The organism is Micromonospora sp. NPDC047793 (assembly GCF_040642635.1).
Lineage (GTDB): Bacteria > Actinomycetota > Actinomycetes > Mycobacteriales > Micromonosporaceae > Micromonospora.
On the sequence record NZ_JBEYSG010000019.1, the window covers coordinates 1 to 115,343 of the forward strand.

The 115,343-nt window shown below is 69.4% G+C and carries 90 protein-coding genes and 9 pseudogenes (1 of these 99 running past the window's edge); 54 read left to right on the forward strand and 45 right to left on the reverse strand.

Going from position 1 to position 115,343, the window contains the following annotated elements:
• The 3 genes from ABZ738_RS27365 to ABZ738_RS27375 form a co-directional block, all read left to right on the forward strand.
• A partial coding sequence (locus tag ABZ738_RS27365; RefSeq protein ID WP_357217746.1) for a phosphotransferase occupies positions 1 to 843 on the forward strand: 843 nt, incomplete at its 5' end.
• 186 nt (positions 844 to 1,029) lie between these two features.
• Positions 1,030 to 1,233 (forward strand): hypothetical protein, encoded by a 204-nt coding sequence (locus tag ABZ738_RS27370; RefSeq protein ID WP_357217749.1) that lies wholly within the window; start codon positions 1,030 to 1,032, stop codon positions 1,231 to 1,233.
• 710 nt (positions 1,234 to 1,943) lie between these two features.
• Positions 1,944 to 2,603 (forward strand): class I SAM-dependent methyltransferase, encoded by a 660-nt coding sequence (locus ABZ738_RS27375; protein ID WP_357217752.1) that lies wholly within the window; start codon positions 1,944 to 1,946, stop codon positions 2,601 to 2,603.
• A gap of 124 nt (positions 2,604 to 2,727) precedes the next feature.
• Here ABZ738_RS27375 and ABZ738_RS27380 read toward each other — a convergent pair whose 3' ends face one another.
• The 3 genes from ABZ738_RS27380 to ABZ738_RS27390 form a co-directional block, all read right to left on the reverse strand.
• Positions 2,728 to 3,447: a VOC family protein gene (locus tag ABZ738_RS27380; protein WP_357217755.1), complete on the reverse strand. Its 720-nt coding sequence runs from the start codon at positions 3,445 to 3,447 to the stop codon at positions 2,728 to 2,730.
• Positions 3,448 to 3,603: 156 nt separating this feature from the next.
• Positions 3,604 to 3,969 carry a DUF4345 family protein gene (locus ABZ738_RS27385; RefSeq protein ID WP_357217759.1) on the reverse strand — a complete coding sequence of 122 codons (366 nt, stop codon included), beginning with the start codon at positions 3,967 to 3,969 and terminating at the stop codon, positions 3,604 to 3,606.
• Positions 3,966 to 4,442 (reverse strand): hypothetical protein, encoded by a 477-nt coding sequence (locus ABZ738_RS27390; protein WP_357217762.1) that lies wholly within the window; start codon positions 4,440 to 4,442, stop codon positions 3,966 to 3,968. Before ABZ738_RS27390 ends, ABZ738_RS27385 begins: the two co-directional genes overlap by 4 nt.
• Positions 4,443 to 4,539: 97 nt before the next feature.
• Between ABZ738_RS27390 and ABZ738_RS27395 the strand changes: the two genes are divergently transcribed.
• Entirely contained in the window at positions 4,540 to 5,226 is a 687-nt protein-coding gene (locus ABZ738_RS27395; protein ID WP_357217765.1) for an AraC family transcriptional regulator, read from the forward strand.
• A gap of 343 nt (positions 5,227 to 5,569) precedes the next feature.
• A complete protein-coding gene (locus tag ABZ738_RS27400; RefSeq protein WP_357217768.1) occupies positions 5,570 to 6,100 on the forward strand; it encodes a pyridoxamine 5'-phosphate oxidase family protein in 531 nt (176 codons plus the stop codon).
• Positions 6,101 to 6,200: 100 nt separating this feature from the next.
• Here ABZ738_RS27400 and ABZ738_RS27405 read toward each other — a convergent pair whose 3' ends face one another.
• Positions 6,201 to 6,995 (reverse strand): SDR family NAD(P)-dependent oxidoreductase, encoded by a 795-nt coding sequence (locus ABZ738_RS27405; protein ID WP_357217772.1) that lies wholly within the window; start codon positions 6,993 to 6,995, stop codon positions 6,201 to 6,203.
• A gap of 96 nt (positions 6,996 to 7,091) precedes the next feature.
• Here ABZ738_RS27405 and ABZ738_RS27410 point away from each other — a divergent pair, with 96 nt between their 5' ends.
• From ABZ738_RS27410 to ABZ738_RS27420, 3 genes are all read left to right on the forward strand, one after another.
• Positions 7,092 to 7,475 (forward strand): helix-turn-helix domain-containing protein, encoded by a 384-nt coding sequence (locus tag ABZ738_RS27410; RefSeq protein WP_357217776.1) that lies wholly within the window; start codon positions 7,092 to 7,094, stop codon positions 7,473 to 7,475.
• A gap of 348 nt (positions 7,476 to 7,823) precedes the next feature.
• Positions 7,824 to 8,186, forward strand: coding sequence for a hypothetical protein (locus tag ABZ738_RS27415; protein WP_357217779.1), 363 nt, complete (start codon positions 7,824 to 7,826; stop codon positions 8,184 to 8,186).
• Positions 8,187 to 8,538: 352 nt separating this feature from the next.
• A complete protein-coding gene (locus ABZ738_RS27420) occupies positions 8,539 to 8,979 on the forward strand; it encodes a hypothetical protein (RefSeq protein ID WP_357217782.1) in 441 nt (146 codons plus the stop codon).
• Positions 8,980 to 9,069: 90 nt separating this feature from the next.
• On the opposite strand, the pseudogene ABZ738_RS27425 reads toward ABZ738_RS27420, so the two are convergent.
• Both ABZ738_RS27425 and ABZ738_RS27430 read right to left on the reverse strand, forming a co-directional pair.
• A pseudogene (locus tag ABZ738_RS27425) lies at positions 9,070 to 9,267 on the reverse strand (IS5/IS1182 family transposase); the annotation flags it as partial.
• A 52-nt stretch (positions 9,268 to 9,319) separates the two neighbouring features.
• The gene (locus ABZ738_RS27430; RefSeq protein WP_357217785.1) at positions 9,320 to 9,877 is read right to left on the reverse strand and encodes a hypothetical protein; all 558 of its coding nucleotides are present in this window, start codon (positions 9,875 to 9,877) and stop codon (positions 9,320 to 9,322) included.
• Between the two features lie 310 nt (positions 9,878 to 10,187).
• Between ABZ738_RS27430 and ABZ738_RS27435 the strand changes: the two genes are divergently transcribed.
• The 3 genes from ABZ738_RS27435 to ABZ738_RS27445 all read left to right on the forward strand — a co-directional run bounded on the left by ABZ738_RS27435 (position 10,188) and on the right by ABZ738_RS27445 (position 13,815).
• The gene (locus tag ABZ738_RS27435; protein ID WP_357217788.1) at positions 10,188 to 11,708 is read left to right on the forward strand and encodes a hypothetical protein; all 1,521 of its coding nucleotides are present in this window, start codon (positions 10,188 to 10,190) and stop codon (positions 11,706 to 11,708) included.
• Positions 11,709 to 12,190: 482 nt separating this feature from the next.
• A complete protein-coding gene (locus tag ABZ738_RS27440) occupies positions 12,191 to 13,051 on the forward strand; it encodes a hypothetical protein (protein ID WP_357217791.1) in 861 nt (286 codons plus the stop codon).
• A 170-nt stretch (positions 13,052 to 13,221) separates the two neighbouring features.
• Entirely contained in the window at positions 13,222 to 13,815 is a 594-nt protein-coding gene (locus tag ABZ738_RS27445) for a hypothetical protein (RefSeq protein WP_357217793.1), read from the forward strand.
• 55 nt (positions 13,816 to 13,870) lie between these two features.
• Here the strand turns inward: ABZ738_RS27445 and ABZ738_RS27450 are convergent, their stop codons facing one another.
• Together ABZ738_RS27450 and ABZ738_RS27455 are read right to left on the reverse strand one after the other, a co-directional pair.
• The gene (locus ABZ738_RS27450) at positions 13,871 to 14,521 is read right to left on the reverse strand and encodes a hypothetical protein (protein WP_357217796.1); all 651 of its coding nucleotides are present in this window, start codon (positions 14,519 to 14,521) and stop codon (positions 13,871 to 13,873) included.
• Positions 14,493 to 15,059, reverse strand: a complete 567-nt coding sequence (locus ABZ738_RS27455) for an HAD domain-containing protein (RefSeq protein ID WP_357218011.1) — start codon at positions 15,057 to 15,059, stop codon at positions 14,493 to 14,495. Before ABZ738_RS27455 ends, ABZ738_RS27450 begins: the two co-directional genes overlap by 29 nt.
• A 614-nt stretch (positions 15,060 to 15,673) precedes the next feature.
• On the opposite strand from ABZ738_RS27455, the gene ABZ738_RS27460 reads away from it, so the two are divergent.
• Complete coding sequence (locus tag ABZ738_RS27460) at positions 15,674 to 22,393, forward strand: RHS repeat-associated core domain-containing protein (protein WP_357217799.1); 6,720 nt, start codon at positions 15,674 to 15,676, stop codon at positions 22,391 to 22,393.
• 734 nt (positions 22,394 to 23,127) lie between these two features.
• Here ABZ738_RS27460 and ABZ738_RS27465 read toward each other — a convergent pair.
• Positions 23,128 to 23,912: pseudogene (locus ABZ738_RS27465) on the reverse strand (transposase family protein).
• Between the two features lie 402 nt (positions 23,913 to 24,314).
• Here ABZ738_RS27465 and ABZ738_RS27470 point away from each other — a divergent pair.
• The 11 genes from ABZ738_RS27470 (at position 24,315) to ABZ738_RS27520 (ending at position 35,303) form a co-directional block, all read left to right on the forward strand.
• Complete coding sequence (locus ABZ738_RS27470; protein WP_357217802.1) at positions 24,315 to 25,385, forward strand: IS110 family transposase; 1,071 nt, start codon at positions 24,315 to 24,317, stop codon at positions 25,383 to 25,385.
• A 57-nt stretch (positions 25,386 to 25,442) separates the two neighbouring features.
• A complete protein-coding gene (locus tag ABZ738_RS27475; protein WP_357217804.1) occupies positions 25,443 to 25,580 on the forward strand; it encodes a hypothetical protein in 138 nt (45 codons plus the stop codon).
• A 408-nt stretch (positions 25,581 to 25,988) separates the two neighbouring features.
• Positions 25,989 to 26,717 carry a hypothetical protein gene (locus tag ABZ738_RS27480; RefSeq protein WP_357217807.1) on the forward strand — a complete coding sequence of 243 codons (729 nt, stop codon included), beginning with the start codon at positions 25,989 to 25,991 and terminating at the stop codon, positions 26,715 to 26,717.
• Between the two features lie 293 nt (positions 26,718 to 27,010).
• Positions 27,011 to 27,490 (forward strand): hypothetical protein, encoded by a 480-nt coding sequence (locus ABZ738_RS27485; RefSeq protein WP_357217810.1) that lies wholly within the window; start codon positions 27,011 to 27,013, stop codon positions 27,488 to 27,490.
• Positions 27,487 to 27,825, forward strand: a complete 339-nt coding sequence (locus tag ABZ738_RS27490; RefSeq protein ID WP_357217813.1) for an integrase — start codon at positions 27,487 to 27,489, stop codon at positions 27,823 to 27,825. The genes ABZ738_RS27485 and ABZ738_RS27490 overlap by 4 nt, the downstream gene beginning before the upstream one ends.
• Before the next feature lie 222 nt (positions 27,826 to 28,047).
• Positions 28,048 to 28,932 (forward strand): ATP-binding cassette domain-containing protein, encoded by an 885-nt coding sequence (locus ABZ738_RS27495; protein ID WP_357217816.1) that lies wholly within the window; start codon positions 28,048 to 28,050, stop codon positions 28,930 to 28,932.
• On the forward strand, positions 28,929 to 29,468 hold the full coding sequence (locus tag ABZ738_RS27500) for a hypothetical protein (protein ID WP_357217819.1): 540 nt from the start codon (positions 28,929 to 28,931) through the stop codon (positions 29,466 to 29,468). Before ABZ738_RS27495 ends, ABZ738_RS27500 begins: the two co-directional genes overlap by 4 nt.
• 3 nt (positions 29,469 to 29,471) lie before the next feature.
• Positions 29,472 to 30,608 carry a sensor histidine kinase gene (locus ABZ738_RS27505; protein WP_357217822.1) on the forward strand — a complete coding sequence of 379 codons (1,137 nt, stop codon included), beginning with the start codon at positions 29,472 to 29,474 and terminating at the stop codon, positions 30,606 to 30,608.
• Positions 30,601 to 31,251 carry a response regulator transcription factor gene (locus ABZ738_RS27510; RefSeq protein ID WP_131051024.1) on the forward strand — a complete coding sequence of 217 codons (651 nt, stop codon included), beginning with the start codon at positions 30,601 to 30,603 and terminating at the stop codon, positions 31,249 to 31,251. The genes ABZ738_RS27505 and ABZ738_RS27510 overlap by 8 nt, the downstream gene beginning before the upstream one ends.
• Positions 31,252 to 31,406: 155 nt before the next feature.
• Positions 31,407 to 31,889 carry a hypothetical protein gene (locus ABZ738_RS27515; RefSeq protein ID WP_176093378.1) on the forward strand — a complete coding sequence of 161 codons (483 nt, stop codon included), beginning with the start codon at positions 31,407 to 31,409 and terminating at the stop codon, positions 31,887 to 31,889.
• A 111-nt stretch (positions 31,890 to 32,000) separates the two neighbouring features.
• Positions 32,001 to 35,303 carry an FG-GAP-like repeat-containing protein gene (locus ABZ738_RS27520; RefSeq protein WP_357217827.1) on the forward strand — a complete coding sequence of 1,101 codons (3,303 nt, stop codon included), beginning with the start codon at positions 32,001 to 32,003 and terminating at the stop codon, positions 35,301 to 35,303.
• A 548-nt stretch (positions 35,304 to 35,851) separates the two neighbouring features.
• On the opposite strand, the pseudogene ABZ738_RS27525 reads toward ABZ738_RS27520, so the two are convergent.
• A pseudogene (locus tag ABZ738_RS27525) lies at positions 35,852 to 36,099 on the reverse strand (aminoglycoside phosphotransferase); the annotation flags it as partial.
• A gap of 54 nt (positions 36,100 to 36,153) precedes the next feature.
• Here ABZ738_RS27525 and ABZ738_RS27530 point away from each other — a divergent pair.
• On the forward strand, positions 36,154 to 37,044 hold the full coding sequence (locus ABZ738_RS27530; protein ID WP_357218014.1) for an aminoglycoside phosphotransferase family protein: 891 nt from the start codon (positions 36,154 to 36,156) through the stop codon (positions 37,042 to 37,044).
• On the opposite strand, the gene ABZ738_RS27535 is transcribed toward ABZ738_RS27530, so the two are convergent.
• Positions 37,041 to 38,252: a hypothetical protein gene (locus ABZ738_RS27535; protein ID WP_357217830.1), complete on the reverse strand. Its 1,212-nt coding sequence runs from the start codon at positions 38,250 to 38,252 to the stop codon at positions 37,041 to 37,043. The two genes, ABZ738_RS27530 and ABZ738_RS27535, sit on opposite strands and share 4 nt — an antisense overlap.
• 458 nt (positions 38,253 to 38,710) lie before the next feature.
• On the opposite strand from ABZ738_RS27535, the gene ABZ738_RS27540 reads away from it, so the two are divergent.
• From ABZ738_RS27540 to ABZ738_RS27570, 7 genes are all read left to right on the forward strand, one after another.
• Positions 38,711 to 39,898 (forward strand): FAD-binding oxidoreductase, encoded by a 1,188-nt coding sequence (locus ABZ738_RS27540; RefSeq protein ID WP_357217833.1) that lies wholly within the window; start codon positions 38,711 to 38,713, stop codon positions 39,896 to 39,898.
• 1 nt (position 39,899) lies between these two features.
• On the forward strand, positions 39,900 to 40,601 hold the full coding sequence (locus tag ABZ738_RS27545) for an N-acetyltransferase (RefSeq protein ID WP_357217836.1): 702 nt from the start codon (positions 39,900 to 39,902) through the stop codon (positions 40,599 to 40,601).
• Between the two features lie 96 nt (positions 40,602 to 40,697).
• Positions 40,698 to 41,087: a hypothetical protein gene (locus ABZ738_RS27550; protein WP_357217839.1), complete on the forward strand. Its 390-nt coding sequence runs from the start codon at positions 40,698 to 40,700 to the stop codon at positions 41,085 to 41,087.
• A 56-nt stretch (positions 41,088 to 41,143) separates the two neighbouring features.
• Positions 41,144 to 42,538: an APC family permease gene (locus ABZ738_RS27555; protein ID WP_357218017.1), complete on the forward strand. Its 1,395-nt coding sequence runs from the start codon at positions 41,144 to 41,146 to the stop codon at positions 42,536 to 42,538.
• Positions 42,539 to 42,549: 11 nt separating this feature from the next.
• Entirely contained in the window at positions 42,550 to 43,581 is a 1,032-nt protein-coding gene (locus ABZ738_RS27560) for a hypothetical protein (protein WP_357217843.1), read from the forward strand.
• A complete protein-coding gene (locus ABZ738_RS27565; protein WP_357217847.1) occupies positions 43,578 to 44,816 on the forward strand; it encodes a histidine decarboxylase in 1,239 nt (412 codons plus the stop codon). The genes ABZ738_RS27560 and ABZ738_RS27565 overlap by 4 nt, the downstream gene beginning before the upstream one ends.
• Positions 44,817 to 46,041: 1,225 nt before the next feature.
• Positions 46,042 to 48,168 carry a tetratricopeptide repeat protein gene (locus tag ABZ738_RS27570; RefSeq protein WP_357217851.1) on the forward strand — a complete coding sequence of 709 codons (2,127 nt, stop codon included), beginning with the start codon at positions 46,042 to 46,044 and terminating at the stop codon, positions 48,166 to 48,168.
• 341 nt (positions 48,169 to 48,509) lie between these two features.
• Here ABZ738_RS27570 and ABZ738_RS27575 read toward each other — a convergent pair whose 3' ends face one another.
• Positions 48,510 to 49,643, reverse strand: a complete 1,134-nt coding sequence (locus tag ABZ738_RS27575) for a hypothetical protein (protein ID WP_357217854.1) — start codon at positions 49,641 to 49,643, stop codon at positions 48,510 to 48,512.
• A 296-nt stretch (positions 49,644 to 49,939) separates the two neighbouring features.
• On the opposite strand from ABZ738_RS27575, the pseudogene ABZ738_RS27580 reads away from it, so the two are divergent.
• A pseudogene (locus ABZ738_RS27580) lies at positions 49,940 to 50,188 on the forward strand (winged helix-turn-helix domain-containing protein); the annotation flags it as partial.
• 3 nt (positions 50,189 to 50,191) lie between these two features.
• The gene (locus tag ABZ738_RS27585; RefSeq protein WP_357218020.1) at positions 50,192 to 52,837 is read left to right on the forward strand and encodes a BTAD domain-containing putative transcriptional regulator; all 2,646 of its coding nucleotides are present in this window, start codon (positions 50,192 to 50,194) and stop codon (positions 52,835 to 52,837) included.
• Positions 52,838 to 52,880: 43 nt separating this feature from the next.
• On the opposite strand, the gene ABZ738_RS27590 is transcribed toward ABZ738_RS27585, so the two are convergent.
• From ABZ738_RS27590 to ABZ738_RS27610, 5 genes and pseudogenes are all read right to left on the reverse strand, one after another.
• Positions 52,881 to 53,066, reverse strand: coding sequence for a hypothetical protein (locus tag ABZ738_RS27590; RefSeq protein WP_357217857.1), 186 nt, complete (start codon positions 53,064 to 53,066; stop codon positions 52,881 to 52,883).
• A gap of 306 nt (positions 53,067 to 53,372) precedes the next feature.
• A pseudogene (gene tsaD / locus ABZ738_RS27595) lies at positions 53,373 to 54,414 on the reverse strand (tRNA (adenosine(37)-N6)-threonylcarbamoyltransferase complex transferase subunit TsaD).
• Between the two features lie 114 nt (positions 54,415 to 54,528).
• A pseudogene (def, locus tag ABZ738_RS27600) lies at positions 54,529 to 54,972 on the reverse strand (peptide deformylase); the annotation flags it as partial.
• An 84-nt stretch (positions 54,973 to 55,056) separates the two neighbouring features.
• Complete coding sequence (locus ABZ738_RS27605; RefSeq protein ID WP_357217860.1) at positions 55,057 to 55,698, reverse strand: CGNR zinc finger domain-containing protein; 642 nt, start codon at positions 55,696 to 55,698, stop codon at positions 55,057 to 55,059.
• Positions 55,677 to 56,135, reverse strand: a complete 459-nt coding sequence (locus ABZ738_RS27610; RefSeq protein WP_357217863.1) for a transcriptional repressor — start codon at positions 56,133 to 56,135, stop codon at positions 55,677 to 55,679. The genes ABZ738_RS27605 and ABZ738_RS27610 overlap by 22 nt, the downstream gene beginning before the upstream one ends.
• Before the next feature lie 86 nt (positions 56,136 to 56,221).
• On the opposite strand from ABZ738_RS27610, the gene ABZ738_RS27615 reads away from it, so the two are divergent.
• From ABZ738_RS27615 to ABZ738_RS27625, 3 genes and pseudogenes are all read left to right on the forward strand, one after another.
• The gene (locus tag ABZ738_RS27615) at positions 56,222 to 56,836 is read left to right on the forward strand and encodes a superoxide dismutase (protein WP_357217866.1); all 615 of its coding nucleotides are present in this window, start codon (positions 56,222 to 56,224) and stop codon (positions 56,834 to 56,836) included.
• Between the two features lie 5 nt (positions 56,837 to 56,841).
• Positions 56,842 to 57,102 carry a superoxide dismutase gene (locus ABZ738_RS27620; protein WP_357217869.1) on the forward strand — a complete coding sequence of 87 codons (261 nt, stop codon included), beginning with the start codon at positions 56,842 to 56,844 and terminating at the stop codon, positions 57,100 to 57,102.
• Positions 57,103 to 57,310: 208 nt separating this feature from the next.
• Positions 57,311 to 57,874 (forward strand): annotated as a pseudogene (locus ABZ738_RS27625) (alanine--tRNA ligase-related protein); the annotation flags it as partial.
• Between the two features lie 101 nt (positions 57,875 to 57,975).
• Here ABZ738_RS27625 and ABZ738_RS27630 read toward each other — a convergent pair.
• Together ABZ738_RS27630 and ABZ738_RS27635 are read right to left on the reverse strand one after the other, a co-directional pair.
• Positions 57,976 to 58,323 carry a hypothetical protein gene (locus ABZ738_RS27630; protein ID WP_357217872.1) on the reverse strand — a complete coding sequence of 116 codons (348 nt, stop codon included), beginning with the start codon at positions 58,321 to 58,323 and terminating at the stop codon, positions 57,976 to 57,978.
• Positions 58,320 to 58,595, reverse strand: coding sequence for a hypothetical protein (locus ABZ738_RS27635; RefSeq protein ID WP_357217875.1), 276 nt, complete (start codon positions 58,593 to 58,595; stop codon positions 58,320 to 58,322). Before ABZ738_RS27635 ends, ABZ738_RS27630 begins: the two co-directional genes overlap by 4 nt.
• Before the next feature lie 568 nt (positions 58,596 to 59,163).
• Between ABZ738_RS27635 and ABZ738_RS27640 the strand changes: the two genes are divergently transcribed.
• The 3 genes from ABZ738_RS27640 to ABZ738_RS27650 all read left to right on the forward strand — a co-directional run bounded on the left by ABZ738_RS27640 (position 59,164) and on the right by ABZ738_RS27650 (position 61,187).
• Complete coding sequence (locus tag ABZ738_RS27640; RefSeq protein WP_357217878.1) at positions 59,164 to 59,943, forward strand: hypothetical protein; 780 nt, start codon at positions 59,164 to 59,166, stop codon at positions 59,941 to 59,943.
• Positions 59,940 to 60,305 (forward strand): GntR family transcriptional regulator, encoded by a 366-nt coding sequence (locus ABZ738_RS27645; RefSeq protein ID WP_357217881.1) that lies wholly within the window; start codon positions 59,940 to 59,942, stop codon positions 60,303 to 60,305. Before ABZ738_RS27640 ends, ABZ738_RS27645 begins: the two co-directional genes overlap by 4 nt.
• Positions 60,306 to 60,584: 279 nt before the next feature.
• Positions 60,585 to 61,187, forward strand: coding sequence for a DUF998 domain-containing protein (locus tag ABZ738_RS27650; protein WP_176093391.1), 603 nt, complete (start codon positions 60,585 to 60,587; stop codon positions 61,185 to 61,187).
• Positions 61,188 to 61,243: 56 nt separating this feature from the next.
• Here ABZ738_RS27650 and ABZ738_RS27655 read toward each other — a convergent pair whose 3' ends face one another.
• The 4 genes and pseudogenes from ABZ738_RS27655 to ABZ738_RS27670 form a co-directional block, all read right to left on the reverse strand.
• On the reverse strand, positions 61,244 to 61,585 hold the full coding sequence (locus tag ABZ738_RS27655) for a hypothetical protein (protein ID WP_131052193.1): 342 nt from the start codon (positions 61,583 to 61,585) through the stop codon (positions 61,244 to 61,246).
• Positions 61,586 to 61,651: 66 nt separating this feature from the next.
• Positions 61,652 to 61,903 (reverse strand): annotated as a pseudogene (locus tag ABZ738_RS27660) (IS5/IS1182 family transposase); the annotation flags it as partial.
• A gap of 196 nt (positions 61,904 to 62,099) precedes the next feature.
• The gene (locus ABZ738_RS27665; RefSeq protein ID WP_357217886.1) at positions 62,100 to 63,062 is read right to left on the reverse strand and encodes a DUF4394 domain-containing protein; all 963 of its coding nucleotides are present in this window, start codon (positions 63,060 to 63,062) and stop codon (positions 62,100 to 62,102) included.
• A 358-nt stretch (positions 63,063 to 63,420) separates the two neighbouring features.
• Positions 63,421 to 64,335 (reverse strand): hypothetical protein, encoded by a 915-nt coding sequence (locus ABZ738_RS27670; RefSeq protein ID WP_357217889.1) that lies wholly within the window; start codon positions 64,333 to 64,335, stop codon positions 63,421 to 63,423.
• Positions 64,336 to 64,551: 216 nt separating this feature from the next.
• Here ABZ738_RS27670 and ABZ738_RS27675 point away from each other — a divergent pair, with 216 nt between their 5' ends.
• On the forward strand, positions 64,552 to 65,424 hold the full coding sequence (locus tag ABZ738_RS27675) for a polysaccharide deacetylase family protein (protein ID WP_357217892.1): 873 nt from the start codon (positions 64,552 to 64,554) through the stop codon (positions 65,422 to 65,424).
• Positions 65,425 to 65,435: 11 nt separating this feature from the next.
• A complete protein-coding gene (locus tag ABZ738_RS27680) occupies positions 65,436 to 66,392 on the forward strand; it encodes a glycoside hydrolase family 16 protein (RefSeq protein ID WP_357217895.1) in 957 nt (318 codons plus the stop codon).
• Positions 66,393 to 66,414: 22 nt separating this feature from the next.
• Here the strand turns inward: ABZ738_RS27680 and ABZ738_RS27685 are convergent, their stop codons facing one another.
• The 10 genes and pseudogenes from ABZ738_RS27685 to sigK form a co-directional block, all read right to left on the reverse strand.
• Positions 66,415 to 68,628 (reverse strand): hypothetical protein, encoded by a 2,214-nt coding sequence (locus ABZ738_RS27685; RefSeq protein WP_357217898.1) that lies wholly within the window; start codon positions 68,626 to 68,628, stop codon positions 66,415 to 66,417.
• Positions 68,625 to 70,049 carry a hypothetical protein gene (locus tag ABZ738_RS27690; protein ID WP_357217900.1) on the reverse strand — a complete coding sequence of 475 codons (1,425 nt, stop codon included), beginning with the start codon at positions 70,047 to 70,049 and terminating at the stop codon, positions 68,625 to 68,627. The genes ABZ738_RS27685 and ABZ738_RS27690 overlap by 4 nt, the downstream gene beginning before the upstream one ends.
• Positions 70,046 to 71,341: a glycosyltransferase family 2 protein gene (locus tag ABZ738_RS27695; RefSeq protein WP_131057841.1), complete on the reverse strand. Its 1,296-nt coding sequence runs from the start codon at positions 71,339 to 71,341 to the stop codon at positions 70,046 to 70,048. The genes ABZ738_RS27690 and ABZ738_RS27695 overlap by 4 nt, the downstream gene beginning before the upstream one ends.
• On the reverse strand, positions 71,338 to 72,348 hold the full coding sequence (locus ABZ738_RS27700) for a glycosyltransferase (protein ID WP_357217902.1): 1,011 nt from the start codon (positions 72,346 to 72,348) through the stop codon (positions 71,338 to 71,340). The genes ABZ738_RS27695 and ABZ738_RS27700 overlap by 4 nt, the downstream gene beginning before the upstream one ends.
• 1 nt (position 72,349) lies before the next feature.
• The gene (locus ABZ738_RS27705; protein ID WP_357217905.1) at positions 72,350 to 73,285 is read right to left on the reverse strand and encodes a glycosyltransferase family 2 protein; all 936 of its coding nucleotides are present in this window, start codon (positions 73,283 to 73,285) and stop codon (positions 72,350 to 72,352) included.
• Between the two features lie 490 nt (positions 73,286 to 73,775).
• Positions 73,776 to 74,071 (reverse strand): annotated as a pseudogene (locus ABZ738_RS27710) (IS3 family transposase); the annotation flags it as partial.
• A 38-nt stretch (positions 74,072 to 74,109) separates the two neighbouring features.
• Positions 74,110 to 75,603, reverse strand: a complete 1,494-nt coding sequence (locus ABZ738_RS27715; RefSeq protein WP_357217908.1) for a molybdopterin-dependent oxidoreductase — start codon at positions 75,601 to 75,603, stop codon at positions 74,110 to 74,112.
• A gap of 95 nt (positions 75,604 to 75,698) precedes the next feature.
• Positions 75,699 to 76,328, reverse strand: coding sequence for a fasciclin domain-containing protein (locus ABZ738_RS27720; RefSeq protein ID WP_357217911.1), 630 nt, complete (start codon positions 76,326 to 76,328; stop codon positions 75,699 to 75,701).
• A gap of 132 nt (positions 76,329 to 76,460) precedes the next feature.
• Positions 76,461 to 77,195: an anti-sigma factor gene (locus ABZ738_RS27725; protein ID WP_357217914.1), complete on the reverse strand. Its 735-nt coding sequence runs from the start codon at positions 77,193 to 77,195 to the stop codon at positions 76,461 to 76,463.
• Entirely contained in the window at positions 77,192 to 77,812 is a 621-nt protein-coding gene (gene sigK, locus ABZ738_RS27730; RefSeq protein ID WP_357217917.1) for an ECF RNA polymerase sigma factor SigK, read from the reverse strand. The genes ABZ738_RS27725 and sigK overlap by 4 nt, the downstream gene beginning before the upstream one ends.
• A gap of 190 nt (positions 77,813 to 78,002) precedes the next feature.
• Here sigK and ABZ738_RS27735 point away from each other — a divergent pair, with 190 nt between their 5' ends.
• From ABZ738_RS27735 to ABZ738_RS27745, 3 genes are all read left to right on the forward strand, one after another.
• Positions 78,003 to 79,778: a serine/threonine-protein kinase gene (locus ABZ738_RS27735; protein ID WP_357217920.1), complete on the forward strand. Its 1,776-nt coding sequence runs from the start codon at positions 78,003 to 78,005 to the stop codon at positions 79,776 to 79,778.
• Between the two features lie 104 nt (positions 79,779 to 79,882).
• On the forward strand, positions 79,883 to 80,674 hold the full coding sequence (locus ABZ738_RS27740; protein WP_357217923.1) for a hypothetical protein: 792 nt from the start codon (positions 79,883 to 79,885) through the stop codon (positions 80,672 to 80,674).
• Between the two features lie 12 nt (positions 80,675 to 80,686).
• Positions 80,687 to 81,355: a class F sortase gene (locus ABZ738_RS27745; RefSeq protein WP_131053520.1), complete on the forward strand. Its 669-nt coding sequence runs from the start codon at positions 80,687 to 80,689 to the stop codon at positions 81,353 to 81,355.
• A 184-nt stretch (positions 81,356 to 81,539) separates the two neighbouring features.
• Here the strand turns inward: ABZ738_RS27745 and ABZ738_RS27750 are convergent, their stop codons facing one another.
• On the reverse strand, positions 81,540 to 85,271 hold the full coding sequence (locus ABZ738_RS27750; protein WP_357217927.1) for an RICIN domain-containing protein: 3,732 nt from the start codon (positions 85,269 to 85,271) through the stop codon (positions 81,540 to 81,542).
• Positions 85,272 to 85,611: 340 nt separating this feature from the next.
• Here ABZ738_RS27750 and ABZ738_RS27755 point away from each other — a divergent pair, with 340 nt between their 5' ends.
• Both ABZ738_RS27755 and ABZ738_RS27760 read left to right on the forward strand, forming a co-directional pair.
• Positions 85,612 to 86,289 (forward strand): hypothetical protein, encoded by a 678-nt coding sequence (locus ABZ738_RS27755; RefSeq protein WP_131052948.1) that lies wholly within the window; start codon positions 85,612 to 85,614, stop codon positions 86,287 to 86,289.
• A 169-nt stretch (positions 86,290 to 86,458) separates the two neighbouring features.
• On the forward strand, positions 86,459 to 89,377 hold the full coding sequence (locus ABZ738_RS27760) for a tetratricopeptide repeat protein (protein ID WP_236145705.1): 2,919 nt from the start codon (positions 86,459 to 86,461) through the stop codon (positions 89,375 to 89,377).
• A gap of 134 nt (positions 89,378 to 89,511) precedes the next feature.
• Here the strand turns inward: ABZ738_RS27760 and ABZ738_RS27765 are convergent, their stop codons facing one another.
• Positions 89,512 to 92,241 carry a PIG-L family deacetylase gene (locus tag ABZ738_RS27765; protein ID WP_176093406.1) on the reverse strand — a complete coding sequence of 910 codons (2,730 nt, stop codon included), beginning with the start codon at positions 92,239 to 92,241 and terminating at the stop codon, positions 89,512 to 89,514.
• A 492-nt stretch (positions 92,242 to 92,733) separates the two neighbouring features.
• Between ABZ738_RS27765 and ABZ738_RS27770 the strand changes: the two genes are divergently transcribed.
• The gene (locus tag ABZ738_RS27770; RefSeq protein WP_131052951.1) at positions 92,734 to 93,882 is read left to right on the forward strand and encodes an ROK family protein; all 1,149 of its coding nucleotides are present in this window, start codon (positions 92,734 to 92,736) and stop codon (positions 93,880 to 93,882) included.
• Positions 93,883 to 94,193: 311 nt separating this feature from the next.
• Positions 94,194 to 94,727: a hypothetical protein gene (locus ABZ738_RS27775; protein WP_357217933.1), complete on the forward strand. Its 534-nt coding sequence runs from the start codon at positions 94,194 to 94,196 to the stop codon at positions 94,725 to 94,727.
• 259 nt (positions 94,728 to 94,986) lie between these two features.
• On the opposite strand, the gene ABZ738_RS27780 is transcribed toward ABZ738_RS27775, so the two are convergent.
• Together ABZ738_RS27780 and ABZ738_RS27785 are read right to left on the reverse strand one after the other, a co-directional pair.
• Positions 94,987 to 95,430 carry a hypothetical protein gene (locus tag ABZ738_RS27780; RefSeq protein ID WP_357217936.1) on the reverse strand — a complete coding sequence of 148 codons (444 nt, stop codon included), beginning with the start codon at positions 95,428 to 95,430 and terminating at the stop codon, positions 94,987 to 94,989.
• 170 nt (positions 95,431 to 95,600) lie between these two features.
• On the reverse strand, positions 95,601 to 97,448 hold the full coding sequence (locus ABZ738_RS27785; RefSeq protein ID WP_357217939.1) for a sigma-70 family RNA polymerase sigma factor: 1,848 nt from the start codon (positions 97,446 to 97,448) through the stop codon (positions 95,601 to 95,603).
• Positions 97,449 to 97,579: 131 nt separating this feature from the next.
• Between ABZ738_RS27785 and ABZ738_RS27790 the strand changes: the two genes are divergently transcribed.
• Entirely contained in the window at positions 97,580 to 100,093 is a 2,514-nt protein-coding gene (locus ABZ738_RS27790) for a S8/S53 family peptidase (protein WP_131052955.1), read from the forward strand.
• A 211-nt stretch (positions 100,094 to 100,304) separates the two neighbouring features.
• On the opposite strand, the gene ABZ738_RS27795 is transcribed toward ABZ738_RS27790, so the two are convergent.
• From ABZ738_RS27795 to ABZ738_RS27810, 4 genes are all read right to left on the reverse strand, one after another.
• Positions 100,305 to 101,276 (reverse strand): NAD-dependent epimerase/dehydratase family protein, encoded by a 972-nt coding sequence (locus ABZ738_RS27795; protein WP_357217944.1) that lies wholly within the window; start codon positions 101,274 to 101,276, stop codon positions 100,305 to 100,307.
• Entirely contained in the window at positions 101,273 to 103,759 is a 2,487-nt protein-coding gene (locus tag ABZ738_RS27800) for an alpha/beta fold hydrolase (RefSeq protein ID WP_357217947.1), read from the reverse strand. Before ABZ738_RS27800 ends, ABZ738_RS27795 begins: the two co-directional genes overlap by 4 nt.
• 86 nt (positions 103,760 to 103,845) lie before the next feature.
• Positions 103,846 to 104,868: a 3-oxoacyl-ACP synthase III gene (locus tag ABZ738_RS27805; protein ID WP_131051834.1), complete on the reverse strand. Its 1,023-nt coding sequence runs from the start codon at positions 104,866 to 104,868 to the stop codon at positions 103,846 to 103,848.
• 260 nt (positions 104,869 to 105,128) lie between these two features.
• Positions 105,129 to 106,028 carry an SDR family NAD(P)-dependent oxidoreductase gene (locus ABZ738_RS27810; protein WP_357217951.1) on the reverse strand — a complete coding sequence of 300 codons (900 nt, stop codon included), beginning with the start codon at positions 106,026 to 106,028 and terminating at the stop codon, positions 105,129 to 105,131.
• 179 nt (positions 106,029 to 106,207) lie between these two features.
• Here ABZ738_RS27810 and ABZ738_RS27815 point away from each other — a divergent pair, with 179 nt between their 5' ends.
• Positions 106,208 to 106,828, forward strand: coding sequence for a TetR/AcrR family transcriptional regulator (locus tag ABZ738_RS27815; RefSeq protein WP_236145598.1), 621 nt, complete (start codon positions 106,208 to 106,210; stop codon positions 106,826 to 106,828).
• Positions 106,829 to 106,920: 92 nt separating this feature from the next.
• Here ABZ738_RS27815 and ABZ738_RS27820 read toward each other — a convergent pair whose 3' ends face one another.
• Complete coding sequence (locus ABZ738_RS27820) at positions 106,921 to 107,823, reverse strand: chlorophyllase (RefSeq protein WP_357217955.1); 903 nt, start codon at positions 107,821 to 107,823, stop codon at positions 106,921 to 106,923.
• Between the two features lie 104 nt (positions 107,824 to 107,927).
• Here ABZ738_RS27820 and ABZ738_RS27825 point away from each other — a divergent pair, with 104 nt between their 5' ends.
• Both ABZ738_RS27825 and ABZ738_RS27830 read left to right on the forward strand, forming a co-directional pair.
• A complete protein-coding gene (locus tag ABZ738_RS27825; protein ID WP_357217958.1) occupies positions 107,928 to 108,527 on the forward strand; it encodes a TetR/AcrR family transcriptional regulator in 600 nt (199 codons plus the stop codon).
• 213 nt (positions 108,528 to 108,740) lie between these two features.
• Positions 108,741 to 109,748: a zinc-dependent alcohol dehydrogenase family protein gene (locus ABZ738_RS27830; RefSeq protein ID WP_357217961.1), complete on the forward strand. Its 1,008-nt coding sequence runs from the start codon at positions 108,741 to 108,743 to the stop codon at positions 109,746 to 109,748.
• A gap of 35 nt (positions 109,749 to 109,783) precedes the next feature.
• On the opposite strand, the gene ABZ738_RS27835 is transcribed toward ABZ738_RS27830, so the two are convergent.
• The gene (locus ABZ738_RS27835; protein WP_357217964.1) at positions 109,784 to 111,565 is read right to left on the reverse strand and encodes a substrate-binding and VWA domain-containing protein; all 1,782 of its coding nucleotides are present in this window, start codon (positions 111,563 to 111,565) and stop codon (positions 109,784 to 109,786) included.
• 86 nt (positions 111,566 to 111,651) lie between these two features.
• Complete coding sequence (locus tag ABZ738_RS27840) at positions 111,652 to 112,917, reverse strand: serine/threonine-protein kinase (protein WP_176093420.1); 1,266 nt, start codon at positions 112,915 to 112,917, stop codon at positions 111,652 to 111,654.
• A 235-nt stretch (positions 112,918 to 113,152) separates the two neighbouring features.
• Between ABZ738_RS27840 and ABZ738_RS27845 the strand changes: the two genes are divergently transcribed.
• Positions 113,153 to 113,545, forward strand: coding sequence for an SH3 domain-containing protein (locus ABZ738_RS27845; RefSeq protein ID WP_131051828.1), 393 nt, complete (start codon positions 113,153 to 113,155; stop codon positions 113,543 to 113,545).
• Between the two features lie 170 nt (positions 113,546 to 113,715).
• A complete protein-coding gene (locus tag ABZ738_RS27850) occupies positions 113,716 to 114,087 on the forward strand; it encodes a metalloregulator ArsR/SmtB family transcription factor (RefSeq protein ID WP_357218023.1) in 372 nt (123 codons plus the stop codon).
• Positions 114,088 to 114,157: 70 nt separating this feature from the next.
• Here ABZ738_RS27850 and ABZ738_RS27855 read toward each other — a convergent pair whose 3' ends face one another.
• A protein-coding gene (locus tag ABZ738_RS27855) for an SDR family NAD(P)-dependent oxidoreductase (RefSeq protein WP_357217968.1) crosses the window boundary here: on the reverse strand, positions 114,158 to 115,343 show its 3' portion. The gene runs 275 nt beyond the window's last position; only the last 1,186 of its 1,461 coding nucleotides appear in the window; the start codon falls outside the window, past its right edge; it ends in the stop codon at positions 114,158 to 114,160.

The following is a 115,343-nucleotide window of genomic DNA, read 5'->3' on the forward strand; positions in this document are numbered from 1 at the left end:
ACAGCCGCCATACCGAGCCAGCCGAGCCACCAATCGCCACCCCTGCGCCAGCCGGCAGCAGGTAACCACCGCTCCATCAAAGCGGGGGGAACTCACATCGACTACTTCGAGGCTGCCACCCGTCGACTGGCTTCGATCGGCGTCCGTTCGCCGCGGCTGTTGCTCGCCGACCGTAGCAAAGACCTGTACCCGGCCGACATCGCCGTCGCGGAGGACGTCCGCGGCGGAACGCTGGAAGCGCTGCTGGAACGCGACCCGGACGCCGGCCGGCACACGCTCGCCCACCTGGCGGACATGCTGCGGCGCATGCACACCTACCGCGCACCGGCGTTCGGGCGTGTCGCGTGGATCGACAGCGGAGGCGCACCGCCGGACACGACCTGCGAGCAGGCCTACCTGGAACGCGCGCTGGTGAACATCGCCACCGCCGTGTCTCGCGACGCCCGTGCGGCCGAAGCCGAGGCGATGCTGGAGGAGAAACTCCGCACTCTGCACGCCGCACTCGACCCACGGGCAGAGCACGGCGTGGTCCACGGCGAACTCTGCGCGGAACACACGCTCGTCGGACCGGACGGGGAGCCCGTCATCATCGACATCGAGGGCCTGATGTACACCGACATCGAAGTGGAGCACTGCTGGATGCGGATGCGCTTCGGCCCGCACTACGCGATGCTCCGAAACCCGGACCTCGACCCACTGCGGGTCAGGTACTACCAGTACGTCATGCATCTGGATCTGGTCGGCGGCCCGCTGCGTATCGCCGAGGGCGACTTCCCGAACCGGAAGTGGATGCTCGACGTCGCGCACTTCCACCTACAGAAGGCGCTCACCTACGAGACATGACCCGACGGTGAAGCCTTGCAGGATCGTGCCGAAGTCGCCACCAGGCCCACCGACAGCACACTCATCTGCCGCGAACCCCTCCTCGCCTACGGGGCCGGTGCCGGCGTCGATGCAGACTCGGACTGACGATGGGTACGTGTTCAGCGAGGCGGTGTGAGATTTGGCAGGCTCCTCGTCATGCGCCTGATGGACAGTCGTGATGTCGACCAGGCCGTGGCCGAGATGGTACGGGTACTCGCACCGCACCAGTCCGAGGACTGGCGGCGCCCGGCCGGCACGCTCGACGGGAACTGCGGGGAACCGCCGCCCATGTCGCGCATGACCTTCTCGCGTACGCCGGACAACTCGCTGCCCGGCCCGACTCCGCCTACCTTCCCGCCGACCTGGTGATCCGCGATGATGCGTCTCTCCGCGACCTGCTGCAGATAGCTGCCGGCGCAGGATGGTTGCTGAGCAGCGCGTTGGCCGCATCCGACCCTTCGGTACGAGCCTGGCACTGGGGCCCGACAGGCCCGAGCGGTTTCGCGGCGCTGGACGTGAACGACTCGTGAGGATCGAGAAAGAACCGTGGCACGAAGGTTGCTTCGGAGACGGTCACGCACGGGTCGGTAATCCCCATGAAGCCATCCTGCCGTCCGTGTGCGAGAGCATTTCCGGGCCTTGCGCGGCATCCACCCCTGCTGTTGAGCACACACGACCCTTCACCGCTGCGCGTGATCCCCGTACGGAGAGCATCGACGGCCAAGGGCGTGGCCCAGGTCCCGCAGAGGAGTGCCCAGCCGCGCGGGTTCCTCGACCGTGGGCGGGGTGATGGCCGCGCCAGCAGCGGTGTGCACTCCGGCCTCGTGGAACGCGGCGTACGGATCTTCCGCGGTTGCGCGGTCGAGCCGCAGAACGATGTCATCCCGCACGCGGAGATCCTCATCGCACGTCCCGCAGCATGAGTTGGACACGGCCGGATGCGCGGATCTGCCGCATCCGGTCGTGACGCCCTGCAACGTCGCGGTGGGTGAAGTCGGATGTTCCACTCGGTGTCCAGCCCGGCGTCCTGCGGTAGATTCGCTGCCGCGACGGCCGAGGATGGGGAGGGCCAGCGGGGGATGGACGCCAGTACCGAGGAGCTGCGGGACGCGCACAACGTGCTGTCGGAGTGGTATGCGGAGAACCTGGTCGGAGTGCTGGAGAGCATGCCGGTCGAGCGCGCCATGCTCGATCTGTTCGCCGAGTTGACCTTGACCGTGGGTGTAGAGGTCGCGGACGTGGGCTGCGGCACTGGGCGGCTTCTTCCGTACCTCGCGGGTCGGGGTCTGTCGCCGTGCGGGGTGGATCTGTCGCCGGGGATGGTGGAGGTGGCGCGGCGGGAGCATCCGGGTTTCGGCTACGAGGTCGCCGATCTGCGGGAGTTGCCGTTCGGGAACGCGTCGCTGGCGGGGGTGGTGTGCTGGTTTTCGTTGATCTTCCTGGCACCGGACGCCCGGGTACGGGCGTTTGCCGAGCTGGCCCGGGTCGTGCGGCCGGGCGGCTATGTGGTGGCGGCGTTCAAGCACGGCGACGGGTCAGGGCATCGAAACGGTCCCGGTAGCCCCGTCGGGAGTCTTGGCGTCGACTTCGATCGGTACTGGCTCTCGGCCCGGGAGATGGAGGACCGCTTCACCGCCGCGGGGTTCGCCCCGGTCTTCCAGGGCAGCACGCCACCGGAAGGGACGGAGCCCCCGTACGGGTACTTGCTGGTCCGCAAGACCGGCTCCACGAACACGTAGGGCGCGCATTCGCCGCCGAGCGGACGCGCTGCCTGCCGGCTGCCACCGTCACGCTGTGTGTGGCCGGACGGTGGGTAGGGCCGAAGTCCCCGACGTGTGGTGGGGGCGGAGTTCGTTGAGTGAGTCATCGCAGTGCTGCGGCGAGGTCGGTGGCGTTGTCGAACGTGGGTGCCGCCCGTTCGGTTTCGTCTTGCGTGAGCGTGACGGACTGGGCGCGGGCCAGCATCTCGGCCGCGGTCTTCGGATCGTGCAGCACTATCGCGAGTTCGGCGCGGTAGACCAGGACCTCTACCTGCTCGACCGGGTCGTCGTCGGCCTGTGGCCGGGCCAACGCGCTGTCGAGGATCCGAACGGCCTGTCCGACGTTTCCCCGGGAGTCGGCCTGCACGACAGCATTCGCCAGCGCCTTGGCCAGCCGCCCGGCTGGCGTGGTGGCCGGTATGGGTGCGGTGGGGGCGTCGCGGAAGACGCGGATCCAGTTGCCGCCCGGGTCGATGACGCTGAATCCGCCCACCCCGTCGGCGTTCTTCCGCGCTCTCGGCCGGGTCATCCGTGGCGTTCCGGACACCAGCACCTTGCCGTACGCGGCGCGCATGCCGGCGGCGAATGCCCGGTGCAGCCCCTCGATGTCCGTGGTGAGTACGAGACACGAGCCGTAGGACTGCTCCGGGTCGAATCCGGGGATCTCGAAGAACTGTAGATGCAGGTCTTCCCGCTGCACCGCCACACACGGGTGGGGCTTGCGCTGTTTGTACGTGGTGCGGAAACCGAGAACTCCGTAGAAGGTCTCTATGTCGTCGATGGAGGCACACGGCAGCAGGGGAACGGTCCGCTCGTTGGTCATGCCTCCTTCCTAAACGTCGCAGCGGGTCCGTCGCCCATGAAAATAGCCGATCATCGCCGTCAGTCATCCGATCGACCGATGACCCAGAACGCACCGCCGCCGCACCACGCCATCTTCGGTGCGTTCCTACCCGCATACGACTCGCCACGATCAGGGTCAGGCGACGCCGAACAGCAGGGCGGCACCGATGGCCTCGATCCAGAAATACCACCAGATCGGATAGAACCCCGTTGCCCTGTCGCCGATCCGGGAGAACAACCGGCCCAGTGCCATCCCGGCAAGGGCCGCTGCGACGGTGATGACCGCGCCGGTCCGGACATCGCCGACATCGAGCGCCGCCGCAGCCAGTACGGCGGCGATCGCCAGGCCGAACCCGCCGTAGACCGCCCGAATCTCAGATCGGCTTTCTGCTGATTCAATGACGATGCGGAAGGGGCGGGCAAGTGCCGCAGGCGCGGCCAGCGCGTAGACGCCCATGCCGAGGAAGAACGTCCCGACGATGATGATGACCGTGGTCGTCATGCGCGCTCTCGAACCGGCGTCGTGCGGCGACCGCAGGGGCTGGACGCGAGCAGTGCCGTCCCCGCCGACAGGACGAGCAACGCGACGGCGTCGACCTGCGCCACCCGGACCACCTGCTGGTGCAGCGATGGGGTGGTCAGCACGAGAAGCAGGAAGGTGCCGAAGCTGGCCGCGTTGATGGCCACCGCGGCGGGGCGCAGGTGCGGGCGGAACGCCGAAACGATGATGGTGACGCCGACCAGAGCGAGCAGGATCGCCCGATGCCGCATGAGTGTCTCCAGGTTCGCGCCCGTGACGTCCACGCCGTAGGCCGTACGGGCCCAGGCCGGCGATACGGCACCAGCGCCGGGCAGCACGTTGAGCAATCCGGCCGCCACGAGGAGCCCTTGCCCCAGTCTCCGCCTGATCCGTCCTGGCGGGCGTAGCGTGCGCGTTGGTCGTTCCTCTGCGGTCATCAGCACGTGTGCGATCATCGGCCACGTGGTCGATGTCCTGCTTCCAGAAACGTGTCGGGCTGAGCCGGCGAGGATCTGGATCTGGCTCGGACAGGCGGCCTATCTGGGGCCCTCGATGAGGCTGAATGCGCACTCCGGTTCCGTGCACTGCTTCGCATTGGGCGTCGACGCACCGTTCACGCTGCAAGCCGACGACATCGGTGAACGGCGTACCCGCAGCGCCCTCATACCGGCGCGAACACGACACCGGGTCATCGCGGACGACGGTCGGATGCTCTTCTTCTACCTCGACCCAGGCTCGGGCCTGGCGGAGGGTGTCCGCGCTCGCATGACCGAACGCACCCCCTCGGTCGGGCTCGACTATCAGCACGAGTCGTCGCTGATCAGTCACGTACAGGAGACCTCGTTCCCCGATCCGGCCCGACTGCGGGAATTCGTCGACCCTCCGAACCCTGATGCGATGGACGAGCGGATCCGCACCGCGATCGGCATCATGCGTGCTCACCCTGACCAGAAGATGAGCGCGCCGCAGCTCGCTGCCGAGGTACACCTGTCGACGTCACGATTTCTGCACCTGTTCTCGGCGAACGCCCACACCAGCTTCCGCCGGTACCGGTTGTGGGCACGGATGCTGCACGTCGCACTCGCCGTCGGCGAAGGTGCGGACCTGACCCGGGCGTCCACCGAGGCCGGGTTCGCCTCGCCGGGACACTTCAGCGACAGCTTCCACGCCATGTTCGGACTGACCGCGAGCAGGCTGTTCTCCGAACACACCCGCCTCGTCGTGCTCGACACGCGGTGACATCCACCTTCGCGCCAACGAGTCCCAGGCCAGGGACGCTCTCCAGCGGGTACAGCGACAAGGCCGCCGCCACCGCACCTGGTGCTGCCGTCCTTGTCTTCGTGCCCCTTGCCGCGCCGGTCAGGTTGTTGGCCGAACGTCCGCTTCTGCCGCAGAGCGTGCGCGTCGCCAGCCGGGAGCCAGTCACGTCGCGCCGGATGCCGTGCTGCCCGCTGGCGTCCGCAAACCAGTCGAAGAAATATGACACAAGGTGTCAGGTTCTGGGGTGAGCATGGGTTCATCGGTCGGCGCCGGTGATGGGCGCGGACCAGGCACGCATAGATACGGAGAGACTAGGACTTCCATGCGCGAAACCCCAGAAGATCTCGAAGACCTCCAGGCCCTCCTTGACGCCTCCCTCGCCGGCTCTACCGCCCACCTCCGCTCGATCATCAGTACCGCACGCACACTGAACGCGGCGCAGCTCACCCAGGTCCTCACCGGCATGTGCACCCTCGCTCTGTCGAGCGTGACGGCGAAAGGCGAGCCGCGGATCAGTGGTGTGGACGGGCACTTCCTGCGGGGCAGGTGGTACTTCGGCACGGCGCGCGACGCCGCCAAGGCGCGCCATCTCGCGGCGCGACCCGCCGCCAGTGCCGCGCATATGCGTGGTGAGGACCTCGGCGTCTTCACGCACGGCACGGTGGAGATCCTCAACCCCCGCAACGGCAACCAGGCCACGGACTGGCCGGACGTACTCGCGTACTTGAAGGACTTCTACGTCGACGACCTCTTCGACTGGGACAACGACGTGGTCTACTACCGGTTGCATCCGCACTGGATGACCGTCTACGCCCCAGACATCGCCAAGCTCACCGTGGCGTCCCAGCCCTGATGCACAGCACGGGCCGACCGGTACGTGTCCAAGACCCACTTCGTCAGAGGTCTCGTTACCGGGTGCGTCAGCATGACGGCAGAGAGAGTAGCGGGCAGCTTCAGGTGAGGAGCTCTTCTGTGAGGTCCATCAACCGTTCGGCGTTCTGAGGGTCGAGCGTGGGGAAACTGAGCGGAAGTGGCCTGTCGCGGTCAATGGCGGTCAGTGGCGCGGCCGGTGGCGTGTCCAGGAACTGGTGGATCGGTGCTACCGCGTCCGCGATGGGTTTGGCCGTCACCGAGACTGCCGCCAGCAGCCCGCGGAGTACCAGCGGAAGCGGGCTACGGTCACCGCTTTTGGTGAAACCGGGGTGGTAGAGCACGTATCGAGCACGGCTGCCGGATCGCTGGACGAAGCCCACGCCGAGCAGATCGTTGGCGCGACCGGCCTGTACCTGCGCAGTGACCATGGAGTAGCCCGAGGCCAGGTGCGGATCGGTCCAACGCACGCCACCCTTGGTGACCCCGACGCCGGCGACGTTGACGATCACCGGCGCGGTAGCCCGGTCCAGGGCCGGGCGCAGGCCGAAGCTGAGCAGATAGCGACTGAGGTAGTAGAGCGCGAAGGTGCGTTCCAGTCCCTCGCCGGTCACGATGCGACGCGGCGCAACGGCATTGGCGAATAACGCCAGCGCGTCCACGACCTGGAACTCGGTGAGGATGTGCGCGATGGCCTGCCGAGTCTCGGCCATGCTGGAGAGGTCGACGGGAAGGAAGTCGATCCCGCTGCCGCCCAGTGCCTCGCCGCGTTCGCGGTTGCGGCCGAGCACCAGGACGCGGTCGCCGCGTTCGGCTCGTCCGAGGGCCAACGCGCGTCCCATTCCGTTCGTGCCCCCGCTGACCACCACGACGCCCATGTCGCCCTCCGTTACCGTTTTCCCTGACGTGTTCATCCTGGAGAGACGGCCGACGCAGCGAAAGAAGGCACTTTCATGACCACAAGGAACACCGCTGTGCGTGCCTCGCTGAACAACCACCGGTTGCCGAACCCCGTTCCGATCGGCGAGTACGAGCGCTGTCCGGTCACCGACGTGCTGCGGCGGGTGAACGACAAGTGGACGCTGCTGCTGCTCACTCTGCTCGGCCGGCATCCGTACCGGTTCAACGAGTTGCACCGGGCCGTGGAGGGCATCAGCCCGCGCATGCTCACACGGACGCTGCGGACGTTGGAGAACGACGGCCTGGTCGAACGTGAAGTGTTTCCGACGATGCCGCCGAGCGTCGAGTACCGACTGACGCCGCTCGGCGTCAGCCTTTTGGAGCCGCTCTCCGCACTGGCGGACTGGGCGGTCGACCACTACGCCGAGATCGCTGTGGCACGTCAGCGGACCACCTGAAACGGGGGTCTGCTGCACCGGTAGGTGACATCTGAGACGGCTTGCCCTGGCGAAGAGCTAGAAGGATGTCGCCGTGCCCAAGCCGATCCTCGGGGAGTCGGCTGCGCACATCTGCCGCAGTTCGGGCGCAAGCCTGTGTACCGCCGAACGGGAGGAGGCGAGGCCGTCGGCCGTCGGCCAGACTCCGTGTGTGGCTGCTGTCAGCAATCGCGACCGTGTTCTTGAAGCACTTCGGCTCAGCTCGGGGCCGCTGGACGATGATCAGCTGTCACACCGTACGGGTGTCCGGCCGCGGCAACAGGTCAACCAGATTTGCCGCGCGTTGCAGTCGGCCGGAACCGTCCGGCGGTGGAAGGTCCGGATGGGAAAATCGTCAACGAACTCGTCGAGGGGACGAGCGGGGTCCTGGCCGGCGAGGATCCGAGAACACCGCGCAGCGAGGTGCTTTCACGTGATGCCGTTGCTCGGACGTTCGAAGATCACTTGCCTCCTGGGCATTCTGCGGAGCAGCGACACGCCGAGCGGGTCATGCTTGATCTGCTGGGCCGCGATCTGGGCTTGACGCTGGAGCCAGCGAAGATCGCTGTGCTGTCGGGAGTTCGGGTCGAGGTCGACGGCCGCGACAGCGATCGAACTGTTCTCGTGGAGTGCTGGGCCTATCAGGGTCCGCCGAAGTCGGCGCAGCGTCACAAGTACTGGCCGAGGCGTTGAAATTGACGTGGATCGTCAGCACGATGGACCCGCGGCCCCGCCTCGTGCTCTGCATGAGCGACAGGGCAGCAGCGAGGCCGTTTCAACCAGCGGCGCGTGCCTGGGCCGCACAGGCGCTACTGGACCTCGCGATTACCGTCCATGTGGTCGAGAATCCTCACGACATCCGCCAGAAGGTTCGCAGAGCTCAGGCCAGGTTGGTCACCTCGGCGGGGACTTCCTACAGCTCAGTCGACAGACGGGGCGGTATGGGACCTGGAGCCGGACCGCCTCGTCTGTTCGTAGGGTGGTGGGAGTCGCCCCCGCAGCGGGCCGGCTGTCCGTTCCTCGTTCACGCCGTGGGAGAGGCACCATGACATCCACGTTTGTCCGACGGTTGACGGGTGCGGTCGGCCAGGTCGTGTTGGGGGTGATGCTGCTCGTTGCCGGCGTCGCTCACCTGACCGTCGCGCGCGAGGAGTTCCGGGCGCAGGTGCCCTCCTGGCTGCCGCTCGATGCTGACCTCGTCGTCGTCGTTTCCGGAGTGGTCGAGATCTGTCTGGGGCTGGCTCTGCTCGCCGCGTGGAGACAGCCCGTGCGTGGCCTGACCGGAGTGGTCGTGGCGGCTTTCTTCGTCGCGGTGTTCCCGGGCAACATCGCTCAGTTCAGTGAAGGGCGTGACGGATTCGGCCTGGACACCGACGCGGCGCGGGCGGTCCGCCTGCTCTTTCAGCCGCTGCTCGTGCTCTGGGCGCTCGCCGCCACCGACGCGGTTCCCGCGCTGCGCTCACTGCGCCGTCGCCCCGAATCCTGACGTCCCGACCAGGTCGAGGGCTGACCCGAACCTTGGGCCAGCCCTCGACGGTGTAGCGGCCAAGTCACAGCCATTTTCATCCTGCGTAGGGTTGGCTTCGATGTGGTGCAGCGCGAGGATGGCCTGCACGATCGAGGTCGTTCGTTGTGGGCAGCAGCGCAGCTTGGCCAGGATCTTCCAGGTCATGAGGGTGGCGATCGCGGGTTCGCCCCGGGCGGGGATTGTCGCGTGGGCTCGGTTCACGGCCTTCTGCCGGTGTGACGGCTTCGGCCGGAAGCGGTGCCGCTTTGACAGACCCTTCGCTCAGCGGTTTCCATCTGGGTAATGCAGTTGTTGGGTGTCACTCGCGGGTGAGTCCCGGTGGTAGCGCGTCTTCGTCGGGTCGGACTCGGTGGGCGTTGGCCAGAGGGTTCTGTTGGAGGGTGTTGATCAGCGGTTCCGGGCCGCCGAGGCAGGTCCAGGTGTCGTCCCAGAGTGCGGAGACCAGCCATGAGCGATCGGCGGGGAAGAACAGGTCGGGTAGTGATCCGTCACCGTGGCGCATGTGGCCGGTGCGCCAGGTGAGTGCCTGCTCGGGTCCGGCCTCTACCAGCACGTAAGGCCAGTTCCAGTAGAGCGACACTCTGGGGGCGCGGGGAAAGACGATGTCGTGGGGGCCGGTGTCGAGGTAGGCCAGCCACCAGGGTTGGTCGGGGGTCTGTGCGGTGAGGTCCTGGACCAGGGCGTGTTCATAGGCGGCGACGGTGATGCCGTCGGGCTGGTGGGTGGTGGCGTAGGCGTCGAAGATCGGCGGGATGGCGGTGGTGATCGAGATGCCGGCGGTGGTGTGACCGGCGATCCACTCCACCTCGGCGGCGGCGCCGATCCGCCACTTCCGCCCGTCCTTGCTCAATTGCACACCGCTATTCAAGCCGCTGTGGTCGCGGTTGGCGCGGGAAACAGGGTGTTCTCGGCGGGGCCGACGGCGCCGCCGGGGCAGCCGCGAGATGCCGAGCCGGATGAACCTGGCGGGTGAGCCCGGATGAGCAGCCTCGGCGACAATCCCTGCAGGTCGGATGACCCGTACTTCAGCGGGAGTGACATTCCGACTGGGCCGAATCGAGTTCAATCGGATCTGTTGGCTCGGGCAGGATGTCGGGGTGATCTGGGGGAGACGGGGCAGCGGGGTTCAGCGGTCGACGGTGGGAGAGGACGGGCCTCTCGGAAGGGTGCGGGTCGCGGTCGACGACGCTGCCGGCGCGGGCCGGTGGGAGGCGTTGAACCATCTCGTCGGGGTTCTGCTCGAGGTCGATGCTGCCGGCGATGAGGTGATGGCGGGGTCGGCGTTGATGTTGGTGGCCGGAGCTGCGGGGTTGGTGGTCCGGCTGGACCGGCACGCGCGGCAGGCGCCGTGGTATGGCCCGTCCCAGGAGTCCGCGTTGTGGCGGGTCGGGGCGCGTTTCTCGGTCGCGTCGTCGGGGCCTGTCGCGATGGCGCTGGCGAGCATGCATGGGGACGGGCGGATCCGGGAACGCGCGGTCGCGGCGATGGTCGGTCGGCCGTGCCCGGAGGTGATGCCGTTCCTGGTGCTGCGTGCCGGTGATTGGGTCAAGCCGGTACGGGACCGGGCGCGGGCCGGGCTGGCGTTGTTGCTCGCCGACGATCCAGGTCGCTACCTGCCGGCGGTGCTGCCGATGGCGTTGCGCCTCGACGCGCGGCTGCGTGGTGGCTTCGCCGTCATCCAGGTACAGGCGGCGTTGCTGTCGAGCCCGGCGGAGGTGTGGCGCGGGCTGCTGGGATCGGGTTGCCGCAGGCAGCGGCGGTTCGTGTTCGACATTGTCGTGGCTCAGGGCTGGCTGCGTCTGCCCGACTACGTGACCTGCGCCGAGACTGACTCGGATGTGGGGATTCGGGTCCGGGCGGCTGAGGCGGCCTGCCGTGAGGCGGTCTGGACGCGCCGGCATGACGTTCTATATCGTCTGGCCCGGTCGGTTCGTGCTGAGGTACGGGTGGTGGCGCTGACCGGGCTGGTGCGGGTTGGTCAGGACAGTGACGTTGCCGCGTACCTGGACGATGACGCGCCGCTGGTCCGGGCGGTAGCGCGGGACGCGGCGCGTCGGATCGGCATCGACGCCCGGGCGCATTACCGGACTGCGGTCAGCGCCGGAGAGCCGGCGCTGGGTGTGATCGTTGGGCTTGCCGAGGTCGGCTCGGCAGCGGACACCCCGCTGCTGCGTCCGCTGCTGAGTTACCCGCAAGCCAAGGTCCGTGCCCAGGCGGTACGAGGCCTGCGCCTCCTCGATGCAGTTGTCGCGCAGGAGATGCTTCCGCTGCTGTGGGATCCGTCGCCGGCGGTGGTCCGGGAGGTGACCACCGCGCTGCGGCCCTTGACCGGTGCCCTGCCGCGGGGCTTGCCGTGGGAGCTGCTGGCGGATGGCCGGGTGGAGTTGCGTCGGGCCGGCTACCGCCTCCTGCGTGGCCACGGCGTCGACGTCCAGTTGCGTGCTGCCCTGATGCTCACCCTCGACCCGGACCCACGCCTGGCCGAACGTGGCAAGGCCGACGTGACCTGCCTCGCCCGCGACGGCGCACGAACCACCTGGCGCCGCACCCCTCGGCCGCAGCTGTCGGTCACCGCTGCCCAGCACGACGAGCTCGTCGCATTGGCGGCACAAGCGGTGTTGGCACTCGGCGAGGACACCAGCCGGATGCTCACCACGTGGCTGGCGGATACCCGCCCCGACACATGAGTGCGCTCCCCGCCTCACAAAGGTCTTTGGCCGACCCCGGGCTGGCGGATCTGCGCGGGTGCGTGGGGGACTGCACGAGGAAATCGCCACCGATGGATACTCGATCGCGGCAGCGTGACGTCAGGCCCACACCTGGACCGCTTCGGCAGCACGCTGGTTCCTCACCCGGCAGATTCCGGCCGTTCGGCCAGACCAACCGCGACTTGCGGCAGATGAGGATGCCGCCCGCGTCAGGCATCGGGCTGGTGCGGTAACGACGGCTCCAGATCCGCCATCCTGGTGAGATGCCGCATCTGGAGCCGTTCCTGAGGTTCGCACACGAGCGCCGCGATGGGCTGCACTGCTACGTGGCCCGTGCCGACGAGGCGGATATGCCTGGCCCGATGTGGCCGGGGCTGTGGGAGCAGGACTATCCAGACGATGCGGATCTGAATCCGTGGTGTCGCTAAGCGATCAACAACGGCGACGGTGAGGCCCTAGCGGTGTGGCGGGCGCTGACCTGGGAGCTGACCGCGGGCCGGAGCCGGTTCGCCATTCCCGCCTACTACCGCGACGAGGCAGCTCAGCTGCGGAGTATGAGCCGGGAGGCGGTGCGGCTGGTCCGCTGGGAGTACGAGGTCGACGTCAAGCAGTCCGAGTGGCTCAGCGCAGATGTCGGGTTCGTCCCGGCCCGCGCCTGCGTTCCGCTGCGGCCGGCGCCGGGCCTGTGGCAACGAGAACACGCCGGCTTCGCCGGCCTGTTCACCTTGGCCAGCTTCCGGCACCTCACCGACCTCGCCCTGGCCGTGGGAGGCGACGCTACCTCGGAGATTACGCTGTTCGCCCTCCACGATCCGGGCCGGACCCGCCTGCTGGCCTCGACGCTGAATCAGGCGCACCGTCCTGACCTGGCCGAGATTCTGCAGCCCGGTGACATCTTCGTCGACCTGTCCGTGGTCCACGATCTGGGTGCCGGCGCCGCCAGCTATCTCACCGTCAAGACACCCGAAGCCACCGACAAGGTCGAACATCTGGCCGAGCACTTCAGGGAGGCATTTCGCCGTTACGCGAACGCGGCCAGCCAGATCCGTACCTTCGACGAGTTCCGCAGCGCGATCGATGATCTGCTCGCCCAACCCGCAGCATCGGAACCATCTGACGGCGCCCCCTCCAACGCACGCTGCCACGCTCACCCAGCGGCAGAAGCGGGCGTCGGGGTCCACTTGGCACGTCGCATCCGGCCGTCGTCAGCTCAGCCCCAGATTGTGCTGTTCGAGGGCGGCCTCGATGATGTCCAGTGCTTTCGGCCCCACGCCGTGCAACCTGGCAAGCTCTGCGCGTGGCACACCGGCGAGCTGGCGTAGCGCGGTGTAGCCGGCGGCGTCCAGCGCCCGTGTCGCGGGTGTCCCGATCTTCGGCAAGGTGTCAAGGGACGAATTCACCGCTTGATGCTAGACCGCAGATCCCACGCCCGATGCATGCACTTGTCACGGCATGAGCGGTTGTCCTATTGCTAAATATCGAGTACTGGCCGATGATCGACGTCGTAATGGATGCGAACCGGCTGTCGACGTTGTGGGACCAACGGTGGCCGGGTTGCTCGAAGCTGCCCTATGAAGTGCGGGAGATCCGGGACCAGTGGGTGCGGTTCCACGCCTTGCCAGGCTCGCAGCGTTACCCCGACACGGAGATCGAGTACGGCATCGTTCTGGCTCGACACAACACCGTCTTGGCGGAGTTGGTGACCGGCCCCGCCGTGCTGGTGATAACCGCTGGCTATTCGGACCAGCCCGACCCGCGGGAACCCGGCCGATCAGCTGAAACCATCGAGGCGCACCGGTCCGGGGCATATTGGACGAGTAGCTGCATCGATGACGAGCCGGGCTTCGAAAGCTGGATGCATCTCTATGCCAGCGAAACAACCTGGTCGCCCGGCTGCCTCGACCCGCTGCTACGCCACGTATCCGACGGCGTCATCGGCAACGTCCTTGTCTGTGACGTAGATCTGAGCTGGCTCTATCACCCGTACGACGGGGGCATGGACATCGTCCTGCCCACCACCGCTGACCGTGACGCCCTGCGGAGCCGACACCAGGACTGGCTCTCCGCACACCCACGAGGCCTGTAGGACTCATGTCCCAGATACTGCCAAGCAGCGCGAGTACCGAATGGCGCGTCGCGTCTCAGGTGCTGGCGGGGTAGTACTTCATGCCGTCGGGGCTGGGCGTCAGGATCGCGTGATAGCGCTGGTCGCCGTTGTTGCCGTGGTCCTCATGGACTTCGAAACCGATGAGTGCACGGTGGAACGGCACCTCGCCGTGAACGGCGATCGCGATGTCGGCCAGCCACCGGTCGAGCGGGCTACGCCAGGTCAACGATTCCACGCCGCTGGATTCGTCGAAGGGGTAGCCGCCGACGCGGCGGTCGACTCGGGCCAGCGCGCCCAGCGGTAGGTAAAGCTCCAAGGTATCCGTCCCCTCGTACCGGGACAGGAAAGCACCGCAGACGACGCGGGCGCCCGAGGGCAGCGTCAGCGTTCCGCGTACGTGACCATGCTCGTGGAGAGCCACCACGCCAAGGTCGACTGCCGCGAACCCGGTCCCGTCGCCGCGAAGACGATGGCAGCCCTGGACGTCGGCGGCACGCCACAGGCACGATAAAACCCGGCCGACGGTGGCATCGTCAGATGCGCCGAGCACCAGGCACAGTTCGTAGAAGCCACCCGTCCAGTTCTCGTCGTCGTTCATATCGTCCGCGATCCGCACCGCATCACCATCGCCGATTCGCCCGCAGACGTCACCCTGGTTATCCGTGCCGCACCGCGTCGCGGCCATGAGCCGACGAGCCGGTACGCGACGGATGGCCCAGCGGATCAAGCTGTCTGTTCCGGTGGTCGAGCCAGCGGCGCACTGCCGCGAGGTCGAGGTCGGTCAGTCCCACGTGCGGGTCGACGCGGTTCAGCAGCGTCGGGTGTGGGTGATGTGCGGCGGCCCATCGCCGGTCGGCGTCGGTGATCTCGTCGTCGAGCCAGACGAATGGACGTTCTGCCGCCCACCGCGCCACCGATGCGGTCTTCCAGTGCACCCCGCTCGGTGGTTCTTCGTCATCGTCGATCCAGTCGACGACAGGCAGAGCAGGTAGGCCGAGCCGAGGTGCCACTACCTCGTTCGCCTCGGCCATCCACGTACTCGCCCAGACCAGCTCACCCGGCAAGGCGAGGAGCCGGCGACCGTCATCGAGGTCAAGACGATCCAGCAGGGGATTGCCGTAGCAATCGGGACCGTCTTCCGCGCTGCCGCTGTGTGCACGCCCGGCAGCGGCTGGCCGGGCCCGAAACGGGATGAGCACACCGTCGATGTCAACAAAGACCACCGGTCTTCCGTCGCTGGCAGACACCGCCGAACCGTACCGCTCATCGGCGGTCAGCGATCGTCGCGGCCAGCTACCCGAACCTGACGTAGCGCGCGGCCTGCGGCTGAAGCGGATGCAGGGCAAGGCGCTGAATTGGCGCACTCCGCGTGGCGTTGATGACGGACACGACCTCGACGAGCGCCGGCACATGGCCGGCCTAACCCTGGGCGATACGGCAGGCCGCCCAACCATGACTACGTCGGGGCGCCACCGACCGGGCAGCCCACCTCACCTCCTGCCGGCGGCGAATGAGCGAAACTCTTTGCAAGATCGCTGTGCGTAAGGATGCTGGCCTCGGTCAGGCGGTGATTGGTGGGCGCTGGGCGTTTTGAGTCGGTAAGGAGTGGCGGCGGGTCTGCCACTGAACATTGCCTGTCGATGCGGAGCGTGTTTGTCCTTGGTGGACCTTCGTTCGGGTCACCTCGGTGAGGTCTTGTGTCGAGGCTTGGCGATGTCTAGCGTGTCGATCACTTTCTTGATCGACGGGGAGTGTTGCCATGTTTGCTGGCTGCCGCGGGGGCACCGCATTTGACCGTTTTGGCGTACGTGGAAGGGTCAGGGCGGGAGTTCTGGCGGTGGCGGTGCTGGCGGGGTTGCTGCCGGTGGTGCAGGTGCGGGAGCCGGCGGCGGCTGCTGCGCCGGCCTTAGCGCCGGGTGATTCGGCGTCGGTGGCGAGTCGCGGTTTGCGGCAGGTGGAGCAGGGCCCGGATCCGGACGATGAGCATGCGGTGACTGAGCCGTTGCCGGAGGCGGAGTTCCCGGCCGGTGGTGAGACGGTGCTCGATCTTCAGGACGCGGCCGCTGCGCGGCAGGCGTTCGGTGTGACCGTGGCGCAGGCAGGCGACAGTGTGGCGGGGCGTGGTGTGGCCGTCGATGAGGTCGGTGCGGTGCGGGTGCGGGCGTTCGACCGGGCGGCGTCGGTGGCGTTGGGTAATGCGGGTCCGTTGTATTCGTTGGCGCGGGCGGATGGGTCGACGGCCACTGGTGCGGTGCGGGTGGAGATCGACTATTCGGGTTTCGCGGAGGCGTTCGGTGGTTCGTTCGCGGATCGGTTGACCTTGGTGCGGTTGCCGGAGTGTGCGGCGTCGACGCCGGAGGTGCCGGAGTGTTCGGCGGGTCCGGTGTGGGTGTCGTCGGTGAACGATCCGCATGCGCAGAAGCTGACGGCGGTGGTGGACGTCGGTGGTGACCCGAGCGGTGCCGGTGGTCGCAGTGGGGTGTTCTCGGGATTCGCGACGGACAGTGCGGTGGCGTCGGCGGGCGTGTACGCGTTGGCGGCGTCGGCGTCGGGTGGGTCGACGGGGTCGTACACGGCGACTGACTTGAAGGAGTCGGGTTCGTGGCAGGTGGGGGAGAGCGCGGGGTCGTTCTCGTACTCGTATCCGTTGCCGGAACCGCCGCTGCCGTACGGACGTGCGTTGGGGTTGGGATTGTCGTACAGCTCGTCGGCGGTCGACGGAATGACCCACGGGACGAACAACCAGTCGGGTCCGGTGGGCTTGGGTTGGTCGTACACGCCGGGGTTCATTGAGCGGGCATACAAGCCGTGTCCGGCGCATCCGACGGAGATGTGTTGGGAGTCGCCGGACGACCATGATGGTGAGGCGGCCACCAACGATCAGGGCTCGGCGTTGATGACGATCTCGTTGCAGGGTCAGTCGACGCATATCGTGAAGACCACGACCGGGGTGTGGAAGACCGTCGATGACCTGGGTTGGCGGGTGGAGTTCCTTGCCGGTGGTGCGGAGGACGACGGCTACTGGAAGGTGTGGACGCAGGACGGCACGGAGTACCGGTTCGGGTTCGAGCGGGATTCGGTGTGGAAGATGTCGTTCCTGGGCGATGAGGCGGGGGAGCCGTGTCATGGCTCGTATCCGGGTTCGTGTCGGGATCCGTGGCGGTGGAACCTGGACCGGGTTCGGGACGCGAATGAGAACGACACGGTGTTGTCGTGGACGCGGGAGACGAACCATTACAAGCGGGCGTTGACCGGGTCGGTGTTGGAGTACGACCGTGGTGGCTACCTGTCGGAGATCCAGTACGCGAGGAACTCGACCGAGGCGGGTGCGGTCCCGGTCGGCCGCACGGTGCTCAGTTGGGCGAGCCGGTGTGTGGAACGCACCGCCGAGGACGACCCGTTGAACAACACGCCGGCGGCGTGTCCGTCGATGTCGTCGAGCCCGTCGTCGTATCCGGACGTACCTGCTGATCTGAGTTGTGGGTCGTCGTCGTGCGGCAACTACAGCCAGTCGTTCTTCACCAGCCGGATCCTCGATCGGGTGACGTCGTATCAGTGGAACGCGGGTGCGGCGGCGTGGAACAACGTCGGTCGGGTGCAGTTGTCGTACAAGGTGATCAACCCGCCGGGGCTCACGGAGCGGGTGTTCATCCTGGACTACATCCGGCCGGTGGGGTTGATCGGCGCGGACGCGAACAAGATCGATCTGCCGCCGGTGAACCTCGACTACGTCGACGGGGTGCAGCCGGACTACCGGGACGGCCGGGTCGACTACGACGAGGCCGGGTTGGGCGTGTCGGCGATGCGGATGCCACGGCTGCTCGTGGCCCGTAACGGCATGGGCGGCCGTACCGAGGTCACCTACGGCACGCAGCGGCCGTGTCCGCAGGGCGGGTCGAACCAGTCGGGCTACACCACCTGGCACAACAGCAAGCAGGGCAACTGGGACGTCAACACGCAGGACTGCTACCCGATCTTCCACACCCCACCCGGCGCGGACCCGGGCTTCGGGATCTTCCACAAGTATCTGGTCAAGAAGGTCGTGGTGAAGGACCAGGTGGGTGGCTCACCGGACCAGGTCACCCAGTACGACTACTCCGTCGGCACCCCGGCCTGGAAGACCCCCCACAGCCCGCTGGTCGCCGACGAACACGAGACGTGGAACCTGTTCGCGGGCTACAACAAGGTCCGTGTCGTGCAGGGCTCAGGCACGGACCCGTCGAAGTACACGGTGTCGACGTCGACGTTCTTCCGCGGCATGTACCACGACTACTACGACCCCGGCAGCGGCGGCGGCCTCAAGGAAACCACCGTCACCGACTGGGCCGGCAACACCTACGACGACCACTACGCACGCGCCGGACGGGTCCTGCAGACCCAGCAGTACCGAATGACCACCTACAACGCCAACCCCGCCAACGCCTCCTACACCGAGGTCGGCAGCACCCGCTACGACCACGTCATCCAGGGCAACCTCAACGGCCCCGGCTGGTGGAACCCCCGCCAGGTCCGCGTCGGCCTGGAGAACCACCGCGTCAAACTCGAGGACGGCAACTGGCGGGAGACCTCCCAGCACACCGTCTACGACGCGACATACGGCCTACCAGTACGTTTCCACCAGTACCACCAGACCGGCGTCGCCGACAACATGTGCACCTCCTACACCTACGCCCGACGCAACGAGCCAGGCTCCTTTTACCTGGTCAACTACCCGGAACGGGTCGAGACCTGGTCCGGCGACACCTGCGGCTCAGGAACACTCCTGTCGCGCACCGTCACCTTCTACGACACCTACACCGTCGAAGGCTCCCAGACACCGTTCGACGGCAACGTCGCCGAGGTCCGCACCTACCACAGCCCGACCAGCTTCGTGTCTACTGGTCGGAGCACCTTCGACAACACGGGTCGACCGATCACCTCGACGGACTCGGCAGGGCTGACCACCACGACCAGTTACAGCCCGGCGGTGAACTGGCCGGACAACGGAATCACCAGCACGGTCGGTGGCGGCTTCAACCACGCCACCGTCACCCTGGTAGACCGGCACACCGGGCAGCCCTCACAGATCAGAGACCCGAACGGCAAGGTCACCGACCTCGTTTACGACCAGGTCGGCCGGCTCGCCGAGGTGTACCTGCCCGGGCAGGCCAAGTCATCCGGGGTGCCATCGCTGCGGTTCAGCTACCAGATCACCTCCAGTGGCACCGGCCAACCCACCGCACCCTCCCGCACCAGGACCGAAACGCTGCGTTCCCACAGCGGCAGCCCTGTGTTCTTGAACTCCTACCAGTACGTCGATGGTCTCGGCCGAGCCAGGGAAACCCAACAACCCGGCCCGAACGGCGGACGCATCGTCGCCGCCACCACCTACGACGCCCGCGGCAACGTCGCTGCCACCACCGACCGCTTCCACAACAGTTCCGCAGCCGGTGCCGGACTGGTCAACCCGAACCTGACCGCTGTCCCCGCTGTCCGCGAGACCACCTACGACCACCTCAACCGGGCAACCGTCGAGGTCGACAAGAAACTCGGCACCGCCTGGCGGCAGAGCACCGCGACCTACTACGGCGACCGCGTCATGGTCGTGCCCCCGGCCGGGGGCACCAAAACCGTCAGCCACCTCGACGTACGCGGCAACGTCACGCGCCTGGACGAGTACACCTCAGCCACCAGCCCGAACACCCACCAGAGCACCACCTACACCTACGACCTCCTCGACCAACTCACCGCCGTAGTCGACCCGGCCGGCAACACCTGGACCCACACCTACGACCTCGCCGGCCGTCTCACCCAGAAGGCCGACCCGGACGCAGGCACCAGCAGCACTCACTACGACGCTGCCGGCCGACTCTCCTACACCATCGACGGCCGCGGACAGAGAATCTCGGCCCAGTACGACGGCAAGTCCCGGACCATCGGCCGCTGGGCCGGCGACGTCGGTACCGGCACCCGATTGGCGAGTTACGTCTACGACAGCCTCGCCAAGGGACAGCTGACCTCGTCCACTCGCCACGACATCGGCGGCAACTACACCACCACCGTCACCGGGTACACGGACCGCTACCTGCCCACGGGTACCAGCGTCACCATCCCGGCAGCCGAAGGCGCCCTCGCCGGCACCTACACCAACACACTCACCTACGACAAAGCCGGAAACGTCACCACCAGCACCCAGCCAGCCATCGGTGGACTACCCGCCGAAACACTGACCTTCGGCTACGACAACAACGGCTACCCCACCACCATGACCGGCCTCGACACCTACGTCGCCGCCACCAGCTACTACGCCCACGGCCCCACCCACCAACTCCTCCTCGGCGCCACCGGCAAACGGGTACGCCTCACCCAAACCATCGACCAGCAGACCGGACGCCTCGACGCCACCAACATCGACCTCGAAGACAGCCCCGGCACCTTCACCAGCAAGTACGCCACCGGCTACCGCTACGACGCCATCGGCAACATCACCTCGATCCTCGGCAGCACCGACGGCACCGCCGACCAGATCGAATGCTTCCGCTACGACCCCCTCCGCCGACTCACCACCGCCTGGACCGGTAACACCCCTACTGCCACCGCCTGCGACCAAACACCGCAACGAGGCGGCAGCATCGACCCCTACTGGCGCACCTGGGGATTCGACACCGTCGGCAACCGCACCACCCAAACCGACCACAATCCCGCCGGCAACACCACCTGGACCTACGCCTACCCCAACCCGGGCGCCAGCCGACCCCACGCCGTCACCAGCATCACCGCCACCGGCCCCCTCGCCACCACACCGACCCGGTCCTACACCTACGACACCGCCGGAAACACTCTCACCCGCCACACCGACAGCGGAGTGGCGCAGCAACTGGCGTGGGATGCCGAAGGTCGCGTCGACACCCTCAGCGAAGGCAGTGACGAGAGCACCTACATCTATGACACCGCAGGCAACCGGCTGATCAGCCGCGGTCCTGACAAAGCCACCCTCTACCTCGGCGCCACGGAACTCACACTTCCCGCCGGCGCCACCCAGACTGACGGAACCCGCTACTACAGCGCCGCCGACGGCATCATCGCGGTTCGCACACACACCGGCCTCGTCTGGAGCGCAGGTGACCACCACGGCACCGAGCAGATCCAAATCAAGGCCGACAACCTGACCACCACCCGCAAGCGACTCCTGCCCTACGGAGAAGATCGCACCACGCCACCCTCCATTTTCCTCGGCACTCGGGGATTCGTTGGCGGCACCCAAGATGACACCGGTCTCACCCACCTGGGCGCCCGAGAATACGACCCCACAATCGGTCGATTCATCAGCGTCGACCCCATCCAAGACCTCGCCGACCCACAACAATGGAACGGCTACAGCTACGCCAACAACAACCCGACCAGCTTCAGCGATCCCACCGGCCTCTACGCCATCGGCGACCACGGAGGCAACCTCCGCGACTACAGCCCCAAACCCGGCAAGCACAAGATCGTCGACCACCGCCAACCCCACGAAAAGCGCCACAAGCCGCCCCGAGAACCCGAAAGGACGCAGCCGAAGGGCGGCGGCGGGAAAGACCCGGAACGCGCGCGTAAAGCCGCCAAGGACGCCTTCCTGCAGACCTACACCGAAGACAACCTCGCCTGCCGCGCCCACCGCAGCACCTGCTCCGCCATGCGAGACGCCGTCATGAATGGCTACGACCCCATCAAGGCCGAGATCCAGGTACAATGCGGCGACTTCAGCTACGACCGGTTCGCCTGCATGAACAGCCTCGGCTGGGAATGGGACTGCGGCGTCGCCCCCTGCCCAGAGTCCTGGATCTACAGCTGGGAACTCGCACTAGCCGCCACTGACGCCATAGCGATCATGGCCACCGTCAAAGCCATCCGGCATCTGTGCAGCTTCAGCCCCGAAACCCACGTCCTCCTCGCCGACGGCACCACCAAACCCATCAGCCAACTACTGGTCGGCGACGAAGTCTACGCAACCGACCCGCAGACCGGTGAAAGTGGCAAAAGGCGCGTCACCCGCGTGTGGGTCCACGAAGACGACCTCCACACCCTCACGATCGACGGCGTCAAACTCGACACCACCGAAGATCATCGCTTCTGGAACGCTACAGATCGTGAATGGCAGCGCGCCGACGCGCTCCGCCTTGGGGACCAGCTCGTCAGTACCGTTAGCGGTCCCGTACGAGTGACTGGCGGAGTTTCCGATTCTGCACGCCGTGCACTCGCCTACACGCTCACTGTGGAGGACCTTCGCACGTACTATGTACTCGCGGGCAGCCCTGTCCTTGTCCACAACGCCGGTTGTGACGAGTGGGCCGCCAGGTTTGTCCAGAGGAACGGTGGAGAAACTAAGAAGTTCTTTGGCCCCGGTGGCGAGGGGTTGCCTATGGGGCCCTACAGGCCTAAGGGGCAGGGTACCCCTGAGCTTGGTGAGAGCTGGTTCCATCACACCGTGGTGGTGAAGAATGGCAAGGTCTACGATCAGTGGCACCCGAAGGGAATTCAAATTGAAGAATTCAAAAAACGCTTTGATTACTGGGAAGACATGGACTTTGGTTTCTGATCATGCCCGTATCGCTTCCTGAATTCTTTCCCCGCCTGAAGAAACATCATGGAATCTATGTGATGCGACGCACCTATGAGGGCACCTGTGCGTTCCTTACGGGCTATGAGCAGGGTTCGGGCCATCCCATCCTCAGAGATTTTCACAGTTGGCTCGTTCTTAGGAGAAATGGGCGCCCGGAGCTCTACTGGCCACTACTTGTTCTGTGTGAGATTTATGAAGATGCGGCACTGCCGGATATTAGGTACTTCACGCCCGAGCAGGATGAGAGCGCAGTCGCACTCCTTTTTGGTCTGCTAGACGAATTCTTTGAGTCTATTAGTTCGGGGAGGGGTGACGATGTTTTGCATAATCCGAAAGCTCTTTGACTGGCCTGATTAGATACTTCTGTTTCTGTCAATTGGTGCTGGTGGCGGAGTGGCCGCTGTTCAGGGTCGAAGATTTTCTCGGCCGTGCTCGCCTGCCGGATGCGGCTGGCAGATGAGGAGTACGTGTTATCGCCGATACCGCTCAACGTTCGGATCTCGACGTTCGGTCTATCGATAGGCTGAACGAGATTGCGACCCAGGAGGGCGGATCCGAGTGGCCATGAGAGCCACGCAATGGCGGTGAAGATGACGGGCTGGCCGGTGAGGGGGCCGTTTCGGCGGCATGAGCAAGACGGATCAAGACTGTCGAAGCTGCCTGACTATCTGATCGAGACCGGCCGGGTCGCAGCGATCAGTGAGCGTCTTTCATCCTGCGTAGCGGTTGGCTTCGACGTGGTGCAGGACGAGGATGGCCTGCACGATCGCGGTCGCGCGGCGCGGGCAGCAGCGCAGTTTGGCCAGGACCTTCCAGGATTTGAGGGTGGCGATCGCGCGCTCGCCGCAGGCGCGGATCTTTGCGTGGGCCCGGTTGACTGCCTTCTGCCGGCGTGACAGCTTCGGCCGGAATCGGCGTCGTTTGAACGGGGTGCGCACGCTGCCACGAGCCCCTTGATAACCCTTGTCGGCGAAGGTCATCACGTCGGCGCTGGTCAAGGCGTCGATGATGCCGTGGGTGCGGGCGGCGGTCAGGTCGTGGGTCGAGCCGGGCAGCGCGGCCGAGGCCCAGACGAGCCGCCCGACCACGTCCGCGATGACCTGGACGTTCACCCCGTGACGCTTGTGCTTGCCGCAGTAGTACGGCTTCTGGTCAGCGACCCGGTCGATCGGGATCAGCGTGCCGTCCAGGATCGCGTACGCCAGCAACCGGATGCGCCACATCGCGGTGTCCAGGTCGTCGGTGGCCGAGCTGAGAAGGGCGATTGCTTCCTGGACGTAGCGCCAGGCGGTGGAGATCCCCCGATGTCGAAGCCGGCGGCGAGGCGGGTGTAGGTGTCGCCATTGCGCAGGTGGGCCAGGACCAGCAGAGCCTGATGGCCGGGGTTCAGTCGTCGCCATCGGGATCTGCGCTGCTGGCGGTAGCTGCGGATGCGGTCGGCGAGGTGGTTTAAGGTCCGGCTGGACAACGGAATCGCGGCAGGGTAGGACAGCATGGCGAGGCTCCCGGTCGGGGCATCGGGTTTTGGTCGATTTGCTGTCCTACCTGGAGCCTCCCCTCATCGCTCGACACCCCCTGCCAACCCGGACTGACCTGCAAGATCAGGTTGAGAAGGCTGTGAAACTTGGTGTTGGCCGGCCTGGGGCTGGCTGGCAGGGTCGGTGCCATGATCGCGACCGGGTGTGGCTCATGAAAATGGTTGCCCCGCAGGGTGCTCTCAGTGAGATCTGCCCATCCGGTCGGTGGTCGGGCGTCGGCCCTGCCCTCTCTCGGTGGCTTGATCAGAAGCTTGCCCGACCCGTTGCAGCGGGTCGTGGCTCATCACAGTCCTGCCTCGAGAGCACCTTTCCTGGGCCGACGCCGTCACGACGTCTCCCCGGGAAGGCAGTACGCCGCAATGGCCATCGTCGCAGACCAGTACGACTTCATCGTCGGTGTGGACACCCACGCCGCCTCCCACACCCTCGCGCTGGTCGCCGCAGGCACCGGCGCAATCAGTCAGCAGGCCCAGTTCCCGACCAGCCCCGCAGGGCTACGCCGTGCCGTCGGCTGGATCCAACGCCACACCCAACACGCGTCCACGCTGATCGTCATCGACGGCGCCGGCTCCTACGGCGCTACCTTCACCGAGCAACTCGTCGCGGCAGGTTTAACCGTCGCCGAGGCACCCGAGATCCCGGCCACCACCCGGCGTCGCCGCGGCAAGAACGACACCGTGGACGCCGTCGCGATGGCCCAGGCCGCTCGCAGCCTGGAGGCCGACCATCTCTGCTGGCCGCGGCATGCCGGCGATCGCACCGCGCTACGGGTTCTGGCAGCGGCTCGCGAGCAGATGAACGGCGAGCGCACCCGCGCGGTCAACGCGCTGACCGCGCTGCTGCGCACGGTCGATCTCGATGGTGACGCCCGCCGGGTCTTGACCACCACGACCACCACGACCATCGCGACCGTCGCGGCCTGGCGCACCCACAGCGACGGCACCACGCTGGTCATATGCCGGGCCGAGGCCATCCGGCTGGCCCGGCGCATCCGCGCTCTCGACGCGGAACTCGCCGCCAACCACGCGGCACTCCAGCAAGCCGTCACCGCGCAAGCGCCGCAGCTGCTTGCCCTTCCCGGCGTCGGCGCCGTCGTCGCCGCAACCGTCCTGCTCGCCTGGTCACACCCCGGACGCATCCGCTCCGAAGCCGCGTTCGCCGCCCTGGCCGGCGCGTCACCCCTACCGGCCTCGTCAGGAAACACCACCCGCTACCGGCTCAACCGCGGCGGCGACCGCCGCCTGAACCGAGCGCTCTACACCATCGCGCTGGTCCGCATGGGACACGACCCACGCACCCGCGACTACGTCGCCCGTCGCACCAGCGAGGGCCGCACCAAACGCGAGATCATGCGCAGCCTCAAGCGCTACATCAGCAGACAACTCTTCCGCACCCTGAACAGCGCTAACCCAGCCACCAGCACCACTTGACAGCTATAGAAGCATCTCAGTATCGAGACGGCGCGGCGGATCCTGCGTGAACGCGGCGTGACCTGGCAGGCGTCGAAGACGTGGAAGGCCAGCAACGACCCCGACTTCACCGCCAAGATGCGCCGGGTGCTCGACCTCTACGACCTCCACCCGCCGGCGGCCGGATCGTCTGCGTCGACGAGCTCGGGCCGCTGAACCTGCAACCGCGGCCCGGAATGCGTGGAAACCGCAGGGCCGGCCGGTCCGGCTGCGGGCGACCTATCACCGTGACCTCGATGTCCGGCACATGACCGCCAGCTTGACCTCGCCACGGGGAAGATCCACTATCGGATCCGGGACCGAAGTCTGACAAGATGGGCGAATGGAACGGATTGATCGAGCGTGCGTCGGGAAGTTCTAAGGTGGTGCCGTGGAGCAGTGGCTCAACTCTCACCAACGCTCATATGGCGCGAATCGACGGGAAATGGTTTGTGGCGCAGTTCGATCGGTCCAGTGGAGATCTAGTAACTGCATTCGTTCCCAATAATGGTCAGGTTGGCGCGATGCTGAGATTGTTGGGTAAGTGATATGGCTGCGCTTTATCCAGAGCCACCACACCTTACGGTGGCGGTCTATTCGGAAGGTGCGGAGCACGAGTGCTTCGCTACGCTCTGTCGACTGGTTGCAGCAATGGGCTGCGTTCCCAATGGTGCGGTTGAAGTAGCCCCGTGGGATGCAGAGTTCGAGCTGAGATCTGATCTTGCTGGGCGATCGGCGATCCTTGATGTAAAGCCAGATCGGTTTGCACGCATCGTTGCAGGTGAAGACGAGGGCGGGCGCGCGGTGCGCGCAGGGTATCGACGGAAAAGGGGCACTCTTGTCATCGTGGAGTACCTCGCTGCCTCGGGCGGTGACCGCCATCCGATAGCCGTTTCAGCCTCGGCTGACGGCCTAGGGATTCCGATTGACTTGTGGCGAAAGTCGGAGCGGGCTTCGGCGGCGAGGTTGGCCGACTGGGCCACGAATCTTCTTCGCAAGGCGACGGCTGAATGTGGCGTCTGGTACGGGGCTATTGGAGTCGAATACAGTCTGGCGACTCCGTCAGAATTGGCTGCTGGCGCTGCTGTATTGACATCCGAAGTCTTCGCCTCTCGGAAACTTGTTGATCACAATGATGACCTGAGAAAGGCGTTGTTGGATGGCTTCCGTGGCGGTGTGATATCTGAGTGGCCCAACGGGTGGTTCTGCTCTGGATGGGCTCCGTTTAACGCCGGAAATGGAATGCTGTCCGTAGACAAGGCGGCGACTAAGCGAGCCGGTGTCGCTTTGGGCCGCGCGGTGCTTAATCGCTGATGTGCTGCGAGCATGCTGAGCGCCGGTCTGGTCGTGATGTGGTTGGCTCGCGACACTGCCAGCCACATCATGGTCGTGGACCATCGACACCCAGCATCCGTGGCGACCCGATTATCGGCACAACTGTCGGTCTGCTGCCATTCTGATTATGTAGTCGAAGCCAAGCTCGGGCCTCGGACACAAAAACGCGGCGTTTGCGCCCAGTTCTACGTGCTGGTGACCAAGCATGCTTGACCACGCGAATCTTCTCTTCTCCACGGTCTCCGCTCGGTTGGTTTCGGGTGGTGGTGGCCGTGGTTGACACCTCGACAGGCCCGGTGATTCCACCGGTGGTCCTGTCTGACCTGGGGCCGACAGTCGAGCGCTCGACGAGCGGTGGATTGCGTCGTGGTCCGTTGCCGATGTCGTCGCTGCCGGAGCCGCGTACGAGTACCCGGGTCTACGCTGTGGTCGCGTTGGAGGGCAGTGGCCGGCTGCGGGATCGGTTCGTGGTGGGTGCTTTGGGGTGGCGGCCGGGTATCCGGTTGGACATTCGGGAGCGTGCCGGGATCGTCGTGGTGCGTGGTGATGATCAGGGTGTGTTCCGGCTGACCGGTCAGCGGCAGGTGCGTCTTCCTGCGGCGGTGCGGCATTGGTGGGCTCTGACGCCGGACGATCGGCTCCTTCTGGTGGCGGATCCTACGGTGGGGCTGCTGCTGGTGTGTCCGGTGGCGACGCTGGACGAGATCGTCACTCAGGCCCACGCCGCTGTGCTGGCTGGCGGTGTGTCGTGAGTGGTGCGAGTCGAGCCGAGCTGGAGGCGGCGCGGTTGTTGTTGGCGCGGATGGGCATCTCGGCGGCGGACCTGGTGGAAGCCTCGGTGGACCGTCCTGCGGCGCCGACGTTCGCGGAGTATGTGCCGGTGGTGTCGGCGGCGGTCAGTGTGGGGACGCGGCGGGCGTATGGCTCGTACTGGAAGCGGGTGGTGGAGCAGTGGGGGCAGCGTCGGCTGGATGAGCCGACGCCGTCGGAGATCGAGCAGCTCGGCGAGTACGTCAAGGCACACGTCGTGGCCCGCCGTAACGCGCGGGGTGGGCGTAGTGCGGTGGAGCATCTGATCGCGGCGTGATCAGGTGTGCCAGGAGACGGCGGAACTCGCCGAGGGTAAGAGGGATGAGGTCGTCATCGGATCTGGTGCCCCTCTTTCGCGGCGGCGGCGGTGACGGCGAGGTAGGCGTGGGCGCACACATCGAGTGGGCGCCGACATCCCCCGGCGTGGTACCGCGGTACCACGCCGGATGAGCACCGTGGTCGGATGGCGGGCCGCCCGACCGTCCGTAACGTCGGCCCGGTGATCGAAGTTCACGCCCTGACCAGGAGGTACGGCGGCGTCTCGGCAGTGCGGAACGTGTCGTTCCGCCTGGAACCCGGTGTCCTGCACGGGATCCTCGGCCCGGCCGGCGCCGGCAAGTCCACGACGCTGCGCCTGATGGTCGGGCTGGAACGGGTCACGTCCGGCCGGTGCCTGTTCGACGGCCGGTCCTACCGTGATCTGGCGTACCCGCTGCGGGAGGTCGGCGTCCTGCTCGCCCCGCCGCCGGCTCATCCCGGCCGCACAGGCCGCGACCACCTGCGGATCCTCGCCCGGACCCACGGGATCCCGGACCGCCGCACCGATGAGGTCCTGGAGCTGACCGGGCTGGCCGGCGTCGCGCGGCTGCGGGCCGGCGTCTATTCTCCCGGCCTGCGGCAGCGGCTCGGCCTGGCCGGGGCGCTGCTGGGTGACGCGCCGGCCCTGCTGCTCGACGATCCGGCGGCCGGGCTGGACCCGGACGGTGTCGCCTGGCTGCGTGCCCTGCTCCGCACGCTCGCCCGCGAGGGCCGGGCCGTCCTGGTCACCGGCCGCCTGACCGGGGAACTGGCCCGCGACATCGACCGGCTGATCATTCTGGGGCGGGGCCGGGTGCTCGCCGACGCTCCGGCGGCCGAGGTGATCGCACGGAACACGGTCCCGGCGGTGTGGGTCCGCCCGGACCGCCCGGGCGACCTGGAGAAGTTGCTGCGTGGGCACGGCGCGGCCGTCGCTCTGCGCCCGGACGGCCGCTTGGAGATCACGGGGCTGACCTCGGCCGACATCGCGGGGCTGGCCGCTCGCGCCGGGATCCTGCTGATCGAGAACACCCCGGTGGACGCCTGCCTCGATGACGTCTACCTGGCGCTGGCCCGCGGCCGATGATCCGCCTCGTCGCCGCCGAGTGGCTGAAACTCCGTACCCTGACATCGTTCTGGATCTGCGCGGCAACCGCGCTGGTCCTCACCCCCTCGGCCGCGGCGGTGTCCGGGCTCCTGGCCGCTGTGGTCCTCCAGACGGTGATCGTCGTGCTGGCGGCTGTCGTGCCCGGTGCGGAGTACGCCAGCGGCACCATCCGGACGACCTTCCTGGCCACGCCCCGCCGGATCGCCGTGATGACCGCGAAGGCCCTGGTGGTGGCCGTGGTCGCGGCGGTGCTCGGGGCCGTGTGCCTGATGCTGGCGTACGCTGTCGTGACGCCGGTCGATGTGCGCTACGGCACAGTCGTGGGCCGGTGGGCCGTCGATATCGGATACTGCGTGCTCGTGGCGCTGTTCGCGTTCGCCGTCACGCTCGTCGTCAAGCACACGGCGTCCGCTGTCAGCCTCGCCCTCAGCGTCGTCCTGCTGGTCAGATTGGTGCTGATGGTGGTGAGCATGATGTTCGGGGCCGACCCGTCGACGGCTTTCTGGAACCTCTGACCCGTGGAGCCCGACACCGGGATCCGGGTCTTCTGGGCCCACCATCCCCACCTGGCCACCGTCATCGTCGTCGTGGTCAGCCTCACGGCCGGCCTCGACTTCGACATGCTGACCGGCGACATGACCCGCGCCAGTTGGTGGGCGGTGGCCGTCAACACGGTGATCTCGCTGGCGCTGATCTGGCGGCGGTCGTGGCCGTGGGCGGTGCTGGCGGTGACGGTGACTGGCGACGTCCTGACCGGCGACACCCAGCTGATCGCGTTCGCTGTGGTGATGTATGCGCTGGTGGTACACCGCTCGTTGCGGGCTGCGACGATCGGCGCGGTGCTCTCGGTGGCCGTGCTCGGGGTGGTCACCTTCCAACATGAGGGCCGCTACGGGCTCGGCCCCTTCATCGGCCTCTACGGCCTCGCGGTGATCATTGCGGTGCTGGTCGGCGCGACCGTCGCCACCCGCCGCCGGCACGTGCGGTCACTGGAGGACCGGGCCGCCCGGCTGGCCCGTGAGAAGGAGCAGGAGGGCAAGCTGGCCGCCGCGCGCGAGCGCGTGCGGATCGCCCACGACATGCACGACATCGTCGCCCACAACCTGACGATCATGGTCCGCCTGGCCGACGGCGCGACCGCGGTCGCCGACACCGACCCGGAGCGTTCCCGCAAGGCCGTGCAGCGGGTCGCTGCCCTGGGACGGGAGGCGATGACCGACATGCGCCGGCTGCTCGGCGTGCTGCGCGAGGACACCCCGGACACTCCTGGTGACCTGGAGAGCCTGATCGAGACGTTCCGGATCGCCGGCCTGCCGGTGACCCTGCGCCGCCACGGGCCGGATCCGTCCTCACCGGGTCTGCAGCGGGTGGTGTTCCGGGTCGTGCAGGAGTCGCTGACCAACGCGCTGCGCTACGCCGACAGGCCCACCGACGTCCTGGTCGACCTGGACTACGGCGACGACCCGATCCGGATCATGGTCGCCGACGACGGCCGGGGCACCACGCCGGCCCCGTCGGTCGGCAGCGAGCAGGGTCTGAACGCGATGCGCGAACGAGTCGCCATGTACGGCGGCACCGTCGAAGCCGGCCGTCAGGTGGTCGGGTGGACCGTACGAGTAAGCCTGCCCCATCCCGCGGAAGGCGCCGATGTCTGAGATAACCCTGCTGCTCGTGGACGATCAGGAACTGCTGCGCGAGGGCATGGCCATGGTCCTCGGCGCGGCACCCGGCCTGCGTGTCGTCGGTGAGGCCGGCGACGGCCGGGCCGGTGCCCTGCTGGCCCGGGAACGCCGCCCCGACGTGGTGCTGATGGACGTCCGGATGCCGATCATGGACGGGATCGAGGCGACGCGGGACATCGTCGCCAACTGTCCCGGCACCCGGGTCCTCATCCTGACCACCTTCGACCTGGACGAGTACGCGTTCACCGGCCTGCGCGCCGGGGCCAGCGGCTTCCTGCTCAAGGACGCGCCCTCGGCCGACCTGATCGACGCGGTCCGCACCGTCGCAGCCGGCGCGGCGGTGGTCTCGCCCCGGATCACCCGCGCCCTGCTCGACCACTACCAGGGCGGGCGGGCCCCCGACCCGGCGGGCACGGGCCTGCTGGAGGAACTGACCGCCCGGGAGCGCGAGGTGCTGGTCGCGATCGGCCGTGGACTGTCCAACCCTGAGATCGCCGGGGAGTTGTTCCTGTCCGAGTCGACGGTGAAGACCCATGTCGGCCGGGTGCTGGCCAAACTCGGGGCCCGCGACCGGGTGCACGCGGTGATCTGGGCGCACACGAACGGGCTCGTCTGAGTCGTGTGGTACCGCGGTACCACTCAGGATGAGCACCGTGGTCGGATGGCTGCCCGGCGGGGCGTCCGTAGTGTCATTCCCATCGACGAGGTCGATGAGAACGGCCTCTGAGCAGGAGAAACCCACCCCGCGTCGCGCCGGAAGAGGAATGTGTCATGACCACCAGAACCCGCGTCAACCCCCTCGTGATCTGGGCGCCGGTCTCGGTCGCCGTGCTCGTCGCCGCGTTCGTGGCCTGGATCGGCTGGCCGGCCGGACCCGCCCAGCTGCCGCAAGGCGCCTCGACCGTCGACGTCTATCTGATCAGTGACGAGCTGAGCGAACCGGCCGAGCGCGGCCAGACCGACGGTTGGTTCGGCGGTCTCGGCCTGCCGTGCGGCACCGACGCGTGGTACGTCGAGGCGAACAACACCGCGATGTGTGCGGCGCTGGACGGCCCGAAGGGCACCGTCGTCGTGAACACCAGGGACAAGCAGATCTCGCTGCCCGACGCGTCGCAGGCCGCGCTGAAGGTCTGGGCCACCGAGGCCGACGCCGGCACCGAACAGCACACCACCCGCGTCCTGCTGGTGCAGGACAGCACCGCGGTCGCGATCGTCGCCCTGGCCAGTCCGGCCACCGCCGCCCCGGTCGACTAGCCCCACACCCGAATCGCGTGACGGGCGCCACCGGCGTCCGCGGCCCAGTCGCGCCCCTTTCCGCAGACAGGAAGTCCGATGAAAACAAAAATCCCCCTATTTGTCCGCAGCGTGTTGAGTGCGCTTCTCGCCGTGGTGCTGGCCCCGGTCGCCGTCGTGGTTCCGGCACGTGCCGCCGCTGACTTCACCTGGCGATTCGACGTCCGCTACCCGGCCGAGCAGGAACACTTTGTCGAGCGGGCGCTCGCGAGCGCCTACCCCGCCCGCTACTACGACCTCGATGCCGACGACATGCCGCTCGACCCGGACGAGCTGGTCAAGCGGGACCTGAACTGCGATGTCGGCAGCATCGCCGACAAGACCGCCGATGAGCTCATCTTGTGCGGCCTGAGGAAGAAGTACAACGCGAACCCGGACGGCACGCTGCCGAAGAAGGTGGAGATCGAGCTCCATCAGGGCACGGACACGACCACGATCGAGATCAAGGACACCACGCCACCGGACGCGAACGGAGGAGAGTGGGCGTCGGCCGGAATGTCGATCGTCGGTAATGTCCTGCGGGTCTTCCTGGAGGCAGCCTGCCTCGACTACCGCGTCAACCGGGGACACCTCGCTTCTGACCCGGTCGTGGTGGCCACCTGTGCCACCTTCGGCGAGGCACTGTCCAACTTCATCAGTCGTACTGCGGAGAACGCGAGGACCGGCCTGATCAACGACCTGCACGCCTGGGGCGCTGATGTCATTGCCGTGCTCGTCGCCGCCGGGGTTGCCGGCCTGTGGGAGTGGAAACTTGTCGGCCAGGTGGTGGACGATAAGGGGGAGTTCTTCCGACAGGTCGTGGCCGTCATCGACCGGATGGCGAGTGGTGTCGGCCGGGTCTGCCCGTTGTGCAGGACGTACCTCGGCTCCGTCTACAAAGCGCTGTATGACAAGTTCATCAGGTCCGCCCCGCCGGTCCCGGCGATCCCGCGGGGGCTGGCCGCGTTGCGGGTGATGCCGCTCGGTGACTCGATCACCTACGGCGTCGGTGTCGACAACCCGGACGGCACGGGATATCGCGCACGCCTCTTCGACGGGCTGAAGGACGACGCGGTGCTCGACCTCGTCGGCTCGCAGAGTTCGGGGACCCTGCCGGACAAGAACCACGAGGGCCATCCGGGCTGGCGGATCGACCAGATCGACCGGCTGGTGGAGTGTGCGATCCCGCGCTACCGGCCGAACGTGGTGCTGCTGCACATCGGCACCAACGACATGTCGCGCAACTTCGAGGTGGCCGGCGCTCCGGCTCGGCTGGACGCCCTGATCGGCAAGATCGTCACGCTGGCCCCGGAGACCACGCTGCTGGTGGCGCAGCTCGTGCCGGCGTACAACGCGGGCACCAACAACCAGGTGCAGGCGTACAACCGGGCTATCCCCGGCATCGTCGCCAAGCACGCAGCCGCCGGCAAGCGGGTCCGAGTGGTCGACATGAGCGCCGTGACGCGGGACGACCTGACCGACTCGGTCCACCCGAACGCCGACGGCTACCGCAAGATGGCCGACGCGTTTCTCGGCGCCGTCCGGGCCGCCCGCGCCGCCGGCACCATCGTCGACCCGGTCGGTGGGAAAGCCGACGCGTGCGCTGGTGAGGTCGGCAAGGCGCCCGACTCGATCTCAGACGGCAGCACCGCGTCCGGTACCGGGTGGCGCTGGGAGGGCATCGTCGCCCCGGGCGTCGGCGCACCCCGCAACCGGGTGCAGTTCGCGGACGTCGACGGGGACGGCCTGGACGACTACCTGGTGCTCGACGATCAGGCCAGGGTCAAGGCGTGGACCAACGCGCACACCCTCGGTGGCGGGTACGGCTGGAAGTATCGCGGGACGGTCGCGACCGGGGTGGGGGCGGTTCCGGAGAACGTCAGGTTCGCCGACGTCGACGGGGACGCACTCGACGACTACCTCGTGGTGGACGGCACCGGCCGGGTGTCGGCGTGGATCAACCAGTTCACCCCGGCGGGCGGGTTCGGCTGGTCGTACGCCGGGGTGATCGCCACCGGCGTCGGCGCCACCCGCGACCAGGTGCGGTTCGCCGACATGACCGGCGACGGCAAGGACGACTACCTGGTCGTCGACGATCAGGGCCGGGTCACCGCGTACGCCAACGCGTACTCGACCGCCGGCGCGTACGGGTGGTCTTCGATGGGGCAGGTGGCCAGCGGCGTGAACGCGACCCGGGACCGGGTCCGGTTCGCCGACGTCAACGGCGACGCCCGCGACGACTACCTGGTCGTGCACGACGAGGGGCACGTCAACGTCTGGTTGAACACGCTTCCCGCCCTGACCGTCCAGGCACCGGGAACCCGACCCCCGAGCATCGTGTGGCAGAACCACGGCCGCACCCTGACCGCCGCCGGCGTGAACCGCGACCAGGTCAGGTTCGCCGACATCAACGGCGACGGCAAGGACGACTACCTGTTGGTCGACTCCGCCGGCCGGGCCGCCGCCGCGCTCAACGACAGGTACGGCCGCCCGGACGTGTGGGACTGGCAGGGTGTGATCGGCCGCAACCCGGATCCCACGACCCGCAGCGGCATGGTCGACCTGACCGGCGACGGCCGAGCGGACTGGGTGGCGATCCGCGCGGACGGCAGCGTCGCCGCCTGGGTCAACCGGGTAGGCCAGGGCGGCGGTTACGGCTGGGACTACGCCGGAGCGATCACCACCGGCACCACTCCAGGCCGGGACCGGGTCCGGTTCGCCGACGTGGACGGCGACGGCAAGGACGACTACCTCGTCCTCGACGACAACGGCGCGACCCGGGCATGGCTCAACAGGTACACCCCCGACGGCGGCTTCGGTTGGAACTACGTCGGTGTCATCGCCCCGGGTGTCCAGGCACCGAAGGAACAGGTGCGGTTCGCCGACATGGACGGTGATCGCAAGGACGACTACCTCGTCCTCGGCGACGACGGCGGAGTGAGGGCCTGGCTCAACAGGCGTACCGCATCCGGGTGGGGCTGGGACTACGCCGGGTCGATCGCGCCGGGCCCGCACCCGGTGCGCGACGAGATCCACCTGACGGACCTCAACGGAGACTTCCGGGCCGACTACCTGCTGGTCGACGCCGCCGGACGCGCCTGGGCCTGGCTCAACGCGTACGGCAACAACCGCTTCACCTGGCGTTTCGACGGACTGGTCGCCTCCGGGGTCGGGGCGAGCGGCTCGCAGGTCAGGTTCGCCGACCTGAACGGCGACCGTCGGGCCGACTACCTGGTGGAGAGCCCGGACGGCCGGATCAAGGCGTGGACCTTCCACGGGTACGTGGTGAACGAGCCGGCGTCGCAGACGCCGATGCCCGGCGCACCGACCGCCCCAGACGTCGACATCACCTTCGATCCGTGTCTGCTGGAGGTGGCCAACCGGCTGCCCTGCTGACTCTCTCAACGAGCGCGACCGTCACCCGCCCCCGTCCGGCGGGTGACGGTCGCGCCACGACTGCGCCAACTCCACGCCGAGACGCTCGGCGGGGGCGAGGGTCGTCATGGGTACCGACGGCAGCCAAGACGACGTGCCCTCCGTCGGCGGGTCGTCCTCCGATTACGGGAGCAGGATGAGTTTGCTGGGAGGTGCTGCTCCCCGCGCACGCGGGGGTGATCCCACGGTGTCGAGGCCCCATCGCTCGATGAGCGGCTGCTCCCACACACACACACGCGGGGGTGATCCCTGTTCAACCGACTGGTGTGCGCGGAGGCGCAACTGCTCCCCGCGCACGTGGGGATGATCTCGTGGTGATCGGTCGAGGCGCAGTAGTCGCCGTCGGATGGGGTCGCGGTGCTGACGGTCGGATGGGACGGTGGACTTCCACGTCGTGCGGTGCCCGCCGGTGCCCGGTTGTCGCCGTTGCTGGTGCGGCAGGTCAGAACGGGTGCCCGGCGGCCTCATGTGGGACGTAGGGCTGAACGAGGCAGTCTCGTCTTGCGCGGCTACCGCCCGAGTGCCGCGAACGATGTCCAGCATGCGGAGTCGTCGCGGCCTGGATGGATCGCAGGCGGATGGTGAACTCCCGCGGGATGCCAGGACCAGAGGCGAGCAGCGGCACGGCGGCGGCGACCATTTTCAGTTCGTGCGTTTCGCGCAGGAGTGGCCAGGCGGGGTCGGTGGTGACGTCGTAGCCATAGGCAGTGGCGAGGCGGCGGTGGGTGCCGGATCGGTGGAAGCGGGCTTCCGACACACACCTCGTCGGAGGACCAGGCGAGGTTGGGCAGCCAGGCGCACTACGGACGTGATGCTGGAGGAGGATGGTGGCGTGCAGACGGATGAGGCGGTCCGGGCGGCGGCCTTGGCTGCTGCACAGGTAGGTGTGCCGGCTGCGGACCCGGTGGTTATCCGAGTCGGTGAGAACGGCGTCGTCCTGTTGCCCAAGGCTGGGGTGCTGGCGCGAGTGGTTCCTGGTCCTGAGGCTGTTCACCGAGTGCGGCGGGAGCTTGAGGTGGCCGGATGGCTCGCCTCGCAGGAGTTACCGGCAATACGGCCGGTTAGTCGGCTTCCGGTGGTGGTCGCCCCTTATGTGGTCTCGTTATGGGAGTACCTGCCGGATGCTCGCTCGGCTGACCTGGTGACGCTTGCTGAGTGCCTGCGTCTGCTGCACGACGTTTCCCCACCGGTAGGGGGGCTGCCTCGCCTGTCGCCGTTCGCGAGGTTCGACGACCAGTTGAACAGGGGCACCGCTCTGAGGGCGGGGGACCGGGCGTTTCTGCGGGAGCTTCGCGATCGTCTCGCGGCGCAGTGGGAGCAGATGACATTCGCGCTCGGGGAAACGGTGCTGCACGGCGACGCGCACATGGAGAATCTTCTCGTCACGGCCGATGGTCAGAGGGCCTTCGTGGATCTGGAGACCGTGTGTGTCGGGCCGCCGGAGTGGGATCTGACTCTCAGCGCTCTGTACTACGAGTGCGGGTGGTTCACCGGGCAGGAGTACGCGAGATTTGCGGAGACCTACGGCTATGACGTGCGTCAGGGCAGCGCGTGGCCGGTGCTTCGGCAGATCCGCATGATGCGGATGACCCTCTGGCTGGCGCAGTCGGCGGACAACGATGTACAGCGAAGACGACAGTTGACACATCGACTCAGCACATTGCGCGACGGATCGGCTCCGTCTGGCTGGACGGGCTTCTAGCCCTGCGACTCTGCAAGGCCGCCGAGCTGGCCCAGCGCCGCTGCCACCTCGTCTCGAAGGCCGGGTTCGACAGCATCGCTTCCGAGGATGCCGTGGAGGACGCGAAGATCGTCCTGTAGTCGGCTGGAGTGCACGCCTTCTGCGTCTGCTGACCCGGCGCGTGTTGAGTGTAGTGCGCCAGCAACATCGCCTTGGCGTGCCTGCAGGCAGGCGATTCGAATCATGGTCAGCGCTCGGGATCTGGCCACCTCCGTGGGATGGAGGCCGTACGCGGCATGTAGCCGCGCGATCGTGGCGTCCATCAGCGCCGGGTCACTGGTGGCTAACGCGAGGTCGCACATTGCATGACCGGCGTCGCCAAGAATCTGACCGAGGTCCGCGTAGTAGCCCCAGGTGGAGTCGTGGGTGCCATCTGCCGGGCTCGCCGCGAATTGATCGTCGCAGAAGCTGACCGCACGCAGACATTCCCCGGCGTCGTTGTTGTTCGCATGTGCCCGAGCTTCCACGATCCCTACGACTGCGCGGCCCAGTGGAGGAAGCGCGCGCCACTCGGCCCGTACCAGACCGATGATCTCTAGTGCTTCCTTAGCCTTGCCGCTGTAGGTGAGGTGTCTGCTCAGGCTGGTGACGGTGTGGGCACGCTGCTGGATGTCCTCAGCCTCGGTGGCGAGCTGGATTGATCTGACGAAGTAGCCCCTAGACGTGCCGACGTTCTCACCCGCATCGAAGCACGCCCAGCCCGCGAGGTCACCAAGCCGGGCTGCTGTGGAGAGCCACTCTCGACGGACCACATTGGTGGCTGAGGATTGACGGATTGCGCGGCTGGCCCACTCGAATTGACCGGCCATGGCGGCACGAGCAAGGCCGCCCCCGTACCGATGGTCCCAGTCCTCGAACAACGTGATGCTTCGACGGAGGGCTTCCACGTGGGGCCGCTCGATTCTCTTCGGCACCTGCATGTCCGGCGCCCACGGCCCAGGAAACTCTGCCATCTCGTCCGGCAAGGCGCCGATCCACGCAGCCTCCGTCAACGATCCGAGACCAATATCTGCGCGTGCTGTGCGGCGGGGGCTGTACAACCCGAGTTGAGCGTCAGTGGTGGTGCCGAGGACGGCACGTAGCGCCGCTCGCCGTTCGGCGCTGGGCCAGCGATGTTCTCCGCGCTCCAGTTTGCCCACCCATCGGAAGTCCACGTACTGCGTCGCCATGTTCCGGGAGGGGTAGAGAGCGTCCAAAGCAACGTTGATTGCGTCGGCCAGCTCCGCACGGGACAGGGACTGCCCAGGTCGCTGCGGTGAGGGCAGACTGTTCCGCGCGCTTCGAAGCGCCGTGTTCGGCGTGATCACCGTATCCGCGTGGCGAGGCATTGCTTCCCCTCTGCGCCAGCAGCAGGCCGACGTCGATAACCCGTAAGGCTTACACAAACGATGAGATCGTACGCGGAAAATGGTGGCTGAGTCATGGGCGACACTACGAGTGTTCCGGCAGGAGATCGCTTACCGCATCGTCGTATTGCTGTAGCTGGCGGCATATCCGCTGGCCATGCGCTGGTTAGGGCGTTAGTCGCGGTGCGTTGGTCGGACCGAAGGTCGGGATTCCCCCTTACGTGTTATTGGGTGATCGTTGAATCGCAACAGCCTTCCGTCGTCCAGGAACTGTCGGAGCGATGACTGATCCCCAACTGCCGCTGGTCCCCGTGCTCGATGCGGAGGACCACGCCGCTGACCACTTCTGGGCGTACCTGGAGGACCGTAGTGTGCGGTTCCTGCCGCTCCAGCTTGCGCCGATCTTCTTCTCGACGCTGCGGGAGTCGGTCGCGGGCCGGGGTGATCCGGCGGCCCGGCGGGCGGGTCTGGCGGTGTTGGCCCGCATGTACCGCCGGTTCGGTCTGCAGCTGTATCACGACACGTGTATCGCGGCGGCCATGGTGGACACGGTCCGGCGGTTCCCCGACGACCGGTGGGGTCAGGCCCCGGCCGGTGCCTGGGAGCGGGGGTGTCGACGGGCGTTGCGGTTGGCGGACCGGGCGGCGAGCGTGGTGGGGGAGGGGCCGCAGGTCACCATCGGTGAGGTCGAGTCCCGCGAGTCGCCGTCAGACGGTGTCGCGGCGCTGACGGTACGGCCGATGCGGCGGCTGCGGTACCTGCCGGGTCAGGCATTGCCGGTGTGTACGCCCCGCCGACCCGGGCAGTGGCGGTGGCTGTCCCCGGCCAACGCGCCGCGTCCGGACGGGACGGTGGACTTCCACGTCCGCGCGGTGAGCGGCGGTCGGGTGTCGCCGCTGCTGGTGCAGCAGGTCACGGCGGGGGAGACGCTGTGGTTGGGGCCGCCCTGCGACGTCGGATTGTCTCTCGCTGCTGCCGGTGACGCGGATCTGCTGCTGGTGGCCGGCGGCACCGGGTTGGCGCCGCTACGGGCCCTGGTCGACCAGTTCGCCGCCGCCCCAGGCGGGCGGCGGGTGACGCTGGTCGTCGGCGCCCGCACGGTGCTGGACCTGTACGACGCGGTCGCGGTGGACCGGCTCGCCCACACACACCCGGACTGGCTGACGGTGGTGCCGGTGTTCTCCGCCGACCCGCACGTCGACCCCGCCGCGCAGGGCGACGCGCTGAGTCTGGCCCTCTACCACTACCGGCGGGGACAGGCGATCTATGTGTGCGGCCCCACCCCGCTGATCGCCGCCGCACGGCGGCGGCTGCCGCTGACCGGAATCCCCGCCGGTGACGTGCACCTGGCCACCACCTTCGACCGGGCCCTCGACAACACCCGGTGGACGAACCAGCACCCCGACACCACCGGCCGACCGGACCCGTGCACCGGCGACCACCCATCCGACCGATCCTGGGGGAGCTGACATGCTGCCGACGAACCCGGCCGTGCGACCCGCCCACCACGGCGACTCCGCCGCTCTGGCCGCCCTGCTGGCCGGGCAGCTGCACCGCCAGCGGCTGGGTGCCTGGTTGGTACCCGACCCCACCGCACGCCCGACGATGCTGCACTCCTACGCCCGGCTCATCGTCGCCCACGCCCTCACCCACGGCCGGGTCGACACCACCGACGACCACACCGCCGTCGCCATCTGGCACACCCGACCCGAGACCTCGACCGCCGGCCACGACACCCTGCCCCTGCTGCCCGGCGGACGTCACGGCCGCTTCGCGCTGCTGCACACCTACACCGCGACGGTCCACCCCGGCACACCCCACCACCACCTCGCCCACCTGGCCGTCCGCCCCGACCAGCACGGCCAGGCTGCCGGCCACGCACTGCTGACCCACCATCACCGGCACACCGACCCGCAGGCACTCGGCGCGTACGCGGACGTCAGCACCCACCGCCCCCGCGACCACCTCCTCGCCCGCGCCGGCTACCTACCCCGTACCCCGATCCTGCTGGCACCCGGCGGCCCAGTGCTGTGGCGGATGTGGCGCCCACCCCACCCGGCCCGCCACCCCCGCTCGTGCGCTGCGGAGCTGCCCCGTCGGGTCCGCCTCCACCGGGCCGCGACACCGTTCCACAGCACCGTGCTCACCACTGCCACGCCACGGTCACCCTGACCCGCTCACCCCGCCGACCATCACCCGCTGCCGCCCACCGCCGCCCAGCGGGCCACTGCACCACGCCCTCGCACTCTCCAGAAGGGACCACTTCCCATGCTGTCCACCAGCCACCCCCACACCACCCTCGCCCTGCGCAGACGCACCCTGCACCGCGCCACGACCACACCCCTGGGCGTGGCGGCCCCCACCGCAGCGGGCGCCGACACCACCCCGGGAGCCGCCATGCCCAGCGAATACCTGTGGGGCTACGCCATCCGCCGCCAATGGCCCGACGGCAGCCACGACCTGTTCGGCTTCACCCCCGACCCGCAGACCGCCGCCCACCGCCTCACCCGCGACCGCAGCTACTGGCGCACGGGCCCCATCCGCCCGACGGCCGTGTACCTGGTGCCCACCAACGACGCCACCGTCCACCACCACCCGGTCACCGGCTGCCGCCACCACAGCTGCCCCGACAACCCCGACCGGAGGCCCACCCCGTGACCGGACAGGTCCCCGTCGCCCTCGCCCGCCGCACGCTCAGCCCCGTCGGCCTGTGGATGTTCGGCGCCGCCGCCTCCGCACCCATGGTCGTCCTCGCCGCCGGCATCCCCGCGATCTACGCCACCACCGGCGTCGTCGCCCTACCCCTCACCTACCTGCTCGTCGCCGCAGGCGTCGCCGTCCTCGCCGTCGCCTACACCAGCATGGCCCGACAGATCACCCACCCCGCCGCCTACTACGGCATCCTCGCCCACACCCTCGGCCGAGGATGGGGCGTCGCCGCCGGCATGGTCGCACTCCTGGCCTACGGCGCCATCCAGACCAGCCTCTACGGCCTCGCCGGCGCCACCCTCGCCGCCCACCTCGGCGGCACCTGGTGGGTATGGGCCGCCATCACCCTCACCACCGTGGCCACCCTCGGCGTCCGCACCATCGTGCTGTCGACCCGCCTGCTGGCCGCAGTCCTCGCCCTGTCACTGCTGATCATGGCCGTGTTCGTGCTGGCCGCCCTGACCCGCCCCACCACCGACACCCTCGCCTGGCACGGCTTCGACGCCTCCGGCCTCGCCGTCACCGGCATCGGCGGCGCCGTCGCCTTCAGCGTCGCCTCCCTCATGGGCATCGACGCCCCCGCCAGCTTCGCCGAGGAAACCACCGACCGCGCCGCCATCAGCCGCGCCACCATCGCCGCCGCACTCCTGCTCGGCGCCGTCTACGCCACCGCCGCCTGGGCGATGGGCGTCACCGTCGGCCCCGACCACATCGCCCACGCCGCCGCCGACCCCACACCCCTGCCCTACACCATCCTCGACCGCGCCGGCACCGGCTGGTCCACCGCCGCCGCCGTGACCCTGATCCTCGCGATCGTCACCTCGATGCTCGCCTTCCACAACGTCTTCGCCCGCTACGTGTTCGCCATGGCCCGCGAAGCAGTCCTCCCGACCCGCCTCGCCGGCACCAGCGGCGGCACCCGCCTCACCGCACCCCGCGGCGGCTCCCTGACCCAAACCGTCCTGGCCGCCGCCACCGTCGCCGGATTCGCCGCCACCGGCGCCGACCCCGTCACCACCATGTTCACCTGGCTGTCCACCCTCGGCGCGATGGGTCTGCTCACCCTGCTCCTCGCCGCCTCCACCGCCGCCCTCACCGCCCCGGCCAGCCTCCACCACACCCACACCACCCGGTGGCAACGACGCATCGCCCCCACCCTCGGCGTCGCCGCCGGCACCACCCTGCTCACCACGATGCTCGGCAACACCGGATCACTGCTCGGCGCCGCACCCGGATCACCTCACCCGTACCTGCTACCGGCGATCCTCACCACCACCGCCGCCCTCGGCGGCATCTGGGCCGCGCACCTGCGCCGCACCCGCCCCGACATCTACGCCGGCATCGGCCGCGGCACCCCATCCACCCACGCCGTACCCGACGCCATCACCATCTCCATCTGACGAGGCCCGCCATGACGATCCACGCCGCCACCAACGCCGGACACCACCGCCACGACCCGCTGCACCCCAGCTGGCAACCGCCACAGCACCCACCACCACCGGCCACCGCGCACCGGCCCCCACCCGGCCACCGGCCCCCACCCGGCCACCCACACCACTCGCCCTACCCACCCACCCCGCACCCACTGACCGCGCCGCACCCCACGCCCACTACGCCACCCGACACGGCCCGCCACCCCGACACCGGCCACCACCCCGACAGCCGCACCGACCCGGGCCACCACACCACCGCAGACGATCCGGACGACCTCGCCGGACACCGCCACCGCACAGACCTACGACGCCAGGTCGCCTACCGCGCCAAACGCCTCAACCACGGCCACCTCGTCGAAGCCGACCTCCGCTACGGCACCCGCGACGCCCTCGGCCCCCACGCCGTCATGCTCTTCTTCACCACCCCGGCCCCCGCCGAGCCCCACGGCTACCGCCTGCACACCAGCTACCGCCTCTTCCTCGCCTCACCCGAAGCCGACGACCTCACCCGGCTCCTGCACGACCTCACCACCGTGGCCCACACCGCCATCACCCACGCCGCCGCCACCGGACACCGCTGGCACCCCCACGGCCCGCACGCCGCCATGGTCAACGGCGGAGACATGACCCTCCCACCCCACGCCCACCACATCGGCACCGGCGTGTCCACCCTCGACACCGACGACGGTCGCTGGGACCAACTCGCCCGCAGCCTGCGCACCCCCACCGCCACCGGCCCCCGCCGCTCCGCCTGGGACCTCAAAGGACAGTGCTACCTGCTCCTCACCGACGGCACCGCCATGCACATCGACCGCAACCCCCACGCCCGCCTCGGCGACGACGGCATCCGCAGCAGCACCCCCCTCGACCCCACCTGGAACCCCCACTGGCACAACCCCCACCGCACCCTCACCCAACACGGCGACCACACCACCCGACAACGGTGGCGCCACCTCGCCGCCCTGCACAGCCTGCTCACCACCCACCTGCACCCGGGACGGCCCGCGTGACCGCCACCCTCGACCCCACCACCGCCGCAGACCTGCGACACACCCCGATCGACCCCACCACCGTCCTCGACCACCTCACCGCCGACGCCACCGCCACCGCACCCACCAGCATCGGCTACCCCGGCGCCGTCGACCTCGACCACAGCGCCGTCATGACCCGCCTCGGCACCCGCCTCTGGAACAACATCGGCGACCCCACCGACACCACCGGCACCGCCCACACCCGCACCCTCGAACACGCCGTCATCACCTGGACCGCCGACCTGCTCGCCATGCCCACCGACGACCGCTGGGGCTACGTCACCACCGGCGGCACCGAAGGCAACCTCTCCGCCCTGCACACCGCCTACCGACGCTGGCCCACCGCCCGCATCTACCACTCCACCGCCGCCCACTACTCCATCCCGAAAATCATCGACCTGCTCGGCGCCCGCGCCGTCCCCGTCCACGCCGCCCCCGACGGTGAAATCGACTACGACGACCTCGCCGCACAGTTGCGCAAACGCCGACGCTGGCCCGCCATCGTCGTCGCCACCGCCGGCACCACCATGACCGAAGCCGTCGACGACACCAGCCGCATCCACGCCCTCCGCACCGAGTACGGCATCCCCGGGCACCTGCACGTCGACGCCGCCCTGTCCGGCATCCCGCTCGCCCTCGACGGCCGACTACGCCTCGACGACACCAGCGGCATCGGCTCCATCGCCATCTCCGGACACAAGTTCCTCGGCACCCCCACCCCCTGCGGAATGGTCCTCATCCGCGACCACCTCCGCCGCCCCCACCTGCGCCACGTCCCCTACACCGCCGCCACCGACACCACCATCACCGGCTCCCGCTGCGGCCTGGCCGCCGCCCTGCTCTGGCACGCCATCGCCACCCTCGGCCGCGAAGGACACCGCTGGCGCACCGCCGAAGCCCGCCGCCTCGCCGCCCACGCCGTCGACCAGATCCGCGCCACCGGCTGGACCGCCTGGCGCCACCCCCATGCCTTCACCGTCGTCCTACCCACCCCACCTGCCGCCGTCCGCGCCAAGTGGCTCCTCGCCAGCGACGGACCCGTCAGTCACCTCATCTGCATGCCCGGCATCAGCAAAGGCCAGATCCATGCCTTCGCCGCCGACCTCGCCACCGCCATCACCACACCGGCGCTCGCCCTGCCACGTCCCCGCACACCCGGCGCAGCCACCCCTGACCATCGCGCCGTCCCCCGCCCGACCTCCGCCACCACCTGAACATCGGCCCGGACCAGTGAGAACCCGACTCGCAGCCCGGGCCCACCCGGGTAGCCGCCGTCGACGCGGCCACCCCGACCGGCCGCCGCTCAGGGAGGGAGGACGGCCGGTCCGTGGCCGGCGGCAGTGACTCCTCCGGCTCCTGCCGCCGGCCACCCCATCCATCACAAGGAAAGCCTCATGTCGTCCATTGTTATGAAGATCGTGGTCGTGGCGATCGTCGTTCCGCTCGTCCTCGCGTGCGGCATGTCCGTCGCCCCGCCGGATCCTGGCCGTCCAGTGGCGGATGGGCTCGTCGTCAGCAGTCCGTTGCGATCAAATCAGGTGCCGGGTGTACGGGAGTCGTCGTTTCTGACCTTCTTACCCATTTGTACCATTCCTGTGTGGCGGTTTCGTCCGCTGCGGCTGCGGCTGCGGCTGCGTGTACGGAGGGCGACGCGACAGATGGGAGGCTGGCGTCGGCTCCGTTGGGGAGGTGCAGCATCACGAACATGATCATCGATAACACGACGGGCACCGTACCTTACGCGGGACGAGTCCTGTCGAGTGCTCTCATTCCAGGATTTGGGGCCCTATTTGCGGGCTCGCTCTGGCATCAATTATGTGGCAAAACAAACAGACAAAACAGTTTATAATGATATATGCGCAATAAGCGAAATTCTGAGTCACTCGCAGGGGCGGATGGGCGGCTGGGCCGCGCGCGGTACTGTGGCCGGCATAGCACCGAGGCTTGTCTATCTCCTGCTCGGCTGGGGGCTGCCGATGGAAGATCAACTAGTCGTAGCGGTCGCTGGTGCGCTGGCGGCAAAGGGGGCCGAGGCGCTTGCCTCGGGAGCGCGAACCGCGACGGCTGTGCTGGCCCGCCTGGTACGCGCACGCCTCCGTGCCGGGACGCCGGAGGGTGACGCCCTCACCTCCGCTATGGCGCACCCTGACGAGCGGTCCCACCAGATGGCATTAGCCTCGTTTCTGGCGGAAGAAATGTCCCGCGACCCGGCATTTGATGCCGCAGTCAGGGTGACCTGGCGGGGTCTTTCGGGGGCCGGGTCCGGCAGCGTCGGAAACGGCGTGGTCAACAGTTTCAGCGGCACCGCAGAGCGAGTTGTACAAGCGCGCGACGTCCAAGGGAACATTACCTTTTAAGTGCCCAGAACGTATTTCGCGACCGGCTCCGGGCGAAAGGCATCGGCGATTGGATCCGCATAGTCCAAACTGGGAGTACGACGTGCCCCAGGCGACGGCCAACGAGCTTTCCGGAACGGTCGTCGGGCCCAGCGTGCAGGCCAGCATCATTCATGGTGGTGTACATGTCACCAGTCCGGCAGCGCCAGGAGACCCGATTCCCCGACAGCTTCCCGCACCCTCGGCGTACTTCACCGGCAGGGCCTCCGAAACGGCCGAGCTGGACCAGTTGCTCGGTCGGGGCGCGAACATCATCGTGCTCTGCGGACCCGGTGGCGTGGGAAAGTCGGCACTGGCCAGAAAGTGGGCACACGCCCTTCGCCACAGGTTCGTGGGCGGTCAGATCCACACCGACCTCCGAGGCTTCAGCGGCGAGACGCCGTTGGATCCCGGCGCGGCACTGACGGCATTCCTCCGCGCACTAAACGTGCCGTCCCCGCGGATACCCGCGGACCTGGCCGAGCAGGTCGCCCTCTACCGGACGGTCACCGCGAACCGGTCGCTGCTGGTCGTGCTCGACGATGCTCTCTCCGCCGCACAGGTCAGACCTCTGGTGCCCGCGTCGTCATCTGCCATGGTGGTGGTGACCAGCCGCCGACGTCTGACCGGACTGGTGCCCGACGGCGCTCACCTGTTCGACGTCGGCCCCCTGCCCTCGACGGCAGCGGTGACCCTGTTGGAACGCACCGTCGGCCGTGAGCGGATCGCCCAGGAATCCGGACCCACCGAGGAACTGGTACGCATCTGTGGCGGTATGCCGCTCGCGCTGGTGGTCGCCGGTGGTCGCCTGGCCTCCCGACCACGGCTGACCATCCGGCGAGTGGTATCCGAACTCGCCGACGAGACGCAACGGCTGGCCCGTCTGTCGGCGGTGGAAGGGCTGTCGATCAGAGCGATGATCGAGGTCTCCTATCAGGCGCTGACACCACCGGCCGCCGCGCTGTTCCGGCGGCTGGCGCTTCATCCCGGGCCGGAGTTCAGCGCCGAGCTGATCGCTGCGACAGCCCCAGCCGCCGACCAGCACCGGGTGCCGCACCTGATAGACGAACTGCTGGAAGCCAGCCTCTGGGAAGAAATCGCCGAGGAGCAGTTCACCACGCACGACCTGTTGCGCCTCTACGCCCGCGACATGTCGCAGCGCCAGGACTCGGACGCAGAACGGCACGCGGTGCGGCTGGCGATCTGTGAGTACTACTTCGCCGCCGCGCACCGCGCGGACCTCGTGGTCACCCCCTACCGGCGTCGCCTGCCCTACGCCTTCCCACAGCCACCGGTAGTCCTGCCCACGTTCACCGACCGGGCTGCCGCTCTCGCCTGGCTCCAGCGGGAACGGAGCAACCTGCTGGATGCCGGGCGAGTCGCCTTCGAACTCGGCCGCCACGAGTTGGCCTGGCATCTCAGCGACGCGATGTGGCCCCTATTCCTCTACATAAAGGGGTACAAAGAACGCCTCACGGTCGACGAGCGGGGCCTGCGTGCGGCCCAGGCATGGGGGGACCCCCGGGCCGAAGCGAACATGCTCAAGCGGTTGAGCAGGGCGTACAGCAAGGTCGGCGACCAGGAGGCCGCAGAACGCCACGGCCTGGCGGCGATCGACCGATACCGGGACGCCGGCGACATGCAGGGCCGCGTCGATGCCGAGGAGGGACTGGCCACCCTGTACACCGACACCGGCCGTGATCACGAGGCAGTCCAGTTGTTCGAGCGGATCCTGGAGCAGAGAAGAGCCCTTCCCGAACCCGACCCACGGAGCACCGGCCTTACCTGCCTCAACCTAGCCATGCTACTGACCCGGATGGGCCAACCCGCTCCCGCACTGCCACTGCTGGCCGAGGCGGAGAAGATCTTCCTCAGGCTCACCGACATCGACCCCTACAACGGCGTACGGGTGCTGCTGGGCGTCGCCGGCGCCGAACTCGCTCTCGGCGACCTCGACGCGGCCGAGCAGGCGGCGGCCGAGGCAGCTCGCCGGATGGCGCAGCTCGGGTCGGCCACCGAGCGGGCAGAGGCGCTGGACCTTCTCGGTCAAGTCGCCGAACGGCGCGGTGACGACGAGGACGCACGACGGCACTATCTCGAGGCGGCTGCGATCTTCGACGCCGTCGGCTCGCCCCGGCTCGCCACAGTGCGCAGTCGACTCGACAGGCTCGGCGGCACCGTCACCGAGTAGCAACTCCGGCAACGCCACTCGCTGACGACGCAGATCACCCACGACCCACCGGTGGTAGATCTGCTGAGCCGTCGTCGACAGACGCGAGATACTCAGTCCCGCCAACAGGTTCGACGGGCCGCAGTGATAGCGCAGGCCGTCGCGGGTCCGCACGGCGACCTCGCCCACCGGTCCGTGCGCTACGGCCAGGGCCGCTCCCGGGTACGCCCTGAGCAGCAGGTCGCAGACCCCAGCGACGTCGCCGGGCCCGGCGGTCGTGAGCACCACATCGGCCAGCCTGGTGACCGGTGACGACAGCCGGAACGGAAGAAGTGCCACGACGACGGGCTCCGGCCAACACGTCACGGCCTGACCTCCTGACCCGACAAGCGCGGCGCAGACACAGGGGTGGCACGTCGGTGCCGTCCGGGTTCGGTGAGGCCGAGAAGCTGATAGATGGCCCGACGCAGCAGCCGGCCGGCCTGCTCGGGGTGGCCGGTCAGCGCGGCCCTCACCGCCTCCCGGTCCAGTTCGCGGGCCGCCGCGAGTTGAGGGAGCAAGGCCTGACCGGGATCGAGATGCGTGGCCTCGGCGATGACCAGGTGCTGTGGCGTGCCGGCGGCGGGTGTCGCGCGCAGGGCGGGTAGCAACAGGATCGGGCGCCCGACAGCTGCGGCGTAGGCGGTGACCGAGCCGTGGTCCCCGATGACGCGATCGGCGGCGACGACCAGGGCGCGCCAGTCCTGGGTCGGGTCGGGCAGGAGGAGCCCTGCCTCGCGGCAGGACCGCAGCCATGCCCTGACCTGGCGGTGCCCGTGTGCGTCCCAGACCGCCGGATGCAGGAGCGCGGCCACCCGGTACCGGTCCGGCGGCAGTTGGGCCATCAGCAGCGGCAACAGGTCGGGCACGTGTCCGAACAAGCCGTCCGGGCCCCAGGTGGAGGAGACCAGCACCAGGTCCTGGTGGTCCTCGACACCCATGCCGCGCCGGTAGTCCGGACGGTGCGGAAGGCTGGCGACGAGACGGTCGAAACACGGATCACCGACGACCGTCGCGACCTCCAGTGCCTCCGGACACTGACGGCGTAACACCTCCAACTCGTGGTCATGGGACAGGGCGAGAGCGGTGGGCAGCACCCGCCCGCCGTGAGTCAGCCGTTGCGCGTCGAGACCATAGACCGCAGGTGACGCGAGAGGTGGTCCCCCGTTCGGCCCAGGCCGGACCGTCTTGCTGCGGCCGGCGCCGTGCGCCGTCACCAGTAAAGGTGTGTGCAGCTGATGCAATCCACCCCAGGAAGCGGCGATGCCGAGGTCGAACCGCTCCCGAACCGCCTGCTCCCAGGGCAGGACCAGTGCGCCGAGCCGCTCCAGGTGTCCGGTGACCTGCTGGTTGAACACATCCGGTGCCACAGTGAAGACCACCTGCACCCGGAAGTCCTCCTCGACGTAGTCGACCACGTCGAGCAACCGGTGGCAGCTGGCGATCGTGTGTGCCACCGCAAGTACCGTGCGGCACCCCACCCGGGTGACCCACGTGCCGGCGTCGATTCCGATGGGGGTGGTTAACCATTCCCGCGACGTCATTGCTTCCTCCCCGTGTCGTGCAGCCCGAGGAAACCAGCGTCGGAGAGCACCGTGCGGATCAGGTTGCGCGTCACCATGCAGCCGGCTTGCATCGGGCTGGCACATGGATGTCCGATTTCAGACTCTGAGCGGTGGGGTTGGCGTCTCTCGCTGCGTGGAACAGAATAAAGATCGCCAGTGGTCGATAAACACTGTCGGGGGTGGAGTCGATGGAGTTCGCGATTCTCGGACCAACGGAACTCCGGGTCGACGGACGATCAATCCCACTCGGCACCGCGAAACAACGCGGCCTGCTCGCCGCCCTTCTCTACCACGCCGGCGAGCCCGTACAAGTGACAACAATCGTGGAACTTCTATGGCCGGGTCGTGACCCCGACTCCTGCCGCACCCTGTTGTACACACTCATCAGCCGCCTACGTACCGCACTGCGAAGTGCCGGCCTACCCGAGACTCTGACCCGAGTGCCGGGCAGCAACGCCTACCGTCTGGACGTCGCACCGACCCAGGTCGACTACCACCGGTTCCGCCGACTCGTCACCCATGCGCGCCACGCAGCCAACCTCGACCAACACGACCGCTGCACCGCTCTGCTCGCCACTGCGCTTCAACTGTGGCGCACGAACCCACTCGCCGAACTCCGGGGCGCCCGCAGCGAACACCTTCGGCGCGATATGCGGGAGCAACTGCTAGGTGCAGAAAAGTTGCTTGCGGGAAGTGAATTGGCCACCGGCCACCACGATCGCGCGCTGACCCGGCTCGAACCCCTCATCGCGGACAACCCGTACGACGAGACGCTCGCCCGCTTGCAGGCAACTGCCCTGCATAGCGTCGGCCGTATCCACGACGCGCGCGAATACGTCGCCGCCTTTCGGCGTCGCTACCGACGCCGGATGCGGATCGACCCGCACCTGAATTTCCTGGATATCCCGCCCAACGCAAGCCCGCCTCCCGCCCCCCGAGCCAGCGCAGACCAGACGGCATCCGCACCACAACAACTGCCCTATGACGTGCCGGACTTCACCGGACACACCGAGCTCCTGTCCGAACTGGACGCACTCGCCACCGACAGCGGCACCCCGAACGTCATCGCCCTGACCGGCATGCCCGGAGTGGGAAAGACCGCCTTCGCCACGCGCTGGGGCCACCACCGCCGCGACTGGTTCCCCGACGGTCAGCTCTACCTCAACGCCGAAGCGCACAGCCAGGTCTCACCGGTGCATCCGGACGACGCCATGCGACGCTTCCTCGCCGGCCTCGGGGTACCCACCGAACGCATCCCCACCGATCCCGTCCACCGCAGCACGCTGTACCACCGCCTCCTGGGCGACCGTCGGACACTCGTGGTCCTCGACAACGTCCTCGACTCCGACCAGGCACAACACCTCATACCCCGGTCGTCGACCAGCCTCATGATCGTGATCAGCCGCAACCGGCTCAGCGGCCTCAGCGTCCGACACGGCGTCCGCAGCCTGACCATCCCACCGCTGCCACACGCCGACCGGCACAGCCTCCTCACCCGCATCATCGGATCCCACCGCGCCGATGCCGAACCCGCCGCGGCGCACAGGCTGGCACAGCTCTCCGGCGGACTACCGATCGCCCTGCGGATCATCGGCGAACACGTCGCCTCCCAGCCCGGCACCCCCCTCGGCGATCTCGCCGAGGAACTGGGGGACCGACTGCTCGACATCGACGGCGACGACAGTCGGGAACTCACCGTGGGTACCGTCTTCGCCTGGTCGGTCAATGCGCTCGCGCCGCTACCCGCCCGACTCTTCCGCAGACTAGGCCTATTCCCCGGCACGACCGTCGCAGTCGAGGCAGCATCCGTGCTGCTGGCGGCGGACCCGAACGCGACCGGACGGGCTCTCGACCGGCTGGCCCGTGCGCACCTGATCCACCACGACGCTGTGGGCCGATACCGGATGCACGACCTCCTGCATCGATACGCCACCGATCGCGAGCGCGTCGAGGGACTGCCCGAGGAGCGACATGCCGCCCTGCACCGTCTGCTCGACTGGTACCTGCTCACCGCCGTCGCTGCCGTCCGGTGGTTGGAACCACACCGCCCGGTTGTACCTGACCTGCCCGAAGCCACCATGGTCCGCCCACTCGAACTCCAGTCGGAGGCAGACGCCCTGCGCTGGTGCGAAGCGGAACGCACGAACTTGCCCAGCGTGATCCGTGCCGCCAACCGGGAGGGTTTCCCCCGCCACGCATGGCAGATCGTCGACACCCTCCACGAGGTCTACGACCGCTCCGGCCCACAGGACGACCTGCGGGACATGCTGAACCTCGCCCTCGACGCCGCCACCGCCGACGCCCACCTACCCGGCTGCGCCGGCACCCTCGCCAACCTCGGAGCCGTCTACTTCGCCAGCCACGACTATCAGCATGCAGCCGTCCTGTTCACCCGAGCCCGGAATCTGGCCGCCGAGAACGGCCTCGCCGAAATCGAGCTGGCCTGCCTGCACAACCTCGCGTCGGTCCACCTCCGCACGGGCCACCTGACGACCGCCATCGACGTCTTCCACCAGGTGCTGGCCGCATGCCGGACGGCCGACAACCCCGCCGGGGCGGCCTCGACCCTCTCCCGCCTGGCCGATGCCCATCGACAACTCAACGCACCCGACCAGGCCCGCCGCTACTACCACGAAGCGCTCACCATCTGCGAGCAGGTCGGATCGCTGCGCGGTCAGAGCCTCAACCACGTACGACTCGCCGAACTGGACGCTCAGGCCGGACAGCCCGACGACGCTCTCTCGCACGCCCAGGTCGCACTGGAGCTGCACCATCGCGTCAACGACGATGTCATCCGTTGCGACGCACTCGTTGCCGCCGCAGAAGCCCGACTTCACCTGGGACAACACCGCCACTGTCTGTCCGAGGCCACCCTTGCCCGAGCAGTCAGCGAAGGACTGGCCGACCCCCTACGTGAGGCGCGGGCACTCGTCGTCCTTGCCGAAGCCCTGGTCGCCACGGGAGAACACCGCATCGCCCACGCCCACTGTCAGGAAGCCCTGGACCTCCTCAACAACGCCGGTGAGCAAATGCACCTCGCCGTACAGAACCGCCTCCTGGCGATCGTCGCTGCGACTGCATGCTGACAGCCCAAATGCGAGCAATTGGCGGGGCTCACGTTCACGCTGATCAAGCGGCGCGGCGTACCGAGCGGAGCAGAGTCAGGGCTCGTAGGGCGTTGGCGCGGGAGATGGGCTGGTCGTCGTCGGACTGCATGGTCAGCACGATCTCGATGGCCTGGAGGATCCAGGCGGTCTTGGTGACGCCGGCGTCCTTGGCGGCCACGGTGACGGCGTCATCGAGGTCGGTAGGCATGCGTGTCCTCGGGCCTCTTGCCGTACCACGGCTTCGATCGAGTGGCTGTAGCGGGGAAGTGGCAGTGACCGGGATCCTCCTAGGATGGTTAGGGGGTGTGCGCCGCGCCTTGAGAGCGGCTTCCTGAAACGAAGGCGGACGATCGTCGTTAAATGACGGGTGCGTTGTCCCTCCGCACGCGTGATGCTCGGCTCGCCGACCGGGGCGGATGGCTGCCACATGGGTCCTGCCCACGGGTCTGGGCGTATCGAACTTGTCGAGACTGGCCGAGCGGCACAGGCCCCCGGTATGGGCGCCGCTGCCTATTCAGGGGCGAAGGCCCTGCAGGAGCGCGCCGTGCAGGGCGGCGGACGGGTCGGCGCCGAGGTCGAGGCGGTCGGGTGTGATGTCGGCGCGGACGAGGAGGTCGCCGACGGCGGCGATCATGGCGCCGTTGTCGGTGCAGAGTCGTGGTGACGGTACGCGTAGCCGTACTCCGGCGGCGGCGCAGCGTCGCTCGGCGAGGGCGCGTACTCGGCTGTTGGCGGCGACGCCGCCGACGAGCAGCAGGGTGTCGGCCTGGTGGTCGCGGCAGGCGGCCAGGGCCTTGCGGGTGACGGTGTCCGCGACGGCTTCCTGGAACGACGCCGCTACGTCGGCCACGGGCAGGGCCCGGTCGCCGTGTCTCTTGACCCAGCGGGCGACGGCGGTTTTGAGGCCGGAGAAGGAGAACCGGTAGGGCGGGTCGGTCGGGCCGGTCATCGGTCGGGGGAAGGCGATCGCGGTGGGGTTGCCGTCGCGGGCGGTGCGGTCGATGGCGGGTCCGCCGGGGTAGGGCAGGCCGAGTAGGCGGGCGACTTTGTCGAAGGCTTCTCCGGCGGCGTCGTCGGCGGTGTCGCCGAGGTGGACGACGGGATCCCGGGCGAGGTCGCCGAGGAGGAGCAGGGAGGTGTGCCCACCGGAGACGATGAGTGCGACGCAGCGGTCAGGGAGTGGACCGTGTTCGAGGACGTCGACGGCGGCGTGGCCGGCGAGGTGGTGCACGCCGTAGAGGGGGACGCCGAGGCTGAGGGCGTAGGCCTTGCCGGCGGCGAGGCCGACCTGGACGGCGGTGGCGAGGCCGGGGCCGGCGGTGGCGGCGACGGCGTCGATGTCGGCGAAGCCGATGCCGGCGCGGTCGAGGGCGTGGCGGACCATGGGGGTGACGGCGTGCAGGTGGGCGCGGGCGGCGATCTCGGGGACGACGCCGCCGAAGCGGGCGTGTTCGTCCATGCTGGTGGCGAGGGCGTCGCCGAGTAGGACGCCGTCGGCGACGATGCCGACGCCCGGTTTCGTCGCAGGAGGTTTCGATGCCCAGGACGATCGGCATCGGTAAGTCGTCCTGGTCGGTGCCCGCACCGACGCCGGGGTGTTCGGCGCTGGCGGCCAGGATGCGTTTGCGGAGTTTGGTGGGGAGTCGGTCGACGTAGGTGAGGCCGTCGAGGTGGTCGACTTCGTGTTGGAAGCAGCGGGCGAGGGTGCCGGTGCCGTCCAGCCGGATCTCGTGGCCGTGGACGTCGTAGCCGGTGACGGTGGCGGTGGCGCAGCGGGCCAGTTCGGCGTGCTGGCCGGGGACGGAGAGGCAGCCTTCGGTGTCGGTCACCAGGTCGCGGTGCTCGGGCAGGTGCAGGACCGGGTTGACGACGGTGGCGACGGTGTGGGCGCCGGTGGCGTCGGGGCAGTCGACGACGAAGATCCGCGCGTCGACGCCGATCTGGTTGGCGGCCAGACCGACGCCGTGGGCGGCGTACATGCTGGCGAACATGTCAGCGACGAGGTGGGCGAGGGCGTCGTCGAAGTCGGTCACCTCGGCGCAGCGCCGGTGCAGTACGGGGGTGCCGTAGCGGGTGATGGGGCGCGGAGTGCCGGTCGAAGTCTGCACAGCCACCTATCATATGCAATTGCCAAGAGTTTGCAGTAAGGGCTGTCTCGTGGTGGTCCCGCCGGCCGGCCGAGGTGCTCCGGGCGGTGGTCAGGGTCGGGTGGCGCGGCGTCTGGCACGGTGGGCGCGGACGTGGTGGCGGGTGGCGCACCGGTCGGAGCAGAACCGGCGGCACCGGTTTCTGCTGTCGTCGAGGAAGGCGGTCGGGCGCTCTGGGTCCGCGCAGACGCCGAGCCGGTCGATGCCACGTTCACACAGCCAGACGGCGAGTCCCCACACGGCGGCGGCGACGTACTCGACCGAGCGCGGTGTGCCGGGTGTGGCGACGTGCATGTGCCAGTCGACCGCCGAGGTGCCGGAGATCATCGGTCGGACCCGATACCGGGTCAGCAGGGCGTTGATTTCGTCCGCCGCCTGCTGCTCACCGCCTGCCGTCACGCTCTGGAACACCTGACGCAGGCGATGTCCGACCTCCTGCAGCCTCTGCAGGTCGGCATCCACGACGGCGGGAAGTGGGGGATGCTGCGCCAGCAGCGTCCGCGCGTCGGTGAGATCGTCGAGCCGCGCGTTGGCCAGTGCCGCCGCCCGAAGGGCCAGTCGGTAGCTGTCGGCCAGCCCGCTGCGGTTGCCCGTGCCGGCGCCGCGGGCACGGGACGGGCGCGGTGGACCCACCGTCGCCGGTGCCGCCCGTACGCCGACGGGTTGGGCCCTTATCGGGGCGCTGTCCGGCACCCCGCGCACCGCCCGTAGACGACGACACCACTGGGCTGTCCGGGCGGATCCGGGTCGATCCCGACGGCGCGTGCGGCGGCCAGGCTGGCTTCGACCGTCTCGGCCGGCAACTGCCGCATGTCGCCGCAGGTGCCGCAGACGGCGTGGTGGTGCGCGTCGTCGGCGAGCCCGAACGTGGTCGTCCGGCCGACCGGCACGGTGTGGGCGATGCCCAGCTCGACCAGTTGCCGCAGCACCCGGTGCACCGTCGACAGTTCCACGGCCACACCACGGACGAGCAGCGCGTGGTGCAGCTCGGTCACGGTGAGGTGCCCGCGGCCACCGACCGCGTGGGCGAGTTGGTCGAGCACTCCTCGTCGAGCAGCGGTGTTCCGCAGGCCGGCACGGCGTAGTCGCCGCACGGCGGCGGTCACTCGGTCGGTCTCCGATGTGGTCAACCGCCCCTCCTCGCCGCGCGATCGTCGATTCTATTGCAAGATAGTGGCAAGAGCATCATCTTGGCAGCAACCCTGGAGGAGTTCTCATGGCGGTCTACACCCTGCCGGATCTGCCCTACGACTACGGCGCTCTGGAGCCGGCGATGTCGGGGCAGATCCTGGAGCTACACCACGACAAGCACCACGCCACGTATGTCAAGGGCGCCAACGACGGTCTGGAGCAGCTCGCCGAGGCTCGCGCCAAGGGCGACTTCTCGACCCTGGTCGGATTGGAGAAGACGTTCGCGTTCAACCTGTCCGGTCACGTGCTGCACTCGATCTTCTGGGGCAACCTCTCCCCGGACGGCGGTGACCGCCCCGACGGTGAGCTGGCTGCCGCGATCGAGGAGCACTTCGGTTCGTTCGACGCGTTCGCCGGACAACTCTCCGCCGCCACCAAGGGCGTGCAGGGCTCCGGGTGGGGCGTGCTGGCCTGGGAGCCGCTCGGGCAGCGGCTGATCGTGGAGCAGGTCTACGACCACCACGGCAACGTCGGTCAGGGATCGACGCCGCTGCTGGTGTTCGACGCCTGGGAGCACGCCTACTACCTGCAGTACAAGAATGTGCGGCCGGACTACGTGGACCGGCTGTGGAACCTGGTGAACTGGTCGGACGTGATCGCCCGCTTCGACGCCGCCCGCGCCGCCACGCCGAAGATCTGAGCGGCGTGACCGGCCTCACCCCGGCCGCGGCGGAGCTGGTGCAACGCGCCGCCGGGGTCATCGCGGCCAAGCACCGCGGTGACCTCGACGGCGCCGAGGAACTCATGTCGGCGTTCGGCTCCGAACAGGCCAAGACCCTCGGTTTCTACCTCCTGGCGGACCTGAGCCTCGGACTGCTCCGCGCGCAGAGCGGCCAGTCCCTGGACGACCTCGTCCGTGAGCTGTCCCTGCTCGTCGCCGCCACCGCCACGCCACCCGACAACTGACCGCGGTGTTCCTCCGGTCGGTGTCGCCGGCACCAGGTGTGCCGGCGACAACCGATCGGAGGCGACCACCCTGCCGACTGCCGCGCCGCATCGTGCGCGCCGGGCCGGCAGTACCTGGGCGGGGTGGTCGGCCGTGGGGTATCAGAAACAGGCTCGCTCTGCTGCCACTAGCATGTAGTTGCATAACTGTGGCAATAAGGGGGAGTTGGTGCGGACGGCGGAGATCAAACGGCGCTTCCTGGCGCATTTCGAGGCCAACGGGCACACGGTGGTGCCCTCGGCGCCGTTGCCCGCGATCTCGGATCCGAACCTGCTGTTCATCAACGCCGGCATGGTGCAGTTCGTCCCGTACTTCCTCGGTCAGCGGGCTGCGCCGTACCGGACGGCGGTGTCGGTGCAGAAGTGCATCCGGACGCCGGACATCGACGAGGTCGGCAAGACCAGCCGGCACGGCACGTTCTTCCAGATGAACGGCAACTTCTCCTTCGGCGACTACTTCAAGGCCGACGCGGTCCGCCTCGCCTGGGACCTGTCGACCACCCCGGTGGAGCAGGGCGGTTTCGGGTTGGACCCGGAGCGGATCTGGGCGACGGTCTATCTGGACGACGACGAGGCGTACGACCTGTGGCTGGCCACCGGCATGCCCCTCGAGCGGATCGTGCGTCGCGGCAAGGCGGACAACTACTGGTCGATGGGCATCCCCGGCCCGGCCGGCCCGTGCTCCGAGTTGTACTACGACCGGGGCCCCGCCTACGGCGCCGGGGGCGGCCCCGGGTCCTTGCGGTTCTCCACCACGACCCGACCCCACCTCTCCCGACACATCGCGGCTAAATCCACGCTTTGAGGACATGGCGGGGCTCACGTTCACCCTGATCAAGCGGCGCGGCGTACCGGGCGGAGCAGAGTCAGGGCTCGTAGGGCGTCGGCGCGGGAGATGGGCTGATCGTCGTCGGACTGCATGGTCAGCACGATCTCGATGGCCTGGCGGATCCAGGCGGTCTTGGTGACGCCGGCGTCCTTCGCGGCCACGGTGACGGCGTCATCGAGGTCGGTGGGCATGCGTAGGGACCGCACGACCATGACCTCGGCGCCTTCTGGTGGGAGGGAGGCAAGTAGTTCGGCCTCCTGTTCCGCAGTGGCTGGCGCTGGGTCGAAGGTGAGGTCGTTCATCAGGGCGGCGGCCTCTTCGGGGGTGCGCGGCAGGTGTTGGTTGTCGCTCATTGCGTCTGCTCCCATCGGGTGAAGTCGGCACGTTCGGCGTCGCTCAGGTCTCGTGCGCCGATGATCTTCCAGGTGAAGCCGTCACCGTGGTGGACAGCCACGATCAGGGGCCGGCCGGCGCGGGTGCGCGCCCACACGGTCAGCACCCGCAACCCAGCGGCATCAGCGCCGGGGCGCGGCCACCGCTGCTTCGCCTCCAGGACTTGACGGACTTCGTGGGGCTGAATATCCGCCAGGGCCTGCAACGCCCATTCTTCCCACTCATAGGGCACAGGGCGGAGTGTAATACACGTGTATTCCAGCAGCTAGGCGCATCTCTGCGAACAAGCCCCCGCCACCGCGTGACCATCTGGCTCTGCGGAGAAGTCAGGATCGCGCATGATCGCCCCGTCGGCGCGGAGGAACGCCTCGTTCTTGTCCTGCGGTTCGCTGCGACGTGCCAGACTCGCGGCCGCCCGAAGGGCCGCCTGAGGTGGGTCAGCAGGTGCGGGTGCTCGGCGGATCCCGCCGCCACCCGCAGTCAGTTTCCCGGACCGCCCAGCCCACGCACCCGCGGTGACCGTGTCTCGAATTGACGTGCAGCAGGGTGGGTGGCCCTGCATCGCCACCGGTGATGAACGCCAGTCCACCCGGGGCCAGGTGCGGCGGGAGTGCTGCTCCCGCCGCACTTCGTCACTTGATCAATCTAGATCGGTGGTGGTGTCAGCGGGCGCGGGCCCGATGCTGGCGGGGTCCCGGGACCCCGCCAGCGGCGCCGGGAGGCAACCGCCGCCCTTGACTTTGTCGCATGCTATGACGCATCCTGTTGAGACATGACTTACGACATTCGGAGGTGGTGGCATGCGCCAGGCAGATGTCCCGGAGGCGAGGCGGTGGCTGGCCCGGCACGGCCTGACCGATGTCGAGCCGACCCCACTGATCGCGACACGGCTGGAGGCCCGCCGGCACGCCAAACTGGCCGACAGCGTCCTGTTGGCCGGGTTCCTCATCGGTGCGGCGGTCACGCACGCTGCGGGGCGGCTCGCCGACCCGGCGTTCTCCTGGCCACCGTTGCTGGCACTGATGGCGTTGGCCGTCGGGCTGCTGGTGGGGCAGTGGCTGATCGGCTGGTGGGTACGGCGGGTCGACAGGCGGGCGGGCGCCCAGCTTCCCCAGCGGGTGGCCCACCCGGTCGAGCTCGGCTGGCCGGCGGTGCTGGGCCGGTCACACGCCATCTACACCGCCGCCACCTTCACCGCCGCACTGCTGCTGGCGGTGAGCGTACTGCCGATGTCGGACCTCGGCCTGCGGTACGGGGCGATCGTCGTCCTGATCGGCCTCGCCGGGGCCGGCGCCGGGACCGTCCTGCAACTGCGCCAGGTGCTGGTCAGCCCGGCCGTGGCAGAGGACGAGGCGTCACTCACGGCCGACGTCATCATGCGCGTCGAGGACGCCCGTGCCCTCGCCACACCCAGCCTGGTGTGGTCACTGCCGCCCATCTTCCTGTACGGGGAGTCGCTCGGCTGGTGGAACGCCGCCGCCCTGGTGCTCGTCGTGGCGGGAGTGATCGCGTTCGGCATGATCCAGATGCGGACCGCAGGTGTCGGGACGGCAGCACGGCGGGCCCTGGCCGCCCGATGATCGTCATCGACGCGGGCTCGCCGACGCCGCCGTACGAACAGCTCCGGGCCCAGCTCGCGCGGCAGATCCAGGAACGCTCGCTCGCTGTCGGTACGAGACTGCCGACGATCCGTCGGCTTGCGGCCGACCTCGGCCTTGCCGTGAATACCGTCGGTCGGGCTTACCGGGAGTTGGAGGAGGCCGGGTTGATCGAGACCCGTGGACGGGCCGGATCGTTCGTCTCCGCCGCCGGCGAGCAGGCCCTGGAGCAGGCGCACCAGGCCGCCCGCGAATACGCGGCGGTGATCTCCAGCGTCGGCATCGACCGTACCGAGGCGATGCGGATCGTCGAGGCGGCGCTGGGCCGACCGGCGATGCCGTGAGCCACCGCCGAGCCAGAGCCCGGCGTCGAACTCGGTTGCTTGCCAAATCGCATTGACAGTCGCCGTCGCCGTTGAATCTCGTGCCTCAGATGATGGATCGGACCGTAGGGGTGGTCGGTGAGCGAGTAACCCCGAACACCAGGGCGCACGTTCGGCAGCGCGCAGAGTACTGGTCTTGTCTGCTGCGGGCTCCGTGACCATCGGCACTGTGGTGGCCGGCAGCCGCGCGATGTACTGAGACTTCGGAGAGTCCGACGCGCTGGTAGGAAGAAGAGTCACGTGGTCTTCTGGGTGGGCGGCGCCGGTGCGGTGCTGTTCGTGTTGGTGTTCCTCATCGACGGTTGGAGCCGGCCGCACTATGCACCAGTACGCCACCCGGTCAGCGCCTTGGCGCTCGGCGGGCGAGGCTGGATCCAAACGGCGAACTTCCTCGTCTCTGGCTCCGCGATCACGGTAGGGGCACTCGGGGTGGTCGTCGAGGGGCCGGGCGTCCCGGTCGGTGTGGTCCTGACGGTCTTTGGGCTCGGCATCGTCGCGTCCGGGGTGTTCCGGATGGATCCGATGCTCGGATATCCGCCGGACGCTCCAGCAGGGATACCCGAGGGGCACAGCGCCCAGCACCGACTCCACGATCTCGCCGGTGCCGTTGTCTTCCTGTCCCTTCCCCTCTCCGCGGCTGTCGGCGCGTTCACGCTGCCCGGGGCATCCTGGAGAATCACCTCGGCCTGTTTCGCCCTCGCCCTGTTCTTCGGATTCAGCCGGTTCGGCAGGGCGTGGGACGAGGTGTCACCGCGCCTCGGCCTCGTCCAACGCGCCATCATCATCCCCGGATGGGGCTGGCTCGCCGCCCTGTTCACCGCCCTGGCGCTCGGACTGAGCTAGCTTGACCACCGGCTGTCCTGGGCGCGCAGCTCCCGCATCCCGGTGTGCCTTGTCCCTCAGCGTGGCACGGCGTGGATGATTGCCGCCACCAACAGCAGCACCGGTGTGGCGGCGACAGTCCCGCGAATGACGGGCCAGTTGATCCGACCCCTTTTCGGAAGGCTCTGGAGCAGGATCAAGCCGGCGAGCAGTGTGACGAGAAGTAGCATCGCCCCAGCGGGAAATGCGAAGATCAACATCTCTTCCCGTGGTGAGTAGTCATAGCGTACTCGTTCGTGAGACTGCTGACTGAGCAGGACGATGTAGGCGGCAATCACCAGGATGTGCCAGCCGGCCAGGACCGCATGTGCGGGGACGGGGTCCCGATCGTCGGTCTCGCCTACGTCGACTTGTGGCACGTAGTTCCTCCTGCGGCCGGCGTCTCATCGCCATTCGTCTATCAGTCTAACTGCCCTGCAGTGAAGCGGGCGATAGCGATGGCGTTTGGGAAGAAAGGTGTGGACTGAACCGTCGGCGCCTTGGTGCGCCGTGTCGGCGAAGGTCATCACGTTCGCGTCGGCCAAGTCGGCGATGACTTGCACACCAATGCCGTGTCGTCGGTGTCTTCTGGAGTAGGAGGGCTTCTGGTCGTACACGTGGTCGATCGGTATCAGAGCGTCGGCGAGGATCGTGTAGGCCAGCCGTCGGATCCTGCTCATCGCCCGGTTCAGGTCATCGGTGGTGGAGGCGCGACGTCCCCATTGGGGTCGGGTCATGTTGTAGAGCCGGTGGCCGTTCCACCGGGAGCGGTTCTGGTGCCCTGGCCTGCGGAAACTCCGCGAGTGTCACAAACACCCCTGCGGGTCTGCCCTTTGTGGAAGGTTTCGCTCGGAAGGTTGCCGACCTTCGACGGTGTCGAACGAGCAGAGGCGGTCACTGCCGCAGGAGCAAGGCGAGATCAAGAACCACACGACCGCTGAAGCTGCCCGTCGTGTGAGCTTCGCCGGTCAGTAGGTCGACTCGGTACACCCGGCTGCCGGCGGCGCCGTTGAGCACGGCGTAGGCGTTGTTGGCCACGGCGCGATCGCCACGCAGAGCGCTGTGGATGTCGAAGCCTGCTTGTAGCGCCGCGTTGACTCCGAGTGAGCCGGTGGCGGCCAGTTGCCCGGAGTTCGCGGGGGATTGCAGCGCGACCTGGTCCAGGGTGGTGTCGATGTCGAACAGGGTCGTGGCAGTGGCGGGGTTGAGGTCATTGTTGGTGTAGGCGGCCCCGGTGACACCGATGGCGGCGGTGGCGGGCGGGTAGGTGAGGGGGCCGTCAACGACGGTCGTACCGCCGGGGTTGATGTTGTGGCGCAGGTTCTGGCCGGTGTCGCTGATGACTCGGAGTCGGTCGGCAGCGGGGTTGAAATCGACGCCGAACGACGTGCCGTTCAGTGCGACGGTCAGTTGACTGACCTTCGTAGCTACGGCGGTGCGGGTGCTCAGTGCGTAGACGCCGCCGGTGTTGCCGACGCCGTAGAGGTTGCCGTCCTGAACGCGGAAGTCGATGCCGATGAGTGCTTCGCTACCGGGTAGGTCGACCGAGCCGATGGTGCAGGCCAGGGCAGGGCTATTGACGGCGAATTTGATCAGCTGCTGATCGGCGGTGAGGCCGACGGCGACGAGCCCGTTGCGCCCGCCCGCGTTCAGTAGGTCCCACAGCAGCGTGCAGGTGCCGGTACGCAACGACGGTAGGCCGTGAGACGGGCTGCCTTCTGCGGTGCTGTGGCTCGTTGGGGCGGCGCTGACCGGTGTCGAGGTGACCCCGACGGTGGTGACCACCATCGTGGCGGCGCAAAGCAGCCCACGGAAAAGCGTACGGTGCATGAGAGGCACTTCCTTGATCAGAGGCACCGACGGACTCCTCGGCGGAATCCGGCGCCCTAGCGGCGGCGGTGCGGGGATGAATTCCCTGGTCAAAGCCTATGAGCGGTGAATCCCCAGGTCTTGTCGGATATCATACTTTCCTCCGACTTTCGCACCTTCTGCACAGAGCAATGACCGAAGACGCCCTGCCTCGCTCGGAGCGTTGATTGCCCGCTTCGTGACCAGAGCCCGCTAGAAACGATCTTGGGGAAACGCGCTGGGCGCACATGTTCCATTGCCGCAGCTGGACGTCGTCGTCGCCGACCAGGATCTGCGCGGGCAGCCGCTGGCGGTTGCGGTATCGCTGCCAGGCGTCGCGCCAGTACGGTCGGTTAGGCCGGCTTGGTTAACCCGCCGGCCCAGACCGGACGCAGGCCCGGTACACCGCCTCCTCGAACGCGGTGATCGCGGCTTTCAGCTCCTGGGTCGCCGGCACCACGGTCGCCCGCGTGGTGTCATCGGTGGCGACCAGCATGCCGCAACGCTCCCGACCCGCGCGCCACCGCTCGACCTCCGCCGTCACGGGCAGCAACTCCACGATGTGTCGTAGCTGGGTCCCGGTGTCGCCCGGCGGGGGAGAGGAGCAGACGAAGGCGTACCACGACTCCAGATGACGATCGCTTTCCTTGCCGATGGCGACGAGAGCCGCCCGCCGCTGCTGGTTGGTGAGCCGAAGCTCGACGACAGGCAGGTCCGCCTGCGGCGGCACGGCCCGGAAATGGGTCTTCACCAGGTTCGCGATCGCCTGGGCGGCGTGCTGGACCTCGCTGCCGACCTCCACGGCCGTGGCCTGGCGGACCCGGGAACCGAGTTGGCCCATGCGGTCCCGCGTCTGCCCCATCCGGCGTATCGGATCGGTGAAGTCCTCGCTCACGGCGATCAGCTCCGCCTCGGTGTCCGAGCACCACCGGCCCTGGTCGAAGCAGTAGCGGGCCACCTCGTTCAAGAACCGTCGGGCGGACTCCCGCACCGGATCCACGCTCCACTGCGGAGTCTGCTGCTGCCGAGCCCGTTCCCGTCGCCGCCCCTCGACCAGACGGGCGGCCTGCTTTGCCATGACCAGGGCGGGGTGCAGCCCGCTACGCCGGTCTGCCTCGAACTGGAGCTGGGCGTCGACGGCATCGCTCGCCGCCGAACCCGGCGGACGTTTGTCGACCGGCGAGAAGTCGTACGACGTGTGGTCGGGCGCCCGCCGCCGGCGTGCCTGCCGCCCGCCCCAGGTGCCTCGTGCGACCTGCTTGTCGTCCGGCGCAGGTGTCATCTCGCCCCCCTCCAGCCAAAAATCCACGATGGTGGTCGCGCGAGCCAGCGTGACACCCGGGGTCTGCTACCCGACAGGGCGGGTCGTCCGAGGGGCAGCGGAGGGGGTGACGCTCTCGACCGTGGCGATGCGCCGTCCTCACGTCGGCCACGACAGCGCGACCGGTGAGCGCGCCAAGCAGCCAAAACAAGGCGATATGCCCGCTATGGTGAGCGTATGGCGGTGCGGGCTGGCGAGGGCATGACGGAGGAGCGGCTCGGCAACCCCACTCCGATGTCCGTACTGATGTACCACTCGATCTCCCGGCTCGACGGCGGCCGACTCCGGTCGCTCGCTGTCGAACCGCGACGGCTTACCGACCACCTGGCGACGCTGTCGGACGCCGGCTACCGTCTGGTCGGCCTGAGCGCGGCCCTGGACTCCCTCGCGGCGGGCCAATCGGACACCCCACAGGTGGCGCTGACCTTCGACGACGGGTACGCCAACTTCCTCACGGCCGGTCTCCCCGCTCTGACGGCGGCCGGCGCGTCGGCCACCCTCTACCCCGCCGTCGGCAGCCTCGGGGGCAACGCGGACTGGCTCGGGCGGCAGGCGGACGCGTTCGGTCCGCTGCTGACCTGGGAACAGTTGCGGGATGTCGCAGAGGCCGGCGTGGAGATCGGCAACCACGGCCTGATCCACCACCCGCTCGACGTACTGCCTCGGGGCCGGCTCGAACAGGAGATCCGGGACAGTCGGGACCGACTGGAGCAGGAGCTCTCCCGTCCGATCCGCTCGTTCTGTTACCCGCACGGCTACCACAACCCGCAGGTACAGGAACTGGTCCGGGCCTACGGGCACGACAACGCCTGCGAGGTCGGCCGGCGGCGCTACCGTCCGATGGCCAACACGCGTTCCGCCACCGGGGCCGGCGACAGTCGCATGGCCATACCCCGGCTGCAGCCCACCCCCGATCTGACCGGGGCGGACCTGCTGACGCTGGTCCGAGGTCACGGCCCGACGATCGGTCCCGAGGTGCGACGTCTGGCGCAACCCGCATGGCGGCTGACCCGGCGGCTCGCCGCCCGTGCTGGCTGGCGGCTGACCTGAGGAGAGCGGCGATGGGCCGGGCCCGGTCGTGGTGGCGTCGCCTCGTACGCCGGCCCGACGACCCGGTTCCGGCGCAGTCCCGGCTCGCACGGCCAGGTTTCGGACCCTGGTGGACCGGGCTGGCGGTGCTCGCCACGGTGGCTACGGTCGGGTTCGTCGTGGTGATCGATCCGTTGAGCAACCACCGGTCCGGCCGGAAGAGCACGCCACATCCGTCGCACCCGGTGCCCGGTGGCACCCCCGGCCCCGGCAGCGGACAGCTACCGGGCCAGGTCGGCTCCTCGGGTGTGCCGATGCCCCGGGGCGATCTTCCGGGCTGGCGGCAGATCTTCGCCGATGACTTCTCCGGCACGGCACTCAGCAGCGACTGGTTCGCGTACGAGGGTCAGCCGGACGGCGACCCGGGCGGGTGGTTCGATCCGTCCCACGTCATGGTCGCCGACGGCCTGCTGACCATCGGCGGCTGGCGCGAGCCCGCCCGGGGTGACCTGTACGTGACCGGAGGCGTGTCGAACCGGCACGCTGTCAGCCGCAGCTACGGCCGGTACGACATCCGCTTCCGGATGGACCAGGGCACCGGTATCGCCTACGCCCTGTTGCTCTGGCCGGCCGACAACCAGTACCCGCCGGAGATCGACATCGCCGAGGACAACGGGCGCGACCGCCGCCGGATGTACGGCGTCCTGCACCCGCCGCAGGGGCAGCCGGTCGAGCGCAGCGTCGCCGGTGACTTCACCCAGTGGCACACCGCCGGTCTGGAGTGGACCCCCGGGCGGCTCGTCTTCACCCTCGACGGTGTGCCCTGGACCACCATCACCGGCGACGGCGTTCCCCGCGAGCCGATGGCGCTCGCGCTGCAGAGTCAGGCGTGGTACTGCGGGCACACCTGGGAGGCGTGCCCGGACGCGACCACACCGGCCCGGGTCGACCTGACGATCGACTGGGTGACCATCTACGCGCCGACCTGACCGGGACGCCGCTGTTCAGCGGTCATCCGGTGAGCCGGTAGACCACCACCCCGTCATCCCGGTGGGCGACCGACCACCCGGGCGCGGCGTCGAGCGCCTGGGCGAGCCGATCCACCGCGCCGTCGGGCAGGTGCCCGAAATAGGCGACCTGCCGGCGCATTCCGTCGCTGACCACCAGGTAGGTCTCGGTCCCGGCGAAGCCGCGCAGGTACTCCTCGATCTGCGGGACATGTTCCGGGCCGAGCAGGGCGTGCCGCAGGCCGGCTCCCTCGACGAGATCCGGTTCGCCGACGGCGACACTCCGGTTGAACTCACCGTAGTCGGCGCTGAGCCGACCCGGAAAGTTCGAGGAGACGGTGGCGATCGTCGAACCGGGGGCGGCGGTGGCGTAGAGATGACGCGCGGCACGCACCTCGGCCGTGCTCTGCCGGTCGACCATGAGCTGACCGTGCCGGCCCTGCATGGTGGCGAGCGCGGCGACCCCGAGCACGGCGGCCAGGACCGCCGCCGCAGCGACCGGTACCCGGCCTGTACGGGCCGACCCGGGTCGGCCCGCGTGGTCGCGCGGTGCCAGCAGCGCGGCGGCGATCAGGTACGCGCACCACGGCGCGGAGAAGAGGAAGACCCGGTAGATCGCCTCACCGCCGTAGTTCTGTGCGGCGAGCAGCAGGAACGGGGCTGCGGCCAGCACCGCTGGCACGGTCACCGGGTGGGAACGGCGCCATCCGTACCACGTGGCCAGCGCGGCCCCCGTCCAGACGGCGAGAGCGAGCACCCGCACCACGATCGCCGAGAACGCCTGCCCGTCCGAGCCCCAGCCGTCGGCGTTGCCGGAGGCGTTGGCGAAGAGGTTGAGGCCGTCGAAGATGGAGAAGGAGCCGCTGACCATGCCGTACCTCGGTGCGAGGTAGGCCAGCAGCATCGCGGCCAGCGGCAGCGGCAGCCACCCCGGCCGGACCTGGCGGAGCAGCACCAGCGCGGTGATCTGCGCCAGCAGCAGGTACGGCGAGAGTTGGTGCCCGGCGGTGAGCACGGCGAAGACGCCGAGGAGGCCGGCGATCGCCGTCACCCGGACCCGCCCACCGGCGGTCGCCGTGCCGGGACGCTCTCCGGGGGCCGCTGCCGGCCGGTCGGGGACCGGGCGGCGCAGCCAGCGGAGCACCACCAGCAGGGCACCGAGGCTGAGCAGGAACGCCAACGCCTGAGGGGAGAGGTAGTCCTCCTCGATCCAGTTGATGCAGAGGAACCCGAAGACGGTCAGGTAGCCCACCCGCCGGTCGGCGTGGAGCGTGCCGGCGACGGCGAGAAGCACCAACGCGCCCGCGAGGTTGAAGAAGACCGCCGACCAGTCGGCCAGCGCGGTCACGCCGACCCCGGAGACGTCGGCGAGCTGGGCGGTGGCCGCGAAGAGGGCAGGCCACTGCTGGTAGATGTCGCCCGACGCGCCGACGCCCCCGCTGGTCTGGATGAACTCGACAACGCCGAGGTGCTTGAACGTCCAGGCGTACTGGGGCTGGTCGAGCAGGAGCGGCGTGGTGCCGTGTAACAGCAGGACGAGCAGCACCAGGTACCCGGGGAGGGAACGGGAGGGCACACGCCGCCCGGGGCCGAGGAGCCCGACGGCGAACCCGGCGACGCAGAGCGCCAGCGCGCCGAAGAAGGCCGGATGGACCGTCGCCAGAAGACCGTACTGCCCGACCCGCGTCACGTCCGTACCGGCGAGCGCCACCAGCCAGAGGGCGACAGCGGTGGCGAGCACGGCGGGGTGCGTCGCGGCCCGGACGCCCGGGGCGGTGGCCAGCCGGAAGCCGGCGCGCCAGGGCCGGGCGGGGCGTCGCCCGGCCCGGACGAGCCCGACCAGCGAGACGATCCCCACCACGGCGGCCCCCGCCAGGGCCAGCGCCGACGGGTACCACCGACCGGTCCAGGCGGCCAGGGTCGCGGTCGCCGTCCAGCCGCAGACGCTCACCAGCAGCGCCAGCGCCCAGCCGGCCAGCGGCTGGCGGACCCGGCGCAGACCGACGAGCGCGGCCCCCGGCCCGAGGCAGGCGAGGCCGAGCGCGGCCAGCGCGCGCAGCGGCTGACCGGCCACCATCCCCACCGGTACGGCGAGCGCGACCAGAAGTCCCGTCCAGGACAGCGCCCGCTGGTGGCGGAGCGGACCGGCATCCGTGCGTGGTGCGGCCGACGCCGCCCGGCGCAGGATCGGCGGGCTCGGGGTGGCGAGGCGGCTCATGTGGAACCTCCCAAAGGTGCGGCGACCGTCTCCGGCAGTACGGCCCAGGCCGGACGGTGCTGCGGTGCCACCACCGCTCGCAGGCGTCGCCGCAGACCCGGCAACAGCACCAGGGCGGTCGCCGCCTGGGCCAGCAGCAGCGCCACCGCGGGTGCGACGATGCCGAGCCGGGGCAGGCCGTACCAGCCGCCGCCGAGGAAGAGCAGGGCGGCGGTGGACTGGACGAGCACCATGCGCCACATCCGCTTCTCCATGATCGCGAAGGCGGCGTAGAGCAGGATCACCCCGGTGAACGGCAGCGAGAGACCGATCAGCCGCAGGGCGTCCGCCCCGTGCGCCGCGTACTGCCCACCCAGCGGCGCGAGGAGCGCTCCGGCGGCACCGCCGAGCGTCACGGCTCCCGCGCCGACGACCAGTCCGACCAGGACGAGCGCCCGCCGGACGTGGACCCGGGCCTCGGCGCCGTCGCTCGACGCGGCCACCACGAACGAGATGACCACGTTCCACAGCAGGGTGGTCCCGGCCACCCCGATCGTCCACGGCACGTAGAAGTAGGCACTGGCGGTGGCGCCGAGCGCGTGGGCGACCAGCACCGGCGGCAGGAACGCCACAGCGTTGTTGACCAGACCGGTGACGTACTCCGCCGAGGCGAAGCTGGTCATCCCGTGGCGGGCCCGGCCCGGCAGCGGAACCGTCCCCACCCGGGGGGTCAACCGGGCCAGGATCCACCAGTTCGTCACCAGCATGGTGACGAGCATCGGCAGCACCCAGGCCAGCAGCACCCCGTCACCGGCGACCACCCCGGCCAGCAGGGGCAGCAGGGGCAGCAGCGCCAGTTTCGCGCCGGAGGCGACGATGTTCTTGGCCGGCACCAGGCCGGGACGGCGTAGCGCGGCCAGCACCCCGTCCTGGATGAAGAAGATCGCCGAGGCGAGCACCGCTACCACGAAGACCAGCCGGTGGACCGGCCGGTCGCCGATCAGACCGCTGCCCAGGCCGAGCGCCAGGAAACCGACCGCGAGCGCGAGGGACATCGCCGCCGACGCGCCGTACCCGACCAGGACCAGGCGTCGGGTACGGGCGCCGGCGCCCGGCAGGAAGCGGGCGTAGAGGCTGGTCAGGTTGAGCTGGGCGAGACCGGCGAGCAGCGACATCGAGGCGACCACGCCGGAGGCCCGGCCCACCGCCTCGGTGGGGAACCAGCGCGCCGCCACCACCCAGAACAGGAAGCCCAGCGCCGCGCTGGCCACCGTGGAGGACATCAGCGCGACCGCCGTGCGGACCAGCAACGGCCGCCGTCCGGACGGCACCACCCCAGGGACGGCGCCGCCACGGGCGACCCCGGCACCACCCGACGGCTCGGCGACCTCCGGCGGGCACGCGGGCGGCCCGGTGCCGGTGGTCGGCGGGAGAACGTTCATCGGGGAGGACCTTCCGGTGCCGTCGAGGAGGTCGGGCGCCAGCGGCGATCGCGCCACCGGGCGCGCAGGTAGGCCAGCGGGCCGCGGATCATGCCCCGCCGGTTGGCACCGAGCAGTTCGCGCGGGAACCCGGCACCGATCCCGGCCAGTCGCGGGCCGTCCGCGCGACGCAGGTCACGCAGGGCGGTCGGCGCCAGCCGCGCCAGCGGCAGCAGCGTCCCCGGCCGAGCGAGCACGAGGCTGGTGTACGCGGCGGTCAGCCCGGTGCCATAGCCGACCATCTGCTGGCGCAACCCGGCCAGGTCACGCCGGTGGTAGTGCCGGACCAGGGCAGCCGGGTGGTACACGACCGTGCCGCCGGTCAGGAGCACCTGGGTCAGCGCCAGGGTGTCCTCCGACCCCATCGCCACCGTGCCCGCGCCGAGAGCGGGGTCGAACCCGCCGATCCGTTCCACGGCACCGGGCCGGAAGGTCATGTTCCCGCCGGTGCCGAACGGTGGCAGCGGATAGAGCGGGCTCTGGAGGTGCGCGGTGGCCGGGGAGAAGACCTGGGGTGTGAACCCCCGCCCCTTGCTGTGCCCGCCGAACTCCTCGAACCACAGCTGGGCGTCGGTCTCCAGCTCGGCCGGGACGATGGCACCGGAGACGACGTCCGCCTCGGGGTGTGCGAGCAGCGCCCGGCCCAGCTCGGCGAGCCAGTATGGGTCGGCCGTCTCGTCGTCGTCGATCCAGGCGAGGATCTCGCCGGGCGCGACGGCGACCGCGCGGTTGCGGGCGTGCGACAGTCCCGGTCGCGGTTCGACGACGTACCGCACCGGCCCACGACGGGCGGCCTCGGCGACCACATCCCGGGTGGCCGTGCTGCTCGGGGCGTTGTCCACCACGAGGACCTGGAACCGGGGATAGTCCTGGCGGAGGAGGCTGTCCAGGCAGCGGGCCAACCCGCGCGGACGTTCCCGGGTGCAGACGACCACGGTGATGTGCGGTGCGTCCCGCAGCACCTCGGCGCGTTCGGCCAGGTACGCGGAGCCGTCGGTGGGCACCGGCCCACCCCATCGGGCGCCGATCTCGCGCCCGAGGTCGGCCCCGGTCAGCCCGGCCTCGGGTACCGCGAGCAGGAGCGAGCCGATCGGCTCGGTGTGCCGTCGGACCAGCAGCCAGGCCCGTTCGACACGCCGACCGTCCGGGCCGTACGCCGGGATCGCCGGCAGCGGCTCGGTCAGCTCGACATCGCGTACCAGGGCCGGCAGCCGGCCCGTGTCGGCGACCGGCGTCGAGACTGGCGTGTTCATCGGTCAGCTCCAATCCGGTCTGGATCCACCGGTGTCGGCGGCACCGGCGGGGCACCGGCCGGCGAGGCCAGTTCCACCAGGGCGCCGACGCCGGCGGCGGTCGCACCGAGCAGGACCGCCCCGGCCCGGAGAGCGGGCTGGGCACCCCGTCCGCCCAGCGACCCGGCGAGACCCCGCAGTACCGCCCGGGGCAGTGTCCGGAGCAGATAGCCGCGCTCGGCATCGAGGCTGGGTCCGGAGTGGTCGCGGCCACCGAAGGCACCGCCGTCGAGCAGCCGAGCCATCGCGACCTTGCCCCGGCCCTCGGCCACGCAGCGGTGCAGGAAGGCACGCAGCGTGGCCCGCTCGGCCGGCACCGGGTGGACGACGACGGCGTCCGACACGTGCACCCAGTGGCCGCCCGCGTGCCGGGTCAGTCGCAGGCAGAACTCCGTGTCCTCCGGCCGGGCACGGTCTCCCACCTTGCCGAAGTCGGTACGGAAACCCTGGACGGCCTCGAAGGCGTCGCGGCGCACGGCCATGCTGGCGGACCAGACATTGCGTACCCGCACCGTGCCGGTCGAGGGACCGGTACGGGAGACGCCGACCGTCCAGAGGAACTCGTCGGGCAACCAGGTCGGCCGGAGGGTCTCCCAGTCCGGCGCGATGCCCCCGCCGGTGCCGACCACGGCCGGGTCGGCGAGCGGCTCGCACAGTCCGGCCAGCCAGCCGGGCTGCGCGATCACGTCGTCGTCGAGGAAGACCACCACGGGGGTGACGGCATGACGGGCCCCGGTGTTCCGGTTACCGGAGACACCGCGCGGCAGGCGGTTATCCAGCACCGTCACGTCGGGCAACTCCCGACGGACCAGTCGGTGCAGGTGCGGGTTGTGGTCGACCACCACGATGATCTCCGCAGGCGGCGGGCTCTGCTCCCGGACGGCCTGCACCACCCGGACCAGCCGGGGAAGGCGGTGTTCGCTGTGGGTGGGGATGACCACGCTGACCGGGGACTGCGCGCGGGGCATCTCAGCGCACCTCCTCGGTCCAGGTGTCCTGGCCGCCGTGGTCGCGCTGGCCGAGGGGGGCGGTACCGGCGTGGTGCAGGGTCGCCGCCACGGGTGTCGGGGCGGGCCGGGGGAGGGACACGCGGACTTGTCTCGTGGCGGGTGCGGCGGGACCGGAGGCGGCGTGCGCGGCATGGTTGGCGAGGCCGGAGTCCTGGTGGCGTCCGCGCCGGGCGCGGCGGAACTCGCTGAGGATCGTGCGGAGCACGCGGGAGCCGTCGCGGAACGTGTGGAGGTTACTCTCGCCATGGATCCGCAGGTACTCGATGCTCGGCACCTCACGTACCTGGTAGCCGGCGGCGGCCATCCGGATGTTGATCAGGGTCTCGATCTCGAACCCGTCGCCCCAGAGCTTGCCTTTGGGCGGTGGCGTCGACGCCGGGTGGGGCAGCTCCATGGCCGGGACCAGATCCCGCCAGAAGGCGTTGTAGCCGTAGCAGAGGTCGGTGAAGCGGGTGCCGAAGAGGGCGTTGACGATGCCGTTCAGCGCACGGTTCCCCCAGCGGCGCAGCGGGGTGATGTCGTCGCTTCCGCCGCCGTGCCGGAAGCGGGTTCCCTTAGCGAAATCGGCACCGGACACCAGAGCCTCGACGAAGCTGGGGATCTCCTGCGGGTCGGTCGAACCATCCGCGTCGATCATGACCACGATGTCGCCGGTGGCCGCAGCGAAGCCGCAGGCGAGCGCGTTGCCCTTGCCGGTACGGGTCTGCTCGATCACCCGCACGGAGGGCCAGAGCTCGCGGGCCACATCGGCGGTGCCGTCGACCGAGCCGCCGTCGACCAGGATCACCTCGGCGACGCCGTGGGGCAGACGCGCGAAGACGTGCGGCAGGTTCCGGGCCTCGTTGCGGGCCGGGATCACCACGGACAGCGAGGGATACCGGTCGTACGAGGGCATCGGGTGACGGTCAGGGGCGAACGTGGACATCGCAACAGGTCCCTTCCGGCAGGTCAGCCGTCTGTCGGTGGGCGGAGGACCGCGTCGTCCGGGCCCGTGGTCGTCACGGCTCTTCAACGGCCAGTCACGGTGGATATTTCGCCAATGTCCGGCAAACCGACGGAGCTGAATGCCCTGTGTCCCGTCCGTCACGTGCGCACCACAAATACGCCCGAAACCTCACATAATCTCCACGGTGAGGAAACTCACTATGGCCGAATGCCGGGGACGCGGCGAAGGCCGCCTGCTACCCAGAACTGCCGGAGCCCACGCACGCACTCACCACGGCGCCGTGTCGACAATCCCGGGTCAGGATCGCCGGCACGGCGCCGTGGTGAGTGCGGACGAGCCCGTCCGCGCGCAGCTGGTCTCGGACGGGCTCACGGAGGTCCTCCCGCTACTTTCCGTAGGCTTTCGCGGTCCAGCCGAGCGAGCCGAGGGAACCGCAGGTGTCGGTGATGCCGGTCAGCCACACCTGGTTCGGGGCGTCGGCGGTGAACCGGCGGTGCACGAGGTCGTCGTGCACCGGCGGTCCGGCCCGCCGCGTGAGCCCCTTACATGTGGCGAACACCGACCAGATGCGCTGCTGTGAGCGCAGCCGCGCGACCCGGTTCGGGCCGGCGGTGATGCCGTGGGCGGGGAGTTCACCGACCAGCGGGTACATCATTTTGGGGAGATATCCCGGGCGAAGAACGCCGCCGCCCGACGCAGGATCTCGTTCTCCTGCTCCAGAAGCTTGTTGCGCCTGCGCAACTTCCGCAGCTCAGAGCCTGACTAGGTGGGTTTCAGGTAATGGTGAGGGTGATGCTGTGCCAGCCTGTGGCGCCGTCGGGGTATGGCGTCCTGCGTTGTTCCGGCTGGGTGGTGCCGGTGCTGTCGGATGCGCGAACGCGGATGGTGTGGCTGCCGGGTGTGGCGTCCCAGCGGTACGCCCACTGCCGCCACAGATCTGGTGACGGTCCCGCGGCGAGGCGCGCGGTCTGCCACGGCCCGTCGTCGATCTGCACCTGCACGGCGGTGATACCGCGACGTTGGGCCCAGGCGACCCCGGCGATCATGACTGGTCCGGCGGGGCGTCGGGTGAAGGGTTTGGGGGTGTCGATGCGGGATGCGGTCTTGACCGGTGCGTCGGGTGCCCAGCCGCGTTCGACCCAGTAGGTGTCGAAGGCGTCGAACGTGGTGACGGTCATCGCGGTGAGCCATTTGCAGGCGCCGACGTAGCCGTAGAGGCCGGGGACGAGCATGCGTACCGGGAATCCGTTGTCCAGGGGGAGAGGTTCGCCGTTCATGGCGACGGCGAGCATGGCGTCGCGGCCGTCGAGGATCGCCGCGAGTGGGGTACCGATGGTCATGCCGTCGACGGCCCGGCTGACGAGTTGGTTCTGGCCGGGTCGGATGCCGGCCTCCCGGAGCAGGGGAGCCAGTGGCACCCCGCTCCAGCGGGCGGTGCCGATGTAGGGGCCACCGACTTCGTTGGACACGCAGTTGAGGGTCAGGTCGCGTTCCATCAGGCCCCGGGCCAGTAGCTCGTCGAAACGCCACGTTCGGGGTCGGTCGACGGCGCCCTCCAGGGTCAACCGCCAGCGGTCGACGTCGACCTGCGGGACGGTGAGGGCCGTGTCGACGCGGTAGAAGTCCCGGTTCGCCGTGATGAACGGTGCCACGCCGTCCACTCCGGCGGACGTGTCGGCGGGCAGCGTCGCCGCGGGTTGCATCGGGGCGGGAAGGACGACGGTGGCGCGGGAGCGGCTGCCGGCGGCGTTGCGGGCGGCGAGCGTCGTCCCGGCGGTGGCCGCACCGGCCGCGGTCGCGGTGGTGCCGGCGGCGGTGACGAGGAACTGACGGCGGTTGAGTAGTCGGGGCCGTCCAGCGGTGCCGGGAGAGTTGGTCGTGGCGGTGCGGAGCAGCAACAGCATCGCGGCGGCGCCGACGGCCGCGCCGCCGAGTGTCGGCAGGGTGTCCAGTGCGGTGGCGGTGGGGCGGGTGAGGATCGCGGTGACGCCGATGCCGCTGAACGCGGCCAGTCCGAGTAGGCCGTAGCGGCGCCTCTGGAACGCCGCCACCCCGATCGCCGCTGCCGCAGCGGTCAGCACGGCGTAGACACCGGTCAGAAGGACGAGCTTGTCGGCAGTGCCGAAGGTGCGGATCGCCCACGCCTTCACGGGTTGGGGGGCGGCGTCGATGGCGGTGGCGCCGACGGCCAGCACCGGATCGGAGGCCGGGCCGAGGAACGCGGCGAACAGCCGGGCGACGCCCAGTGCGATGGCGGCGCTCAGCACGCCGACCAGGACGGCGCGTGGACGCCACCGGTGGGGTCTGGGGCGTGGCCCCGACCGGCGGTCTGCCGGCCGGGGCGCGGTCGGTGTGGACATCGTCAGCTCGTGGGCATCAGGACGGTGTCGACGATGTACACGGTGGCGTTGGCGGTGGAGACGTTGCCGCAGACCACCATCGAGGTGTCGTTGACGGTGAACGAGGTGCCGCTGCCGGTCACCGTGAGCTCGTCACCCTGCAGGGTCTCGTGTGTGCCGGCGATGGTGTCCGGGGACAGTTGGCCTTCCACCACGTGGTACGTCAGCACGTCCTTCAGGGTGGCGTCGTCGGCGAGGACCTTGTCCAGGTCCGCCTTGGGGATCTTGCCGAACGCGTCGTTGGTCGGTGCGAACACCGTGATGCCCTGCGCGCTGTTGAGCGAGTCGACCAGGTTGGCCTTGTCCACGGCGGTCACCAGCGTCGACAGCAGAGGGTTGCCCGAGGCGGCGGTTGCGACCGGCACCTTGGCCATGGCCTCGAAGCTGCCCGGGTCCGCCGTGTCGGTGGGCACGGCGGCGCAGCCGGGACCGAACTGGGCCGCCGCCGCCGACGGCGACGCCATGGGGGCACTGGCCGACATGCTCGGGGCGGTGCCGGTGTCAGCGGTGTCGGTACTGCTGTCGCCGTTACCGCAAGCGGACAGGGCAAGAACGGCGATCGCGCCGGCGGCGACGAACGTACGCCGAGACATGTGAGCTCCTTGCATCCGGGGTTGGTGGTGCGTTCACCGGTGCTTCGGAGCCCGACGCCGGGCGGATGGCCGCCGAACGCGAATTTCTTCGTGCCGACCCGTTCACGGTGTCTCAGACCAGTGCCGCCCCGCTCACCGCAGTGCCACCAGGACGACGACGTCAGTCGGTGCCGGCGAACCGGACGCGGGCTCGTTGGACACGCCGAACGCCGCGACGTCGGTCAGCGGGCCGACGAGGGTGGTCGTGGCCGTGTTTCCGGCGGGGAGCAGGCCGGCTGTACGCGGTGCTCCGGCCGACGGGATCAGCCACAGTTGATAGGCCCGGCCGACACCTGGATCGGGTAGTTCCCGCAGCACGGCGACTGCCTGGTCTCGCTGCGCGGACGACACCACGGTGGCGCTGCCGCCGCCGTCGACGGCCTCCTGGTGGACACGCGCGTCGCCGGCAGCGACCACCTCGGCGATCTGGCGGATGCGATCGTCGCCCGGCTGCTCCTGCCGATCGCGGTCGTCGACGACCGCCCACGTGACGACGCTCGCGCCGGTTGCTGCGACGGCGGCGATCGAGGCGGCGGCGACCCACTGCCGCCATCGCGGCGTCGAGGCGGTGCGGCGGCTCTCGGCGGTGGTGAGGCGTTCCTGGGGAGTTCGGGCCGCCTGCGCCAGGGTCCGCTCTCGGAGTCCTGCGGGCAGTGCCGTGTCGTCGGGTGTGTCGTCGGCGAGGCGGGCGGCGGTCTCCCGTAGTTCGGCCACTTCCAGGCGGCAGGTGTCGCAGGCGGTGAGGTGCCGCTCGAACCCGGCTCGTTCCACCTCGTCGACGGCATCGAGGGCGTACGCGCCGGCGAGGGTGTGGATGTCGCTGTTCATGCCCGCTCTCCCATCGTGACGCCGAGGCAGTCGCGCATCCGGATCAGTCCGTCCCGCATCCGTGTCTTCACCGTGGGTAGTGGCGTGTCCAGCCGTTCGGCGACCTCCCGGTAGGTGTAGCCGCCGTAGTAGGCCAGCGTCACCGCCTCGCGCTGCAGGTCGGTCAACCGCCCCAGGCAGCGGCGGACCTGCTCCCGATCCAGCCGGGCGCTGACCGCCTCGGCCACCTGGTCGTGCGGCACCTCCACGTCCGTCGCCGCGACACGTTGCGTCCGGTCGGCCAGCGCCTGCTCCGAACGGACCCGGTCCACCGCACGCCGGTGCGCCAGCGTCAGCACCCAGGCGAGACCGGAACCACGATCGGCGTCGAAACGGGCCGCGGTACGCCACACCTGCACCATGACCTCCTGCGCGACCTCCTCGGCGAGCTGCGGGTCACGCAACACCCGCCGGGCCAGGCCGAGAACCTTGCCGGTGACGGCGTCGAACAAGCCGGCGAATGCCTCCTCGTCGCCACGACCCACCCGCTGCAACAGCTCCTCCACGCTCGGTGGTGGTGGCGGAGTCACGTGCAGCGGTCGCCATCGACGAGCCCGCCCTTGGTCGGATTCCGCCATCTTCTGTCCCCTCTCCGTGCACGCATACCGCTCCCGTTCGGTTCGACGCGGGATGCCCGGTCGGATGGGTCGCCACCACCTGCCGCACCGCCGGTCGCGGCAGGGTCACTATCCGCCACATCTTTCCTGATGGAGTCGACGTGACCTCGACACCCATCCGGCCAGCCGTCGGCTACGAAGACCTCTCGTGATGGAGGATGCGCAGCTTATCGGGCGGTATCGGCTGATCCGATGCATCAGCCAAGGTGTCGCGGGCCGGTTGTGGCTGGCACGGGACGAGTTGTTGGACCGCGACGTCGCGGTCAAACAGGTGCTGTTCCGTGTCGGTCTGACCGAGCGGGAGGGTGCGGAGCTGCGGGAGCGGACCCTGCGGGAGGCGCAGGCGGCGGCCCAGTTGGTGCACCCGAACGTGGTGTGGGTCTACGACGTCATCACGGTCGAGGACCAGCCGTGGATCGTGATGCAGCACGTTCCCTCGCGATCCCTGCATCGGGTGCTCACCGACGACGGGCCACTGCCGGTCGACGCGGTGGCGCGGATCGGGATCGAGTTGGTGGGGGCGCTGGGCGCCGCGCATCGAGCGGGGGTGCTGCACCGCGACGTCACCCCCCGCACCGTGCTCATCGCCACCGACGGGCGGGCCCTGCTGGGAGGCTTCGGGTCCGCGGTGATCGAGGGCGTGGCGGCGGTCAGCCAGTCGTGGGGCATCACCACCTCACCGCAGTACGTGGCCCCGGAGCGGGTCCGCGACGGCGTCTCCTCGCCGGGGGCGGACCTGTGGGCGCTCGGTGCGACCCTGTACGCCGCCGTGGAGGGCCGCCCGCCCTACAGCCGCCCCGGGCTGGTGCAGACGTTGATGGCGCTGGCCACCGACCCGCCGGACCGGATGCAGCGCGCCGGCCCGCTCGCACGGATCATCGAGGGACTGCTCGAACGGGACGTACGCCAGCGGATGGGTGCCGCCGAGGTGACCCGCAGGTTGCGGAAGATCACCGGGCCGGTGCTGGCGTCGTCGTACCCGCACGCGCGACGCGTCGCACCCGCCGATGACCCCAGCCCTCAGCCGGGACTGCCGGACGCCGCCCACGACACGACCCGCGCACTGCCCACCACCTGGCCGGACGCCCGCACCCGGGTGCTTCCCGCCACCAGGTCCGGCGACACGACGCAGGTGCTACCCGACAGCGGCACTCCGGCCGACCGGAACACACCGACGGCGCGGCTGCGGGCACTCGCCACGGCCGACGGCCGGACGGGCCTGCGCAGCGCGCTGACCCTCGTGGTCGCGGTCGCCGCCCTGGCAGCGGGTGGCGGCCTGGCCGTGGTCGGCGCGCAGCGCACCCTCGACGGCCTTCACAGTGCCGTCACCGGAACCGGCGGCGGCACACCCGCCGACGACGGCGGGCAGGCCCCGGTCGGCGCCACGGCGAGCACGATACCCGCGGCACCGTGTCTGGCCCCAGCTCAGGAACCACCTCGCATGGTGTCCGAGGACGCGTCCGCACGCGGCGACCGTGCCGTGCCGCCGGACTGGTCGTGGCACGCCGACGATGAGGGCTTCGGCATCGCGGTACCCCCGGGGTGGCTCCGCTTCACCGATGGTGACGTCGTCTGCCTCCAGGATCCACACCAGGATCGACTGCTGGCCGTGGATCTCCAGGTGCAGAGACGGACGATCCCGAGCGACCACTGGAGCGCCGAGGCCGACCGCCTGACCGAGGCCGGCGCGCTGCCCGGCTACACGAGGATCAGCATCGGCCCGCTGATCCGGCCCGGCGGCGCCGCCGAGTGGGAGTACGCCTGGGACGGACCGGACGGCGAACGGCGGCACGCCCGTCGACTGCTGGTCAACGGCACCAGCCCGGGGAAGGCGTACGCACTGACCTGGGTGACCCCAGACGCCACCTGGACCGACAGCGAATCCGTCTACCGCGTCCTGTCCGGCAGCTTCCGTCGCAGCGCGTGAGCGATTTGTGCGTGCCGGACCCATCCGGCTCGGCCGCCGCACCGAACACCCGACGACGACACCCGGGCGCCGCGGCCGGGTCCACCTGATAGGAGAGACCTTTCGTGAGACTGACCCGTAGCCTGCTCGCCCTGCCCGCAGTGGCGCTGATCCTCGCCTTCCCCGGGACGGCGTATGCCGACGAGAGCGTCCAGGTGAAGCTGCTGGACCTCAACGAGACCGGCGCCACCGGCACCGCCACGCTGACCGCCACCAGCGGCGGCGACCTGAAGGTGCAGATCAGATCGCAGGGCATGACACCGAACTCGCCACACGCGCAGCACATCCACGGCGCGGCCAAAGGCATGGACTTCCACTGCCCCGACAAGTCCGCCGACGCCGACGGCAACGGATACGTCAGCACCGAGGAGGGCCTGAAGATGTACGGCGACATCTTCATCTCCCTCACCACCACCGGAGACACGACCAAGGCCAGCGGCCTGGCCGTGGACCGCATGCCCACCGCCGACGCCGACGGCAACCTGACCTACGAACGCACCATCCCGGCGGCGGAACTGCCCGCCGGCACCATCGAGCACCTCAAGGACCTGCACATCGTGCAGCACGGCATCGACGCCAACGGCAACGGCAAGTACGACATGGAAGCCCTCGGTGAATCGACCTTCGCCAAATCGGTCGGAGTCAACGGCATCCCGGCCGAAGCCACCGACCCGGCCACCTGCGGCATGGTCAGCGGCGCCGCCGCCGGTTCCGTCCCCGCCGGCGGTGTCGCCACCGGCGACGGCAGCACCGGCATCAGCTCCGGAGCCCTCAGCCTGTATGCGATCGGCGGTCTGGCGCTGCTCGGTGTGGCCGGCCTGGCCGTGACGCGTCGCCGCCTGGCGCGGCAGAACTGACCGGAACGCACGATGACCATCACCCGGCTCGCCACGCGTGGCGGTGACCGCCGGAGGCGTACGCTCCCGGCGGTCACCGCCATCCTCACCGCGATAGCCACCATCAGCGCCGGGGCTTGCTCGTCCGGCGACGTACCCACCGGCGCCCCGCCGCCGCCGAAGGCCGACGCCGCCGCCTCATCCGGCGGCCAACGCGACGAACTCACCACCGGTCCACTGATGCCCAGCTCACCGCCAACCCGGGTATCCATCCCGTCGCTGAAGGTCAGCGCCCCGACCGTGCCGCTCGGACTGCAACCCGACGGCACCATGCAGGTGCCCGACACCGCCACCGACGTCGGCTGGTACACCAAGGCACCCACACCCGGCGCCCTCGGGCCCGCCGTCCTCGCCGGCCACGTCAACTGGAAGGGCCACGACGGCAGCTTCCACGACCTCGCCGCACTCGCGCCGGGCGCCACCCTTACCGTCGACCGCGAAGACGGCAGCCGGGCCACGTTCACCGTCACCAAAACCGAACGGCACCCCAAGGACACTTTCCCCACCGAAGCGGTCTACGGCCCCGTGGACCACGCCGCACTGCGGCTGATCACCTGCGGCGGCCCATTCGACACCGCACGCGACAGCTACCGCGACAACATCATCGTCTACGCCACACTTACACACGCCCAGCCCGCATAGCCACGCCAACCAGCCGATGACCCGCAGCCACGCTCTACCGGCTCTCCGTGGCCGCCCTGCGGGGGTACCCGGCTGTGGAACATCCCGCTGACCGGAACCTACGGCCGGCTGCGCACCGTGGAGTGCGGGCCGGACGAGCCCACCTCGGCCGGGTCCCTGTCGTGGGGGCCCGGCCGGGAGGGGATCAGCTGGTGGCCGCCTCCCAGACCCAGGTCTGGATCGGCCCCGGGCCGGAGGGGTCGACGGTGAGCTGCTGACCGTACCCGTGCTCGGTGAGGTACAGGTCGGTCGGCACCCCGTTGACCTCGGTCCGGTTGGCCAGGGTGAAGGAGGCCCCCTCCTGCCGCACGCACCACAGGTACTCGTCGGTGTCCGGGCGGAAGTCCTGCAGGGTCACCCCCGCCCCGAAGGTGGCGTTCCCGGTCGCCGAGGAGCTGAGGTACCGGCCCCCGTTGACCAGGTAGTAACAAGGGGTGTCCCCGGTGGACCCGGCGGGGATCCGGATGAACCGCTGGTTGGTGCCGTCGGTCTCCTGATACAGGATGATCGGGGTGTTGACGCTGGTGCTCTCCCCGGAGACGTCGGCGACCAGGTCGTGGGTGCCCTCCAGCGGGTAGTGGGTGATCTCCTGCAGGTCGGTCATCTCGGCCTCAGACTGGAGGAAGAAGCGTTGCCGGGCCGACCCGTCGGGATCCCGGCCGGCGAGCAGCCCCAGCTCCGGCACGACGGTCAGCAGTTGGTCGGTGACCCGGTTACGCAGGGTCCAGGTGCCGTCCTCCTGCGGATCGGGCCACCATAGTTGGTCCAGGGCCTCCTGGTGCCACTGGACCACCCAGCCGTCCCGGGCTCCCTCTGCCTGCCCCATCAGGCTGCCGGTCAGCAGGTTCATGATCTGGTAATACCCGGGGTGCTCTCCGCTGCGGATCAGGGACCACTTCTGCTGAAAGCCGCTGTGGTACGGGGAGTCCACCAGGAAGTGGCTGGTGCCGTTGTGGACGATGTCGACGACGTTGGTGGTGTCCGCGCTGCGCAGCAGGATCCCCTGCCCTGAGGGGGGCTCGGCCACCGGGGGTCGGGGCTCGGCGGCGGCCTGCAGCACCAGGTCGAACTGCACCGGCAGGTGGTCGGAGAGAACGATGTCGGTGCGCACCGTGCTGCCCGTGACCCGGGGCGCCGCCACCCCACGGGGTACCACCGCGTAGTCCAGCAGTGCGGTCGGGTTCGTGGAGGGGTGGGTCGCGGCTGCGGGGGTGTGCACCGCGAAGTGGGCGGCGTCCAGCACGGCGGCGAGGTTGTCCGGGTGTCGGTTGAAGTCCCCCATCGCCACCCAGTCCCGGGGGGTGTTGTTCGGCCCGGCGGTGAGCATCCGGACCCGGATGGCCTCCAGCAGCCCCGGCAGGTCGTTGCCCCCGGGGGACCAGCCGTGCAGGCTGAAGAAGACCGTCCCGCCGACGGTGACCCCCAGGGCGGGGCGACCTCCCAACGGGCTGGCCACCACGACGATCCCGGCCGGGTCGACCCGCTCCCGGGTGGCGATCGCCAGGTTCACCCGGCCCGCGGGTTCTGGGTTGGTGTCGGTCCACAGCCAGTAGAGGTATCCCCCGGGGCGACTGTTCGTGCCGCCGTACCGGTACTCCTCGACGTCGGGGGTGAAGAGGCCGTGTTGCGGGTCCTGGCGCACGAAGTCGAGCTGCGGGTGGTCGGCGAGGTGGTGGGCGCCCCCCGGAGGGCTGCCGGCCTCCTGCAACGCCACCACCTCCGCGTCGCGCAACAACCGCAGCAGTCCGCTGGTGTACTTGTTGTCATAGGAGCCGTCGGCGCGCGACCCCGCGCCCTGCATGTTCCAGGTGGCTGCCTTGTGGGCCTCGTCCTGCCGAGGGTCGAGCTGCCCGGCGTCGTGCAGGAACAGGGAGGGGCGGCGTCGGTCGGCCAGCTGGACCACCCCCTGACCGCCGGAGTAGTCCAGGGTCTCCCGGCCGGACCAGTCGGGGATGACCGCGCCGGACTGGGTCAGGTGCCGGAACCGGGCGGGGTGGGCCGGGTCCGAGCCGAACTGGTGCACCGCGTCGGCGGGCACCCCGGGGCTCTGCGCCGAGTAGGGGGTGTAGGGCGCGAAGGGACCCCCGGGGGTGGCCTGCTTGGTCAGGATGTTGCCGTGGAAGACGTTCTGCGGCCCGGTGGAGCCCGACCACTTGATCGCCTTCGGTCCGGCCCCCCACCAGATCGGGTACCAGGTGCCGTCGTCGAGTTCACCCCCTTCCCCGCCGCAGTTGGCGGTGCAACTGCCGGAGCGGTGTTCGTAGGGCACCCGCACGGTGTTGCCCTCGAAGAGGTTGTACCGTTCCCAGCCGCCGTGCAGGTTGAGGTCGGAGTCCAGGTCGTTGCGGAAGGCGACGTTCCGGCTGGCCGACCACTGGAAGGTGAAGTGCCGCAGGTTGCGGCTGGTGTTGTACGCGTACAGGGAGTCCCAGACCCGGCTGCCGCGCAGGTACCCGTTGCCGCCCTTGCCCTTGTTCCAGGCCCCGTCGAAGGTGTTCCCCTCGATGTGCAGGTTCCGGGCGACCTCGGTGACCAGGGGGTGGGAGCCGGTCATGGTGCCGTTGAGGCCCCGGGCCCAACTGTTGGCCGCCCACTTGAACAGGACGCCGTGCATGGCGTACTCCGGTGCCAGGTTGCCGTAGTTGTGCACCGCGTCGGCGGGGGAGAGGGCGTAGCTGCCGCCGCCGACCTTGGGCAGCCCGGTCATGTCCTGGGTGAAGGCGAAATCCTCGAACCCGACCCCCTCGACCACCTTCAGAGGGGTCACCTTGCTCTGGAAGGGGGTCTCGGTCAGCAGCGGGGCGGAGCCGTCGGAGACCGAGTCCACCGGCAGGTCGAACTCCAGGGGCCGGTCCAGGGTGATGGTCTTCGCACTGCCGGAGACACCGACGACCCGGAACATCTGCTGGCGCATGTGCAGGTTCTCGAACATGCTGCCGTGCTCGGCGTAGCTGAGCCCCTGCTCCTCGTAGAACTTGATGCTGTTGGCCGCTCCCACCCAGACGTGCCCGCCCAGGCTGAACTTGCCCATGTCGGCGTTGCTCACCAACTGGATCACGCTCTGCCCGGCCCGGGCGGAGAACCCGGGGTCGGCGGAGCGGGCGGCGACCCGGATCCCGGAGACCCAGTGCTGGTTGACCGAACCCTCGAAGAGGTCCTTGCGGTTGGCCGGGGCGGACTGCCACTCGTCGGCGTACCGGGTGGCCACCTCCCGGTTCTGCACCTTGAACAGGGCCCGGCCCGGCCAGATCCAGCCGCCCCGACCGGTGTCGTTGCCGCTGCCCCAGGTCATGGTGGTCGGTTCCCAGCGGCTGCCGTCGGAGCTGAGGGTGTCGTACCGGGTGTTGGTGTCCGGGCGGAACACCACCCGGGTGCCTCCGGTGCCGGAGCCCTGCCCCTTCAGCAGCAGGAAACTCGCGTCAACGGAGATCTGCCGGGAGACGTCGAGCCGGCCGGCGGGTAGCTCGATCAGAGAGAGCCGGTAGTGGCTGGCGGTGGGGGAGCAGTCCGAGCGGATCGTGTCGATGGCCTGTTGCAGGCCTGCGCTGTCGTCCACCCCGTCGTCGGGGACCACCCCGAACTGGCTGGCCAGTCGGGACGGTTCGATGCGGCAGGGGGCCGCCCCGGTGACGTATCCGGCGGACGGGACCTGGCCGCCCAGGTATCCGGCTCGGGACCAGTCGGGCAGCCCCTCCCCGGCGACGAACCGGTTGGCCACCCCCAGATCCGGCTGGCCGGGTAGGTCGGCCATCGCGGCCGAGGGCAACGTCCGGGCCGGGGGGCGGGCCCCGGCGGCGGAGGCCGGGGTTGCCACCCACGGCGGTACGAGCATCGCGACGGTCAGGACCGCGGCGAGCGTGGTGCGATCGATTGTCACGCATGAAGGATCGGGGAGTCGAGACCGGCTGTGAAGGTCCGACGACTATGGGTGATCCCACAGTCGGATCGGCGGCTCCCGCAACCCGTGCCCCCCGGGGGCTCGTCAGATCCAACCCGACCGTCGTCGCGGCGACGACGACCCTGGTGAACGGCCGCGTCCACCGGTGCAGGGGGCTGATCGTCGATGTCCAGCATCTGTCCAGCATCTGTCCAGTGGACAGTGGAACCTTCGTCAGCAATAGGGGAGAGGCCACCTCGAAAGGAGATCGGATGAGAATGCGTCTGATGGCCAACGTCGGTGTCGAGAACGGGCAATGTGGATTGGGGCGAGACGCGTGATGGCCACGACCTCATGGCAACGGCGCACGACCGTGCTGCTGGCGACAATGGTCACCGTGGCGGTGGGCTTCGCCTCGCCGGGCGTCGCCGCACCAGCGCCGGCGTCGGAGGCGACGAAGGTGACCGCTGGCAAGACGGAGATCAAGACGGCCACTGTCATCGAAGGAACCGCAGGTAAGGCGACGACCAAGACGGTACCCGACACCCGCAGCGGCATGTCCGCCGATCCGATCCAGGTGACGTGTCCTGTCTACAACTCGGCGTACGTGATCTTCTTCGACAACGGCGACGGGGTGTACGGCCCCGGCGACACGACGCTCGTGCACTGGCCGTTCACGGTGGAGTGGTGCTATCCGATCGACAACAACGCGACGACGCTGCCTGTCGTCTTCTACCAGGCCACCGAGGGCGCCGTCTGGATCAACCGCGCCTACCAGGTTTCGGTCGGTGGCGCATTGAACCGCAACACGACCCGCCGGTGGATACTGAACGGATTCGCCGAGGTCGTCACGACGCAGTTCAGCGGTCGGCAGTTCACGATCGCGCTGTGGCTGCCCGGACCGATCGGTAGCCCGGTCTACTACTACTTCCACCCGATCAACGAGCTGACAGTCGACGGCTTCGGAAACGCGGGCGGATGCGATCGCCAGGTCTATCCGAGTGGATGCCCGCTCTAAGGATGACGAGCCGGGGGCCGCGGTCATCGCGGCCCCCGGCTGCTTCGACGGTGTCCCCTGAGGACCGTCCCGCTCCCGCAGGGGCAGACAACGTCGCCGATCTATCTGGAATCTTGCTGGATGACGCACGAGAATGAAGACCTCGAGCATTGCTGCGAGGGAGTGCGGATTGCTTGTCATCCAGGTCCTCGGTCCCATCCGGCTCTGGCGCGATGGCACGGAGATCGGCCTCGGTCCGGCCAGCCGTCGCGCCGTGCTCGGTCTGCTCGTGCTCGCGAAGGGCCGCCCGTTGCCGGGTTCGCGCATCGTCGACGTGTTGTGGGGCGCACAGGCGCCCCCCAGCGCCACCAACGTGATCCAGACCCATGTGAAGCATCTACGCCGGCTCCTCGAACCCGACCGGCGAGCCCACCTGCCCAGCACGGTTCTGCCCTTTGTCGGTGGCGGGTACGCGCTGCGACTGGCGACCGGCGCGGTCGATCTCGACCGGTTCCACGACCTGCTGGCCGCCGCAGCGGAAGCGGACCGACACGGCGACAGCCGGAGCGTCGCGGCGCAGCTTGCCGACGCGCTCGACATGTGGCAGGGAGCACCGTTCGCCGATGCGCCCGCGCTCGAAGGGCATCCGATGGTCCGCTCGCTGCTCGACGAACGCCGCGCGGCGGTGGCCCGCTACGCCGACGTGATGCTGGCCCTGGGATCCGGCGACCGGGCCCTGCCGTTGCTGCGTGAGGAAGCGGCGACACACCCGTTGGACGAGGCGGTGCAGGCGCGGCTGATCCTGACGTACCACGCCACCGGTCGGCGTGCCGAGGCGTTGACTGCCTACGACGTCGCGCGCCGGCACCTGGCCGAGGAACTGGGCGTCGGCCCAGGGGCGGACCTCGTCGCGGCCTACCTGCGTGTACTCGATGACGAGGCACCCGTACCGCCGCTGGATTCACCGGCCGGCACAGCCCCCACCGCGCCGCCGGTCAACCAGCTTCCGGCGGAGGCCGCCGGCTTCACCGGACGCGAGGCCGAGCTGTCCGCCTTGGACGAGTTGGTCAGCGACCAGGGCACGGCGATCCGGATCGGCGTGGTCTGCGGCACCGCCGGGGTCGGCAAGACGACCCTGGCGGTGCGGTGGGCACACCGCACACGCGATCGGTTTCCCGATGGGCAACTGCATCTGGACCTGCGTGGCTACGATCCGCGCCGTCCCGTCTCGGCCAGGTCCGCGCTCGGACACCTCTTGGAGTCCCTTGGCGTCCTGGCCGCAGACATCCCGACCGACCTCGACCGCCGGGCCGCCCGGTACCGGGCCGAGACAGCGGGCCGCCGCCTGCTGATCCTGCTCGACAACGCCGCCTCCGTCGACCAGGTCCGGCCCCTGATCCCGGGTACGGGTGCCGCGACGGTCCTCATCACCAGCCGGGACAGCCTCGCCGGACTGGTCGCCCTGCACGGCGCCCGCCGCCTCATGCTGGATCTGCTCTCCTTCCCGGAGGCGCTGAAGCTGCTGCGCTCGCTCGTCGGCGTACGCATCGATCAGGAACCGGAGGCCGCGGCCGCCCTGGCTCGGCAGTGTGCACACCTCCCACTGGCCCTGCGGGTCGCGGCCGAACTCGCGGCGTTCCGGCCCGCAGAGCCGCTCGCCGGGCTGGTGAGCGAGCTCGCCGACCGGCAGCGGCGGCTGCGGCTACTGGATCCGGGTGGTGACGTGCGGGCGGCAGTAAGAGTGGTGTTCTCCTGGTCCTACCGGCAGCTTCCCGCGGAGGCGGCCCGGCTGTTCCGGCACCTCGGACTGCATCCCGGCCCGTCGTTCGACAAGGACGCCGCCTCCGCGCTCGCCGCCATGACGCGCACCGACGCCGCGCTACACCTCGAACTGCTGGCCCGCAAGCACCTCATACGCGCCGAACCGTCCGGCCGTTACGCCATGCACGACCTGCTGCGCGCATACGCCGTCGAGCTGGCCGCCGCCGACGATCCCGGCCGGGCCATCGACCGGCTGCACGCCCACCTGCTCGCCACGACCGCGGCAGCGATGGACCGGCTGCACCCCGCCGACCGGGCACACCGCCCGGCGGTGGATCGCGCGCAGAGCTTTCCCGACGAGGCTGCGGCACGTGCCTGGCTGGACGCGGAACTGCCCGGCCTCGTCGCCACCGCCGCCGCCGGGCTAGAACACGACCGCCCCCAGTTCACGACCGACCTCGCCGCCACGCTCTACCGCCACCTCGAGGGCGGCGGCTACACCCACGCCGAGGCGTTGCACGGCTACGCGCTCGAAGCGGCACAGTACAGCGGCGACCCGGCCCGACACGGCGTGGCGCTGACCAACATCGGTGCCGTACACCGGCTGCTCGGCCGCTACGAACTCGCCGAGACGCACCTGTCCGAGGCTGTCGCGATCCTGAACCGGTGCGGCGACCAACTCGGCGCCGCCCGGGCCCTGTCCAACCTCGGCATCGTCTACGAACGTCTCGGCCGCGACGACGCCGCCGCGCACCAACGGGCCGCGCTCGCCGCCTACCGCCAGGCCGGCGACCGGTACGGCGAAGCATCTACGCTGGTGAACCTCGGCAACGCCAATACCCGCCCGGGCCATCTCGGCGAGGCGTACGACCAACTGCTTCGCGCCACTGCCCTGTTCCGCGAGGCCGGTGCCGCGGTCGGAGCGGCCAGCGCCCTGACGAACCTCGGCGACGTGTGCACCAGCCTCGGGCGGCACGACGAGGCGGCCGGGCATCTGTCGGCGGCACGCGACATCTTCCGCGCGGCCGGACACGCCTACGGCGAAGCCGTCGCGCTCACGAACCTGGGCCGGGTGCACGGCATTCGCGGCGACCACGCGCGGGCCGTCGGCGACCTGACCGTGGCGATCCGCATCCTGCGTTCGATCGGGCATCGCTACGGGGAGGCGAGCGCACTCAACATCCTCGGTGAAGTACTGACGGTCGTGGGCCGTACCACCGAGGCCGTGGCCCGGCACGCCGCCGCGCTGTCGATCGCCACCGCGACCGGCGACCACGACGAACAGGAACACGCACACGAGGGCATCGCCCGCGCCCAGCGGGAGCCGCTACGCACGACAGGCAGGTGATCCAGACTCCGTCCGGGCCGATTCCGAACCATGTGGTAGGCGGCTGTCAGTTCCGGGCGGGTACGCCGATGGGCCGGGCCGCAAGGCCCGGCCCATCGGGGCCGCGCGTCAGATCGACGCGCTGACCTGTCCGGTCAGCTCAGCCGGTGAGCGAGACCGGTGGTGGCGGCGCCGTGCTCGTACGAGACGAGCAGCGACGTACCGGCCGGCAGGCGCCCGCTCAGCGGCAGGACAAGGGTGTGGCTCTTGCTCAGCGTGGCCGTGGTCTGTGCCAGCACCCGCTCCCCGTCCCAGATGAAGACCCGGGCGGTGCCGCGCTGCTTCACCTGGAGGTCCACCGAGACCTTCGAGGAGGTCCGGACGACCTTCTTGATCTTGACCGTGTTGCCCGGTAGTGCCGCGTAACCACCCGGCGCCACTCCGTCCGAGACGGACTGCAGGATCGTCTGCGGTGATTCGACGCTCAGCGCCGCGGTGTCGGGCATGATCGGCGCCTTCGGCGCCGACGGCAGCGCCGGCAGACCCGGCAGGGTCGTGATGCCCCACCGCCACGGGTCGGCCCGCACGCCGCTCCAGGTCGACCAGCCGACCCGGGTCTGCGCGGTCAGGTCCTGCGTGTCCGAGTCGTTCACCAGGATGTTCAGGCCCATCCGCGCCGGGTCGACGGCGTCCGGCAGCACGTCGAACGGCACCTTGACCTCGATCCGGTAGCCGGTGTACGGGTTGCTGGTGACGACAGAGGCGATCTCGAGACCCGGTGCGGTCTCCGGGCCACCCTGGTGGTTGTCCCGCTCCCGGGCGAAGCACGGCGGGTTGCCGTTGGCCGGGTCGTCGGTCGTCGGGAAGAGCGCCACGTTGAACACCGTGGAGGTGTTCGCCGAGTTGCCTCGCGGGTCGATACCGAACTCGATGTTGTCGTTGCGGCGCGGACGCTTGCAGTCCTCGGGAGGCAGGACGGTGCCGAGTACGTCGTCGGTGATGGTGAAGATGGCGTACAGGGCATCGTCGGTGTAGGTGAGCTGCGCGGTGCCGGAGATGTCCTGCGGCGGTGCGTCGGTGCCCTCCCAGCGGGTGGAGATGTCGATGACCTCGCCGGTGTACTCACCCGGTGCGGCCGTGCCGTCGACGGACGGCGCGGTGGTGGCCCTCGGGATCGTGGTGACCGGCACCAGGTTGAACGCCCCCGGCTCGGTGGCGCTGCCACCGTGGTAGCTGGTCTCGATCCGCACCCGGTACGCGCCGTTGTCCGGCGCCCGGTTGGCGGTCGGCAGTGAGGCGTCGGTGTTGGTGACCGTGAAGGTCACCGAACCGCGGGCACCCGGCTGCAGCCCGGTGTACGGCAGTTGCTGCTCCGCCACCGAGAATCCGGCCGGCACGTGCAGCTTGACGGTTCCGGACTGGACCTGGGTGCTGTGGTTGGTCAGGTCGACCCGGACGCTGCGGGTGGCACCACTGGGGATGCTCAGCAGGGACTCGATGAGCGCGTTGAGCTGCTGGTTCTTGTTGCGCAAAGTCCACTCACGGAAATCGGCGATCTCCGGCAGCGGCTCAAGGGTGCCCCGGACCGGAGCGGTCGCCTGCACCCGCGCACTGCTGGTGCCACTGCCGTCCTTGCGGCTGGTCATCGTGGCCTCGATGCGGAACCGCGTACCCACCTCGAGCTGCGCGGGCGGGGTGACCGTGAAGCTCTTCACGACCTGCTTGCGCGGGGTGAGCGTACCGACGTCGCCCTTGCCGCTCACCTTCCAGCCGGCCGGAACCTTCAGGGCGACCTTGGCACCCGGGACGGCCCGCTCGGCGTACAGGACCGTGTCCACGCGGATGGGCTGTCCGGCGAGGACCTCCCAGTTCTGCGGTCGTACGTGGATCTCGGTGCCGAGCGGCAGTCCACCGGGAGCGCGCAGGGTGGCGCCCTGGAGCGCCCCGGTGCCGGCGCCCACGTTGGGGTCCGGATACGGGGTGCGGCTGTCGATCAGGTTCAGCCGGTTGCAGCCGATGCTGGCCGGGTCGGTCGTCGGGAAGGCGCTGTTGCCCCAGCCCTGCGACACGTACTCCCGGCGGGCGAAGGTCTGGACCGTGTTCCACCGCTGGCCGTCGTGACGCGCCGACTCGTAGCCCTGCCAGGTGCCGAAGATGACGTCACTGGACTCGGTCGGCGTGAAGGTGGTCTCGCACGCGGGGCCGCTGCTGCCGGAGCCGCTGCCGCCGGTCTGGAAGATCCGGGAGACCCGCCAGGGCTTGAGCCCTTCCTTGGTGATCTGTTCCGGGAAGGCCTTCGGGTCGGCCGCGGCGTAGAAGGCCTCCACGGCCAGCATGGCGGCCTTCTGGTGGTTGCCGTGGTTGCCCTGGGTCGCGGAGGGGTTCATCGTGAGGATGACCTCGGGCTTGGTGGTGCGCAGGACCCGCACGATCCGGGACAGGGTCTCCTCGTAGCCCCAGACCTCCTCGGTCAGGGGAGCGCTGGCGGTGTACCAGAAGTCGAGCGCGTCCAGGTTGTAGATGTGGTCGATACCGGACCAGGCCACCGCCCGCCGCTCCTCGGCCTCCCGGAGGATGCCGAGTGCAGGGCCTTCCTCGAGGCCGACGGCATTCCCGCCGCCCTCACCGCGGGTGGTGGTGATGACGCCGGCCTTCATTCCCTGGTACTCGTTCCAGTACCCGAGCATGCCGAGTTGGCTGGCCTCGTCGTCGGGGTGCGCGCCGATGAACATGATGTCCAGGTCGACCGGCTTGTCGGACTTCTTGGACGGGCTCTTCGAAGTGGACTTGGGCGATGAGCCCTCGGGGTGGGCCTGAACCGGACTGGCCAGGCCCAGCGACAGCAGACCGCACATGGCGATCGTCGCTGTGGTGCGCCATCTCATGGGCATACCTCTCGTGGGGACGAGTGCTGCGTCTAGGGCGGCTACCGGCGGGCCGAAGGTCGACAGACGCGTGACTCGCGCCGGGCATCGATCGCGGACAGGTGTCCGCTGGAGACCGGGAACGGTCTCCGTGCGTCGTGGTTGCTAGACGGTGGTGGTGCGCGTGCCGTCGCAGACTGGGCGGTACGCGCGATGGGGGATAGCGGCTGGTCAACGTAGAGGTGATCAACCGGAAGGCCTTCGGGCGGTAACGCTAGGGATGCGTCAGATACATAGTCAAGAGTTTCCGACGACTTTCTTCCTTCTCTGAAGAAACGATTGCGCTGAGGACGGCACCTGCGGCGGTCCCGCCACCCGAATCGATAAGAAAGGTTTGCCCGGCTTGGAGCCTTTTGGTAGCTGGGGTCGATGTCCGATGCGCCGGCCGGACTGACGTGCGTCGAGATAATTCCGTTACTTGACGCCGTCTTTTCTTCTCAGTAGGAAGGAAGCGTGTCCAAGCAAGCGCCGACCAGTCCGGTCAGTCGCGAACGCTCCCGGGAGATCAAACGCCTCTCGGTGATCGTGGCCGCCCGGCAGGCGCGGCTGCTGTCCCGAGTGGACCTGACCGAGACGACCGGCCTCCCCGCAGCCACCGTGACCGCACTCGTGCGGGAACTCATCGCCGAGGGCTACCTCATCGAACGGGGACCGGGTGCTGCCACCACCGGGCGACCCCGGGAGATGCTCGAGTTCAACCCACGCGCCGAACTCGTCGCCGCGGTCTCACTCGAGCCTCCGCGGATCAGCTGCGAGATCGCCGACAGCGAAGGCGTCCTCATCGCGCACCGCACCGCGCGGCTCGGTGACGACGTGGTCGACACCATCTGCACGTTCGTCCTCGAACTGGTCGGCAGCAACCTGCCGGCGCTGCGTGGGGTCGCGATCGCCGTGCCCGGGGTCTCCACGAACGGTGCGGTACGACTCGCACCGTCGGTGGGACTGGTCGATGCGTGGCCGATCGGCGAGTCGGTGCAGCGGCGGCTCGGCGTACCCGTCGTCGTCGACAACGACGTCAACCTCATGGCTGCCGGCGAGTGCGTCGCCGGCGCCGGGGCGGACGTCACGGACCTGCTCCTGATCCACGTGGCCGACGGCATCGGCGCGGGACTCGTCCTCGACGGCAAGGTCCGCCGGGGCGCCAGCGGCGCGGCGGGCGAGGTCGGCTTCCTACCCCTGGACAGCGCACCGAGACGCAGCAACCGCGGTGTCGGCGAGTTCGAGGCCCGGTGGTCGGCGAACGCCATCGCGGAACGGGTGGTCGCCCTGCATCCGGGACGCCGACCCGAGTCGCCGGTACGGGAACTGATCCAGCTGGCCGCCGCGTCCGCACCGGCCCGCGACTATCTCGACGAGGTCCTCGACGCCTGGGCCAGGCTCATCCTCTCCTGCGCCTGTGTGGTCGATCCGGGACTGGTGCTGCTCAGCGGTGCCGCCGCCGAGCTTGACGACGCGCGCCTCGCCCAGATACAGAGCCTCGTCTGCGCCGGGACTCCGGCTCCCACCCAGGTACGCCGAGCCACCCTCGGCGACCAGGCGGTGCTGCATGGAGCGATCAGCTACGCGCTGTCGGCCACCTTCCCCCTGCCGCTGCTGCCCTGACCGGGAGCCTTCACCACCCTCGAAGTCGGAACGACGCTGGTGGTCCGTGCCGCACAGATCGCGACGGCCTCCCTCGCGTTCGCGGGAGAAGATCCTGCGCGGTTCGAGGTCATGGTCGCAGCGGGCACCGACAGGTACGCCCACCCGGAGTTGCTCGAACAGACGGTCTACGCCTACGTCTCGCCTGGTGGCGATCCTGAGTCGGTGTCGTTGTGCGACGAGTATTGCCGGGGCCAGCCGTTCCCTGCCGGGCACGGATCCTCCCGATGCGGGTGCGTCGGATGTCGTCGGGTTGGGCTATCCTCGCCCGCGTGGATGATGGCATCTGGGACCAGGACTCCGACGCTTCCCTGGTTATCCGTACCGACTTCTCCCGTTCGCAGGAATGGGAAGAGATTCAGGTAGCGATCGCTGAACCGCAGACGAAGGAAGGGTTCACGGCGTTCGTTGCATTCGTCGATGACCGCGCCTTCGAGAACATCACGCCGCCGCAACTGGTGGAGATGGTGCCCGCAGACAGCGATCACGCCGTCGCTTTCCTCGTCGACGAAGAGACGCTCACCCACCCGGACCGCCCGATCCTGGTGGTGAACCTCGACGACGAAGATGACGAAGACGACGAGGACGAAGACGACGAGGACGAAGACGACGAGGACGAAGACGACGAGGACGAAGACGACGAGGACGACGACGAACAGGGCCAGGGGCCTCAGTACTCTGCCACGTTCCGAGTCGTGCCGTCAGAGATGTGGTCGGTGCAGAACAATCTCACGATCGCGAACATGGACTGGGAGGATTTCGCCGAGAACGTCGACGGCGACGGCATCTTCCGCGGCTTCAAGTAGCACCCCACTATGGTGCGCGCCAGGGTAATACGGCCCACGCTTGAGGTCAGCGACTGCGAGAGGCGGGCAGCCGCCACATAGCTGACGTCCGAGGAATTGAACGCGAAGATGAACGTGTCGATCGGGGAGCGGGCACTCTCTTCCTGCATGCCCCAGTAATACCGGCCGTTTCACGTGCGCTTGTCCCTGGCCGCCTTCCGACCATGGTGAACCACCCTGGTCACAGCACTACTAGCCGCACCCGGACAAAGGCGTCGGGTCAGGTCCGCTTGCGGCTCGCGATCTCGTCAGCGAGCTGCTGCACGCGGGCGGGGTCCGCGTCCCTGGCAAGGGCGACGTAGTGGTCCATGACGGCCGGCCGGTAGCGCACGGGCAACGTCTGTCCTGGGGAGAGTCGGGTGAGCTCGGTGATCGTGAGGTCTTCGTCTGCGATGCCGCGAAACGAGGTGCCGTCGGCGGTCTCCACGTCGAACATCAGGACCACGCGTGGACTGCCATCGTTGCTTACCTCTCGCCAATCGACGAGAACGCCGAGCGCAAGCGTCCCCGTACGCAGTTCCGCATTGCGCTTCTGTGCATCTCTGCTGAGGAGCGGGTTCGGCGCGATGCCCGGGAAGTCGGGTCCGACGCCGAGCGATTCCCGACTCAGGTCGGGCCTGAGCTGCGCCACCAGGTCGTTGAGCTTGTTCCTCCAACCGAACATCCTGACACCTTTCTCACGCCGGTGCCGGAATCTCGGCCTGGCGCTTCGTCCTCACCGCGATCATAGGTCGCTGGTCATTAGGGGCACCCGCCGCCAGGTGGGTGCCCCCAGGATCGGTAGGGGAGCGGCCGGAGGCCACCCTTCGGGCGACCGGTGCCGGGCGCGGCCGGTCAGCCCGGCCGGATACAGGGATCGGCGACCGTGGTGGCCGAGGTCCGCGCGGCCTGGCCGTCCACACCGGTTGCTTGTACCCACCACGTCACCGTCGCCGTCCGGAGCCGCTGCACTGTGGCCCGCGCCGAGCTTCCCTGTCCGGTCATGGCCCGACTCGCCGTACGGCCACCCGCCGGTCTCCAGTACACCTGCGCCGCCTCGACTGTGGTGCTGCCGGTGGCCTGGACGACCAGGTTGTAGCTGTCCGCGCCGCAGCGCACGTGCGCGTCGGCCGAGACAGTGAACGGCGCGACCAACCGCGCCGTGGCCGAGGGTCGGGGCGCCGCCGGGCGTGGGGTGCTCGGCCGGACCGGACTCGGCCGCGCCGTGGTCGGCCGTACTGTGGTCGGCCGGAGCGCTGTCGGGCCTGCGGTGGGCGGGGTGGTCGGTGTGGGCGGTGGTTCCGCACCGACGGTCCCACCGTCCTGCCGGGGCGCAGGTGCCCCACCGGAGACGCCGTCGGTGTCGTCCCCTCGCCGGCCCGCCGGGTTCGCCGCCCCGGCAGGCCCCGTCGGCCCGTCGGCCGGTACGCCGGCGACAGTCACCCGGTCGCCGATGAGCGGCCCGGGCGTGAGCGCCCAGACACCGGCGCCGACCAGGAGCGCCCCCAGGAGGGCGGTCGCGGCCACCCGACGTCGCCGACGCGACCTCGCGGACGCCTGACGACCGGAAGACCCTGCGGTACGCGCACCCCCGCCTCGGGTCGGCCCGCCGCGACGGGCCGTCGGCTGGTCCGCCTCGGCAGCGGTGTCGTCGCCCGCCTCCACGCCGTGCCCCGCCCCACCGGCAGACTCCCCGGTCCGCACCGCCACCTTCCCCGACGAGGAGCCCTCCGCCGCGTCACCGGAGCCGTCCCCTGACGGACCCTCAGGGGAGACACTTTCCGACGGGTCGCCGGACGAACCGCCCCCCGACGAACCCTCCGGGGAGACGCTCTCCGACGGGTCGCCGGACGAACCGGCGCGCACCGGATCGCCCTCCGAGACGTCCTGCACCGGGTCCCCGGACGAGACCGCATCGGTGGCAGTCTCGGAGGTGGTCGGGTCCGGCCACGACGCGTCAGCGGCGACGAGGAACGCCGGTGCCGTGTAGGCCGACAGCAACGCCGCCGGACTCAGCTGGTCCCGCCGGAGCAGTCCGCACCGCCCACAGTCGTCGACGTGCCGGGCGACCCGTTTCCGCAGGGTCGGGGTGAATCGGCCCTGCCAACCCGCCACCAGGTCCGCCAGCGCCGGACAGTCCCGGGCACCGCCGCGCGCCACGAGCAGAGCGCCGAGCGCCCGCTCCAACTGAGAGCGTGCCCGAGACAGACGGGCGTGGGCGTGGTTGGCGGGCAAACCGAGGGCCGCGCCGATGTCGGCGGACGACAGATCGTGGCGGATCGCCAGGTGGACCACCTCGCGGTCACCGGGGCTGAGGGACGCCGCAGCGGCGTGGACGAGAGCGCGCACCTGGTCGGCATTGACACCCACCCCCGGGTCCGGCAGGTCAGCGACCGGGTCGTCGGTCTCTCCCCACGGCCTGGAACGGGCCCCCTCGCGAAGGTACCGCAGGCACTCGTTACGCACGATCGCGTACAGCCAGGGACGAAGACGGTCAGGATCGCGCAGTTGATCCATGCGCCGGCCGGCGACGAGGAACGCGTCATGAAGGGCGTCGGCGGCGGCCTCCGGCTCGTGCACCATCGCCCGGGCGTACGTGTGCAGCCGGTCGGCGTAGCGCCGGTACACGCCCTCCAGCCCGGCCGGGTCACCCCGGCGTACCGCCTCGACCAGGCTCCTGTCGTCCTGAGCCGCCGTATCCATCCCTGCTCCCGCCCCCCCGTCGACGGTTCCATTAGAGCGAAGCGGAAAAACTTCTGGACTTTTCTGTTGGCATCCCGACCCTCGGCTGCTCCCACCGGTGTCACCGCATCACCGACATCGAGGAGACACCGATGACACCGACACGTCCCGTCCACCGGCGGGCACCCGTCCGCCGCCTGCTGACCGCCGCCGTGGTGGCCACACTCGCCGGTGGGCTCGTCACGTCCACCCCGCTGGACGCCGTCGCCGCGCCCACCCCCGGCGGCCCGGCCACGGCCTCCGGCACCACCGTGGCGCAGCCGCTGGCCTTCCGGGTCGACCCGGCACTGTCCGCACCCCGGCTACCGATCGACCCGGTGGGTCGGCTCGGAACCGACCGGGAGCTCGGGGTGGTGGCGGGGCCGAGCGGGTCCCCCGCCGGGCTGGTCCTCGACGAGGTGATGGTGCGGGTCGCCGACCAGGCCGAGTTGGACGCCTTCCTGACGCGCTGGGGCGGACAGGTCCTCGACTCGTTCGCCCCGGACGACCAGGGGCAGGACCACCTGGTCCGGGTGGACGCCGACCGGGCCGACCCGGCCGGGCTGGTCGGTGACCTGCTCGCCGCCGAGCCCCGACAGTCCGGCGAGTACCGGGTCGGTGACGAGCGGGCACTGCGGCTGCTCGCCCTGGCCGCAGCCGAGTGGCGAGTCGGCACCGAACTCGTCCTCGACTGGCTGGTGGAGCCGACCGGCATCACCGACGGCGAGGTCTTCGAGGCGCCCGACTTCGCGCACAACGTCTTCGACTGGTCGTTCATGCGGGCCGGGGGTGCGATGGACACCGGCGTCGCGCCCGCCTGGCAGCTCCTCCAGTCCAAAGGTCGGCTGACCAAGCAGGTGAAGTACCTGGTGCTCGACGGTGGGTTCACCCACAACCCCGACTTCCCGGACAAGGTGTCGCTGCACACGGTGGAGTGGGGCAAGGCCAACACCAACGACTGCACCGGCGGTACGCCCTGCCCGTGGCACGGCACCGACGTCGTCCTCGCCGGCATGGGCCGGGTCGACAACGACTACGGCACCGCCGGACCGGCCGGACCCGTGGTCAAGGAACTCGTCGCGGTTCGCAACGGCATCGACTACTGGACGGTGCTGCGCCGGCTGGAGAAGGTCGCCGAGGCGACCCACCCGGACGTGGTCAATCTCAGCTTCACCCGCGACGTCGACCTCGGCAAGTCCCACGCGCGTACCTGGACCGACCGGCGGATGAAGAACGTGCGGGACACCGGCGCGTTGATCGTCGCCGCCGCCGGGAACAACGGTGTGGACGTCGACGCCGACACCCTCTACGTACCCTGCGAGAGCACCCACGTGATGTGTGTGGGCGGTATGCGGGACACCGCAGCGGTGGCGGGCGGGTCGAACTACGGCACCAGCGACCACACCCGCTCGGTCGAGATCTACGGTCCGATGTGCGTCAGGGGTCTCGCCGACCCCGGGAAGCCGGGGAACAACACGACCCGCGCGAACGCCTGCGGCACCAGCGTCGCCGCACCGTTCGTGGGTGGGGTCGCCGCCCTGGTGCTGGCCGCCGATCCCACCCTCACCGCCACCGAGGTCCGGGACATTCTCAACGACACCGCGCACGTCGGTGGACTGGGCGCCAAGGTGACCGGCAGCCAACGCCGGATCGACGCCCTGGGCGCGGTCGCCGAAGCGCTGGGAGTGAAGGTCGGCAAGCCGACGGTGACCATCAGCACCCCGAAGACGGGTCAGCAGTTCGGGGTGGGGCAGACGGTGGACCTGTGGGGCTCGGCAACCGACTTCCTCGGCAAGGAGATCCCACTGACCTGGACCAGCAGCATCGACGGCCTGCTGGCCCAGGGGTCGCAGACCTTCGCGACGCTGTCGGCCGGTACCCACGTCGTCACCGCCACCGCCACCGACAGCCTGGGCCGCACCGGCTCCGCCGCGGTGACCGTCACGGTGGTGGACAGCCCGACGACGGTGGCGGTCATCTCGCCGCCGGTGGGATCGACCCTTCCCGCCGGGCAGTCGGTCGGTCTGGTCGGCACCTCTCACGACCCCGACGAGCCCGGGTCGGTACCCGACTCGCAGGTGTCGTGGACGGTGCGGCGCGGCAACACCGTGGTGTTCCAGAAGAACGGCCACCAGGCACTCCTGCCGGCGGCCACGGTCACACCGGGCTCGTACACGGCGACCTTCACGGCGGACGGCGTCAGCGCCCACCGCGCCTTCGCAGTCGTGGCGGCACCGGCCGGGAAGACCACGCCGACGGCCACGATCACCGCCCCGGCACAGGCCCTGACGCTGACCACTGACGACGGCACTCCCCGGACGGTCGCCTTCGCCGGTACCGGCACCGACGCCGAGGACGGGGCGATCAGCGGGATGCGTCTGCGGTGGACCGCGTACGGCGACGGGGGTGTCAAGAAGGTGCTCTGCCAGGGCAGCGCCGTGCCCACCGGCGGCCCGGTCGACGACGTGGTGCTGCCGAAGAGCTGCTCCGGTCTCACCGCCCCGCTGGGCCTGTTGGACAGCGGGACCACGGTCACCACCTGGGTGGTGTGGCTGGAGGTGTTCGACTCCTCGGGTCTGGTCGGGGTGGACTCCGTGCCGATCCGAATCGAGTCGGTCACTCCCTGACCCCGGCTGCGATACCACCTGCTCCCGGTGGCGTGTCCCGTGTCGCTCCGGCGGCGCGGGACACGCCCGCTACGGCCCGGGGGAGGCAGGGCGTGGACATCTACCGGCGCGCACAGTCCACCGGTAGGGAACTGCATCGTCGTCAGCCGCCGTTGTCGACCCGGCCAAAGTGATGCACCCAGGGCCCGTCGGTGGCCACGAGCGCGGGAACCTACCGGTACGCCGCAGCCAGCCGAACGAAGCCCTCATCCAGCGTCACCTGTGGTGACCAGCGCAGTGCCTCTCGGGTCCGGCTCTGGTCGAACCAGTGTGCGGTGGACAACTGCTCGGCCAGAAACCGGGTCATGGGCGGCTCGTCGGTGCGCCCCAGGGCCGACCACAGCCGCTCCACTGCGGTGCCGCCGGCCTTCGCTGCGGCCACCGGCACCCGAAGTCTCGGTGGCGCCGTCCCGGCGGCGACACAGATACGCTCGATGAGTTCGTACACCGTCCGTGGCTCGCCGTTGGTGACCACAAAGGCCTTCCCGTGTACGTCCGCCTCGGGCACCCGGTCGAGCGCGGCGACGAGGGCGTCGACGGCGTTGTCCACGTACGTGGTGTCGATCATCGCGGTTCCCTGGCCGACCAGTGCCAACCGGCCGGCCTGGGCCCGCGCGACGATGCGCCCCACCAACTGGGTGTCACCCGGTCCCCAGACCAGGTGGGGGCGGATCGCCACCACGGCGAAGTCGGGCGAGTCGGCGGCCAGCGCGAGCAACTCCGCCGAGGCCTTGCTGCGGGCGTAGTGTCCCCGGGCCCGCTCGGGGTCGGCGGCGCCGGCGTCGACGCCGACCAGACCGGTGCCATGGTGAGCGACCGACGGCGAGGACACGTGCACGAATCGGGTCACCCCGGCTGCCCGGGCGGCGGCGAGCACGGTGGCCGTACCGCCGATGTTGATGTGCTCGAACTGTCGCCACGGGCCGGTCATCGACACCTTCGCGGCCAGGTGGACGACGGCGTCGACCCCCTCCGCAGCCGCCCGTACGGCTTCCGGATCGGTGATGTCGCCGCGGCGCTCGTCGACCCCGACCAGGCCGCTGGGCCGACGTTGCAGGACGCGGACCTCGTCGCCCCGCATCCGCAACGCGGTGGCAGTGGCGCCGCCGAGCATGCCACTGGCACCGGTGACCAGGACTCTCACAGTCCGCTCATCCTCCCGCCGGCGAGCACACGTTCCGCCCAGTCCCGTAGCCGCGTGCGGTCGATCTTCGAGTTGTGGCGGATGTCGGTGGGCAGGGACGGGACCACCAACACGGCCGCGACCGGCGGCACGGCCGCGGCGCGTACCGCGTCGGTCAGTTCCCGGCTCGCCAGCCGCGCATGGCGGGTTGCGGGCAGGGTCTCGGCGACGACCACGACCTTCGCCACCCCGGGCGGCCCCACACCGACCACTGCGGCGCGCGCGATCTGCGGCACCGATTCGACCTGCTGCTCGATCCCGACCGGGGCGAGCACGCCGTCGGAGGTGAGCAGGATGTGGGCCAGCCGACCCTGCACCCACAGCCGGCCTTCGGGATCCAGGTAGCCCACGTCGCCGGTGCGGTGCCACCCGGGATTGCGGGAACTGTCCCGTTCGGTCAGCCAGAGCCCGTCGTACCGATCCTTCACATGCCCGGCCCTGACCAGGATCTCGCCCGTCAGCCCAGGAGCACCACCAGGGTGCTCGGACGGCGTACCGGTCGAGTCCAGCGCAGCGATCGCCACCTCGACGCCCGGCAGCGGCCGGCCGACGCACACACCGTCACCCGGCTCGGCCTCGACGATCTCGTCGAGGGTGATGTCGGTGACCGGGAGGACCTCGGTCATCCCGTAGGGGGTGTGCGGCTGCGCCTTGGGCATCAAGGCCCGCGTCTGGGTCAGCAGCGCGGCGGGCACCGGCGCACCCGCGCTCAGCAGCAATGTCACGTTCTCCAACGCGGTGCGCTGGCGATCGTCCACCCCGTCGCCGGTGTCGACCACGTTGCGCAGCGCGGCCGGTGACGCGAACACCGCCGAGGCGTCGACTGCGGCCACCGCCTCGGCGAGCGCGGCGGCGGTCAACGTCCGTGGGGCGGTGACCCGCATGTCCGGGATCGCCGACGAAGCGCCGAGAGCCGGTCCGAAGAGTGCGAACGGCGCGAAGGCCGCCACGATTCCGGCGTCGGCGTTCACTCCGAGGCCGAACAGCGCGTCACGCATCGCGGCGAGTTGGCGATGGGTGTAGACCACACCCTTCGCCGGCCCAGTCGAACCGGACGTGAACAGCACGGCCGCGTCGTCGTCCGGCTCTGGCGCGGCCGGAAGGTCCCGGACGTCGGCACCGAGACGGGCGAGCTTGCCCAGGGTGAGCGCGCCCATCACGGCGGCGCCAGGTCCGGCCCCGAGGGGTCTTCCGGGCCAACGCAGGGCGCGGGCGAGGGCGAGCCCGGGGCCGACGGCGACGAGGTGCGCGGGGTCGGCGCTGCGCAGCGCCCGGCTCATGCCGCCCAGTCCCAGCCCGGGATCGGCTACCACGATCACCGCACCGATGCGAAGGCACGCGTAGACGGCGGCGGTCAGATCGGCGCCGGGCGGTACGAGCAGTGCCACCCGATCGCCGCGACGCACGCCGGAGGCCGACAACCCGGCCCCGATCTCCCGAATGCGTCGCCACAACAATGACCAGCTGATCTGCCGACCGTTCTTCGCCAGCTCCACCAGAGCGACCGACCGGTCCTCGGCACGCTCCGCCAACGCCGCCCACAGTGGACGCCACGGCACCGCCGGTTCCGGCGACGCGATCGGCTCGGCGGGCCGGTGGTCCAGGTCGACCAGCCACTGGGCGACCGCACCGGCGACGTCAGCGTCCTCGGCGAGCAGGTGACCCGCGCCTTCGAACCGGTGCAACTGGGCATGCGGTAGCCGGCTTCGCAGGTCACGCAGGTGCACCTCGCCGAAGACCGGGTCGCGTGGCCCCCACAGCAGCAGCGTCGGTATCCCTGCCAGCGTGTCCAGACGCTGCGCGACCTCTTGCAGCGCCTGCCAGCTCGGATGTTCAGGCCCGAGCGGGATGTCCGCGACGAAGCCGCCGATCGCCGCCCGTCGCTCCACACCGCGGTACGGAGCGAGATAACCCGCTCGGACAGGCTCCGGCAGCCACGGGTTCGCCAATGCGAGGGTGGCCTGCAGGAACGTCTGCGTCCGCACGGTCACCGCCGGCAACACGCCGGGCAGCCGGGCCAGGCGAATCAGGGCGGGCGCCGGCGACCCACTCGGCTGGTGCACCGCGGTGTTGGTCAGCACGACACCACGTAGCTGATCCCGGTGACGCAGCGCCCAACCCAACGAGATGGACCCACCCCAGTCGTGCCCGACGGTGACGACCGGCCCGGTGATACCGAGCGCGTCGGTGACCGTGGTGAGGTCGTCGATCCGTTGCGCCAGCCCGCGTACGGTGCCAGTGCGCTCCGAGAATCCCATGTCCAGGTGGTCCACGGCGACCACCCGCCACCGCGGTGCGTCAGCCCGTTGGAACCGGGCCAGCAGGTGCCGCCACAGGTACGACCAGGTGGGATTGCCGTGCACGCACAGCAGCGTTCCCACGGGTTGGATCGCGCTGTCCGAGTCGGCAGCGGCGGTGTCCAGGACATGCCAGGTGCGCTGCACGCCTTGACTGTCCGTTGCCGTGACCCACCGGGACCAGGCACTGTCCAGACCGGGCAAACCGAGCGGCGGCCCTTCCTGCCGGCTGCTCACCACACGATCTCCAGGGCGCACGTGTTCAGGCCCGAGCCGACCCCCATGCACAGCACCCGGTCACCGGAGTGGAGTGATCCCGCGTGGTGGGCCAAGGTCATCGGTAGCGATGCCGGGCCGACGTTGCCCCACAGCGGGAACGTCGCCGGGACCCGCCGAGGGTCGAGGCCGAGCCGCCTGACGACGCCACGCGTGTGGGCCGCCGAGACCTGATGCATGACGTAGAGGTCCATGTCCTGCCAACCCCACGACCGCGCATCCGCCCAGGTTGCCTCCGCGAGCTCCACACCCGCGTCGAGGAGACCCTTCGCATCGGTACGCATCCGCGTGTTGTCCCCGACGCACAGCTCGTGATGCTGGGTGGCCGCCCTGCTCACACCGCCGATCAGCCGATGCTCCTGGTGATGGCTGCCGGCGGCGCCCAACACCATCGCGGCCGCGCCGGAGCCGAGGGTCAACGTGGCGAACTGCTCCCGGACGTCGTCGCGGGTGGAGTCGGATCGACGTAACCGCTCGATGGTCACCTGCTGGGCCTCGCGGGAGCTTTCGCCCGCCACGATCAGCGCGTACCGGATCTGCCCGGCGTCGATCATGTTGGCCGCGACCTGGATCCCGTTGACGAATCCGAGGCAGGCGTTGGCGATGTCGAAGTTCAAGGCCGACGGCGGCAGGTCCAGAGCGTGGTGGATCGCGACCGCGGTCGAGGGCTCCAGATGCGCGCGGGACACCGACGTGTTGATCAACAGGCCGACGTCACGCGCGTCGACACCGGCTTCCGACAGTGCCTTGGCGCCGGCCGTCGCCGCCGCCTCGGCGAATCCGAAGCCCTCCGGCCACCACCGTCGTTCCTGAACTCCGGCGATCCGCTGAAGCATCCCTGGGCGCAGTCTCAGCCGCCGGAAGGTCTCGCTCAGCTGCTCGTCGAACTGATCAGAGGTGACGATGACCGGCGCCTCCAAAGCCGTAACCGACAGTATCGCCGTGTTCGCGTAGCGATACTCAGCGTTGCCATGCGTCATCCAGCCTCCGCCCGTCGCCCACCCTGAGGGCTCGAAGCTATCCACTCGGCCCCCCGCGCACCAACGGTCAGTCGGCATCGCGGCGAACGTCACTCGCCCGCGCACGCCCGTCGACAGGACGCGGCCCGCCAGTTCACCTGCGGGCGGCGACATCGACCCGCAGGTGCACATGCTGCACCCGGCCATTATGTCGGGCGGGCTTGTCTCGCCCGCGGCTCTGTCTCGCATTCGGCGGTGACGAGGGGGCCGGTTGGCCTGCTCTATAAGGTGACCGGCAGCCCGACCAGTTCGGCGCTGTCTCGCCACAGGCGATCCCGTACGTCGTCGCGGCGGGCCAGCTCGGATGGGGAGGTCCAGGTGAGCTGCCCTCGCACGAGCCGTGCGTAGTAGGCGCCGATGGGCGGCACCGTGCGGCCCGAGGCGATGTCGGCCAGCGCGCCGCCGGCCGCCGCGACGGTGTTGAATCGGGGCATCAGTGCCCGCAACGGGGTGCCGAAGCGCCAGATGAGGCGGACCGGGGGCGGGGTGTTGCGCAGGAGGCCCGTGCCCGGGGTCGGGCCCGGGTCGAGCGCGACGATCCGCAGCCGTGACGCCTCCGGCTGGGCGGCGAGGCCCCGGACGGTGAGGATGTTGCAGAGCTTGGACGAGGCGTAGGCCCGGCCGCCCGCCACGCGGGCCTGCTCGTCGCGTTGTGGATCCCGTTCCGGGTTGGCCAGCAGCCGGGCGTCGGCGTGGTGGGGCGGGGTGCTGCTCAGCATGGTCCTGACAGCCGGGTCGTGCGTGCCGCTGGTGGTCAGCGCGACAACGGCACCAGATGCGAGCTGGGGCAGCAGTAGCCGTAGCAGGAGGTAGTGGGCGAGGTGGTTGACGGCGAAGGTCGTCTCGAAGCCGTCCACCGTGCGCTCGTCGCCGGAGGTCAGGCTGACACCCGCGTTGAGCACGAGCGCGTCGACTTCCGTCGACCCGAGCCGGTCCCGCACCGCGGCGGCGAAGGAGCGGACGCTGTCGAGCCGGGCCAGGTCCAGCGGGTACGTCTCGACGCCCGCCGTCCCGGCGCCCCGCGCGCCGAGCAACAGCCTGGTGCCGGGGGACTTCGTCAGCTGCCCCAGGGCGTACGCACCGAGGCCGGACGTGCCTCCGGTCATCAGAATGATCTTCATGGTGCTGCTCCAGTCGGGTGGTCGGACGGGCAGGGAGCTTGCGAGACGAGGCAAATAAAGTGAGCCCTGACTCCGTTTCGGATATTATGAGTCGCCACTCACCTTGTCAACGGAGTCGTCCGTCGCCGGCAGTATCCTGAGGTCGAACAGCAAGGCGGATGCGGGAAGGAGCGACCGTCGTGAGCCCAGCTGCCCCTGCGGCCAGCGGCAGAGACACGCAGGGCGGCCGGCCGTTACGCGCCGACGCGCGGCGCAATCGGACCCGAATCCTCGACGCCGCCGACGCGGTCTTCGCCGTGAAGGGACCGACCGCGTCGACCGAGGAGATCGCCCAGCGGGCCGAGGTGGCGATCGGCACGGTCTTCCGGCACTTTCCGACCAAGGAGGCTCTGGTCGAGGCGGTGTTCGTCGGCCGCCTGGATGCGCTCGCCGAGCAGGCCCGGTCGTTGGCCGGGGCGGACGACCCCGGTGCGGCGTTCTTCGCGTTCCTCACCGAGGCGGTGCGCCAGTCGACCATCAAACACACGTTCGCGGACGCCCTGGCGGACGCAGGCGTGGACCTGCACGCCGACGGGGGCGCCGTGGCCGAGGCCACCCGAGACCTTCAGCAGTCGATCGGTGAACTGCTCGGTCGCGCCCAGCAGGCAGCCAGAGTCCGCGTCGACATCGACGTGCGAACGCTCATCGCGCTGATAGCCGGTGCCGCCCACGCGATTGGGTACGTCAGCCAGGATTCCGCAGTAGAGAGCCGCGTACTGGCGGTGACTTTCGACGGCCTCCGCCCACCGCTGTCGCCCTGAGAGGCGGCGGCAGGGCGTCGGCACTGCACGCCACCGGGCGGTGTTGTGGCGGATCATCGAGGCCGCGAGCGTTCGTTCACATGAGGGCGCACCTACTTGGTGTCGATGGTGAACGTGCCGGAACTGTCAGCGGCCTGCTTCTCCCATGCCTGCCAGGGCGTCGAGTCCAGACCGAGGACGTCGAGCAGGTAGGCGGAGACCGCGTCCGCGACGAGTGCGACACGGGCGGGGTCTTCGTCGGTGGTCTCCTTGACGGCCTCTCCGGCGACCCCGCCCAGGGTGTGCTCGCCGTCGGAGATACTGAGCAGCCGCTTCGGTGCCGGGCTCAGGTGGTAGGCGTCGGTGAACCAGTCGGGGCCGCGGGTGGACATGGCGGACTGGTCCTTGCCCCCGGCGACCACAAGGGCCGGGGTCGTCATCGTGGCGTAGCCGGGGCGCATGAACGGTAGGTGCTCCACGGCGAACGGGGTCAGGCTGTCGCCGGTGCCGGTCGCGGCGATGAGCGCGCCGGCCTTGACCGCAGGGTGGGAGTAGTCCTCACCCGGCGTGCCGGCGGCGTCCAGGACGCGGGCACCTAGCAGCGCTCCGGTGGTCTGTGCGCCCCAGGAGTGCCCGACGATCGCGATGCGCGTGTGGTCCGCTCGGGCGGGCAGGCCGCCAACCTGGTCGAAGATGTCGCCGAGGTGGTTCAGGATGGCGTGCAGGTCCGCGATTCGCACGCGCCAGATGCCGGCGAAGCGGGGGTCGTCGAAGCCGATGCGGTTGCGGCGGGAGTCCAGGTGGGTGGGCTGCACGACGATGAACCCGGCGGCCGACCACCGTTCGATGAGTGGCTCGTACCCGTCCATCGACCAGGCATTGCCGTGGGAGAAGACGATGACGGGCAACGTGTCGCCCTCGATGGGCGCGGTGACCTTGACCTGAAGCGGGATGCTGCGGCCGGTGGTGGGCACGGTGAGTGGCTTGACCGAGACGATCTGGCGGTTAAGCGGCATAGCAGGCATGAGTGCCTCCAGTGCGGGTCGTGGGTTTGCTAGGTTTGACGGAACGTCGTTCCGCAAAGTTAGCGGAACATTGTTCCGCCAACAAGGGGGGTGCGGTGTCCGACACAATCGGTGTGCGCCAGGCAGGTGCACGTCGCAGCCGCGAGGCGGTGCTGACGGCGGCGGCCGCAGCGTTCGTCGAGCAGGGTGTGCAGGCCCCCGTCCGCGACATCGCCGGTCGCGCAGGTGTGGGAGTGGGAACGGTGTACCGGCACTTTCCGACGAGGGCGGATCTGGTGAGTGCCGTCTATCGCCACCAGGTCGACGACTGCACCGCCCTGGCCGCGCACCTGCGGCAGCAGCCGATCCCGGCCGTGGACGCTCTGGATCGGTGGATCACGGCCTTTGTCGATTTTCTGGTGACCAAGCATGGTCTCGGCGTTGCCCTGGGCTCGAACGACCCGAGCCTGGCCAAGCTCCACGCGCTGGTGCTCGACGAGCTTGTGCCCGCGTGCGAGACGCTGCTGGCGGCGAGCCAGGAGGCCGGGGAGATCGACCGGCACATCACCGCGTACACGCTGCTGCGAGGCATCGGCAACCTGTGCATCCTCGGGCCGGACTACGACAGGGGTGACGCCAAGCAGATGGTCGCCCGCCTCCTGGCCGGCTGCCGCAGATCCGACGCACCCGCGCCACCGCCACCCTCTTCGACCTGATGCGGTGAGCCGGAACGCGACGATCGGTTCGCGGGCGGCGATCGACTTGCCCGCGAAAGAAGCTTGCCCGTGCGCCGTGCGACAGGCCTGTCACCACCCTCGCGGATGCTTGCCCTATCGCCACTGGAGCGTGCGGATCGTGCGCGCGACACTGAGGAAGAACCGCCCGTCCCGGCGCATCGCACGCCCAGAACCACCAGGAGGAGCGTCGATATGACCGACCTGATGAAGGCCGTCGTGCTCGCCCGTTTCGGCGGGGCCGATGCTTTCGAGTTGCGCGACGTCTCCGTGCCGCGAGTCGAATCCCGCCAGGTGCGGGTACGCGTCCATGCGACCGCCGTCAACCCACTCGACTATCAGATCCGTCGTGGCGACTACGCGGATCACGTGCCGTTGCCCGCGATCATCGGGCACGACATCTCCGGCGTGGTCGAGGAGGTCGGGTCCCACGTGACCGAGTTCCGCGTCGGCGATGCGGTGTACTACACCCCCCAGATCTTCGGCGGCCCCGGCTCCTACGCCGAGCAGCACGTCACCGACGTCGACCTCGTCGGCCGGAAGCCGGAAAACCTCACACACCTGGAGGCGGCGAGTCTGACCCTCGTCGGCGGCACGGTCTGGGAGGCCCTGGTGACGCGAGCTCAGCTCACCGTGGGAGAGATTATCCTCATCCATGCGGGTGCGGGCGGCGTCGGCACGATCGCGATCCAGGTCGCGAAGGCGATCGGCGCACGCGTGATCAGCACCGCGAAAGCCAGCGACCACGAGTTCGTACGCTCTCTCGGAGCCGATGCGGCGATCGACTACACGTCGACGGACTACGTCGACGCCGTAGCCGAGATGACGCGAGGCGAGGGCGTCAACGTCGTCTTCGACACGATCGGCGGCGACACGCTCACACGAAGCCCGCTGACGCTTGCCGACTTCGGGCGCGTCGTCAGCATCGTCGACATCGCGCAGCCGCAGAACCTCATCGAGGCGTGGGGCAAGAACGCCGCCTATCACTTCGTCTTCACACAACAGAACCGAGGCAAGCTGGACGCGCTCACCACGCTGGTCGAACGCAGTCTCGTCAAGCCGGTCATCGGCGCGACTCTTCCGCTCGCTCGCATGGGCGAGGCTCATGAACTACTGGAGAACAGGCGGTCGTACGCGCTCCGCGGCAAGGTCACGATCGATGTGGCGGGCGAAACCGTTGCGCTTCCCCCTCGCATCTCGTAACAGCGGTTCCGGCCCATGCCGGCCAGGGGAGTACGTCAGAAGCTGCTGACCAGCTTCACGAACGCCTCGTCGATCATGGCGGGATCGGTGGCGTCGTAGGCCTTACCCGACGACGCTTTGGCGATCCTGTCCAGGGTGGCGAAGTCCGACTCCCGGTCGAAGGCGATGCAGAACACCTTCACCGGACGCTGCGGGTCCAGGGCGACCTCGTCCAGCAGGCGGGCCAGGTCGTTGTCCTTGGTGTACTCGTTCTTGCCGTCGGTCAGCACGACGATCGCGTTGATCCGCTGCGGGTCGTACCGGTCGAGTAGCTCCCGATGTGCGGCCCGGACCGTCGCGTAGAGCGCGGTGCCACCCTCGACGTGCAGGCCCTCGATCTTGCGAGTGATCCGCTTCTGGTCGAACGCGTCGAGAGGAACCTCCTCACGGTAGGGACTCTTCGGTCGCTTCGAGGTCTCCGAGGAGAAGGACCAGAGCCCCACCCGGTCCTCGGAGTTGAGCAACGCGAGGCCCTTGCCCGCCGCCGTCGAGGCGACCTGGAAACGGGTACGGGTGCCGATCATCGCCTGCATCGACCCTGACGTGTCCAGGGCGATCAGGATGTTGGCCTTCTTACGGAGGGTGCGCCAACCGTCCAACATCGCAGCGACCACCTGCGGGTCCGGGGGCTCGAAGTAGGTCAGCCCGCCGGCGGGCTCGTCACCGACGCTGGCCAGCAGCTCCGCCGACGCGCGGCGTTCGTGGTCCCGGAAACCCAGGCGGGTGAAGCTCTCCTGCTGGGCGTCCTCGGTCAGGAATGCCTGGAAGTCGGCCGCTGCCGCGCGCTGCCGCTCATCGGCGGAGGGCAGCACCACGAACGGGTGGTCCAGGTTGAACGTGCCCTCCTTGGGGTGGACGGCGACCAGGGGGACGTTCGGCCGGCGGCCCCGCTCCTGCCCCTCCTGCCGGGGGCTCAACGCACCCGTGTTGTAGAGGTCCACCAGTTCCTCCTGCAGGACGATGGCACTCATGTCGTCCGTACGGCCCGCCAGGTCCGCCTCGGCGAGGCTGCGCAGCAGGTCCACCGAGTCGTCGCTGTAGTGCGCCACGTTGGCCTCGATCCGGCGCACGAACTGGGTGACCGCAGGTTTGGCCAGGTCGGACCGGGTCAGGTCACTGGCCCGTTGCACCGCCGCGTAGTAGGTGGCGATGGTCGCCGCCAGCCCTGAGGTGGACAGGTTCGGATTGTCCTTGCCGAACGTGAACCGGCCCCATTCCGGCTTGCCGAAGCCCGCCCACCCATCCCGCCCGGACAGGCCCAGGATCTCCCCCCAACCCAGCGGCCCGCGCTGGCGTACCAGCTCGGCCTTCGGCTGCGGCATCGCGATCACCAGCGGGCTGTTGGCGATCGACGAGTACCGGTCCGGCGTCTGCGGCGCCCGCCCAGCGGCCATGTCGAGCAGCCGCAGCTGACCCGTCCACAGGCTCGACGTCGGTAGCCAGACCTGTGGTCGCGGCAGACCGGTGTCAGTCCATCCGGTGGCCAGCGCCTCGGTGGCCTTGCCCGAGTTCAACGCGCTGACGTGCACCTGGGCGCAGCCGCCGCCGTCGATCGACCGGGTGCTGCGGTTGTAGCGCTCGGCCAGTTCGACCAGGAGCTCCGCCTTCTCCGTGGAGGAGTTGACCTGGAGGGCGATGGCGCAGTCGGTGCGGGGCCCCTCGCTGCCCGCTTCGCGCTGTTGGACGAAGGCGAACGCCCCGACGATGACCACCAGCCCGGCGGTGACGGCGGCGGTGTAGGGCAACCACTGCCGGGTACGCGGAGCGGATGGGGTCATCGGGAGGTCCTCCTCGGCGGGCGGCTGGTGGCAGTCAACCTATCGATCCGGCGCCAGCCGGCGCCTCAGCCCTCCACCGTACCGAGTCATCCGTGGTCGGACCCTCCTCCGAACGCCGTCGCGACGAGTAGCCGAACCAGGTAGACCACGACGAAGGTGACCGCTCCGACGGCGGCGGCCGGGCCGATCGCGCTCGACGCGATGTAGCCGGCGGCGGCGCCTGCGAAACCGAGGAAGAGTGCGGTCGAGATGCCCCAGGCGTCCACGGACTCTCGACGCAGTCGCCGCAGCGCGCCGTCATGACCGGCATCGACGGCGGGCTCCGTCACGGGCACGTGTTCCACCCGGGTCGGCCGGGCCTGGGTCGGCACCGTCGGCTGGGCCGGAGTCTGCGGCAGCGTCGGGTGCGGCTGCGGTGCCGTCGGCGTGATCTGGGGGAGCGGGTGGTTCGGTGTCGGCGCACCCGCTGTCTCGTTGCCGACTTCGAGCAGATTCTCCCGACGTAGCGGTGTGGTGAGCGTGGCGTCCTGTCGGAGCAGCCGTACCAGTACACCTTCGGCACCCGGGCGATCCGCCGGATCCTTGGCCAGGCACTCCCGGATCAGATCGTCCAGTGCGGCAGGCAACGCGGGCAGCTCGGGCGGATCGTGCAGCACCCGGTGCATCACGGCGAAGAGCGAGTCATTGCCGAAAGGCGGCTGACCGCCGGCAGCGAAGGCGATCGTGGCCGCCCAGGCGAAGACGTCGCAGGGCGGACCGACCGCGTCGTTGCGGAACCGCTCCGGCGCCATGTAGGCGGTGGTCCCCATGACCCGGCTGGACGCCGTCTCGGTGACTCCCAACGCGCGTGCGATGCCGAAGTCGATCACCCGAGGGCCGTCCTTGCCGAGTACGACATTGTCCGGCTTCAGATCGCAGTGCACCACGCCGGCGCCATGGATCGCGGCGAGCGCGGTGACAGTGCCGACCGCGAGCCGGTGGAGGGCGTTGCCGGTCACCGGGCCGTGCTCGCGGACCTGTCGGTGCAGGGTCGGACCCTCGATGAACTCGCTGACCACATAGGGCTGCTCGCCGTCCACCTCGGCGAAGAGCACCTGCGCGGTGCAGAACGGAGCGACCCGGCGGGCGGCGGCGATCTCCTTCACAAACTGCGAGCGGGCCCGTGGATCACTCAGATCGGCGTTGATCATCTTGACCGCGACCCGGTCGCCGTCGTGGTCCTCGCCGAGAAAGACGACCCCCTGCCCACCCGCGCCCAGCCGGCCGACCAGCCGGTACCCGCCGGCGGTGACCGGATCGTGCGTCCACAGTTTCGTCAATCCTGGCACCGGCGTGCCGGTCAGTTCTGACATCCCGACTCCATCCGCGTCATGCCCGGCCACCGGCGGCGCAGGACACGGCCATCGTGCCATGTCCGCCGCTGGTGACCGAGAACTCCGAGTACGGGCTGAGGCCGCCGCCAAACAAATGACTGTGATCGACTTCGATGCGCGCCCTAGAGTGAAGTAGATCGATATTTTGCCGCCGTTCTCGCTGCTCCGGGCAATGCCGCATGGGCGGGGACGACTACGAGACAGGGAGTGGCAGATGAAACTCACCACCGTCGCACGCCTGACCGCGTGCGCCGTGGCCCTCGGCCTGCCGGTCGTGGCCGCCGGCCCGGCGATCGCGCAAACCGCCCCGCAGACCTCGACCGAATCGACCACGGCGATGGCGCCACGTTGTGGTTGGCTGCCCGGCGCCAACGAACCGTACAGCGTCGGCTTCTCGGGTGCCGGTATCCGCCTGCGGACCGGTCCGTCGACGACCTGCACCGTGCTGGGCCTGGGCTACGCGGGCCAGAGCGCGACCCTGCGCTGCGGCGCGGTGGGCGACGACGGGTGGGGCTGGTACTACGTCAGGAACAACAGCACCGGCGTCACCGGCTTCGTCCGCGGTGACGGCCTGACGGGCGTACCGATCTCCACCCTGGCCTGCTGACCCCCGGCGTCGACCGGCAGCGGTCGACACCGATCTCCGGGCCGCGTCGGGCACCTGCCCGGCGCGACCCGCGCCGCCCACCCGGTCCGACGGCTCCGGGCGTGGGCTCACCCGATCTCTGGGTGATCCTGCCCTCGTTCACCAGCGGATTGATGGGTTTTGCTGCAACGATGCAAGGCGTGGGAACTGTGAAGACTACGACGCCTGCCATCTCGCCCCTCGCCGGCGAGCCGATCGAGCGTGCCGATGCCGAACGGCTCGCCGGGGTGCTGAAGGCGTTCGCCGACCCGGCCCGGCTGCGACTGCTCAGCCTGATCCAGTCGGCTCCGGAGGGAGAGGCGTCGGTCAGTGACCTCACCGAGCCTCTCGGACTCTCCCAGCCGACCGTCAGCCACCACCTGCGGATCCTCACCGAGGCCGGCCTGCTCGAACGGGACAAGCGCGGCGTCTGGGCGTACTACCGCCTCGTGCCGTCCGCCATCGCTGCGGTCGCCGACCTGTTGACCCCACCCCGCAAACGCGCAACGAAGAAGACCCGCTGACCGGCGCCGTGGAACACCGCCGCCGGCGGCGGGTGACAGGGCCCGTGAGCCGACCTCCGGTGGCAGCCGATCACCAGGCGCAGGGTGCGTAGTCCTTGAGGAAGCAGCCGTACAGGTCTTCGCCCTGCTCGCCGCGGACGATCGGGTCGTAGACCCGGGCCGCGCCGTCGACCAGGTCCAGCGGGGCGTGGAAGCCGTCCTCCGCCAGCCGCATCTTCGTCGGGTGCGGCCGCTCGTCGGTGATCCAGCCGGTGTCGACGCTGGTCATGAGAATGCCGTCGGTCAGCATCTCCTGGGCGCTGGTGCGGGTCAGCATGTTCAGCGCAGCCTTGGCCATGTTGGTGTGCGGGTGCCCCGGCCCCTTGTAGCCACGGCCGAACTGGCCCTCCATCGCCGACACGTTCACCACGTACTTGCGGCGGGCGGCCGCTGCGGCCATCGCCGGTCGCAGACGGCTGACCAGCACGAACGGTGCAGTCACGTTGCACAGCTGCACTTCGAGCAACTCGACCGGGTTCACCTCGTGCACCCGCTGCACCCAACTGTTGACCGGGTCGAGGTCCGGCACCAGACCGCCGGCGTCGATGGCGCTGGCTGTCGCGATCCGGTCCGGCGAGGCGGAGCCACTGGTCAGCGCCAGCGCGGTGAGCGCGTGCGGGGTGATGGTGGGCGAGTGCGCTGCGGCGACCAGGCTGCCCGCCGGGTCGCCCCGGCCGGCCGGCTTGGCGAACGTGATCATTTCCGGTAGCGGGCCGTCCGGCAGGGCCGCCGCCTCTGCGGCGACAAGGTGCGCGTACGCGGCAGGAGTGCGGCGGACGGTCTGCGCCGCATTGTTGATCAGAATGTCGAGTGGTCCCTGATCGCTGACCGAGTCGGCGAGGGCGATCACCTGGGCGGGGTCGCGCAGATCGATCCCGACGATCCGCAGGCGGTGAAGCCACTCCGCGCTGTCGGGCATCGCGGCGAATCGGCGGACCGCGTCGTGGGGAAACCGTGTGGTCACCGTGGTGTGCGCGCCGTCGCGCAGCAGCCGCAGCGCAATGTACATGCCGATCTTCGCCCGGCCGCCGGTGAGCAGCGCGCGCCGGCCGGTCAGGTCGGTGCGGGCATCCCGGCGCTCCCGGTTCAGGGTGGCGCAGGGCGGGCAGAGCTGATGGTAGAAGGCGTCCACGTCGCGGTAGCGCTGCTTGCAGATGTAGCAGCCGCGCGGCTTGTGCAGGACGCCGGCCGTGGCGCCCACGGTGGGGGAGGCGAGC

Excerpts from the sequence above, each read along its gene's own strand:
- ABZ738_RS27370 (WP_357217749.1), top strand. The coding sequence starts at position 1,030 with ATGGACAGTCGTGATGTCGACCAGGCCGTGGCCGAGATGGTACGGGTA.
- ABZ738_RS27375 (WP_357217752.1), top strand. The coding sequence starts at position 1,944 with ATGGACGCCAGTACCGAGGAGCTGCGGGACGCGCACAACGTGCTGTCG.
- ABZ738_RS27380 (WP_357217755.1), bottom strand. The coding sequence starts at position 3,447 with ATGACCAACGAGCGGACCGTTCCCCTGCTGCCGTGTGCCTCCATCGAC.
- ABZ738_RS27385 (WP_357217759.1), bottom strand. The coding sequence starts at position 3,969 with ATGACGACCACGGTCATCATCATCGTCGGGACGTTCTTCCTCGGCATG.
- ABZ738_RS27390 (WP_357217762.1), bottom strand. The coding sequence starts at position 4,442 with ATGATCGCACACGTGCTGATGACCGCAGAGGAACGACCAACGCGCACG.
- ABZ738_RS27395 (WP_357217765.1), top strand. The coding sequence starts at position 4,540 with ATGAGGCTGAATGCGCACTCCGGTTCCGTGCACTGCTTCGCATTGGGC.
- ABZ738_RS27400 (WP_357217768.1), top strand. The coding sequence starts at position 5,570 with ATGCGCGAAACCCCAGAAGATCTCGAAGACCTCCAGGCCCTCCTTGAC.
- ABZ738_RS27405 (WP_357217772.1), bottom strand. The coding sequence starts at position 6,995 with ATGGGCGTCGTGGTGGTCAGCGGGGGCACGAACGGAATGGGACGCGCG.
- ABZ738_RS27420 (WP_357217782.1), top strand. The coding sequence starts at position 8,539 with ATGACATCCACGTTTGTCCGACGGTTGACGGGTGCGGTCGGCCAGGTC.
- ABZ738_RS27445 (WP_357217793.1), top strand. The coding sequence starts at position 13,222 with ATGATCGACGTCGTAATGGATGCGAACCGGCTGTCGACGTTGTGGGAC.
- ABZ738_RS27450 (WP_357217796.1), bottom strand. The coding sequence starts at position 14,521 with ATGGCCGCGACGCGGTGCGGCACGGATAACCAGGGTGACGTCTGCGGG.
- ABZ738_RS27470 (WP_357217802.1), top strand. The coding sequence starts at position 24,315 with ATGGCCATCGTCGCAGACCAGTACGACTTCATCGTCGGTGTGGACACC.
- ABZ738_RS27500 (WP_357217819.1), top strand. The coding sequence starts at position 28,929 with ATGATCCGCCTCGTCGCCGCCGAGTGGCTGAAACTCCGTACCCTGACA.
- ABZ738_RS27510 (WP_131051024.1), top strand. The coding sequence starts at position 30,601 with ATGTCTGAGATAACCCTGCTGCTCGTGGACGATCAGGAACTGCTGCGC.
- ABZ738_RS27515 (WP_176093378.1), top strand. The coding sequence starts at position 31,407 with ATGACCACCAGAACCCGCGTCAACCCCCTCGTGATCTGGGCGCCGGTC.
- ABZ738_RS27530 (WP_357218014.1), top strand. The coding sequence starts at position 36,154 with ATGCTGGAGGAGGATGGTGGCGTGCAGACGGATGAGGCGGTCCGGGCG.
- ABZ738_RS27535 (WP_357217830.1), bottom strand. The coding sequence starts at position 38,252 with ATGGCGACGCAGTACGTGGACTTCCGATGGGTGGGCAAACTGGAGCGC.
- ABZ738_RS27540 (WP_357217833.1), top strand. The coding sequence starts at position 38,711 with ATGACTGATCCCCAACTGCCGCTGGTCCCCGTGCTCGATGCGGAGGAC.
- ABZ738_RS27545 (WP_357217836.1), top strand. The coding sequence starts at position 39,900 with ATGCTGCCGACGAACCCGGCCGTGCGACCCGCCCACCACGGCGACTCC.
- ABZ738_RS27550 (WP_357217839.1), top strand. The coding sequence starts at position 40,698 with ATGCTGTCCACCAGCCACCCCCACACCACCCTCGCCCTGCGCAGACGC.
- ABZ738_RS27555 (WP_357218017.1), top strand. The coding sequence starts at position 41,144 with ATGTTCGGCGCCGCCGCCTCCGCACCCATGGTCGTCCTCGCCGCCGGC.
- ABZ738_RS27560 (WP_357217843.1), top strand. The coding sequence starts at position 42,550 with ATGACGATCCACGCCGCCACCAACGCCGGACACCACCGCCACGACCCG.
- ABZ738_RS27590 (WP_357217857.1), bottom strand. The coding sequence starts at position 53,066 with ATGCCTACCGACCTCGATGACGCCGTCACCGTGGCCGCCAAGGACGCC.
- ABZ738_RS27615 (WP_357217866.1), top strand. The coding sequence starts at position 56,222 with ATGGCGGTCTACACCCTGCCGGATCTGCCCTACGACTACGGCGCTCTG.
- ABZ738_RS27630 (WP_357217872.1), bottom strand. The coding sequence starts at position 58,323 with ATGAGCGACAACCAACACCTGCCGCGCACCCCCGAAGAGGCCGCCGCC.
- ABZ738_RS27640 (WP_357217878.1), top strand. The coding sequence starts at position 59,164 with ATGCGCCAGGCAGATGTCCCGGAGGCGAGGCGGTGGCTGGCCCGGCAC.
- ABZ738_RS27645 (WP_357217881.1), top strand. The coding sequence starts at position 59,940 with ATGATCGTCATCGACGCGGGCTCGCCGACGCCGCCGTACGAACAGCTC.
- ABZ738_RS27670 (WP_357217889.1), bottom strand. The coding sequence starts at position 64,335 with ATGACACCTGCGCCGGACGACAAGCAGGTCGCACGAGGCACCTGGGGC.
- ABZ738_RS27675 (WP_357217892.1), top strand. The coding sequence starts at position 64,552 with ATGGCGGTGCGGGCTGGCGAGGGCATGACGGAGGAGCGGCTCGGCAAC.
- ABZ738_RS27680 (WP_357217895.1), top strand. The coding sequence starts at position 65,436 with ATGGGCCGGGCCCGGTCGTGGTGGCGTCGCCTCGTACGCCGGCCCGAC.
- ABZ738_RS27685 (WP_357217898.1), bottom strand. The coding sequence starts at position 68,628 with ATGAGCCGCCTCGCCACCCCGAGCCCGCCGATCCTGCGCCGGGCGGCG.
- ABZ738_RS27690 (WP_357217900.1), bottom strand. The coding sequence starts at position 70,049 with ATGAACGTTCTCCCGCCGACCACCGGCACCGGGCCGCCCGCGTGCCCG.
- ABZ738_RS27695 (WP_131057841.1), bottom strand. The coding sequence starts at position 71,341 with ATGAACACGCCAGTCTCGACGCCGGTCGCCGACACGGGCCGGCTGCCG.
- ABZ738_RS27700 (WP_357217902.1), bottom strand. The coding sequence starts at position 72,348 with ATGCCCCGCGCGCAGTCCCCGGTCAGCGTGGTCATCCCCACCCACAGC.
- ABZ738_RS27705 (WP_357217905.1), bottom strand. The coding sequence starts at position 73,285 with ATGCCCTCGTACGACCGGTATCCCTCGCTGTCCGTGGTGATCCCGGCC.
- ABZ738_RS27720 (WP_357217911.1), bottom strand. The coding sequence starts at position 76,328 with ATGTCTCGGCGTACGTTCGTCGCCGCCGGCGCGATCGCCGTTCTTGCC.
- ABZ738_RS27725 (WP_357217914.1), bottom strand. The coding sequence starts at position 77,195 with ATGAACAGCGACATCCACACCCTCGCCGGCGCGTACGCCCTCGATGCC.
- sigK (WP_357217917.1), bottom strand. The coding sequence starts at position 77,812 with ATGGCGGAATCCGACCAAGGGCGGGCTCGTCGATGGCGACCGCTGCAC.
- ABZ738_RS27735 (WP_357217920.1), top strand. The coding sequence starts at position 78,003 with ATGGAGGATGCGCAGCTTATCGGGCGGTATCGGCTGATCCGATGCATC.
- ABZ738_RS27745 (WP_131053520.1), top strand. The coding sequence starts at position 80,687 with ATGACCATCACCCGGCTCGCCACGCGTGGCGGTGACCGCCGGAGGCGT.
- ABZ738_RS27755 (WP_131052948.1), top strand. The coding sequence starts at position 85,612 with ATGGCCACGACCTCATGGCAACGGCGCACGACCGTGCTGCTGGCGACA.
- ABZ738_RS27765 (WP_176093406.1), bottom strand. The coding sequence starts at position 92,241 with ATGAGATGGCGCACCACAGCGACGATCGCCATGTGCGGTCTGCTGTCG.
- ABZ738_RS27780 (WP_357217936.1), bottom strand. The coding sequence starts at position 95,430 with ATGTTCGGTTGGAGGAACAAGCTCAACGACCTGGTGGCGCAGCTCAGG.
- ABZ738_RS27785 (WP_357217939.1), bottom strand. The coding sequence starts at position 97,448 with ATGGATACGGCGGCTCAGGACGACAGGAGCCTGGTCGAGGCGGTACGC.
- ABZ738_RS27790 (WP_131052955.1), top strand. The coding sequence starts at position 97,580 with ATGACACCGACACGTCCCGTCCACCGGCGGGCACCCGTCCGCCGCCTG.
- ABZ738_RS27805 (WP_131051834.1), bottom strand. The coding sequence starts at position 104,868 with ATGACGCATGGCAACGCTGAGTATCGCTACGCGAACACGGCGATACTG.
- ABZ738_RS27810 (WP_357217951.1), bottom strand. The coding sequence starts at position 106,028 with ATGAAGATCATTCTGATGACCGGAGGCACGTCCGGCCTCGGTGCGTAC.
- ABZ738_RS27820 (WP_357217955.1), bottom strand. The coding sequence starts at position 107,823 with ATGCCGCTTAACCGCCAGATCGTCTCGGTCAAGCCACTCACCGTGCCC.
- ABZ738_RS27830 (WP_357217961.1), top strand. The coding sequence starts at position 108,741 with ATGACCGACCTGATGAAGGCCGTCGTGCTCGCCCGTTTCGGCGGGGCC.
- ABZ738_RS27835 (WP_357217964.1), bottom strand. The coding sequence starts at position 111,565 with ATGACCCCATCCGCTCCGCGTACCCGGCAGTGGTTGCCCTACACCGCC.
- ABZ738_RS27840 (WP_176093420.1), bottom strand. The coding sequence starts at position 112,917 with ATGTCAGAACTGACCGGCACGCCGGTGCCAGGATTGACGAAACTGTGG.
- ABZ738_RS27845 (WP_131051828.1), top strand. The coding sequence starts at position 113,153 with ATGAAACTCACCACCGTCGCACGCCTGACCGCGTGCGCCGTGGCCCTC.
- ABZ738_RS27850 (WP_357218023.1), top strand. The coding sequence starts at position 113,716 with ATGCAAGGCGTGGGAACTGTGAAGACTACGACGCCTGCCATCTCGCCC.